The organism is Bacillus sp. BML-BC051 (assembly GCF_019656175.1).
GTDB lineage: Bacteria > Bacillota > Bacilli > Bacillales > Bacillaceae_G > Bacillus_A > Bacillus_A mobilis.
Genome location: NZ_BPLI01000017.1, coordinates 230,686 through 329,237, shown reverse-complemented (window position 1 = coordinate 329,237; position 98,552 = coordinate 230,686). Strand labels below are relative to the sequence as shown.

The following is a 98,552-nucleotide window of genomic DNA, read 5'->3' as shown; positions in this document are numbered from 1 at the left end:
GATGTAAACGGAGTAGCGGACAAGTATGAAGTGAAAGAACAAGCAGTTGAAGGATATGAAGCCAAAGTATAAAGTTATGACATCACGAATACAAAAGTGTGCGATACGAAAGTAGAAGGAACAAAAACGTGGAACGATAACAATGCAAAAGATCGTCCAAGCTCGATTAAAGTAGACTTACTACAAAACGGTCAAGTAATTGACACGAAAGAAGTAAGTAAAGCAACAAATTGGAAGTACACGTTTGAAAAACTGCAAGCATACGATGCAAACGGAGTAGCGTACAAGTATGAAGTGAAAGAACAACCGGTAGCTGGATATGAATCCAAAGTAAAAGATTATGACATCACAAATACAAAAGTAGGCGAAACAAAAGTAGAAGGAACAAAAACGTGGAACGATAACAATGCAACAGATCGTCCAAGCTCGATTAAAGTAGACTTACTACAAAACGGTAAAGTAGTAGACACAAAAGAAGTAACAGCAGCAAGTGAATGGAAGTACACGTTTGAAAACTTGCAAGCATACGATACAAACGGAGTAGCGTACAAGTATGAAGTGAAGGAACAACCGGTGGCTGGATATGAATCAAAAGTAAAAGGTTATGACATCACAAATACAAAAGTAGGCGAAACGAAAGTAGAAGGAACAAAAACGTGGAACGATAATAACGCAACAGATCGTCCGGAAATGATCAAAGTAGACTTACTACAAAACGGTAAAGTAGTAGACACAAAAGAAGTAACAGCAGAAACAAACTGGAAGTATACGTTTGAAAAACTACAAGCATACGATGCAAACGGAGTAGCGTACAAGTATGAAGTGAAAGAACAGTCAGTAGCTGGATATAAATCCAAAGTAAAAGGTTATGACATCACAAATACAAAAGTAGGCGAAACGAAAGTAGAAGGAACAAAAACGTGGAACGATAATAACGCAAAAGATCGTCCAAGCTCGATTAAAGTAGACTTACTACAAAACGGTAAAGTAGTAGACACAAAAGAAGTAACAGCAGAAACAAACTGGAAGTATACGTTTGAAAACTTGCAAGCATACGATGAAAATGGAGTAGCGTACAAGTATGAAGTGAAAGAACAGCCAGTAGCCGGATATGAATCAAAAGTAAATGGTACTGACATCACAAATACAAAAGTAGGCAAAACAAAAGTAGAAGGAACGAAAACATGGAAAGACGATAACGCGAAAGATCGTCCGGAAATGATTAAAGTAGACCTTCTACAAAATGGTACAGTGATTGCGACGCAAGAAGTAAGCAAAGCAACAGGCTGGAAATACGAATTCAAAGATTTAGCAGCATACAATGCAAACGGAGTGGCGTATAAGTATGAAGTGAAAGAACAACCAGTAGCGGGATACAACTCCGAAGTAAATGGTTATAACATCACAAATACAAAAATCAAGGACGAACAACATACAGATCCGAAAGATCCAAGCACAGATAAAAATAGCGATTCACAGGTCCCACCTACTACAGAAAAGGATAAACCAACATTACTTCCTAACACAGGAGGAACATCAACAGAAATGATTTCTATTTTTGGAGGTATGCTATTGTTCCTTTTAGGTGGAAGTCTAATCGCTCGTCGACGAATAAAGTAATAAAAGCTTTAGATCATTGATTACACCGTAATCTTAGTAGGACAAATAAAAAAATTACTATTAATATTGCTCCCTTCAGGCAAGTATTCAAAAACACTTCATGATAAAGTGAATGGAAGAATGCTACCTGAAGGGTATTTTTATAGAAAAAGAGAAATAGTTTCAAGATAGGCTCTATGAAGGCTATTATCCAATAAAATCAAGCTTAGAATACGGTGCCTCATGTAATTTAGGATTAACGTTTTGTTCCATTCAGTTCTTGTTGAATGCATTGTCACTTTTATAGTTAATTTAGAAAAAATATTCCGTAAAGCTGTTTTCTTCTGTAGTCGCAGCCATGTTTATTTCAGGAATAAAAATATTAGTTCCTGAAATAAACATTAAATTTAACGCAACTGTCGGAGTAATTTTTTCATGATAGAAAATCTTATTTGTTAGATGTAAAATTTTTGTTTTACATGCTAATATCATTTAATGGTATATTTGAATGATTATAGTACAATTTGTATTATAAGAGATAAGTCGTATTAATATACATGCAATTATGCATATATTAGAATTTTGAATAGGGTAATATTGTTATGTAATAAAAAACTACCGATTAATCGGTAGTCTAAAATAGTATTAAGCAGCTTTCTGTTCTGTTTGAGTAACAGGTTTTTGAAGAGAATTATAAACACCAGTTCCGATAACCTCTAATGCCATTTTCATACGTTCAGGTGAAATATTCTCAAATACGTTATCTTGAGGTGTGTGATATACCTTTTCGATATGATAGATTAATGGATTCCAACTATCGACACCCATCCAAATGAATAGGGCGGCAGGAATACCAACTTCAGCAAATGGCACGTGATCACTAGAGCCGAATTTCCCTTGCAGTACGAGGTCATTATTTAATTGTTTACCTGCTTGTAAGGCTGCGTCTGTTACAAGGTTTGGAGAACCGTTAGGCGTCATAGCATATAAATTCTTTGCTTTATCGTAATTTGTTGCAACCATGTCTGCATTAAAGACACCTAAAATTCGATCGCGTTCTTTTTGAGCCAGACTATTAACGTAATAATCGGAGCCAAGTAAGCCAGTCTCTTCAGAACCAAAAGCAATAAAACGAATTTCTTTATCAGTTTCTACATTTTGAAAAGCACGTGCTAACTCTAATACTAACCCTGTACCAGAAGCATTGTCGTTTGCTCCAGGTGCTCCAACTACGCTATCATAGTGCGAACTTACAACGACGGCTTTTTCATTACCTGTACTATTTTTTGGTTTCTTTTTAGCGATGATATTTAGTGATGTTAAGTTAGATTCATGTCTCGCCTTTAGAGAAAGAATTGTTGTCCCTTTTTTAGCGATTTCCTCTTTAAATGCATTTCCTTGCGCATAAGCAAGACCAAAGACAGGGATAGACTGCTTTTTCGTTAGGCGGGGATTAAAGGTTTGTCCATAATTTCCGCGTCCGCCAATTAAACTGTATAAAAGGACACCTTTTGCTCCTTTGCTAACAGCATTTTCAACTTGTTTATTATAGTCTGCAACTGTTGTTCCTCTTTCAAATAGAACAACTTTTCCGTTTACTTCATTTGGGATATCCTCTAATTTTGTCCCACCTTGAACAAAGATAAGAGGAGCTGTAACAGCTTCTGTAGAAATTAGTGCGTTAGAGGCAGCACCAGCTTGCCAATTACGCTTTGTGGATAATGGTGATTCAATAAATCCAACGTATTGATCAGGCACTTGAAATGGTTGATATTCTACTTCATAGCCCATTGATTTAAGTTGCATACCAACGTAGCGAGAAGCCCATTCTTCTGATTTTGTCCCACCAGGGCGAGGACCAATTGTTTCGGATAAGAAACGAATGTGTTCGATAGCGCGGCTTGCATCAACTTGTTTTGTGATAGGTGAAGTCTGTGTGATTTCTGACGTGGAATCAGCTTTGGCTTGTCCGATAGGAGCTAAGCTAACAGCGAGTGACACAGCAAGCAAAGAGCTTACTATTTTTTGTTTCAAAGATTTTTTCATTTTTTCCTCTCCTATTCTTCTATTCTCTCTGCCTGACAAAAGAAGACGGATAACGACTTCATTTTACCGTTACCTTCATTTGTTTTCAATATTCTGACATTGAGAAATAAAAAAAGCTATATGCATATTTGCATATTTTTGATGGAGATATGTATGCTATCATTTTAAATGAAGGTTCGCTTTCTGCTTGGAAAGCTCCTACATTGCATGAATCTAGTGTACCCAAACTTTAGATTATGTAGAGAAAAGAATCCTATAGGGTTTCTTTTCTCATGTTTGAATCATGTGATGATAAATATGTTTCCGCATTTCATAATTATCATCAGTGATATATGTAAGGCATCCATATGAAAATACGAGGCTGTTCAAAGGTTTTCCGTACTTTTGGACAGCCTCACCCCGTTAAAAGGACGATACTTTATGTATCGTCCTTTTTCAGGCTGTGGAGAAAATCTTTTCTACAGCCTAAAAAAGAACCGCTTCCTACTAAGAAGCGGTTCCTTTTTTATATTTCTGTTAAGATTATCGGTTCGCCGCGTGTTACGACAACTGTATGTTCACATTGTGCAACAAGGCTTTTATCAGGTGTAATAAATGTCCAACCATCATCGCCACGTTCGATAATGTGATCAGCTTTCATAGAAATGAATGGTTCTACAGCGATAACTAGACCGTCTTTTAGAAGTGCATTATCCATTGGATCAAAGTAGCTTAAAATATGGTTTGGTGCTTCATGTAAACTAAGACCGATACCGTGACCAGTTAAGTTTTGAATTACATTGTATCCATTTTTATGTGCAAAGTTTGAAACAGCACGACCAATTTGGTTTTGTTTTGAACCAGCTTTCACCTTTTTCATTGCTGCCCAAAATGCATCAACAGCTGCTTGGCAAAGCTTTTCTTTTGCTTCATCTTCTCCAAGTACAAATGAAATACCTGTATCTGCATAATAACCATCAAGTGCAGCAGATACGTCGACATTTACTAAGTCGCCTTCTTTTAATACGCGATCTCCTGGAATACCGTGAGCAACTTCTTCGTTTACACTGATGCAAGTTACACCAGGGAAATCATATTCTTTTTCAGGTGCAGAAATAGCACCGTGCTCATCTAATACTTTTTTACCGATCAAATCAAGCTCTTTCGTTGTCATACCTGGCTTCGCTTCTTTTTTCATTTCTTCACGTGCAAGCGCAACGATGCGGCCGATTTTTCGTAAGCCTTCTAAATCTTGTTCATTACGAATAATCATGAAAACCACTGTCCTTCCTCGAATATATATCTTACCCGATTGTATCATGTTTATTTTCGTCCTGCTACTCGCTTGCAGTATGCGGATTGATTCCTCTCATAAAGAATACATGACAATTGTCATATCGATGTCATGACGCATCATACTGTTTCCTAAGTTTTCCAACACGTACAATGTAAATATAAGAAACAGCGGGGGTGGAGAGATGGAAAAGATTATAGAGGTAAATGGTGTTTCTAAAACATTTAAGCATAAAAGTGCAGTAAATAACGTTTCATTTCATGTAAATAAAGGAGAAATCGTAGCACTACTTGGACCGAATGGTGCAGGGAAAACGACGACGATGTCGATGATGCTTGGATTAAAGGATCCGACGGAAGGAACTGTTTCTATATTTGGAAAGAGTCCCAAGCATAGAGATGTTCGTAATAGCCTCGGTGCGATGCTACAAGAAGTAAGTGTCATTGATAGTATTACAGTGGAAGAGGCAATTGAGTTATTCCGTAGCTATTATACGAATCCGGTAGCGAAAGAAACGTTACTACAGTTATCAAATTTAGAATCGGAGCGAAAGCAAAGATGTGAGAAATTATCAGGTGGGCAAAAAAGAAGGTTAAACTTTGCACTCGCACTTGCAGGAAATCCTGAATTGCTATTTTTAGATGAACCGACAGTTGGAATGGATATTACGTCTCGAAGAACGTTTTGGGAAACAATTCGAAAGTTAGCAAGTGAAGGGAAAACAATTATTTTAACGACGCACTATTTAGAAGAAGCGGATGCATTGGCGAATCGTATTTTATTGTTTGCGAATGGAAAGATTATCGCAGACGGTACACCAGATGAGATGAAAGCGACGATTTCGCGAAAAACAATTAAGTTTTATTCGAAGGAAAGTATTCCTGCAAAATTACTAAAAGAATTACCAAACGTAACAGAAGTACAGTCAAATGAAGGGCACTTCACTTTAACAACTGAAGATACAGATGAAACTTTAAAAGCAATTTATCAAAAGAACTTACCTGTAACAGATGTTTCAGTTGAACGTGGAAGTCTTGATGAGGCATTTGAACAGTTTGTCGCAAATCAGAAGGAGGAAATCGCATGAAAGCTTTATGGATGCAATGCAAAATAGAAATTTTACGTACGTTCCGCAATAAATTATTTATCTTTTTCTCATTATTAATGCCAGTTATGTTTTACTACATTTTCACAAATGTTATTCAAGTGCCACAAAATGGAGATGCGTGGAAAGCACATTATTTAATCTCAATGGCGACGTTTAGTATTGTAGGGACGGCACTTTTTAGTTTCGGTGTAAGGATTTCTCAAGAAAAGGAGCAAGGGTGGACACATTTGTTGAAAATTACACCACTTCCAGAGGGAGCGTATATAACAGCAAAGATTATTGCTCAAACAGTAGTGAATGCTTTTTCAATCTTAGTTATCTTTATCGCAGGAATATTAATTAATCATGTTGAGTTAACAGTAGGGCAATGGATTGGTGCTGGATTGTGGTTGTTGTTAGGAGTGACACCATTTTTAGCGTTAGGAACAGTAATAGGTTCTATTAAGAAGGCGGATGCAGCAGCGGGATTAGCGAATATTTTAAATATGAGTTTAGCTGTAATTGGCGGTCTATGGATGCCGATCGAAGTATTCCCGAAAATATTAAGATCTATCGGTGAATGGACACCAACATATCATTTCGGGAGCGGTGCATGGGATATTGTAGCTGGAAAATCGGTTGGTTGGGAAAATATCGCGGTATTAGGAGGTTATTTCCTTATATTTGTTGTAGTATCAATATATATAAGAAAAAGACAGGAAGCGGTATAAATGATAGAGAAGAAGAGGATTGAGATTTTTCCGAAACATATGGGTTTCTTCCCGTATATGTGGTTTGTGTATTTATTATTTCCAATCTACCATTTAGCACAAGCGTCAGGATGGAAGCTTGTACTAGGGAGCGGTATGTTGATACTTTTTATTATCACATACCGTCAGCTATATTTTGTTCAGAAGACGTTTATTTTATGGGCATGTATTCAAATGGTACTCATTTTTTTATTTGCTTTATTTTATAATCCTTTCATGATATTCTTTGGCTTTTTCACGGCAAGTGCGATGGGATTTACGCCAAATAAGAAAGTGTTTCGAGTGCTATTATGTTTGTTAGTTATAATGCTTGGGGCATTTTTATTTATAAATATGAATCAACTAACAACTACAAGTTTAGTAAATATCGTTCCGATGTTTATTTTAATGCTCCTTACGCCATTTGGTATGCGCAACTTTAATCAGAAAAAGATGTTAAGAAGCCAATTAAACGAAGCGAATGAGCAAATTAAAGACTTAGTAAAACGGGAAGAACGTCAGCGAATTGCAAGGGATCTTCATGATACGTTGGGACATACGTTATCACTCATTACTTTAAAAAGTCAGCTCGTGGAGAAGTTAATTGTTAAAAATCCGGAGCGTGCAAGTGCGGAAGCAAAGGAAATTACGCAAACATCTCGTACCGCTTTAAAGCAGTTAAGGGAATTAATTTCTGATATGCGTATGATTACAGTAGAAGAAGAGCTGGAGCAAGTAAGAGCAATCTTACAAGCGGCTAATATTGGATTAGAGATAAAACAAGAAACGAGTGCGAGTTCGTTATCACCCATTGAACAAAATATTTTAGGAATGTGTTTACGCGAGGCTGTGACGAATGTTGTAAAGCATAGTAAGGCAACATGTTGCACAGTTTCTGTACTGGAATCACAAGGTGAATTAATTTTGACAGTAGAAGATAACGGAATCGGTTTAGCAGATCAAAACCACGATGGAAATGGTATTCGTGGTATGAAGGAGCGCATCGCTCTTATTGATGGGTTTGTTGAACTAGGTACGATCAATCCAGGGACACTATTAACGGTAAAAGTTCCAGTTGTTATTCGAACAGGAAAAGATGAGGTGAGGGCATGATTCGAATTATTATTGCAGAAGATCAGCGGATGCTTCGTGGTGCATTAGGGGCCTTACTTGATCTAGAAGATGATATTGAAGTAATTGGGCAAGCTGCGAACGGGGAAGAAGCGCTAAAACTAATTGAATCGCTACAACCTGATGTAAGTATTATGGATATTGAAATGCCAATTCAAAGCGGATTAGATGTTGCAGAAACGTTAAAGAAAGAAAAATCAGCATGTAAGGTAATGATTTTAACAACATTTGCACGCCCTGGATATTTTGAACGAGCTATGAAAGCTGGCGTGCACGGATATTTATTAAAAGATAGCCCAAGTGAAGATTTAGCTGCATCAATTCGTAATGTAATGAAAGGAAAGCGAGAGATCTCTCAAGATTTAATGTTCGGCTTATGGCAGGAGCAAAATCCGTTATCAGATCGCGAAAAAGAAGTATTGCTACTTGCGAAAGAAGGAAAGACGGCAAATGAAATTGCGAAGGCACTTTATCTTTCACCCGGCACAGTTCGTAATTACATTTCTGAAGTATTAACGAAGCTCGATGCGAAAAATAGAATTGAGGCAATTACAATTGCGGAAGAAAAGGGATGGATATGAAAAGAAGTTTACCTATGAATGGTAAACTTCTTTTTTCTTATAAACAACGGTTTCACTAGAGAATTTCGTCTCAGTTGAATCACTTGGAATTTGAAGTGTAGTACGTAATGTAGATTTTACTTCATTTTTCGACAAAAAATTTGTTATAGTTAGATTAGGTCATTAGTCTGAAATTTGGACGATTCTTCCATCAGTAGTTGTAATTACTCCATTTTTATCTACTTTTACAATGAAATCTTGACTATATACTTTATAGTTTTTGTAAGTTTGTGCAAGGCGAACTTCGGTTTGGTTTTCTTTTGTTTTTTTTATTTGTAAGTTAGGAATCTACATTCATTTCAGTTGTCATTCACTCTTGTTAAGCTTTCGCCTCGTTTATCTCACCTTTTAAGTGTTTTTCGCCTTATTTTTTTGTATCATTTTGAGGTTGTGTAATTTTTTAAGCGTTAAACTAGGCTAAGCAATAATTTCAACTTTTACTTATTTTCTATCTAGTTCTTGGGTGTGAATAGCTTCTGCTAATAAAGGAAAAAGAAGATCGAATATACCGAAGGCACGGGCAAGTTCTCTATAAATTATCCATAAAACTCTTAATCTATTATTGTATGTGAGTTGATTTGTATGAGGAATTTGCCGAATTTTATATATATTATGCATTATTTCATATCAAAAATTGTCGAATTCACATTATTGTAGTGGTATGACAACTTAACAAAATAGATTGTTATAATGGGATGGTGAGTAAGTATGCACGCAGAAAAATTAGGAAGTGAAATTAAGAAAATTAGGGTAATGAGGGGATTAACACAAAAACAGTTATCCGAGAACATATGTCATCAATCGGAAGTGAGCCGAATTGAATCGGGCGCAGTATACCCAAGTATGGATATATTGCAAGGTATTGCAGCAAAGTTACAAGTTCCCATTATTCATTTTTATGAGGTACTCATTTATTCGGATATTGAGAGAAAAAAACAGTTTAAAGATCAAGTCATTATGCTGTGTAAGCAAAAAAAATATAAAGAGATTTATAATAGAGTATGGAATGAGCTGAAAAAGGAAGAATATCATCCCGAATTCCAGCAGTTTCTTCAATGGCAATATCATGTAGCAGCTTACATATTGAAGAAAATCGATTACGAATATTGTATTTTAGAATTAAAAAAATTGTTAAACCAACAATTAGCTGGAATAGATGTATACCAAAATCTCTATATAGAGAATGCAATTGCAAATATTTATGCCGAAAATAATTATTTTAAGAAAAGTATTGAGTTATTTGAAGATATATTAAAACAATTAGAGTCATTGCATGATAATGAAGAATTTGACGTGAAGGTAAGATATAATCATGCAAAAGCATTATACTTAGACGAGCAATATGAAGGGTCACTTTATCAAGTAAATAAAGCGATTGAAATATCATGCCGAATTAATAGTATGGCATTAATTGGACAGTTATATTATCAAAGAGGCGAGTGCCTAGGAAAATTGGGATATGATGAGGCAGAGATTGAGGATGCGTATAAAAAGGCAAGTTTCTTTTTTGATATATTAGAAATGCATGCATATAAAGAAGCGATCGCGGATAAAATCAGCAAATAGATACCCTAAAAAATGGATATGCATAATTGCATAGGATATGGATAAAATTTCATGATATATTAAAATAAAAAAATGTGGGTGATGGAATATGAAGAAGCTACTTATTGGTAGTCTATTAACGTTAGCGATCGCATGGGGTATTTCATTAGGTGATACAGCATTAGAGAAAAGCCAAGTAATTTCTCATAATGATCAAGAGGTACAATTAGCAGGAGATCTACCTTTTGAATATTAAAAAACAACCGTCTTACTTAGACGGTTGTTTTTTTGTGGAGTAACCTCCAAACGTCTTTACTAGAAACAGGTTTGCTAATAAAGAATCCTTGAATGTGGTCACAGTTTTGTTCATGTAAAAATTTCCATTGTTCTTCCGTCTCTACACCTTCTGCAATAACTTCTAAATGTAGTTCTTTTGATAGTGTAATGATAGAAGAGATGATCGCTTCCTCTAAAGGGCTATTTGAAATGCCACAAATAAACTCCCGAGCGATTTTTAATGTGTTGATTGGATATTTTGTTAAATAAGCTAAAGAACTATAACCAGTTCCAAAGTCATCGATTGAAATTTGAATACCGAGATTTTGAAGCTGTTCTAGTTTGGAAATGACAGATTGATTTTGATTAATAGCGATACTTTCTGTAATTTCGATATCCAGTGCTTCAGGTTTGAGTTCGGTTTCTTCTAATACTTTTGAAATAGTAGGGATTAAATTTGCATGGTTAAATTGAACAACAGATAAATTCACACCAACTTTCAAGTGAGAAAAACCTTGATTATGCCATCTTTTTGCCTCTAAGCAAGCGGTGCGTAAAATCCAATTTCCAAGTTCAATAATAAATCCAGTTTCCTCAGCTAGAGGAATGAATTGGGCAGGAGATACGATGCCGAGTTTTGGATGCTTCCAGCGAATTAATGCTTCAAAACCGATAATTTGTTTTGTTGTTGTATTTACTTGTGGCTGGTATTCAAGGAAAAATTCATTTTGTTGTAATGCTTTTGCAAGTTCACCTTCTAAAAATTGAATTTCACTTTGGGCGATACTCATTTCTTTTGAGAAGAAAACAAATCTGTTTTTTCCATTTGCTTTCGCGCGATACATAGCCATATCAGCATTTTTCATTAATTCTGTTACATCTGTTCCATAATCAGGGTACATGGCAATTCCGATACTTGGTGTAATAGATAGTTCTTCTTCTTTAATGAAGAATGGTTTATTTAAAATGGTTAAAATCTGTTCAGCTATAAAAGCCGCACTTTTCTCTGAGTACATATCTGGTAATAGAATTGTAAACTCATCTCCGCCTTGGCGAGCAACGACATCCTTTGAACGCAAGCAACTGCGTAATCTTTTTGCTACTTCAATTAATAATAGATCTCCGACATCGTGACCAAGTCTATCGTTTATTTTTTTGAATCGATCTAAATCAAGGAACATGACGGCAACATCATTCGCGTTAGTTTGAGCTGTATTTAAAATGTTTTTTAAATCTTTTTCAAACTTTCGGCGATTTGGTAATCCAGTAAGTGCATCATGAAAGGCTAAATGTTCTACTTGTTTTTGCTTTTCATATAAAGTTGTAATATCACGTGCTATGCCGAACATCCCAACAACTTCTTTGTTTATGAAAGTAGGGATGAGTGTAATATGAAGGTAATAGTAATAGCCTTCTTTTTCTTTTGTGCGAATTTCTAAAGTTTGTGGTCTACCTTCTTTTGTCATTTGTAAAGCTTTTCTTAGTAGATCATGGTCTTTTGGGTCAATAAAGTGTAGAAGAGAATAGCTTTCTACTTCACAATAGTAGGCAGTAAATAAGCTTTCACAAGCTGTATTAGATTTTTGGAAAATACCATCCATATTTAAAGAGAAAACGGCATCAGGATGATCTTCGAATAACGATTTATAGCGTTGTTCACTCTTTGATAACGCAGATGCACCCTCTTCTACTTTGCCTTCTAGTTGTGTAGTCAACTGTTCATATGTATCGATTAGTGCTTGATTATCTTTCCACATATAAAGTTGTCTTAGGAATAATAAGATGAGTGATAATACTAGACCGATTAGCATAAACTTATCATCCCAAGGTTGAATAAGAATAAAGGAAAAAGTAATGATTATACTAAAATAGGGTAATATAAAGCGCACATAGTCGAATCGATAATACTTCGTTTTCGTTTCATGCTGCATTGGTTTATCTAAAATGTATAGTATGGATGATAAACCGATTAATAAAATCGAAGCAGTATGTACTAAATAAGAGACTTCAGAAGAAGTTTCCATTCCGACATTTAGTTGGAGCAGATGTATATATCCGTACACAAGTATGATAGTAAAGCCGATAATTAATGAAATCCTGCTAGCAGAATATTCTTCTCTTCTATATAGGCTAATAACCGCGTAAATTACTAATGATTGTGCAATAAAATATCCAATTAAAATCCACTTATCTGTTGTTAACATACGAAAGTTTGAAAGGTCTAAAATAAAAGTTAAGGTAAAATAAATATTCATAATAACAATAAAGATGCTATCAAATGAAAATTGAGCAAGGCCTCTAATAGAGTAATGTTTTATGAACTTGATAGCAAAGCCAGAGAAGAGCAAAATATATTGTACGATGAAAAAGGGCAATGCCTTATATGAGAATATAACTTGGTCATATATAGAAAGTGAATGAAGAAATAAAGTTATCTCCATTGTCAATCCACATAGGCAAGTGCATAGTACTAAAACCCAAAATAGTTTGTCCCCGCGCTTCATTTTCATAATTGCTTTATATAGGCAATAGCAAGAAAAGAGTGTGGCAAAACAAAATAAGAAGAGAATTCCAATTTCTTTTATATTCAAGTTCTTAGGAATAAGAAATATCCAAAGAGAAAATATAATTATATACATCATCACAAAGTGTACATATTTTTTTTGATTAATCATAGTATGACTCCGTTTCAATAAAGTTGAATCACAGGTGGAAAATGCCAACTCCAATCATAGCATATAAAATAGGGTGTTTTTTATTAAAAAACTTACTTTTTTTGAAAAAAATAGCGCAATGTTACAATTCACCATTGTAACATTGCGCTTTTTATCCTTTTTATTCCTCTTATAGAGGAAATTTTATCTACTAATTGAAAAAGTGCTAAATCTTTTTGTTTACTTTCAATCATAATATCGAAATTCTGATTGATTTTTTTTGCAATGTGTAAGAAAGGCTTAATAAATTCTAAATCAATATATTCAGCATGGGCCCTAAATTCTTTTTTGGATTTAGGGGAGGAAATATGAACTTTAGGAGGGATATTTGTATGTGACCAAGTTTCAAAAATTGCGGGAAGTAACAATTCTAGCGGTTCCTCGCAAAGGTTTGCTATGTGATGATGATAATCGAATACGAATGGGATCTTTTCTTTTTGGCAAATAGATAAAGTTTCAGCAGTTGTATATGTTTTATCATCGTTTTCAAGCGTCATTTGCTTTTTTATATGTGTAGGAAGTTTTTTTATATTTTCATGGAAACGCTCAACCGCTTTTTCTTTATTTCCATAGGCACCACCTACATGGATATTAATATAGGAAGAATCTGCAACGCCTATTGCATCTAATACTTTATAATGATAGGCCATATCTGTAATAGCGTTAGTTGTAATATGTGGCTTGTCGCTTGTAAATAGCGTAAATTGATTTGGATGAAAACTTACTCGTAAATTGTGTTCTTTAATTAATGCCCCAATTTTACGCCAAAGCGGTATAAATGCCTCGATATAATCAAAATCGACTTCCGGATGTGTTGCAAGTGGGACAATGGAAGAAGATAAGCGATATAACGGAATTTCATGAGCTATATTGTAATGAAGAATACGTATTGTATGCTCAAGATTCTGTCTTGTAACATCGTATAATTTATCTTCACGCTCTTGTTTACTAAGCTTTTGAAAGCTTGTAAATGTCATCGTTTTGGCAGGAGAACAGTCCCACAGTGCCATTGCATGTGATACATATCCGAACCGCATAATCATATGTGATACACCTCTTTTTACTCATTATCTTTCCTATAAGAAGAAGGAAAGTATCGTTCCTATCCATTCTTTCCCTCTATCAATAAGAGAAAGGGTGCTAACATCTTTAAAGGAAAGCAAGGACGCGTTTTCTAAATCTTCATGGAATCTGTTTTTTACTATTTGTATAAAATGTTTATCATATAAAAGGCAGTTGATTTCATGATTAATATATAAACTTCTCATATCAAAGTTTGCAGTTCCGATATCACAAATATAATCGTCCACTATAATAACTTTGGCGTGAAAAAAACCTTGTTGAAATGCGTAAATATTACAACCGGCTTGTATTAACTTTCGGCAATATGGAAATTTTGCTTCTCGGACAAGGGCGTGATCAGCTTTTTCTGGAACGAGAATCGTGACTTTAACCCCACGTTTTCGTGCTTTTAATAATGCGTTCATAATTTTTTTTCCAGGAATGAAATATGGTGTACCGATAAAGAGTTCTTCTTTCGTATTTTCAATTAAGTGTAAAAAAGTATGTTGTAAATAAGCCCCATCGGTCGGAATAAATTGATGTTGGATGGTACCAGGTTGCAGTTTCGGAAAATAAAGAGAAGTATCCAATAAGTTTTGGTTTGTATCATCAAACCAGTCATGTAAAAATTGTTTTTGTAAATCTTGTACTCCTTCGCCTGAAATGCGTAAATGATAGTCTCGCCATAATCCTAAACGTTCATTATGTCCCAAATACTCTTCACCGATATTAAATCCACCGATATAACCAATTTTTCCGTCAATTACTGTAATTTTTCTGTGGTTGCGCTGATTGGCAGAAAAGAAAAGGAACGGAAATTTCACTTTATGACAAAATGAAAAAGAGACGCCGTGTTTTTGTAGGGAATGAATTGCCTCGTTTGATAAATAATGGCTTCCCAATCGATCGAGTAGAAGTCTTACTTCAATTCCTTCTTTTGCCTTATCGATAAGTAACTTTAAAAATTCACGACTGATTTTATCGTTTTTTACAATGAAGAACAAAACGTGTACATGGTGCTTTGCTTGTTGTATATCAGTAAATAAAGCATCATATAAATCCTGTCCGTATGTATAAAGGTGAAAATTACTTTGACGTAAAGGGAAAGCACGAGAGCGCACACGTTTTAAATGAAGAATCCTCCCATATAAAAGGTCAATTGTGATCCAAAGAATAACGCATATTAACAAGAGAGATAAGAAGAACATAAGTGAATTCCCTCCTTTGCATTCTTTTCACCTTCATTTTGCTGGTTGTCCGATAAAGGACGATTGGTGAGTCTAATAATCAGTAGGGAATAAACAACTTTCTACTGATTAAAGTTTCACTTTATAGTTTCACCGAAATAAACAGCTTTATTAAAAAATATGTTGTTGTATAACAAAAAACTGTTGACTGAATGCTCACTCATTATATAATGAAGATAGGGGAAAAAATTCAGAAAATTATATGTTTTCGAAGATTCTAAAAAATAAAGAGGGCTTACAAAGAGAGGGGTAGCATAAAAATGAATAGCTTACTGATCATGAATTGGCTGGCTGCCATTGCTGTTATTGCTTATGCGGGATATTTGTTTGTATATCTTATACGAACGAGGATGGCCTACATACAGTTAGGAAAAAAGATTGAATTTGACCGTCGTTTTAAAGAGCGTTGGGATCTCCTTAAGGTCAATGTTTTCGGTCAGAAAAAGCTGCTGAAAGATAAGAAGAGCGGCATTATTCACGTTATGTTCTTTTACGGATTTATTCTTGTCCAATTTGGAGCAATTGACTTCGTTTGGAAAGGACTCGCACCAGGATCACATCTTCCACTTGGACCACTATACCCTGCATTTACATTCTTCCAGGAAATTGTCACACTTGTTATTTTAATTGCAGTCTTTTGGGCTTTTCATAGACGTTATGTTGAGAAGCTAGTTCGTTTAAAACGTAATTTCAAATCAGGCCTTGTTCTTATCTTTATTGGTGGCTTAATGATTTCTGTGCTACTCGGTAATGGGATGGGAATTATATGGCACGGCGAGGAGCTTTCATGGAGTGAGCCAATCGCTTCTGCAATCGCTTACGTTTTCTCGGGAATAAATGAAACCGTAGCCATTTCTGTGTTCTATTTCTCTTGGTGGGTGCATCTACTAATTTTGTTAACGTTTTTAGTGTACGTTCCACAATCAAAACACGCGCATTTAATTGCGGGACCAGCTAACGTTTTCTTCGGTCGTCTTTCAAATCCAGGGAAACTTGAAAAGATTGACTTTGAAGATGAAACGCAAGAAACATTTGGTGTTGGTAAAATCGAAGACTTTAGACAAAATCAGCTTATTGATTTATACGCTTGCGTAGAGTGTGGTCGCTGTACAAATATGTGCCCGGCAACAGGAACAGGGAAAATGTTATCGCCGATGGATTTAATTTTAAAACTGCGCGATCATTTAACTGATAAAGGAGCAGCAGTGACATCAAAAGCACCGTGGGTTCCAGTAGTTGCTTTTAATAATACACAAGGAAATCAGTTAGCGATGATGGCGGCTGGGAAAGGGCAACAAGAATCAGCGGCTACAACGCTAGCTTACGATCCGAGTTTAATCGGAGATGTTATTACAGAAGAAGAAATTTGGGCTTGTACAACGTGCCGTAACTGTGAAGACCAGTGTCCAGTTATGAATGAGCATGTTGACAAAATTATTGATTTACGCCGCTATCTTGTTTTAACAGAAGGAAAGATGGACGCGGAAGCGCAGCGTGCGATGACAAACATCGAGCGTCAAGGGAATCCGTGGGGACTGAACCGTAAAGAGCGTGAAACTTGGCGCCAAGGTGATGATGAAGTAACGGTTCCAACTGTAAAAGAAAAATCGAAAGCTGGCGAGGAGTTCGAATATTTATTCTGGGTTGGTTCAATGGGATCATATGATAATCGTAGTCAGAAGATTGCAATATCATTTGCGAAGTTAATGAACGAAGCAGGCATTTCATTCGCGATACTTGGTAATAAAGAAAAGAATTCTGGGGATACACCGCGACGTCTTGGAAATGAATTTGTCTTCCAAGAGATGGCGACAAAGAATATCGAGGAATTTGAAAAAGCAGGAGTGAAGAAAATCGTTACGATTGATCCTCACGCTTATAACACGTTTAAAAATGAGTATCCAGACTTTGGCTTGCAAGCAGAAGTCTATCATCATACAGAATTGTTAGCTCAGTGGGTGAAAGAAGGACGCTTAAAACCTGTTCACGCTATTGAGGAAACAGTTACGTACCATGATTCCTGCTATTTAGGAAGATACAACGAAGTATACGAAGCACCGCGGGACATTTTGAAAGCAATTCCTGGTGTGAATCTTGTAGAAATGGCACGTAACCGTGAAACAGGAATGTGTTGTGGCGCAGGTGGTGGCCTAATGTGGATGGAAGAGACAGCAGGTTCACGTATTAACGTTGCTCGTACAGAACAAGCACTAGCTGTAGAGCCATCTATTATCGGTACAGGTTGTCCATATTGCTTAACGATGATTAGCGATGGGACGAAAGCGAAAGAAGTAGAAGAGAATGTTCAAACTCTTGATGTAACAGAGATTTTAGAACGATCTGTTATCGGACAGAAGAAAGAAGCGATGTAATTTGTAGGAATGAATACAACTTTAGAGAGGTGCAATCATTGCACCTCTTCTCAACGTAAGAACACCGAGCGAGCGCTCGGTGCTAAAAAAAGAGATGGGGGAAATAGATATGAGTAAAACAGTTATTTTAAGTGCTGCAAGAACACCGGTTGGGAAATTTGGAGGATCTTTAAAAGACGTAAAAGCAACAGAACTTGGGGGAATTGCAATTAAAGCAGCGCTTGAAAGAGCAAATGTTTCTGCTAATGATGTTGAAGAAGTTATATTCGGAACAGTTATTCAAGGTGGACAAGGACAAATTCCATCACGCCAAGCTGCGAGGGCTGCTGGAATCCCTTGGGAAGTGCAGACGGAAACAGTGAACAAAGTTTGTGCATCAGGGCTTCGTGCGGTTACGTTAGCGGATCAAATTATTCGTACTGGCGATCAATCACTTATTGTAGCTGGGGGTATGGAGTCGATGAGTAATAGTCCTTACATTTTACGCGGAGCAAGATGGGGATACAGAATGGGAAACAACGAAGTGATTGATTTAAACGTTGCTGACGGTTTAACATGCGCATTTTCAGGTGTACACATGGGTGTTTATGGCGGAGAAGTTGCGAAGGAAGATGGAATCTCTCGTGAAGCGCAAGATGAATGGGCGTACCGTAGCCATCAACGTGCAGTTTCAGCGCATAAAGAAGGACGTTTTGAAGAGGAAATCGTACCAGTAACGATCCCGCAAAGAAAAGGCGATCCTATTGTCGTTGCAAAGGATGAGGCGCCGCGTGCGGATACAACGATTGAAAAATTAGCGAAATTAAAACCTGTATTTGATAAGACATCAGCAGTGACAGCGGGTAATGCGCCAGGACTAAATGATGGTGGTGCGGCACTTGTACTAATGAGCGAAGACAGAGCAAAGCAAGAAGGAAGAAAGCCATTAGCGACAATTTTGGCACATACGGCAATTGCAGTGGAGTCTAAAGATTTCCCAAGAACGCCAGGTTATGCAATTAACGAATTGTTGAAAAAAACAGGCAAGACAATTGAAGATATCGATTTATTTGAGATTAATGAAGCATTTGCAGCGGTAGCAATTGCAAGTACAGAGATTGCAGGGATTGACCCAGACAAATTGAATGTAAATGGCGGCGCAGTGGCAATGGGACATCCGATTGGAGCAAGTGGAGCGCGTATTATCGTAACACTTATCCACGCACTGAAGCAGCGCGGCGGCGGAATTGGAATTGCTTCGATTTGTAGTGGTGGCGGTCAAGGTGACGCAATTATGATTGAAGTTCGTTAATTTACGTGTAGGTGATTTTTGATTTATTAACAATTTATATTAAGGGGGAAGAAAGAATGGGTGTACAAAAAATAGTTGTAATTGGTGCGGGACAAATGGGATCGGGAATTGCGCAAGTATGTGCAATGGCAGGATATGATGTGAAGGTACAAGATTTAAAACAAGAGCAATTAGACAGAGGATTGGCTATTATTACGAAAAACTTAGCGCGCCAAGTAGAAAAAGGACGCATGAAGGAAGAAGAGAAGGAAGCAACGTTAAATCGCCTTACAGTAACGCTTGATTTAGATTGTGTGAAGGAAGCGGACCTCATTATTGAAGCAGCTGTTGAGAAAATGGATATTAAAAAGAAAATCTTTGCGAATCTAGATGAAATTGCTCCAGAACACGCAATTTTAGCGACGAATACGTCATCTCTACCAATTACAGAAATTGCAGCGGTAACGAAACGTCCGGAGAAAGTAATCGGTATGCACTTTATGAATCCGGTTCCGGTTATGAAGCTTGTTGAAATTATTCGTGGTTTGGCTACAGATGATGCGGTATATAAAACGATTGAGGATATTACGAAGAAAATTGGGAAAGTACCAGTTGAAGTAAATGATTTCCCAGGGTTTGTATCGAACCGTATTTTATTGCCGATGATTAACGAGGCAATCTATACGTTATATGAAGGTGTAGCGACGAAAGAAGCGATTGATGAAGTAATGAAACTCGGTATGAATCATCCGATGGGGCCTTTAACGCTCGCTGATTTTATCGGTTTAGATACATGTTTATACATTATGGAAGTGTTGCATGAAGGTTTAGGTGATAGTAAATATCGCCCATGTCCATTATTACGCAAGTATGTGAATGCAGGATGGTTAGGACGTAAAACGGGTCGTGGCTTCTACGTTTACGAATAAAATCCTCCCTTTATTAAAATAGTGGTCTTACCAAATTGTTAAAAAGATATATAGCAAACGGAGGCGAAGAACATGAATTTTCATTTTACTGAAGAGCAACAAATGATGAGGAAAATGGTTCGAGATTTTGCGCAGAAGGAAATAGCTCCCTTTGTTCCTAGTATGGAACAAGGGGTGTTCCCGAAAGAGATTTTGCAAAAGATGGGTGAGCTTGGACTAATGGGTATTCCAGCGCCTGCAAAATATGGCGGGGCAGAAATGGATTTTATTTCATATATTTTAGCAATTGAGGAAATTTCAAAGGTAAGTGCAACGGTTGGTGTAATTTTAGCTGTACATACGTCAGTTGGAATGAATCCGATTTTATACTTCGGAACAGAAGAACAGAAGCAGAAATATGTTTCTAAACTTGCGACTGGTGAGTATTTAGGTGCATTTGCTCTAACAGAACCGAATGCAGGATCAGATGCAGGGAGTTTGAAATCAAGAGCTGTAAAGAAAGACGATCACTACATTATTAATGGATCGAAAGTATTTATTACAAATGGCGGTGAAGCAAGTACATACATTGTATTCGCTTCTACAAATCCAGAGGCAGGAAAAAGTGGGATTTCTGCATTTATAGTAGAGAAAGATACACCGGGCTTAATTATTGGAAAAGATGAGCATAAAATGGGACTTCTCGGTTCTCGCACAGTACAACTTACGTTCGAAGATATGAAAGTGCCGGCTGAGAATTTACTTGGTGAAGAAGGACAAGGATTTAAGGTAGCGATGGCAAATTTAGATGTTGGGCGAATTGGAATTGGTGCACAGGCTTTAGGAATTGCGGAAGCAGCGCTTGCATGTGCAATTGATTATGCGAAAGAACGTGAGCAATTCGGAAAGCCAATTGCGGCGCAACAAGGAATCGGATTCAAACTTGCAGATATGGCAACTAGTGTAGAAGCAGCGCGATTACTTGTATATAGAGCGGCATCGCTAAGAGCACAAGGATTACCATGTGGTAAAGAGGCATCTATTGCGAAATTATTCGCTTCTAAGACGGCTGTTGAAGTTGCGATTGAAGCGGTACAAGTATTTGGTGGTTACGGTTATACGAAAGACTATCCAGTAGAACGATTTTTCCGTGATGCGAAAATCACGCAAATATATGAAGGAACGAGTGAGATACAGAAACTTGTTATTAGTCGAGCTTTATAAAAGGAAAAGGGGGAGACGGGAATGCATTTTAAACTATCAGAAGAACATGAAATGATAAGAAAAATGGTTCGGGATTTTGCTAAGAACGAAGTAGCACCGACGGCAGCTGAGCGTGATGAAGAAGAGAGATTTGATCGTGCACTATTTGATCAAATGGCAGAGCTTGGTTTAACCGGCATTCCGTGGCCTGAAGAATACGGCGGAATTGGAAGCGATTACTTAGCGTATGTAATTGCTATTGAAGAATTATCTCGTGTTTGTGCTTCAACAGGTGTAACGCTGTCTGCACACACTTCACTTGCTGGTTGGCCAATTTTTAAATTTGGAACGGAAGAACAAAAGCAAAAGTTTTTACGACCGATGGCAGAAGGAACGAAAATTGGCGCATACGGTTTAACGGAGCCAAGTTCTGGTTCAGATGCTGGCGGAATGAGGACAACTGCGAAAAGAGATGGAGACCATTACATTTTAAATGGATCGAAAATCTTTATTACAAATGGTGGTATTGCTGATATTTATGTTGTTTTTGCGTTAACTGATCCTGAATCGAAGCAGCGTGGTACGAGCGCGTTTATTGTGGAGAGTGATACACCAGGATTTTCAGTTGGGAAGAAGGAAAGCAAGTTAGGGATTCGTTCTTCACCAACAACTGAAATTATGTTCGAAGATTGCCGTATTCCTGTAGAGAATCTACTAGGGGAAGAGGGCCAAGGATTTAAAGTTGCGATGCAAACATTAGATGGCGGCCGTAATGGTATTGCCGCGCAAGCAGTCGGTATTGCACAAGGGGCTTTAGATGCTTCTGTAGAATATGCAAGAGAGCGTCATCAGTTTGGGAAACCAATTGCGGCGCAGCAAGGAATTGGCTTTAAACTTGCAGATATGGCAACGGATGTGGAGGCGGCGCGTCTTCTAACATACCAAGCGGCTTGGCTTGAATCGGAGGGGCTTCCGTATGGGAAAGAGTCAGCGATGTCAAAAGTATTTGCAGGAGATACAGCGATGAAGGTGACGACTGAAGCGGTACAAGTATTTGGTGGTTACGGTTATACGAAAGATTATCCAGTAGAGCGTTATATGCGCGATGCAAAGATTACACAAATATATGAGGGAACACAAGAGATTCAAAGGCTTGTAATTTCTCGTATGTTAACGAAGTAGGAACGAAAGCGTAGGTATTTTCCTACGCTTTTTCCTTCCAAAAAATAATAGAGAGAGGTGAAGGGGATGGTTAAACATAATGTACATGCGTCCGTGAAAGATGAAAAATTAGTTGCGTTAAGACGTGAACAAATGATTAAAGGTGCGGTGCAATTGTTTAAGCAAAAAGGGTTCCCACGTACAACAACGAGAGAGATTGCGAAGGCGGCTGGGTTTAGTATTGGAACACTTTATGAGTACATTCGTACAAAAGATGATGTTTTATATTTAGTTTGTGATAGTATTTATGAACATGTAAAAGAAAGATTAGAGGAAGTAGTGTGTACAGAAAAAGGGAGTATAGAAAGTTTAAAGATAGCAATAACGAATTACTTTAAAGTGATGGACGAATTGCAGGAAGAAGTATTGATAATGTATCAAGAGGTACGTTTTTTACCGAAAGAATCACTCCCGTACGTATTAGAAAAAGAGTTTCAAATGGTCGGGATGTTTGAGAATATTTTAGAGCAGTGTACAGAAAATGGGACATTTACATTAAATAAAAAAGAGATACAGCTTCTTGCACATAACATTTTCATACAAGGACAAATGTGGGGATTTAGACGTTGGGCCCTGCAAAAACTATATACGCTTGAAGAATATACAGAAATGCAAATTAGGTATGTATTGCAAGGAGCACATATGTTTCCGAAATAAGGAATAGACAAATTATAATTTTATTACCATATTAAAGTTTCCCGTTTTTTTTGTAGCATATTTGTACGACTTTTGTTTATAATGAATAGTATGGATTTTTTTAAGCAGACCGTTATATATAAGGTTATATTTGAAGAAAGGAAGTGCCGCATAAGTGAATTTTAAGCAATATTCACCAGAAGAGCTAAAAGAATGTTCAATGATTGAAGTTGTACATAGCGTTTTAGGGGATAAAAGACAAGCAACGACATTCAACGAGTTGGTTCAAGAAATCGCTCAAGTGCTGGGACTATCTCAAGAGCAAGTTAATGCGAAACTCGCACAATTTTATACAGATTTAAACATCGATGGACGTTTCATTAATTTAGGAGAAAATCGTTGGGGACTACGCAGTTGGTACCCATATGAGCAAATTGATGAAGAAATCTTACCTCAGCCAAAGCCGAAGAAGAAACGTAAAGTTGAAGAAGACGGTTTTGACGACTACATTGAAGAAGATGAAGACTTCGACGATGCAGACGGAAATGAAGAAGAAGAAGAGGTAGAAGATTTGGACAAGGTTCTTGAAGAAGAAGACGGAGATGACGATGATCTTGATGATTTAGATGAAGATGATGACGATGACTTCGCCGAAGAAGAACTTGAGTACGATGAAACTGAAGAAGAAGAAGAGGAAGAACTGTAGTTCTTGACTTTTCATTATCGTCCATGTAGAATCATTTTTGGGCTCTTTAAAAAAGGACGATAATACTTTTAAAGTGTAAATATAAAAGAAAATTGCTCCCTACTTATTACTTTATGTGATGAGGGGAGCAATTTTCTTTTTTGTTTTTTGTTTAGAAAATAAAAAGAGTCTAACAATAAGATGGATACAGTGTTATCTACATACGTTGCGCTTTGCAACGGTGATTATATAACAGCAAAATAGGAGGGAGCTTTTTCATGACTAAGTATATTTTTGTAACAGGCGGTGTAGTATCGTCTTTAGGAAAAGGTATTACAGCAGCATCTCTTGGAAGACTTTTAAAAAATCGTGGTTTAAACGTAACGATTCAAAAGTTTGATCCATACATTAACGTAGACCCAGGGACTATGAGCCCATACCAACACGGTGAGGTATTCGTAACAGATGATGGTGCAGAAACTGACTTAGACCTTGGTCACTATGAGCGTTTCATCGACATCAACTTAAACAAATACAGCAACGTAACAACAGGTAAAATTTACTCTTCAGTTCTTCAAAAAGAGCGTCGTGGTGAATACCTAGGAGGAACAGTTCAAGTTATTCCTCACATTACTAACGAAATTAAAGAGCGTGTATACCGTTCTGGTCGCGAAACAAACGCAGACGTTGTTATTACAGAAATTGGTGGAACTGTTGGTGACATCGAGTCTCTACCATTCTTAGAAGCAATCCGTCAAATTAAGAGCGACATCGGTCGTGACAATGTAATGTACATTCACTGTACGTTAATCCCGTACTTAAAAGCAGCGGGTGAAATGAAAACAAAACCAACGCAACATAGCGTTAAAGAGCTTCGCAGCTTAGGTATTCAACCAAATATTATCGTTGTTCGTACAGAATTGCCTGTTTCTCAAGATATGAAAGACAAGCTTGCATTATTCTGTGACATTGATACAAAAGCAGTTATCGAAGCACGCGATGCAGATACTTTATATGCGGTTCCATTATCTCTTCAAGAGCAAAATATGGACCAAATCGTTTGCGATCACTTAAAATTAGACAATCCAGCTGCAGATATGACAGAGTGGACTGCGCTAGTTGATAAAGTACGTAACCTTTCTAAGAAAACAAAAATTGCTCTTGTAGGTAAATACGTAGAGCTTCAAGATGCATACATTTCTGTTGTAGAAGCACTTCGTCATGCGGGTTATTCATTCGACACAGATGTAGAAGTGAAATGGGTAAATGCTGAACACGTAACACCAGAGAACGTACAAGAATTAGTTGGCGACACAGATGGTATCCTTGTACCTGGTGGATTCGGCGATCGTGGTGTAGAAGGTAAAATCGTTGCAATTCAATATGCTCGTGAAAACAAAGTACCATTCTTAGGAATTTGCTTAGGTATGCAACTTGCATCAATCGAATTTGCACGTAACGTATTAGGATTAGAAGGAGCTAACTCTTCTGAAATTAATCCTGACACACCTTATGCAATCATTGACTTATTACCAGAACAAAAAGATGTAGAAGACTTAGGTGGTACACTTCGTCTTGGCCTATACCCGTGTAAGCTTGCTGAAGAAACAAATGCTTACAGTGCTTACAATGAGCCGGTTGTATATGAGCGTCATCGTCATCGTTATGAGTTCAACAATCAATTCCGTCCGGATATGGAAAAAGAAGGATTTGTATTCTCTGGTACAAGCCCAGACGGCCGTCTAGTTGAAATCATTGAATTAAAAGATCACCCTTGGTTCGTGGCAGCACAGTTCCACCCAGAACTAGTTTCTCGTCCAAACCGTCCACAACCATTGTTCCATGACTTCGTAAGAGCTTCTATTACGAATAAAGAGAGCAAGTAATAAAAAAAGCGCCTAGAATAGGGCGCTTTTTTTAATATTCATTTAACATTTCATCGATTGTAAATTTGATCCCATGATATGCAAATAAAGCTATCATTAAACTTGGGAATCCGTAGCGATTGCCTTCATCATCTGGAATAAGACCTTTTAACAGCTTTGTATCAATATGTACATCTGTATATTGTTCTAGTGATTCAGTACCTTCTTGAATAGCAGAGATACCGACAATAGAGTGTCCATCTGCTTGAAGTTTTTTTGCCATTGCTACAACTTCTTCATCTGTTGAAAAACGGCTAATAAGAAGTACACGATCTGCAGAAGTTACTTCTACTTCTTTACCATTTTCAAATAATCGTTTTGCTTGCTTCATTGGTTCAGCACCGGATAATGCTTCAGCAACAACGCCCTCCATTTCATTTGTACCATGTAAATAAATGAAACCATCGCCAACTAATGCTTGGGCAAGTAAGCGGGCGCTATCTTCTATATTCATTTCCTCTTTTTGAGAAACTCTGGAGAAATAACCACTTAATTGAGTTGAAAAAATTTTTAACATAATGTTACTCCCTTCGTACGTGTTTACCGGCTTTCATTATAGTTTATTTTTTTAGAAAGGTGAAATCGAAGGGTGGCATAACAAAATAGGAAACGGTAAAATAAGAAAGAATAGGAAGGAATTTGCCAAAGAATAGCGAAAATTAATCGTTAAGATATAAGAAGCTTTAAATCTTGTACTTACACAGAAAGGTTGGGAGTTATGGAAGGGAAAATTTTAATCGTTGATGATCAATATGGCATTCGTGTGTTATTACATGAAGTGTTCCAAAAAGAAGGTTATCAGACATTCCAAGCAGCAAATGGATTTCAAGCTTTAGATATCGTGAAAAAGGATAATCCAGATTTAGTAGTGTTAGATATGAAAATTCCAGGTATGGATGGTATAGAGATTTTAAAACATGTAAAGGAAATTGATGAGAGTATTAAAGTAATTTTAATGACTGCTTATGGAGAGCTTGATATGATCCAAGAAGCAAAAGATTTAGGAGCTTTAATGCACTTTGCTAAACCGTTTGATATTGATGAGATTCGTCAAGCAGTGAGAGATCAGCTTGCTGTAGAGGCGTAAAAAATGAATTTTTTATAAAAAATATGGAAAAAAGCGTTTACATGGACTATTGAGCAGGTGAATACGGTTGAGTTTTTGAGTACAAGTTGTTATCCTATTGAGTGTAGAAAAAAGTCCGGTATGTAAATATACATATTTTACCTTATTCTGGTCATACTACCAGCGATAAGAACTTATCGGATACAAAAAACGTTTTTTAGGAGGATTCACCATGCCTTTAGTTTCTATGAAAGAAATGCTAAACACAGCACTAGAAGGAAAATACGCAGTTGGTCAATTCAACATGAACAACTTAGAGTGGACTCAAGCTATCTTAGCTGCTGCGGAAGAAGAAAAATCTCCTGTAATCCTAGGTGTATCTGAGGGTGCAGCTCGTCATATGACTGGTTTCAAAACAGTTGTAGCTATGGTTAAAGCTTTAATCGAAGAAATGAACATCACTGTTCCTGTAGCGATTCACCTTGACCATGGTTCAAGCTTCGAAAAATGTAAAGAAGCAATCGATGCAGGTTTCACATCTGTAATGATCGACGCTTCTCACCACCCATTCGAAGAAAACGTTGAAACTACTAAAAAAGTAGTAGAATACGCACACGCTCGTAACGTATCTGTTGAAGCTGAGCTTGGAACAGTTGGCGGACAAGAAGACGACATCATCGCTGAAGGCGTAATTTACGCTGATCCAGCAGAGTGTAAGCACCTTGTTGAAGCAACAGGTATCGATTGCCTAGCTCCAGCTTTAGGTTCTGTACACGGTCCTTACAAAGGTGAGCCTAACTTAGGATTCGCTGAAATGGAACAAGTTCGTGACTTCACTGGTGTACCTTTAGTATTACACGGTGGTACTGGTATCCCAACTGCTGATATCGTAAAAGCTATCTCTTTAGGTACTTCAAAAATTAACGTAAACACTGAGAACCAAATCGAGTTTACAAAAGCTGTTCGTGAAGTATTAAACAAAGACCAAGAAGTTTACGATCCTCGTAAATTTATTGGACCTGGCCGTGACGCTATTAAAGCAACTGTTGCTGGTAAAATGCGTGAATTCGGTTCTAACGGTAAAGCGTAAGAATAAAATTCCGTTTTGGAAACCGTCTAGTCTTTTAGACGGTTTCCTTTCGTTGTATAATGAAAGCGTGAACAAGTCTAAAGATTTTTATCATTTTGTTTTTGAAATAGAAAATAATGTGCATAGTCCTATTAAATAAATGTGATAACGTATCTAAATTGATAAAGTAAATTCGATGAATAGTTAATCTTTATCTAGTCGTACTACAGGAGAAATGAAGATAATGGTTTCCTATTTATTGAGTGTTAGGGTGGAAAGAGTGATTGAGATTCTTAAGGGGAGCTTTCTATAAAGATATAGAAAGTAAATACATTCACAAGAAGGGAGCTCAATATGGAAAAATTGCTAATTGAAGGCGGAAGAGCTTTAAATGGAACAATTCGAGTGAGTGGTGCAAAGAATAGCGCCGTTGCACTAATTCCAGCGACAATTTTAGCTGATACTCCAGTAACTATTGGTGGTGTCCCTAATATTTCGGACGTGAAAATGTTAGGAGACTTGCTAGAGGAAATTGGAGGAAGGGTAACTTATGGACAGGAGGAAGAGATGGTAGTCGATCCTTCTAACATGGTTGCTATGCCTTTACCGAATGGAAAAGTGAAAAAATTGCGTGCTTCTTATTATTTAATGGGTGCGATGCTTGGCCGTTTTAAAAAAGCTGTTATTGGGCTTCCAGGTGGATGTCATTTAGGACCGAGGCCGATTGATCAGCATATTAAAGGGTTTGAAGCGTTAGGTGCACATGTTACGAATGAACAGGGTGCGATTTATTTAAGAGCAGATGAATTGCGCGGGGCACGTATTTATTTAGATGTTGTTAGTGTAGGAGCTACGATTAATATTATGCTGGCAGCTGTGCGAGCGAAGGGTAGAACTGTTATTGAAAACGCAGCGAAAGAACCAGAGATTATTGATGTAGCTACATTGTTAACAAGCATGGGTGCACGTATTAAAGGTGCTGGCACAGATGTAATTCGAATTGATGGTGTGGATTCACTGCACGGTTGTCATCATACGATCATTCCGGATCGTATTGAAGCGGGTACGTATATGATTTTGGGAGCTGCATCAGGAGGAGAAGTAACGGTTGATAATGTTATTCCTCAACATTTAGAGTCAGTTACAGCGAAGTTAAGAGAAGCTGGTGTCCAAGTTGAAACGAACGATGACCAAATTACAGTGAACGGTAATAGAAGGTTAAAAGTAGTTGATATAAAAACGCTTGTATATCCAGGATTCCCAACAGATTTACAACAACCATTTACGACGCTTTTAACAAAGGCGCACGGAACGGGTGTTGTAACGGATACGATTTACGGCGCACGCTTTAAACACATTGATGAGTTACGTCGTATGAATGCACAAATTAAAGTAGAAGGTCGTTCGGCAATTGTAACTGGTCCTATTTTATTGCAAGGTGCAAAAGTGAAAGCGAGTGATTTGCGAGCTGGAGCGGCCCTTGTTATTGCAGGGTTAATGGCGGATGGAATCACAGAAGTAACCGGACTTGAGCATATTGATCGAGGTTATGAAAATATAGTAGACAAGCTTAAAGGCCTTGGCGCAAACATTTGGCGAGAACAAATGACAAGTCAAGAAATTGAAGAGATGAAGAACGCATAAGTGATACTTCCGCAAGGGGGAAGCGAAGCATCACTACTTGCGGAAGTATACTTTATAGAGAAACACAGTTCACAAAATACGGCAGAATATATAAAGACTTAAAGGAGAGGGATTATCGTGGAAAGAAGTTTATCTATGGAGTTAGTACGTGTAACAGAGGCTGCAGCATTATCATCAGCGCGTTGGATGGGACGCGGGAAAAAGGATGAGGCAGACGGTGCAGCAACATCAGCTATGCGTGATGTATTTGATACAATTCCGATGAAAGGTACAGTTGTAATTGGTGAGGGTGAGATGGATGAAGCGCCAATGCTATATATCGGAGAAAAATTAGGTACAGGATATGGTCCACGTGTAGACGTTGCAGTTGATCCTTTAGAAGGGACAAACATCGTGGCAGCTGGTGGATGGAATGCTCTTGCTGTTATTGCAATTGCAGATCATGGTAATTTGTTACATGCTCCTGACATGTACATGGATAAAATCGCGGTTGGCCCAGAAGCGGTTGGGGCGGTCGATATTGATGCGCCTATTATCGATAACTTACGTGCGGTTGCGAAGGCGAAAAATAAAGATATTGAAGATGTTGTAGCGACAGTTTTAAACCGTCCACGTCATCAAGCGATTATCGAAGAAATTCGTAAAGCTGGTGCTCGTATTAAATTGATTAACGATGGAGATGTGGCTGGAGCAATTAACACTGCATTTGATCGTACAGGTGTAGACATTTTATTCGGATCTGGTGGAGCGCCTGAGGGTGTATTAGCAGCAGTTGCATTAAAATGTTTAGGTGGAGAAATCCACGGAAAGCTTCTGCCTCAAAATGAAGCTGAATTAGCTCGTTGTAAAAAAATGGGCATTGAAGATATAAATCGTATCCTTCGCATGGAAGACTTAGTAAAAGGTGACGATGCAATCTTTGCAGCAACAGGCGTAACAGACGGAGAGCTATTACGCGGCGTTCAATTTAAAGGTAGCGTAGGAACAACACAATCCCTTGTTATGCGTGCAAAATCAGGCACAGTACGCTTCGTAGACGGACGTCATAGCTTGAATAAAAAACCAAACTTGGTTATTAAATAAAAAGTGGAAGCGGCTCGTTCAGAATTGCAGGGCATTGGAACTCTCGATCTTGAAGCGCTTTTTGCTTCGAGTGAGAGAGTGAAATGACCGGAGATTCTAGCCGCTGGAACTGGATTAAATAAAAAGCGTAAGCAGCTCGTTCAGAATGGGAAGAAGTGAAGCAACCGACCATTCTAGCTGCTGAAGCTGGATTAAGTAAAAAGTGAAATGACCGGAGATTATAGCTGCTGGAACTGGATTGAGTAAAAGCGTAAGCAGCTCGCTCAGAAGGGGAAGGCATTGGAGCTCTCGGCCATTCTAGCTACTGGAACTAGGTTAAATAAAAGCGAAGACAAATTTTCTTGTCTTCGCTTCTTGTATTTGTGTTTCAACGTATTGATTAAAACTAGATAAAAGGGTTACAATAGTGAATATTACCCTACTTGAACTTATTGCCTTTCATTATTAATTATTTGCCTTCCGTATTTTTTCCCTTTACCCATGTGAAAAGAGAATAACGTTAAAGTGTGGTGTCTGAATGAATTTGTCAATTGCAGCATTAGAAAACATGAAATTAAAAGAGTTATACGAGCTTGCGAAAGAATTTAAGATTTCGTATTATAGCAAATTAACGAAAAAAGAGTTAATCTTCGCTATCCTAAAAGCTCGAGCAGAAAAAGAAGGTTTCTTCTTCATGGAAGGCGTATTAGAAATTATTCAATCAGAAGGATTTGGATTCCTACGTCCTATCAACTATTCTCCAAGCTCAGAAGATATTTATATCTCAGCTTCGCAAATTCGTCGTTTCGATTTACGTAATGGAGACAAGGTTTCTGGTAAAGTACGACCTCCGAAAGAAAATGAACGCTATTTTGGATTATTACAAGTTGAAGCTGTAAACGGAGATGATCCAGAGTCAGCAAAAGAGCGTGTGCATTTCCCTGCATTAACACCATTATACCCAGATCGCCAAATGAAATTGGAAACGGAACCGAAAAAGTTACCGACACGCATCATGGATTTAATCGCACCAGTTGGATTTGGACAACGTGGTTTAATTGTCGCGCCTCCAAAGGCTGGTAAAACTAGTCTATTAAAAGAAATCGCACACAGTGTTACAACAAATCATCCGGAAGCTGAATTAATTGTACTTTTAATTGATGAGCGTCCAGAGGAAGTAACAGACATTGAACGTTCTGTTAAAGGTGATGTTGTAAGCTCTACTTTTGATGAAGTACCAGAAAATCATATTAAAGTAGCGGAACTTGTGTTAGAACGTGCAATGCGTCTTGTAGAGCATAAAAAAGATGTTATCATTTTAATGGATAGTATTACCCGTTTAGCGCGAGCTTACAACCTTGTTATTCCGCCAAGTGGTAGAACATTATCGGGTGGTATCGACCCAGCTGCCTTCCATAGACCGAAGCGTTTCTTTGGAGCTGCACGTAATATTGAAGAAGGCGGTAGCTTAACGATTTTAGCAACAGCGCTTGTTGATACAGGATCTCGTATGGACGATGTAATTTACGAAGAATTTAAAGGAACTGGAAATATGGAACTTCACTTAGATCGTTCATTAGCTGAGCGTCGTATCTTCCCGGCAATTGATATTCGCCGTTCTGGTACACGTAAAGAAGATCTATTAATTCCGAAAGAACATTTAGACAAGCTATGGGGTATTCGTAAAACAATGCGTGATACACCAGACTTTGTCGAAGGTTTCTTACGTAAACTTCGTCAAACAAAGACAAATGAAGAATTTTTACAAAACATTGTTGCAGATTCGAAAAGATATGTAACAACTAAGTAAAGGGAAAAGATTGGGACTCGCTTATTTCGTAGTAAGCGAGTTTTTTATGTTTTTTTAAGGGAATATTAGAGAGAGTAATATATGGGAAAAATTTTGTTTTTTGAGATGAAAATCATATTTGGGTCGAGAGCTTGAAGTGTCCTGGATTCTGAACGAGCCGCTTGCGCGTTTAATTAATATCTAGTTCCGGCGGCTAGCTCTTCGTGTCTAAGAACCTCCCGCACGAAAGGTAAAAAGCACCTTTTGTGCGAGAGAACCTTAGCCAGTCAGAGCTGAGCAAGCCGCCTCCACTTTTAATTATATCCAGCTCCAGCGGCTAGAATAGTCGGTGGCTTCGCGTCTTCCTACGAGGCAAAAAGCGCCTCTACGTCAGAAGCTCCATCCCCCTCCCATTCTGAACGAGCCGCTTGCGCTTTTATTTTATCCAGCTCCAGCGGCTAGAATCTCCGGTCATTTCACTCTCTCACTCGAAGCAAAAAGCGCTTCAAGGTCGAGAGTTCCAATGTCCTGCGATTCTAAATGAGCCACTTCTGCTTTTAAATTCAAAAAGACAAAAACAGGTAGTTGCAAAATGGAGTTAGCCTTGTTATAATTTCATCATATGTGTTTCATCAATATAGTTGTGCAAGCAGCTGAAGATGAAAAACTCTGTTTCGAAAATGATTCAGGGCGGAAGGAGATGAAAAGAATGAAAGCAGGAATCCATCCAAATTACAATAAAGTTGTATTTATGGACACGAACACAGGCTTCAAATTCTTAAGCGGGTCTACTAAAGGCTCTAGCGAAACTGTTGAGTGGGAAGATGGTAACACTTATCCATTACTAAAAATTGAGATCAGTTCTGATTCTCACCCATTCTACACTGGACGTCAGAAGTTTGCTACTGCAGACGGACGTGTTGACCGCTTCAATAAGAAATACGGTATCAAGTAATAAAGAACATAAAACAGGCAAGTGTATGTATTCGCTTGTCTGTTTTTTTTGCAAAAATATTAAACCTTTACCCTACTTTGGATTAGGAAAGTAGATGAAAGGAGAGCTCAATGTACTTAATGAATCAAAATGGTTGGATTGAAGTGATTTGCGGGAGTATGTTTTCTGGAAAATCAGAAGAGCTCATCCGCCGTATACGCCGTACGCAATTTGCGAAACAACATGCGATTGTATTTAAACCATGTATTGATAATCGTTATAGTGAAGAAGATGTTGTATCACATAATGGATTAAAGGTTAAAGCATTTCCTGTTTCAGCTTCAAAAGATATATTTACCCATGTAACAGAAGAGATGGATGTTATTGCAATCGATGAGGTGCAATTTTTTGATGGGGACATTGTGGAAGTGGTGCAAGTATTGGCAAATCGTGGCTATCGTGTCATTGTAGCTGGATTAGACCAAGATTTCCGTGGTCTACCATTTGGACAAGTTCCTCAGCTGATGGCGATTGCTGAACATGTAACTAAATTGCAGGCAGTTTGTTCTGCATGTGGATCTCCTGCAAGTCGTACGCAACGTTTAATCGATGGAGAACCAGCGGCATTTGATGATCCAATTATTTTAGTTGGGGCTTCAGAATCGTATGAACCACGTTGTCGTCATTGTCATGCAGTACCTACAAAACAAAGATAAATGAAACTCGCTATGTAGAGCGGGTTTTTTTCAAAATAGATGAAGATTTGTGGCCAGCTCTTCGTACAGCTAAGAACGTTAGGCAGTCAGAGCTGAGCGAGCCGCTTGCGTTTTTAAATATTATCTAGCTCCAGCGGCTAGAATGGTCGGTGGTTTCGCGTCTTCCTGCGAGGTAAAGAGCACCTCTCTGTCAGAAGCTCCAACCTCCTCCCATTCTGAGCGAGCCGCTTGCGCTTTTAAATATTATCTAGCTCCAGCGGCTAGAATCTCCGGCCATTTCACTCTCTCGCTCGAAGTAAAGAGCGAGAGAGGTCGAGAGTTCCAAATAGCCTGCGATTCTGAGCAAGCCGCTTGCGCTTTTAAATATATCTAGTTCCGGTGGCTAGCTCTTCGTGTCTAAGAACCTCCCGCACGAGAAGACAAAAAGCGTCTTCTGTGCAAGAGAACGTTAGCCAGTCAGAGCTGAGTGAGCCACCTCCACTTTTAAATATAATTTGCGTTTTTTTGATTAAGTACCATATACTATTTGTATTAGATACTAGGATGTAGAGGTGAATGGTGTGTTAGATCGTTTGCAAGCTGTAGAAGATCGTTATGAGAAGTTAAATGAATTGTTAAGTGACCCAGAGGTTATTAGTGATACGAATAAGCTTCGTGAGTATTCAAAGGAACAATCTGATATGCAGGAAACGGTAGAGGTGTACCGTGAGTATAAAGATGTTCGTGAGCAATTAAGAGATGCAAAAGCAATGTTAGAAGATAAGTTAGACGCTGATATGCGTGAAATGGTAAAAGAAGAGGTTTCTGAATTAGAAGGACAAGATAAAGAGTTGTCAGAGCGTCTGAAAATTTTACTTGTTCCAAAAGACCCTAATGATGATAAAAACGTTATCGTTGAGGTTCGTGGTGCTGCTGGTGGTGACGAGGCGGCTTTATTTGCTGGTGATTTATATCGTATGTATAGCCGTTATGCTGAGGTACAAGGTTGGAAAACTGAAATTATCGAAGCGAGCTATACAGAGTTAGGTGGATATAAAGAGATTATCTTTATGATTAACGGTAAAGGTGCTTTCGCGAAGCTGAAATTCGAGAATGGTGCTCACCGTGTACAACGTGTTCCTGAAACGGAATCTGGTGGACGTATTCATACGTCTACAGCAACTGTAGCTGTATTACCAGAGGCAGAAGAAGTAGAAATTAGTATTCATGAAAAAGATGTTCGTGTTGATACGTTTGCTTCTAGTGGTCCTGGTGGACAAAGTGTTAATACAACGATGTCAGCGGTACGTTTAACACATTTACCGACTGGTGTAGTTGTATCGTGTCAGGATGAGAAATCACAAATTAAGAATAAAGAAAAAGCGATGAAAGTATTACGCGCACGTGTTTATGATAAGTTTAGACAAGAAGCGCAAGCTGAGTATGATCAAAACCGTAAACAAGCTGTTGGTACGGGTGATCGTTCAGAGCGTATTCGTACGTATAATTTCCCGCAAAACCGTGTTACAGACCATCGAATCGGTTTAACGATTCAAAAGCTAGATCAAATCTTACAAGGTAAGTTAGATGATTTCATCAATGCCTTAGTGATGGAAGATCAGGCTCAAAAGATGGAGGCAGCTGAGTAATGCGTGTCTATGAAGCCCTGAAATGGGCTTCTTCTTTTTTACAGGAAAATGGACGAGATGAAAATGCGGGAGAAATTGTCCTTTGTCATGTATTAAAGACGAACAGAACCGGAATGCTCATGAATATGCGTGAAGAAATAACTGTGGAACAAGAAACAAGTTTTACGGAGTTTATTCACAAGCATGTAGAAGGTATTCCTATTCAATATATGATTGGTTATGAAATGTTTTATGGACGTTCATTCTTTGTGAATGAAGAAGTATTAATACCAAGACCGGAAACAGAAGAGCTTATAGTGGGAGTGTTAGAAAGAATCGAGCGTCATTTTGGTGATGAGAAACTGCATGTGGCGGATATCGGTACAGGTAGTGGAGCGATATCTATTACGCTTGCTTTAGAAAATAAAAATCTTCATGTGTATACGGTAGATATCGCACAAGAGTCGATTGAAGTTGCAAAAGAAAATGCAAAAACTTTGGGCGCAGAAGTAACGTTCTATCATGGTGATTTATTGTCACCATTTCATAAAACAGGTCAAAAGTTAGATGTTGTTGTTTCAAATCCCCCATATATACCGGAAGAGGATTGGCGTGGCCTTTCTCCTGTGGTGAAAGAGCATGAGCCAAAGAGAGCGCTTGTTGGTGGTGAAGACGGATTAGATTTCTATCGCCGTTTTATGGAAGAGTTGCCGAATGTGTTGCAGAAGAAAGCAATTGTGGCATTTGAAATTGGAGTAGGGCAAGGTGAGGACGTAAAAGAGCTGTTACAACAAGCTTTTCCACATGCTCATGTTGAGGTTGTTTTTGATATTAACGGAAAAGATCGTATGGTATTTGCAGAAATGGAGTAAGGTTCACACCTTACTCTATTTTTTGTGGGAAAATTTATATAGATTTTGAATTTAATAGTTTAGAAAGATGAAAGTCTGTCCACACTGTTTGTAGAAGGGACGGTGGAGGAAATGAAAAAACAAGTTATTGCTTATCTTCTTCTATTATTAATTGGTGCACAATTGCTTGTGCAGTTTGGATATATGAAAGCTGATGCGAAAGGGCCTTCAGTTATTCCGAAAGAGGCCGTTCGATTACGAATTTTAGCAAATAGTGATTCAGATAAAGATCAGGCGTTAAAACGCAAAGTGCGTGATGAAGTAAAAGCACAAATTGATGGATGGGTAGCGGATTTAACTTCATTTGAAGAGGCGCGTAAAGTCATTCAAAGTCATATTCCAGAAATCGAAAAAACAGTGGCAAATACGTTGAAAAAAGAAGGAAGTAAAGATTCATTTCAAGTGAAATTCAGTAAGAATGTAAAGTTTCCTACAAAGGTATATGGGAATTTCATTTATCCAGCAGGGGAATATGAGGCCGTATTAATTACAATTGGGGAAGGTGAAGGGGCAAACTGGTGGTGTGTATTATTTCCGCCGATGTGTTTCTTAGATTTTTCAAGTGGTACAGCTGTAAGGAAAGAAGAACATGTTGTGAAGGCTGAATCTCCTGAAGAGGGGGAAGTTAAGGAGCAAGATGAGGAAGTAGTGGATGTACCAGAGAAGAAAGAGGATAAAGTGAAAGAAACGAAAGTTGTAAAGCAGGAAGTGGCAAAAAAAGTAACAGCTTCTGAAAAGAAAGTAGTAAAAAATGAAACGAAAGTAGAAGAACAACCTGTAAGTAAAGAAGAAATAAAAACTGTGGACAAAGTGGAGAAACCTGTGGAACAAAAGCAAGAAAAACAAAATGAGTATGTCAAAGTAGAGGAGGAAGAAGAAAAGCCAGAAGTTAAGTTATTTATTGTAGAAGCTTTTACATCTTTATTCTCTAAATAGTACTATTAGTAGGTCCCTTCTCATATATAAAAAAGAGGAGGGATTTACTATGAAGAAAGTATATTTTGCGACGAAAGCAGATGTGGAAAGATTGCATTCTTTTTTCGGACAAGCTAATAAAAAAGATGATAAAATAAATGAGTTGTACGCGCAATTTATGATTTTGGAAGAGGCGGAAGAAATACGAGCTGTCATCGGATATGAACAAAGTGAAGAAAACGCACTTATTCGTTCTTGTTTATTCACACCTAATGTGGATAAACAGACTTTCTTATATTTTTTCGAAATGTTTTTGCAGTATATGAAAGAAAAAAATATTCGACAATTGTACTTATTAACAAATCATCCACAATCTATAACAATCTTTCAATTTTTTGACTTTGTTACTATAGAGAAAGAAAACGTACCAGAGGGAATTCGACAGTTAGAACACTTTTGTAAAAATATAAAAGAGCTAAATGCAATAATACTAAATTGTCAGCTATTCACAAAGTTATCCACGGATTAATTAGGTTTATCCACATTTTGTGGATAAACCTTGTTTGTCTTTTGGATAAATCTCATAGTAAACTAAAAATAGACAAGTATTTCAGGGTAGAAAAGGACGTGGGAAAAAATGCATACAAATATGTGGGTTGTGGATAATGTTGTGGAAAGAAAAAAATATTATCCACAGTTACAAGAAGCAGCAAAATTATTAAGGGAAAATGAGGCGATTGCCTTCCCTACCGAGACGGTATATGGACTAGGCGCAAATGCAATGAATGATGAAGCAATCGCGAAAATTTTTGAAGCGAAAGGAAGACCGAGTGATAATCCACTGATTGTCCACATCGGTACAAAATCACAGTTGGACGTGATTGTGAAAGAAATCCCGCCAGTTGCAGAGAAGTTAATGGAGCATTTTTGGCCAGGCCCGTTAACAATTATTTTACCTAGAAAAGAAGGAATTTCAGAGAAGGTGACGGCAGGACTTAATACGGTTGGAGTAAGAATGCCTGATCATCCAGTAGCGCTTGCGCTTATTGAGGAGGCAAATGTACCTGTTGCAGCACCGAGTGCGAATCGTTCTGGGCGTCCAAGTCCGACACTAGCGTCTCACGTATATGAAGATTTAAATGAGAAAATCGCAGGTATTGTAGATGGTGGTGCAACAGGAGTAGGTGTGGAATCAACTGTAATTGATTGTACGAGCGCTGTTCCAACGATATTACGCCCAGGTGGGATTACGAAAGAACAATTGGAAGCGGTGATTGGCACGGTTTCTTTAGATCCGGCTTTAAAGGATGAGAAGGAAAAACCGAAATCACCTGGAATGAAATATACGCATTATGCACCGAAAGCGCCACTGAGTATTGTTGAAGGTTCACGTGAATTTATTCAACGCCTTGTGGATGAGAAGAAGGAAGAAGGATTCAAAGTAGGTGTATTAACGACAGAAGAGTATCAGCATGTATATAGTGCGGATGTTGTATTGTCTTGTGGTGTTCGAAGCGATTTAGCTAGCGTTGCAACTAAATTATATGATGTACTGAGAACGTTTGATGCAAGTGAAGTAGATGTTATTTTTAGTGAATCATTCCCGAATGAAGGGATAGGGAATGCCATTATGAATCGCTTAACAAAAGCGGCAGGACATCAGATTATTACTGAATGATAAGGTACGATTAGCAAACAGAATATTTCTCCTCGGATAAGCATATTTTGAAGTAGCACGTCCGAGGAGGGACATGAATGACGTTTGAACAGCTAATACCTTTAACAATTATGGCATTCGCCTTAGGGATGGATGCGTTCTCGGTGAGTCTTGGTATGGGAATGATGACCTTAAAGGGAAGACAAATCCTGTATATCGGTATGACGATAGGGATATTTCATATTATCATGCCATTTATAGGGATGGTATTAGGTCGTTTTTTATCGGAGCAGTATGGAGATATTGCACATTTTGCAGGTGCTATTTTATTAATTGGACTAGGATTTTATATTGTATATTCATCTATTTTGGAAAATGAAGAGACTAGAACGGCCCCTATTGGAATTAGTTTATTCGTATTTGCATTTGGTGTTAGTATAGATAGTTTTTCAGTAGGCCTTAGTCTTGGTATTTACGGGGCGCAGACACTTATTACGATATTACTTTTTGGGTTTGTTAGTATGTTATTAGCGTGGCTTGGTTTATTAATTGGTAGGCATGCAAAAGATATGCTCGGCACATATGGCGAGATAGTAGGCGGTATCATTTTGGTTGGATTTGGATTATATCTCCTTTTTCCTATATAATTTTAAGGAGGAGGGCGTTATGAACAAGCTATTGGAGTGGTATATTCGATTTGTCACTTTCTTTCCTAGATGGTTGCGACTGCTTGTTATTTGGGGTATTATTTTGCAAATTTCAATTTTAGGTTGGATGAAGTTAATTCGCGAATAGTAAGATAGCTCCTTTCTGTGCATAGTTTTATTTATACTATACTGATTGCGCTAAAAAATTACACATATAGAAAGGATGAGATGAATGACGAGATTGAAGCAAGTTTTTGGTATTATTATTAGTTTTTTTGTTTTTTGGTTTAGTATGCTCGGTGTACAAATGTTTGCTGAGTTTTTAGATATTGAGTCATTGAAGTTTGTTGCGGGAAAAACGGAGGCGGCGCGTGCCTTTTATTCTCCGTATCCGTTTATAATCGTTTTTCTTATTACATTGCTTTCCCTATATTTCTTAGTAATTAAGCTTGGGAAACCGAAAAAAGAGAAAATGCCTACTTTAGAGGAGCAGAAGGAAGAGATATAAGGGGGAAACTATGTCTAACATTTCTTTAGCAGAAGCTGTAAAATTAAAAAGCGTATTATCTAAAAGAATACATGAATTAGAAGAAGAGATGAACCAAATTGGATTTGTTGAAATTGAAAAAGGTGATACACTTCCAAAACAGACGCGTACATTGGTACAGGTCGAACAGGAATTAGATGAAGTCCGCGCTGATTTTCGTCTTTTAGATAAATTGATGTATGAAGCGAATATTCAAAATGAAGTGAATTTCAACGGCGAGAATGTAACGATTGTTGAAGCGATAGAACTCGCAACACAACTACGTGCAAAAGCTCGAAAGTGTAAAGAGTTTGGCGTGAGTAAGAAAGAAGAACATGTATATTCTTACGGTGAAACATCATCGCTTGTAAAAGTAGCAATGTTTGATCCTGAAGTATATCGTGTAAAAGGTTTAGAGCTAGAGAGACAAGCTAATAGATTGTCCAATTTAATTAATGCGAAAAACTACGCGGTTGAATTAGACTTTGATGGTGAGAAATACTTTTAAACCTTGAAGTGGTGAGACTCTGCTTCAAGGCATAGGAGAAGACCACTTTTGTAAAAATGAGATTTGTGATGGCCAAGGGACAACCAATCATCCAATAACCGATCACACTGTTACTTTTTACCGATGACCAATGATGGTAAAAGAGGTCGATGACCAAAATTGAAAAATTATTTTTCTTCTTCTATGAAAAGGCTGTACCAAATTATTTTGGTACAGCCTTTTATATTTTACAGGTATTCTATTTTGAGCGAATTGCTTCCGCTTCTAGGTTGGTATCCAGTTCCAGCGGCTAGAATCTCCGGTCATTTCGCTCTCTCACTCGAAGCAAAAAGCGCTTCAAGGTCGAGAGCTCCAATGTTCTGCGATTCTGGGCGAGCCGCATCCACTTTTAGATATATCCAGTTCCAGCGGCCAGCTCTTCGCATCTAAGAACCTCCGCTACTTAAGGTAAAAAGCACCTTTTGTGCGAGAGAACCTTAGCCGGTCAGAGCTAAGCGGGCCACATCCACTTTTAGATAGGCCTTACCAATTCAAATTGTTCTCCTAGTTTTGCGTAGTTGTGTCCTGCTAGGCGGCTTACTGGCTTTAGTCCTTCTGCGTGAATGCGACCTTTTTCGTATAGGTGTTCTGCGACGTGGAAACGAACGACGCGTCCGATTAGTAGGTCACAAGCTGGTGAGTCTTCTGTTCCGCCAAGAGGGATTGCGCGTTCTAGTACGCACTCCATTCGAATGTTTGCTTCTTTTACACCTGGAACGGAGATGACATCACTTTCAATTGGTGTTAGTTTTGCTAGTTCAATTTCACTCTCATTTGGCGGGAGGTTAGCTGCTGTTTCGTTAATTGCCTCTACGAAAGATTCATCAGAAATATGTACGACAAACTCACCTTTTTCAATGGCATTTCGGGAAGTGTCCTTTCTTTCTCCTGCTTTCCGTTGCACAGAAACTGAAATAAGTGGTGGATTAGCAGCGACGATATTGAAATAACTATACGGTGCTCCGTTTAATACGCCGTCTTTTGTTACAGAAGTAACGAATGCGACAGGGCGTGGAATGATACTTCCCGTTAATAATTTGTAATTCTCTTTTTCTGTTTGTTCATTTGGATTAATGGATAACATTTGTAAAATCCCCTTTCTAAATATGACGACTTATTGTTTGTTTACAAGATGTTAGTGGAAAACTCCTGCTGAAAATAATATTTTTATTGCATAAAAAGAACTTACTTCAATTGTAATGAAGTAAGTTCAGTTTGGGTAATCTCAAAATCGAGATAAATATTACAGTAAAACGTATGCGCCAGGTCCGATTAAAGCTACACCGATCGCAACAGCAATTAACATTAAATTGTATTCATATCCGTTTTGTGTCACCCAGTAACCATTTTTTCCGTGAACAGTGAAGATTGCCATTAACATTGTTCCAACGATAAATAATGAACCAACTGCAGTGAAAATACCTGATGCGAATAAGAAACCACCTAATAATTCAGTTGCGCCAGCCATAAATGCCATGAATACACCAGGGCGTAAACCGATTGATTCCATCCAGCCGCCTGTTCCTTTTAAACCGTAACCGCCGAACCAACCAAATAATTTTTGAGCACCATGACCCATGAATGTAATACCTATAATAAGACGAATAATAAGAAGACCGAAATCCATCATTTTTAAAAACCTCCTAAAAGTTATTAACTTACCTTATGTAAGTAATAATAAAATAGTTACTTACTTTAGTCAAGCGGATTTCGAAAAAAGTTTGAAATTAATTTTACAAATTAGCGACAAAAAACAAAATGTAGTAAAGACCTCTAGACAAGTTGGTTAAAAAAAGAGAAAATATAAGTAGAAGTTAACTTCTTATTGTTATTCAGACAATCAGAATTGACTGGAATTTTGTGAGGCGCTACAATAAGAGTCTAGTAGTAATGACGTAATTTATTTCGAAAGCGTTTTTACAGTATAATATTCGAAGTATGAGGTCTTACGTTTATTTCGATCTTTAATAGAGATTGCCCTATAAACTTTTAGGTAAATTATAAGGAGGACTATCCTATGTTTAAAAAATTATTCGGTCTTGGTTCAAAAACAAATGAAGAAACAATCGTAGCTCCATTAACTGGAGCAGTGAAAAATATTGAAGAAGTACCAGATCCAGTATTCGCTGGTCGTATGATGGGCGACGGTGTTGCAATCGATCCTACTGAAGGTGTAGTTGTATCTCCAGTTGATGGTGAAATCGTACAATTATTCCACACGAAACATGCGATTGGAATTAAAGCGAAAAACGGTACAGAAATTTTAATACACGTTGGATTAGAAACTGTAAAAATGGAAGGCGAAGGTTTCGAAGCTCACGTTTCTGAAGGACAAGCTGTAAAAGCTGGAGATAAATTAATCTCATTCGACCTAGAATTAATCCGTGAAAAAGCGAAAAGCACAATTACTCCAATCGTTATCACAAATACAGATGCAGCTGAGTCTATTAAGACAACTGTAGGTGTAACTGCTACAAAAGGTTCAACAGAAGTAATGAAAGTTACAATGAAATAATTATTGCATGAAAGGAATCCGTTTCGTATGAAATGGATTCCTTATTTTGTTTTGTAGTCTGCTCCTTATGTATGTTAAAATACTTTGGGCACTTGGAAATAGGGTTTCACATATATATGGATAAGGCGCATTTTTCTTAGAAAAAATATAAGAGAAATGCGCCTTTCGTATATTCACATTTCTTTTGTTCTATTCTTATGTACGCTATGATAAAGGAAAGGAAGCAGAGAAAAGGGGTGGGTTTGGATGAAACGAGTATTATTTGTTTGCACTGGAAATACATGCCGTAGCCCGATGGCTGAGGCATTACTTCGTCATCATGGGGAAGGTAAGTTTGAAGTGCAATCTGCTGGTGTTTTCGCCTATCCTGGAAGTGATGCGTCGATTTATGCAAAGGAAGCCTTAGCTGAAAAGGGAATTGCAATCGATCATGCTTCGCAGCAGGTAAACGAAACCTTGATTGATTGGGCAGATATTGTAGTAACAATGACGGAAAACCATAAACAAATTGTCCTTGGACATTATCCGAGTGTTGAAGAGAAAGTAGATACATTATATGGAGTAACTGAGGGGATAAGTAAGGATATTTCAGATCCATTTGGCGGATCACTTTCTATTTATAAAGAAACGTTAGAAGAGATGGAAAAACTTGTACAAACTTTACTGAAAAAACATTCAGAAGGTTGATGTTTCGTGTATAATACGATATTGGAGATCACTTCGTTCCATTACGGTAGCGAGTGAGAGATGAAGATAATTGATTGAAACTTTGGAGGGGTAAAAATGAAAGTAGTAGTAGCATCTGATCACGGCGGTATGAATATCCGTAAAGAACTTGTAAGTTTATTAGAAGAGTTAAATATTGAATATATTGATTTAGGTTGTGAATGTGAAGCTGGTTCTGTTGATTACCCTGATTTTGCGTTTCCAGCAGCGGAAATGGTAGCGAATGGCGAAGTAGATCGTGGTATTTTAGTTTGTGGGACAGGCATTGGTATGTCAATTGCAGCGAACAAAGTAAATGGTATTCGTTGTGCATTAGTTCATGATACTTTCAGTGCGAAAGCAACGAGAGAGCATAATGATACGAACATGCTAGCAATGGGCGAGCGTGTAATTGGTGCAGGTCTAGCGCGTGACATCGCAAAAATTTGGTTAACAACTGACTATGAAGGTGGTCGTCACGAAAACCGCGTAGGAAAAATTAAAACATACGAAACAAAGTAATAGATTCTAACTAGAAGCGGTATGAAATATAATTTGGTGAACCAACCTGTGAAAGGAAGAGGCGTAATGACAGAAATCGTAAAGGTAAGAGAGCAGTTACAAATGTCGCTTTCTGATTTCCAAGAACAAGCTTCATTACAAAGTGGTCAAATTTTTGTAGTGGGGTGTAGCACGAGCGAAGTGCTAGGAGAAAGAATTGGAACATCAGGAACGATGGAAGTAGCAGAGGCGATTTTTTCTGAGTTAAAACAATTTCAAGAACAAACAGGTATTGAGTTGGCGTTTCAATGTTGTGAGCATTTAAACCGTGCTTTAGTAGTTGAGAGAGAGTTGGCGATGAAATATCAATTTGAAATTGTAACAGTTACGCCTGTTAGATCAGCAGGTGGTGCATTAGCAACATATGCGTATCACAATTTGAAAGATCCGGTAGTAATTGAGTTTATTAAAGCTGATGCAGGAATGGATATTGGTGATACATTTATCGGTATGCATTTAAAGCATGTAGCTGTTCCGGTTCGTACAGGTGTGAAGGAAATTGGAAGTGCGCATGTAACGATGGCAACAACACGTGGAAAACTAATTGGTGGAGCACGTGCTGTTTATGCGGCGAAGGAAGAGACTATCACTTGCCGTTAGACATGAAAAATTATAAAGTCGCATAATAGCTTTATATCGAAAGATAAAAGGTATGTAGTCTGACTTTATAATAGAAGAAAGAAAAGACCGATTTTCGGTCTTTTTTTTCTTTTATGATATAGAAAGTCATGTTAGAATGTAGTTGAAAACATGAAGGTTCGAAAGAATTACAACCTGAATTTTCGTTTTTTCTGAATAAATGAGAAAAAACTATTGGGAATCGATGTAATTCGTTCAGAAAAGGGGGATTTTGGTGGATCATTTAAAACGTCAAGATGAAAAGGTATTTGCTGCAATTGAGGCAGAACTAGGAAGACAGCGTTCAAAGATTGAGTTAATTGCTTCGGAAAACTTCGTAAGTGAAGCAGTAATGGAGGCACAAGGTTCTGTTTTAACGAATAAGTATGCTGAGGGATATCCTGGAAAACGTTACTATGGTGGCTGTGAGCACGTAGACGTAGTGGAAGATATCGCACGTGATCGCGCGAAAGAAATTTTTGGCGCAGAGCATGTAAATGTTCAACCGCATTCTGGTGCACAAGCGAACATGGCAGTATACTTCACGATTTTAGAGCAAGGCGATACAGTACTTGGTATGAATTTATCTCATGGTGGTCACTTAACACACGGAAGCCCTGTTAACTTCAGTGGAGTACAATATAATTTCGTAGAATATGGCGTGGATGCTGAATCTCACCGTATTAATTACGATGATGTATTAGCAAAAGCGAAAGAACATAAACCAAAATTAATCGTTGCAGGTGCAAGTGCATATCCTCGTGTTATCGATTTCAAACGATTCCGTGAGATTGCAGATGAAGTGGGTGCATACTTTATGGTTGATATGGCACATATCGCTGGTTTAGTAGCTGCTGGTTTACATCCAAACCCAGTACCACATGCACATTTCGTTACAACGACAACACATAAAACATTACGTGGTCCACGTGGTGGTATGATTTTATGTGAAGAGCAATTTGCAAAACAAATTGATAAATCAATCTTCCCTGGTATTCAAGGTGGTCCACTTATGCACGTAATCGCTGCAAAAGCTGTTGCATTTGGTGAGACACTACAAGATGACTTTAAAACATATGCACAAAATATCATTAATAATGCGAACCGCTTAGCTGAAGGTCTTCAAAAAGAAGGACTTACACTTGTTTCTGGTGGAACAGACAATCATTTAATCTTGATTGATGTTCGTAACTTAGAAATCACAGGTAAAGTAGCAGAGCACGTATTAGATGAAGTTGGTATTACAGTGAACAAAAATACAATTCCATTTGAAACAGCAAGCCCATTTGTAACAAGCGGTGTACGTATCGGTACGGCAGCTGTAACATCACGTGGTTTCGGTTTAGAAGACATGGATGAAATTGCATCACTTATTGCTTACACATTAAAAAATCATGAAAATGAAGCTGCATTAGAAGAAGCACGTAAGCGTGTAGAAGCGTTAACGAGCAAATTCCCAATGTACACAGATCTATAATAGATGAAAGAAGACTGCTGAGACGTAATTGTTTTGGCAGTTTTTTTTTTTGGACATATATTGTTCTTTAAGTATGTATACAAATGATGAATAAATTTTGGCGATATAATGAAGGATACAGCTCCCATAATTGGTAAAGATACTAGATAGATTCATCGTAAAATCATGATTTTGCCAAATTTGCCCTTGAATATTAGTAGCGTTTTCTTTACAATCGTAAATAGTGTAAAAAAGCGTGCAAACGCATGAATATCATCTAAAGGAGAGATTCACATGGGAAAACTGTATGTATTTGATCACCCGTTAATTCAACATAAGATTACATATATTCGCGATAAGAATACAGGTACGAAAGATTTTCGTGAATTAGTGGACGAAGTAGCAAGCTTAATGGCTTTTGAAATTACTCGCGATCTTCCACTTAAAGACATTGAAATTGAAACGCCTGTAAGCAAAGCAACAACAAAAGTGATCGCTGGTAAAAAACTTGGTTTAATTCCGATTTTACGTGCAGGTTTAGGAATGGTTGATGGAATTCTGAAATTAATTCCAGCAGCAAAAGTAGGACACGTTGGTTTATACCGCGACCCTAAAACATTGCAACCGGTAGAATACTATGTGAAACTTCCAACGGATGTAGAAGAGCGTGACTTTATCGTACTAGATCCGATGCTAGCAACAGGTGGTTCTGCAGCTGAAGCAATTAACTCTCTGAAAAAGCGCGGTGCAAAGCAAATTAAATTAATGTGTATCGTTGCAGCTCCAGAAGGAGTAAAAGTAGTACAAGAAGAACATCCTGATGTTGATATTTATGTAGCAGCATTAGATGAGAAATTAAATGACCACGGATATGTAGTGCCAGGTCTTGGTGATGCTGGTGACCGTTTATTCGGAACGAAGTAAGACAACTGACGAGAGGGGATTCCTTCTCGTTTTTTTGTACCTTGATTAAGTAGGGGAGGGGGATAAATATACATAGTATATACAACATAAGTTGGATGCGCATCACATATAATATAGAAGTCTTACGTCTAAAGAGCACTATATTATGGAAGGAAAGCGTTATATCGTAAAAATATAATAGTGACAAACTTGTGAACATTTCCTTCTATTATAAAGAGAAAACTGTTAGAAATTGCATATCTCTAACCAGTATTTAGAAGGGGAACGTTTTCATTTTTGGGAGGAAATGACTAATACTCAAATTTTTTGATTTTTTACGATTTCTCGTTGACACTGTTAATACCCTATTGTATGCTAACAACGGGGATAGATGGTAGGGCTTTCAGTGACAAAAATACATCTATTCCGTGACGAAAATGTAAACTTTTTATTTTGTATAGGATTTATGCAAAAAAATGAGTTATTATTAACACATCGTGAATGAGGGTTACATATTGGAGGGATGAATCCTTGCAAAAAAACGATCGCAGCCATATAAAAGCTTATGCTTTAATGTCAGGTATTCTTGCTCAGTTAGTCGGTTCTATTCTTATTGGAATCTTTGGTGGGCAGTGGATTGATAATAAGGTTGGAACGTTTCCATTGTTTCTTATTATAGGGTTATTACTCGGATTAGGAACTGGGGTATACGCAATGATTCGACTCATTCGACATTACTATTCGGGAGAGCAATGATGATAGACGTACATGGACTTGTCCAAAGACAAAAGAAATATATGTACTACTTGCTTGCGCTTCTAGTGCTAGGATGGGGATTCACCTCTTACAAGGATGTATTTCTTGGACTGATTATCGGAACGATTTTCAGTTTTCTTAGTTTGCGCATCATTGCACGTAGAACAGACAAGCTGTTGGATCGCGTAACAAATGGAGAAAACGTGAAGTTTAAAGCAACAGCGGTAAGTACATATTCAAGATTCGCCACGATTGGGTTATTAATTTTATTTGCAGCCAAATATCAAGAGTTAATTGCGATGTGGGGCTTAGGTGTGGGATTGCTGACAGGATACCTTGTCATGATCATAGATTTTCTTTATTTAGAGTATAAGAGCAGGGAAGAGAGGTGAATTACTAGTGGAACACGGTAGATTAGTTGAATTTCTAGGTTTAACGTTCGATTTGTCATCAGTTATGATGGTTACTATAGCAGCAGTTATTGTTTTCTTAATCGCTGTTATCGGAACTCGCAGCTTAGCTCTTCGCCCAACAGGAATGCAAAATTTCATGGAATGGGTGTTTGACTTCGTGAAAGGGATTATCAATAGTACGATGGACTGGAAAACAGGTGGACGTTTCTTAACGCTTGGCGTTACGCTTATCATGTTTATCATCGTATCGAACTTTCTTGGTTTACCATTCATGTATTCAACAGTTGAGGCTGGCGAACATATTGCATGGTGGAGATCACCAACGTCTGATCCAGCAGTTACATTAACATTAGCCGTGATGGTAGTTACCCTCACCCATTATTATGGAATTAAGATGAAGGGTACAAAAGAATACGTTAAAGGTTATTTCCAACCGATGAAATTCTTATTCCCATTAAAGGTTATTGAGGAGTTTGCTAACACATTAACGTTAGGTCTTCGTTTATTCGGTAACATTTATGCAGGTGAGATCTTATTAGGATTACTTGCTAAGTTAGGCGGGGCATCATTCCTTGGAGCATTAGGTGCGCTTGTACCAATGTTAGCATGGATGGGATTCAGCGTATTCGTTGGATCAATCCAGTCATTTATTTTCGTTATGTTAACGATGGTTTATATGGCTCATAAAGTAAGCCATGACCATTAATATAATTTAAGTAAGAAAAAATTTATTTTTTTATAATACAAAGGAGGACAAATTAAATGAGTTTAGGTGTAATCGCAGCTGCAATTGCAATTGGTTTATCAGCATTAGGTGCAGGTATTGGTAACGGTCTTATCGTATCACGTACAATCGAAGGTGTTGCTCGTCAACCAGAATTAAAAGGCGCACTTCAAACAATTATGTTCATCGGGGTTGCTTTAGTTGAGGCACTTCCAATCATCGGTGTAGTTATTGCATTCATCGTAATGAACAAATAAGGGAGACTCCCCTTACATAGATGGCGAAGAGTGTTTTTTCCGAACTTTCTTCGCCATTGCTTTATGGATGAAACGTATGTCTTTTTTTTTCATATGATCAATTTAGATATTTTGAAGGGAGTGAATCCTTGTGCCAACTTTATTATTAGGGGCTGCCATTCCATTTGGAACGATTGCTTATACATTGTTCATTTTCTTACTTCTATTAGTAATGCTACGCAAATTCGCGTGGGGTCCTTTAATGGGAATTATGAAAGAACGTGAAGAGCATGTTACTAATGAAATCGACGCTGCAGAAAGAAGTAACGCTGAAGCGAAGAAATTAGTAGAAGAACAACGTGAAATGTTAAAACAATCGCGTGTTGAAGCACAAGAGTTAATCGAAAGAGCGAAAAAACAAGCTGTAGATCAAAAAGATGTTATTGTTGCTGCTGCGAAAGAAGAAGCAGAATCAATTAAAGCATCTGCTGTACAAGAAATTCAACGCGAAAAAGAGCAAGCAATTGCTGCTTTACAAGAACAAGTCGCTTCTTTATCTGTTCAAATTGCTTCTAAAGTAATTGAAAAAGAGTTAAAAGAAGAAGATCAAGTTAAGTTAATTCGCGATTATATTAAAGAAGTAGGAGAAGCGCGATGAGCAATGGGATTGTAGCAAAACGTTATGCTGTCGCTCTTTTTAAAATTGCTAAAGAAAAACACGTATTAGAAATGTTTGAAGAGGAATTACGCCTTGTACAAAACGTTTATGTAAAGAACGGAGAACTACATAGCTTTTTAACGCAACCGAACATTTCAAAGGAACAAAAGAAAACGTTTCTTGCAAACGTATTCGGGTCTGTTTCTGAATCTATTTTAAATACGTTATATATTTTAATTGATAACAAACGCATTGATATCTTACCTGAAATTGCAGATGAATACGTTGTTCTTGCTAATGAAGAACGTAACGTAGCGGATGCAACTGTATATTCTACTCGTCTTCTATCAGAGGAAGAGAAGCTTAACATTGCAGAAGCATTTGCAAAGAGAACAGGAAAAGATGCAATTCGCGTAAAAAATGTTGTAGATGAAGATTTACTAGGCGGCATTAAAGTACGTATTGGAAATCGCATTTATGATGGAAGTTTACAAGGAAAATTAGCACGTATTCAGCGTGAATTAATGAAGAATAGATAGGGGTGAAGCACATGAGCATCAGAGCTGAAGAAATTAGCGCACTGATAAAGCAACAAATCGAGAACTATCAGTCTGAAATCGAAGTTAGTGATGTTGGTACAGTTATCCAAGTTGGTGACGGTATTGCGCGTGCTCATGGTCTTGATAACGTTATGGCTGGTGAACTTGTAGAGTTCTCTAACGGCGTTATGGGACTAGCACAAAACTTAGAGGAAAACAACGTAGGTATTATCATTTTAGGACCTTACACAGAAATCCGTGAAGGTGACGAAGTTCGTCGTACTGGTCGCATCATGCAAGTACCAGTAGGAAAAGAACTAATCGGTCGTGTTGTAAACCCATTAGGTCAACCAGTTGATGGTTTAGGCCCAATCAATACAACAAACACTCGTCCAATCGAAAGTCCAGCACCAGGTGTAATGGATCGTAAATCTGTTCATGAGCCACTTCAAACAGGTATTAAAGCGATCGATGCTCTTGTACCAATTGGCCGTGGTCAACGTGAGTTAATCATTGGTGACCGTCAAACAGGTAAAACAGCAGTTGCACTTGATACAATCATTAACCAAAAAGATGAAGATATGATTTGTATCTATGTAGCTATCGGACAAAAAGAATCAACTGTACGTAACGTAGTAGAAACACTACGTAAGCACGGTGCATTAGATTACACAATCGTTGTAACTGCATCTGCTTCTCAACCAGCTCCATTATTATACTTAGCTCCTTACGCTGGTGTAACAATGGGTGAAGAGTTCATGTACAATGGTAAACACGTATTAGTAGTATATGATGACTTATCAAAACAAGCAGCGGCTTACCGTGAGCTGTCATTACTATTACGTCGTCCTCCAGGTCGTGAAGCATATCCAGGGGATGTATTCTACTTACATTCTCGCTTATTAGAGCGTGCAGCAAAATTAAGTGATGCAAGAGGCGGCGGTTCTTTAACTGCACTACCTTTCATCGAAACACAAGCAGGGGACGTATCAGCATACATTCCAACAAACGTAATTTCTATTACGGATGGACAAATCTTCTTACAATCTGACTTATTCTTCTCTGGCGTACGTCCAGCAATCGATGCGGGTACTTCTGTATCTCGTGTAGGTGGATCTGCTCAGATTAAAGCAATGAGTAAAGTATCAGGTACACTTCGTCTTGACCTTGCATCTTACCGTGAGTTAGAAGCGTTCGCTCAGTTCGGTTCTGACCTTGATAAAGCAACTCAAGCGAAACTAAACCGTGGTGCTCGTACTGTTGAGGTATTAAAACAAGGATTACACAAACCGTTACGTGTAGAGAAACAAGTTATCATTCTTTACGCTTTAACACGTGGATTCCTAGATGATATCCCAGTAGCAGATATTACTCGTTTCGAAGAAGAATTACATGCTTGGTTAGATTCTAATGCGACTGACTTATTAGAAGAAATCCGTACAACTAAGAAACTTGCGGATGACGACAAATTTGCAGCAGCTATTAATGGATTTAAAAAAGTATTCGTAGCTTCTGAATAATAAAAGCGGAAGCGGCTCGTCATGAATGTGAGGGGGAAGAAGTGAAGCCACCGAACATTCAAGCCGCTGGAGCTAGATAATAATATATATAAAGCATCTCAGGTTTTGAGATTGCTGACGGTTATGTAAAGGAAAAGAGTAGGTGCACCTATTCTTTTCCTTCAATCATGAGCAAGAATATCTTGCAACGTAGATTAGGAAGAGAATTCTTACTAATCGTGCCAACTTCCGGAAAAAAGGTGGTGAAAACCTGTGGCATCTTTACGCGATATAAAAGCGAAGATTAACTCGACAAAGAAAACGAGTCAAATTACGAAAGCGATGGAGATGGTATCTGCATCTAAGTTAAACCGTGCAGAGCAAAATGCTAAATCTTTCGTTCCGTATATGGAAAAGATTCAAGAAGTAGTAGCGAGCATTGCGCAAGGAAGTAAAGGAATTAATCATCCGATGCTAAATGCGCGTCCTGTAAAGCGTACGGGATACATCGTTATTACATCTGATCGCGGACTAGCAGGTGGTTATAACAGTAACGTATTACGTACAGTGAGTAACGTAATTCGTGAACGTCATAATATGGACTCAAACCAATATTCAATTATTGTGCTTGGCCGACTAGGACGTGATTATTTAAAACGTCGCGGCTTTAACATCATTGATGAAGTAGTTGGATTATCTGACCACCCATCATTTACTGATATTAAAGACCTTGCTTCTCGAGCAATTGCGATGTTTGCAGATGGTGCTTATGATGAGCTGTATATTTACTACAACCATTACGTAAGTAAAATTTCACAAGAAGTAACGGAAAATAAAATTTTACCGCTTACTGATGTGGCGTCTAATAAACCGACGACAGCTTATGAATTCGAACCTTCTGAAGAAGAAATTTTAAAAGTACTATTGCCACAATACGCAGAAAGCTTAGTGTACGGTGCATTACTAGACGGTAAAGCAAGTGAACACGCAGCGCGTATGACAGCAATGAAGAGTGCTACAGACAACGCAATGGAAGTTATCGATTCACTTACACTTTCATTCAACCGTGCGCGTCAGGCAGCGATTACGCAAGAAATTACGGAAATCGTTGGTGGAGCAGCAGCGTTAGAGTAGTATTAAAAAGTGTAGGCGGTTCATTCAGAATGAGAGGGGGGTGGAGCTTTTGACGTAGAGGCGATTTGTGCCTCGCAGGAAAAAGCGAAGCCACCGAACATTCTAACCGCCGGAACTAGATTCAGTAAAAAGTGTAGGCGGCTCGTCCAGAACAGGAGGGCATTGGAGCTCCTGACAAAGAGGCGCTTTTTGCCTCGTAGGAAGGCGCGAAATGACCGACTGTTCTAGCCGCTGGAACTAGATTCAATAAAAAGTGGAAGCGGCTCTTTTCAAAGAGTCGCGTAAGCTATAAACCAATAAAAAATGAAAAGCTAACTGCTCGTAGCAAGTTGGCTAATTAAAAGAAAGCTAGGAGGGAACCCGATGAATAAAGGGCGCGTTACGCAAATCATGGGTCCGGTTGTAGACGTTAAGTTTGATGGCGGAAAGCTACCAGAAATCTACAACGCCCTTACGGTAAAACAAAGCAACGAAAACGGAACAAGCATTAACTTAACATTTGAAGTTGCACTTCATTTAGGTGATGATACAGTTCGTACAGTTGCAATGTCTTCCACAGACGGACTTGTTCGTGGTACAGAAGTAGAAGATACTGGTAAAGCAATCTCTGTACCAGTTGGTGATGCAACACTTGGTCGCGTATTTAACGTATTAGGTGATGCAATTGATTTAGATGGTGAGGTTCCTGCCGATGTACGTCGTGATCCAATTCACCGTCAAGCACCTGCATTCGAAGAATTATCTACTAAAGTAGAAATTCTTGAAACTGGTATTAAAGTAGTAGACTTACTTGCTCCTTACATTAAGGGTGGTAAAATCGGTCTATTCGGTGGTGCCGGTGTAGGTAAAACGGTATTAATTCAGGAATTAATTAACAACATCGCACAAGAACACGGTGGTATCTCTGTATTCGCTGGTGTAGGTGAGCGTACTCGTGAGGGTAACGATTTATACCACGAAATGAGCGATTCTGGCGTAATTAAGAAAACTGCGATGGTATTCGGACAAATGAACGAGCCACCTGGAGCACGTCAACGTGTTGCATTAACGGGTTTAACAATGGCTGAACATTTCCGTGATGAGCAAGGACAAGACGTACTTCTGTTCATCGATAACATCTTCCGTTTCACGCAAGCAGGTTCTGAAGTATCTGCCCTTCTTGGTCGTATGCCATCTGCGGTAGGTTACCAACCGACACTTGCAACAGAAATGGGTCAATTACAAGAGCGTATTACATCTACAAATAAAGGATCTATCACGTCTATCCAAGCGGTATATGTACCAGCCGATGACTATACGGATCCAGCACCAGCTACAACGTTCGCTCACTTAGATGCAACAACAAACTTAGAGCGTCGTTTAACACAAATGGGTATTTACCCAGCCGTAGATCCATTAGCATCTACATCTCGTGCACTTTCTCCAGAAATCGTAGGAGAAGAGCATTATGAAGTAGCTCGTCAAGTACAGCAAACTTTACAGCGTTATAAAGAGCTTCAAGATATCATCGCTATCTTAGGTATGGATGAGTTATCTGAAGAAGATAAGTTAGTTGTACATCGTGCTCGTCGTATTCAATTCTTCTTATCTCAAAACTTCCACGTAGCTGAGCAGTTTACAGGTCAAAAAGGTTCTTACGTACCTGTAAAAAATACAGTTAGCGGATTTAAAGAAATTCTAGAAGGAAAATATGATGACCTTCCAGAAGATGCGTTCCGTTTAGTTGGTGGCATTGAAGAAGTTATTGAAAACGCGAAGAAAATGATGGCGTAAGGCCTTAGGAGGGACGAAGTATGAAGACATTTCCAGTCAGTATTGTAACTCCTGATGGACCGGTTTACGAAAAAGAAGTAGAAATGGTAAGCGTAAAAGCAGAGAGTGGGGAAATGGGGATCTTACCGGGTCACATTCCAACTGTTGCACCATTAAAAATTAGTGCAGTTCGTCTGAAAAATGGTGGACACACTGATTATGTAGCGGTAAGCGGTGGCTTTATCGAAGTTCGTCCAGATAAAGTAACTGTATTATCATCATCTGCTGAAGAAGCAAACCATATCGATATCCATCGTGCAAATGAAGCAAAGCGTCGCGCTGAGCAACGTATGCAAGATAAACAAGCACATGTTGACTTTAAACGTGCAGAAATGGCATTACAACGTGCCGTGAACCGTTTAAACGTTTCCGATATGAAGTAAAAAATCCGTAAAGGCTTTGCCTTTACGGATTTTTTTGTGTAGTTTATGGATAATTTTACAAAAATGGTATAATTATATTGATGCTTGTATAAGTAGAGAATGTACAACAATTTATAAAGGAGATGAATAAATGATTGGTGAAATGAAACGAGAAGCGTTGCACTCTTTAAAGGGAAATTGGGGACTAGGTGTTGGATCAACGATTTTATATCATATCATAAGTTACGTCGTTTCAATGGCTGTAATGCTTATATTATTAATTCCAGGAGTTATAATATTTCTTTTAGCTTCTATCTCAATTGGTTCAATTGGAGAAGAAGCGATGGGAATTGCAGCTGTGATTACGTTTGGGGTTTTTTATTGTCTTATGATAATTTTAAGTTATGCAGCTTATGGTATTACAACATACGGTTATACGAATGTGTTTCTACAAATAAGTAAAAGAGAAGATGCTAGAGTGGATTACTTGTTTGAAGGGTTCCGTGGTTTTAAAAGAATGATGAAAACAATGTGGGCTATGGTTGCAATTTTGTTATATACAGGTGCATGGGTGCCAATGTTAGGAATGATTGTGTTTGGGACATTAGGTTTTTTTGATGAGAGTGCAAACCCATCGTTCATAATCGTTTTCTTTATTTTATTAGCTATCTCGGGTATTGTAATGACTATCCTGTATTTTTCGTATTCAATGACGTATTATGTGATGGTTGAAAAACCAGAATATAGTGTTTCACAGGCAATGAAAGAAAGTAAGTATCTTATGAAGGGGCACAAATTGGATTTGTTTCTGTTGTGGCTGAGTTTTATAGGTTGGGCAATTTTAGCAATTCTTACACTTGGAATAGGTTTTCTTTGGCTTAGCCCGTATATGAGTACAACGACAGCGCATTTTTATCGCTATCTTGCAAAAGATGAATTGTAGTAGGAACATGCTATACTAATAGAGTTATTACGTATAGGAGGACGATTATGATTAGTGATTTAAAAGGAGAAGCGCTAGATTCATTAGAAGGGAAATGGGGATTAGCTGTCGGTGCAACATTACTGATTTCGATTCTTATTTCAGCTTTTAGTTTTAGTATTAATTTCATTTTCTCTCAGGTTTGGGATTGGAAAGAAGTAAATAGCTCATTTTCAGTAGACGTTATTTCAATATTGATGGTAGGTCCATTAACGCTAGGTGGTTATTATTTAGCACTACATATCATTCGTGAAAAAGAGGCACGTATTGGACATATATTTAGATGGTTTACAGAAGGAAGTAAGTTTATAAAGTCATTTTTATTATATATAGTAGTGAACATTTATATTTTCTTATGGTTTTTACTATTTATTATTCCAGGCATTATTAAATCATTTTCTTATGCGATGACGTACTTTATAATAAATGATCATCCTGAGTATTCCATAAATCAAGCTATTACAGAAAGCCGTCGTATGATGGATGGACATAAGATGGAGTATTTCATTTTATGTTTAAGTTTTATTGGTTGGTTTATATTAAGTTGTATTACGTTAGGGATTGGATTCCTATGGTTAATTCCATATTTTTATACGACGTCAGCAGCCTTTTATGAAGAAATTGCAGAGGAGTATTACGAGAAAACAATTCCGACACTATAAAAACACCCAGTATGAGCTATTGGTTCATACTGGGTGTTTTTTGTAGAAATTTTATAAATTGATGACTCGTAAGTGGTTTACTGAAATAGTAACCTTGCATATATTTACAGTTGTTCTTTTGTAGAAACTTAAGTTGTTTTTCTGTTTCAATTCCTTCAGCAACGACAGAAAGGTTTAAAGTATTTGCAAGGGAAAGGATAGTGGAAACGATGGCTCTTTCCTCAGGCCGATGATCGGCAAGTTGTGTAAATTCTCTCGGTACTTTTAATGTATCGATAGGGAAAATTGATAAATAAGCGAGAGAAGAATAGCCGGTACCGAAGTCAACAATGGACGTTTGAATCCCATATTCCTTTAATTGTTTTAGTCTTGATAATGTTTCTTTTTCATCAATCATTGCAATTCGTTCTGTTAACTCAAGTGTTACATATTTTGGATCGACGTTAACGTCTGTTAGTATTTGTGAAATGTCCGAGATTAAATCATTTTGTTGGAATTCTTTTGCTGATAAGTTAACACTTATTTTTAAATCTTGGTAGCCGAAAGTATGCCATATTTTTAGCTGACGACAAGATTCTTTTAATACCCAATGACCGAGTGGCACGACTTGTGGCGTCTCTTCTACAATTGGAATGAACTCACATGGCGGAATATCACCTAGGAGTGGGTGTTTCCAGCGTATTAATGCTTCAGCACCAATAATTTTTTTCGTTGTAATATCAATTTGTGGTTGATAGACGAGATAAAATTCTTCGTTTACTAAAGCGAGTGGTAAATCTTTTTCAATTCGAGCTTTTCGTTCCATCTTTTTATACAATTCTTTCGTGTACAGAGAGCTACCGTTTTTTCCTTTATTTTTTGCTTCGTACATGGCCATATCAGCATGTTGTAAAATGGACAATGGATCTTCACCTGCTTCAGGATATATTGCAATCCCGATGCTCGGTGAGATGTGTAAATGTTGATTTTCGATTTCGAATGGCTCGTTCATGGCTACTACAATCGTATCGGCTATTTTTTTTACATCTGGTCTTTTTTTATAGTTTTCGATAAGGATTGTGAACTCATCCCCAGCTAGCCGGGCGAGCTTCATATTTGGTGTCGATAGTCTTTCGAGCCTTTTTGCTACTGCAATTAATAGAAGGTCTCCTACCCTATGACCGAGGGTATCGTTAATAACCTTAAAGCGGTCTAGGTCGAGAAACATCACAGCAAAAGGCCTTTTTGATACTTCGGATCGAGCAATTGCTTGTTCTACATATTGATGAAATGCACGGCGATTTGCAAGCTCTGTTAACGTATCATGATATGCTAGAAAATTAATTTGTTCTTGTTGTTGTTTGCTTTCCGTAATATCTTTAATCATTAAATAAACCCCAGAAATATGATTCTTTAAAAAGATGGGAACAGCTGTAACATGCAAGTAGTAAATATCTCTATTTTTATGATATGCCCGTATTTCTAAAGAAATAGATTTCCCCTTTTTTACGCGATGAAAGGCACTAATGATTTCTTCCAAATCTTCTTCATACATAAGGGAATAGTAAGGCTGATTTAATAATTCATTCGTTTGATAACCGAGTAAAGTAGTACCAGCGTTATTCACTTTAAGAAAGTTACCGTATAAATCTAATGTGAAGATTGGATCTGGATGATGTTCATATAAAGATTTAAACATTTGTTGGTTATGATATAGTTCATTTTTTTGTTCTACTAAATCTTCTGTACGTAGTTCAATCTGTTTTTCGAGTTCTGAGTTGAATTGCATTTGGGCTAGTAATAATATTTTATTTTGTCTTCGGACTAAACTGTGGCGTATGAGAACGAAGGAGAAAGTTATCATAAGTCCGATTACTACAATAGGTGCAAAGACGTATTCAACTAATATAAAAACAATAAGCATGACTACAGAAATATAAGGTAATGATAATCTGATCGATTCCCCAAGCTTAGGGGTTAATAGTACTTGCTCTTGGCTTTCGGGTTCTTTTGTATGCAGAATACAGGCGATTGCTACTAGTACTAAAGTTACTTGATAGAGAGGAGTAACTGTAAACATAGAATACTCGGGTGTGAAGTATTTGATATAAGCATAAATCGCATCTGTAGTAGCATATAAAATTAAAGCACTGCCAAGAAGCGCACCAACTTTTTTGGATAATAAGGATAATGGCTTGAATAACAGATTGATTCCTATGAGAAAAAAGAGCAAATCGGCCATTGGATAGGTAAGTTGAACGAATATGTCGATATAGGATGTTGAAGAAACGTGAATGGTGCGTTCAATAAGTAAGTAGTAACTTAAAGTGAATTGTGCTGTAACAATAATACAAATATCACATATCATAAAAAGCTTTTCTAATAAATCGCGGTTATAGATGATTTCATATAGAAATGCAAATGCAAAGCTAATTAAAAAAAGTAGATAAAAAAAATCGGACGCATCAACAAATGTATAGTAGTCCTTTAATATTAAACGTTGATAGGCAACGACGATATCACCAATGAAATAAGAGAGAGTTCCAACAGATAAAATGGTCCAAAATAAACGAGGTAATCCTTCTTTCCTATTTGAAAAATAAAGTATATAACTACAAGCGATAATATCAATGAATAAGGTACTCATTCCAATTAAAATTTGAAAAGGAAATGAGTATTCATATAGAAATGGCATTGCTACGTAATGAATCGCTACAGACAACAATATACTGCTTATAAGAATACTTACATGTGTTTGTTTCTTCATTTATCTCACCCACGGTATATACATATAAATTCCTCTTTTATTTTTTATAGTTTCTTGAAAAACATATATAATTTTTATATTTATTTTGCACAGGTATGGCGCGAGTTATAAAAACAGATTTCAATAATTCTCGTTTCTGTCCCCAATATATCGACATAGGAATTTGAAGTTTGCTATAATGATTAAAATAGTTGCATTATTTAGAAAAATTTAAAAATAATAATTACTGCAACTAGGACATATTGTTTACTAAGTGAACTTGTTCTTAATTCAGGGGGGAGGGTTTCACAATGGCAAGTGTATATGAAAATAGTTATATGATCGTTTTGATTTTCTTGCTATTAGGCATATTGCTGCCGGTAGTGGCTCTTACATTTGGAAGGATGCTGCGTCCAAACAAACCAAGTGCAGCGAAAGCGACGACGTATGAGAGTGGGATTGAGCCTTTTCATGATGCAAATATTCGGTTTCATGCTCGTTATTATATTTTTGCTTTATTGTTTGTCATCTTTGATGTAGAAACTTTATTTTTATATCCATGGGCTGTCGCATATGACAAGCTCGGTTTATTTGCACTGATTGAAATGCTCATCTTTGTTGTAATGTTGCTAGTTGGATTAGCGTATGCTTGGAAAAAGAAGGTGTTACAATGGTTATAAATTTTGAGGAATTACATCCAAATGAGCGAGCGGAATTAGAACGAAATATCTTTTTTTCTACATTGGAACAGTTGAAAGGATGGGCACGTAGCAACTCTTTATGGCCGATGACATTCGGACTAGCATGCTGTGCAATTGAAATGATGGGAGTAGGTTCATCACATTATGACTTAGATCGATTTGGGTCATTTTTTCGGACTTCACCAAGGCAATCGGACGTTATGATTGTGTCGGGAACAGTAACGAAAAAGATGGCTCCTATTGTTCGGCGTTTATACGATCAAATGCCTGAACCAAAATGGGTTATTGCAATGGGATCCTGTGCGACAGCAGGAGGTCCATATGTAAATTCATACGCTGTTGTGAAAGGTGTAGATCAAATTGTACCAGTTGACGTGTATATTCCTGGCTGCCCACCAAATCCTGCTGCCTTAATTTATGGAATTAATAAGTTGAAAGAAAAAATTCGTTACGAGGCCAAGACGGGAAAGCAGGTGACGAATAAATGAGTGATCCAAACAAAGACTTAGAGGATTTGAAAAGAGAAGCAGCTAGGCGTGCGAAAGAAGAGGCAAGAAAGCGTCTCGTTGCGAAACATGATGTGGAAATAAGTAAACTTGAGGAAGAAAATCGAGAAAAAGAGAAAGCGCTACCAAAAGGTAGTGAAATGACTTTGGAAGACGCAAAACGCCGCGCAGCCGCGGCCGCGAAAGCAAAAGCAGCGGCATTAGCGAAGCAAAAAAGAGAAGGAACCGAAGAAGTACCGGAAGAAGAAAAGGCGAAAGCGAAAGCGAAGGCAGCGGCGGCCGCAAAAGTAAAAGCAGCGGCATTAGCGAAGCAAAAGAGAGAAGGAAGCGAAGAAATACCGGAAGAAGAAAAGGCGAAAGCGAAGGCAAAGGCAGCGGCGGCCGCAAAAGCAAAAGCGGCAGCATTAGCGAAGCAAAAGAGAGAAGGAAGCGAAGAAATACCGGAAGAAGAAAAGGCGAAAGCGAAGGCAAAGGCAGCGGCGGCCGCAAAAGCAAAAGCGGCAGCATTAGCGAAGCAAAAAAGAGAAGGAAGCGAAGAAGTAACGGAAGAGGACAAGGCTAAGGCGAAAGCAAAGGCCGTGGCGGCAGCAAAGGCAAAAGCAGCGGCGTTAGCGAAGCAGAGGGCCTCGCAAGGTGATGGGGATTCGGGAGATGAAAAGGCGAAGGCAATTGCAGCAGCGAAGGCGAAAGCGGCTGCGGCTGCAAGGGCGAAGACAAAGGGTGCTGAAGGTAAGAAGGAAGAGGAGCTGAAGTCGGAAGAGCCATCCGTGAATCAGCCGTATTTAAATCAGTATGTTGAAATTATTAAGGGGGGAGTGGGAGAGGATACATTAGTAGATTCCTACATTAATAAACTTTCAAAAGATGTGCCAACTCTTGTGGTGGAGCCTTCAAAATATTATGAAGTGATGGAATTATTGCGGTTCCACGAGGGACTTGCATTTGATTATATGTCAGAGCTACATGCGACAGATTTTGTGACGCATATGGAAGTATATGTTCATTTATTTTCATATGGAAAGAAACAGTCAGTAGCGGTGAAGGTGAAGCTGGATAGGGAAGAGCCGCAAGTAGAATCGGTGACAGCATTTTGGAAAGGCGCGGATTGGCCAGAGCGAGAAGCGTATGATTTGCTCGGCATTGTATTTAAGGGACATCCGAATTTATCACGTATTTTAATGCCGGATGATTGGATAGGGTATCCGCTCAGGAAAGATTATGAACCGTATGATGTGGAGGTGTAGCTTATGATCCGTACGGAAGAAATGCTTTTGAATGTAGGGCCTCAGCATCCGAGTACGCACGGTGTGTTCAGGCTTGTTATTAAGATTGACGGGGAAATTATTAAAGAAGCTACACCAGTTATTGGATATTTGCATCGCGGGACCGAAAAGATTGCTGAGAGCTTACAGTATACGCAAATTATCCCTTATACAGATCGAATGGACTATTTATCGGCCATGACGAATAATTACGTCATTTGCCATGCTGTAGAGACGATGATGGGGCTTGAAATACCGGAGCGGGCCGAATACTTGCGAGTACTTGCAATGGAGCTTGGAAGGATTGCGAGTCACCTCGTTTGGTGGGGGACGAATCTTCTTGATATAGGAGCGGTCAGCCCATTTTTGTACGCGTTTCGTGAACGAGAGATGATTATAAATTTATTAAATGAATTATGCGGTGCCCGGCTTACTTTTAACTATATGAGAGTCGGGGGTGTAAAGTGGGATGCGCCGGACGGTTGGATTGAAAAAGTGGAAGAGTTTGTTCCGTATATGAGAGAGCAATTGGCAGGTTATCATGATCTCGTTAGCGGTAATGAGATTTTCTTAAATCGTGTAAAAGGCGTTGGTATATATAGCGCGGAAGAAGCGATTTCGTATTCTTTAAGCGGAGCGAATTTGCGGTGCACGGGAGTAAACTGGGATCTTCGCAAGGATGAACCGTACTCTATTTATGATCGTTTTGATTTCGATATTCCTGTTGGGAGCGTGGGAGATGCTTGGGATCGTTACGTTTGCCGTATGCAAGAGATTGAGGAGTCATTAAAAATTGTTGAGCAAGCTGTCCAGCAGTTCCCGAAAGACGGAGCTGTGCTGGCGAAAGTGCCGAAAATCATTAAGGCGCCTAAAGGGGAAGCGTTTGTCCGTATAGAATCACCGCGAGGAGAGATTGGTTGCTATATTGCTAGTGACGGAAAGAAAGAGCCGTACCGCTTGAAGTTTCGCAGGCCGTCTTTTTACAATTTGCAAATTTTACCGAAGTTATTGAAAGGTGAAAACATCGCCAATTTAATTACGATTTTAGGTGGAGTTGATATTGTACTTGGGGAGGTTGATGGCTAATGATTGAAACGCTCTTACAATCACCTTCAAGCTGGACGAATTTCTTCATTTTTTTCGGATTAGCGGTGCTTCTATTATTTGCAGTCCTTGGCTTCGTTACATATGGTATTTTGGCAGAACGGAAAGTGATGGGATTTATGCAAGGGCGGATTGGACCAAACCAAGTTGGGGGCCGGTTCGGTTTACTGCAAACGGTAGCTGATGTTTTGAAACTACTATTAAAGGAAGATAGTATTCCGAAAGCGGCAGATAAACCGTTGTTTATATTAGCACCTGTTATTGCATTCGCACCGGCATTTATGGTGCTTGCAGTCATCCCGTTTACTGATAAATTTCAGTTTGCGGATATTGGCGTAGGCTTACTGTATTACATTGCTGTTTCTGGTATTACGACGATTGGTGTCGTGACCGGAGGATGGGCATCAAATAATAAATATTCCCTTTTAGGAGGGATGCGTGCGGCGGCGCAAATGATTTCTTATGAAATTCCGCTCGTAATGAGTGTAATTGGCGTCGTTTTGTTAGCTGGTAGCCTGAATTTAAATGAAATTGTAGCAGCGCAGGAGAATGTTTGGTACATTTTCGTGCAGCCAATCGGTTTCGTTGTTTTCTTAATTGCGGCGGTAGCAGAGTTAAATAGGACGCCGTTTGATTTACCAGAAGCAGAATCGGAACTTGTTTCTGGATATCATACGGAATACTCAGGATTTCGCTGGGCGTTTTTTATGCTTTCAGAGTACGTATATTTCTTCGGAATGGCATCTTTAATTACAGTGCTCTTTTTAGGTGGATGGAATCCAGTTATGTTCCTTGGGTTTATCCCAGGAGCTGTATGGTTTGCTTTGAAATTTAGCAGTGTAGTCTTTCTATTAATTTGGTTCCGCGTTACGTTCCCGCGTATAAGAGGTGACCAGTTAATGGAGTTTGGCTGGAAAGTATTATTGCCAATTGCACTTGCAAATATTTTCTTAACGGCATTGATTAAGGAGTTATTCTTCTAATCTATGAGGGGGGTGCCAGTAAGAGATGAAAGGACTATTTAAAGGATTAAAATATACATTAAGCAATTTGAGTAAGAAGAAGGTGACTTATGATTATCCGAATCAACCGTTGCCATTGCCAGACCGTTTTCGAGGCATTCAAAAGTTTTATCCAGAAAAGTGTATTGTTTGTAATCAGTGCTCCAACATTTGTCCGACAGACTGTATTCAGTTAACAGGGAAAAAACATCCAGATCCTACGAAAAAAGGAAAAATTATCGACACGTACGATATTAATTTTGAAATTTGTATTCTTTGTGATTTATGTACAGAAGTTTGTCCGACAGAGGCGATTGTTATGACAAATAACTTTGAACTCGCGGAGTATTCACGTGATGATTTATTTAAAAATTTGCAGTGGCTTGATGAAAACGACGAAAACGTCAGGAAGGAGAATAAAGCATGAATGGCGAGTTTGTAGCATTCTTCATACTATCCTTGTCTGCAATTATCGGCGGCGTTCTTATGTTGAATTTAACGAAAGTTATGCATATGATGCTAGCTCTCGTTCTGACATTCCTCAGCATTGCAGGTTTGTACTTTCTTTTATCGGCCGAATTTATCGGAGTTGCACAAATTTTACTTTACTCGGGTGCGATTACAATTATTATGATCTTTGGCATTATGTTAACGCAACATAACGCAGAGAATGAATCGCGTCTTACTCTTCGAAAATGGATTATCTTCTTTGCGGTTGTAGCATTTGGGGCAGTTATGTATTTCGCTGTTAACAATATTGATTTTGCAAATGAAAGCACACAAGGAAGTTTACCTCTCCATGAAAAAAACACACTTCAAATCGGTACACTTCTCTATTCGAAATATATTATTCCATTTGAGTTAACCTCAGTTATTTTACTTGTAGCACTTGTTGGCGCGATTATACTTGCGAAGAAGGATGAGAAAGAGGAGGGTTCCGATGAGTAGCGTTCCGGCTTCTGCATATTTAACGCTTGCGATTATTTTATTTTGCATCGGTTTGTTTGGAGCTCTAACGAAACGAAATACAGTGATTGTATTAGTTTGTATTGAATTAATGCTTAATGCGGCTAATTTAAATTTAGTAGCATTTAGTAAATTAGGTTTGTTCCCAAATTTAACAGGGCAAATTTTCTCTCTGTTTACGATGGCTGTAGCGGCTGCGGAGGCGGCGGTAGGACTCGCCATTTTAATTGCTTTGTATCGTAATCGTACGACGGTTCATGTAGATGAAATGGATACGCTCAAAGGATAACATTGTGACCGAAAAGGGGGAAGGAAACAATGATCGATTATGCATGGCTCATACCGCTTTTCCCGCTTGTTTCGTTTTTTTTATTACTTATATTCGGGAAGAAAATTAGAGAAGGAAGCAGTGTACTTAGTATTTTCCTCGTCTTTCTCTCCTTTATATTTGCGGTACTTGTATTAATAGAACGGTTTTCGAAAGTAGGATTAAAGCATACGTGGGTATGGCTTAGAACGGGAGATATTGATATATCATTTGGCTTTGAAGTGACTGCATTAGGGGCTTTAATGCTGTTTATCGTTACACTTGTGAGTTTACTTGTACATGTGTATTCGAAAGGTTATATGAAAGGTGACGAAAGATTACCAACCTTTTATGCCTATTTAGGACTCTTTACATTTGCGATGCTCGGGCTCGTTATATCACCGAATTTATTACAGCTTTATATATTTTGGGAGTTAGTAGGCCTCGGTTCATTTTTACTCATCGGTTTTTATTTCTTTAAAGAAGAAGCGAAGGCTGCTGCGAAAAAGGCTTTTATTATGACTCGTATTGGAGATGTCGGGTTATTTATAGGGATGATCTTACTTTTTTGGCACGCGGGTAGTTTTGAATATGACGAAATATTTAGGGCGATTCATACGGGTGATCTCACCCCTACGATGATTACAATAACAGCGATCTTAATTTTTATCGGGGCGATGGGGAAGTCAGGTCAGTTCCCGCTTCATACGTGGTTACCAGATGCGATGGAAGGGCCGACGCCTGTTTCGGCACTTATTCATGCGGCGACGATGGTCGCAGCTGGCGTATATTTAGTGGCGACGATGTTTCCGCTATTTTCAGCAAGTGCGGTGGCGATGCAGACAGTGGCAATTGTTGGAGCATTTACTGCAATCTTTGCGGCTTCTATCGGTCTTGTGCAAACGGATATAAAGAGAGTGCTTGCTTATTCTACAGTTAGCCAGCTCGGGTATATGATGCTTGCGTTAGGATCTGCTGGTTATGTAGCTGGGGTTTTCCATTTAACGACACACGCCTTTTTTAAAGCGCTACTATTTTTGGCTGCAGGAAGTGTTATTCATGCAGTGCATACGCAAAACATTAATAAAATGGGCGGTTTACAGAAGAAGATGAAAGTAACGGGTGCACTATTTTTAATCGGTACGCTTGCAATTAGTGGTGTGCCACTCCTTTCCGGTTTCTTTAGTAAAGATGAAATTTTAGCGGCGGCTTGGATGAATGGCAATTACGTTTTATTCATATTAGCAGTAATTGCAGCATTCTTAACAGCATTCTACATGTTCCGGCTATACTTCCTTGTCTTTACTGGGGAAGCGAAGACGAAGGAAGACGTGCAGGAATCGCCCCGCATTATGACGTATCCGATGATCGTCCTCGGCGTCCTCGCGGTAGTGGCGGGTTATATGAATACACCATGGTTTGGGACGTTTCTCGGGGATTGGCTTACGAAAGATGTAGCATTTAAAGCGCGAGAGGTACACGGGCCAGTTTGGATTATGATTGTAGCGACGCTCGTTTCATTTGCAGGGATTGCTCTGGCATATTTCATATATGGTAAGAAATCTATTTCTAGAGATTGGGCTGGTGGCGAGGGAACACCTCTTTATAACCTTTTGAAAGAAAAATATTATGTGGATGAACTATACAATATGACAGTGCTCCCTATTACGAAGGGAATCGCTCATGTGCTTCGCTTATTTGAGGTGTATGTAGTCGAAGGAATTGCTGTTTTAATAGGGAGTCTAGTTAAAGGGATAAGCGGACTCGGTTCTAGACTCCAAAATGGAAATGTACAAGTGTACGGCACTGTAACAGCTGTTTCGCTTGCAGTACTCGTCATTATTTTGCTCTATACGGGAGGGGATTTACGATGAATGATTTGTTATTAACGTTCTTCATTTTTTCCCCGCTTTTAGGAATTCTCTTACTTGTATTAACACCGAAAAAAGAATCGCGTACAGTGCGAGCGCTCGGTTTGTTTGGGACGGCGCTTCCATTTGGAATCGCTATCGTCCTCGCTTGTACATATGCTTCTGGAAAGAGTTTGTCGCTATTCGATGAAAAAGTGAAATGGATTAAATTTGGGGATTTTGCAGCGGTGGATAAAAGATGGTTTTCCATTTATTACGAGCTTGGTATTGATGGTTTATCGCTCGTTATGATGGTGCTGACGGCCCTTCTAGCGATACTTGCAGCAATTGCGGCATTTACTATTAAAAGGAACTTAAAAGCCTTTTATATGCTGCTACTTATGCTAGAAATAGGGATGCTCGGCGTCTTCGCTGCTCAAAATTTAATGTTGTTCTTTATCTTCTTTGAAATTACATTGCCGCCAATGTTTTTATTAATTGGGAAGTGGGGGAAATTGTCGAGTGAAAAGGCTGCTTATAGTTATTTAATATATAACGGTATCGGCTCCGCTATTTTACTCATCGTTTTCTCAGTTTTATTTGCGAAAACAGGTACAACAAATATTACAGAGCTTAAAGAAATATTAACGAGTGTAGGTGCTGGGGGAGGAATCATCGTCTCAAGTAGCTTACAGTTCGGTTTATTTCTTGCCATAATGATCGCTTTTGCGATTAAACTACCCGTTTTCCCGTTACATCGCTGGATGGTTAATGTGCATATTGAAGCGCATCCAGCTGTAGTTATGCTTCATGCGGGCGTTTTACTGAAGATTGGAGCATACGGTATGATTCGTTTCGGAAAAGGGCTATTCCCGGAATACTTTCGCGAGTTTGCAACGCTCATTGCGATTTTAGGAGTTATTAATTTATTGTACGGAGCCTTCTTAGCGCTCATCCAAACGGACTTTCGGAAGGTGCTTGCTTACTCTAGTATCTCGCATATGGGCATTGTATTAATGGGCCTTGCGGCGTTAAATGCACCAGGTACACAAGGGGCGCTATTCCAAGTTGTCTCGCACGGTTTAATTGCGGCCTTACTCTTCTTCTTACTTGGTGTTATAGAACAACGTTTTGGAACGTCGGATATTACAGCGCTTGGCGGACTCGCAAAAAGTGTCCCGGTACTTAGCGGATTCTTCTTAGCAGGAGGAATGGCATCGCTTGGATTACCAGGAATGTCTGGATTTGTTAGCGAGTTTCTTGCCTTTCTCGGTTTATTCCAAGGGGAGCCAGTCATTGCGGCAGTCGGCGTACTCGGCATCATTTTAACCGCTGTATACGTATTGAGAGCGACACTTCAAGTAACATTTGGTAAGAAAGAGTGGGGAGTGAAAGCTGATATACACGGATGGGAGTATGTCCCTATATTGCTACTGATCTTCTGCATTATTGCAATTGGAGTAATGCCAGAAATACTAGGGGATCCGCTTCAAAATACATTGAAAACATTGGGGGTGAAGTAGGATGGATATGAATACGTTACTTAGCTTATCATGGCATCTCATGGTGCCAGAATTCATTATTCTCGGAGCTGCCATCCTTCTTTCCATATGTGACTTGTTTTTTAAGTTGAACCATAGATATGTAGCGCTTAGTGCAATCGCAGCCGTCATATTAGCAATCGTGTCGTTAGTTACGCTATACGGCGAACCAACAGGAGATATTTTAAACGGATCGTTTGTGTTAGATGGGTTTTCAAAAGGGTTCAAAACGTTGTTATTAGGCGGAGCAGCCCTTATCTTATGCACCGCAATGAGCGATGATAAGAAGAATCCAATTGAAGATAAGGGAGAATATTATTACTTATTTTTAATGGCCCTCCTTGGGGCTATGTTTATGGCTTCTAGCGTCGACTTCATTACACTTTTCGTCGGTTTAGAATTGCTTTCACTTTCTTCATATATTTTAGTAGGAATACGAAAAAAGAACCGTACATCAAATGAGGCGGCCATGAAATATGTCATTAATGGAGGAATTGGAACTGCAATTACGCTCTTTGGAATGAGTTATTTGTACGGTATTACAGGATCGACTAATATCGTGGATATGCAAAAAGTATTCGCAGGGGAGCTTGCTGGTGGTATTCAGTTATTGTTAGCTCTCGCATTTCTACTATTACTCGTTGGACTCTCGTTTAAAATTGCGACGGTGCCGTTTCATATGTGGGCACCAGATGTGTATGAGGGAGCGGCTACGCCTGTTACTGCTTTTCTTGGAACGATTTCTAAAATTGCTGGGTTCTTACTCATTATTCGTCTGTTTCTCATGGTTTTTGCAAGTGTATCGGTGCAAGGAGACATGCAATCCTTATACGGACGTATGAGCATATACATTGCCGTGCTAGCGAGTATTACGATGATTATTGGGAATGTAGTAGCGTTAAAGCAATATAACGTAAAACGCCTATTTGCCTATTCGGGAATCGCACATGCGGGGTATTTACTCGTTCCGCTTGTAGCATTATCACCATTTACGATGGATAGCATGTGGTTTTACATGCTTGCGTATATGCTTATGAATATAGGCGCGTTTGCAATTATCCACGGCTTAATCTTACAAAGCGATAAAGAAAACATTACCATTTTCACCGGATTATATAAAAGATCGCCATTTACAGCGATAGTGATGACGATTTTTATTTTATCGTTGGCCGGAATACCAGGAACAGCTGGTTTCATCGGGAAAATTAACATCTTTTTAGGTGCACTGCATGTAGAGCCAGCTCATTACGTACTAGCTTCTATTATGATGGGAACGACAGTCATTTCATTCGTATATTATTTCCGTATTCTACAGCAAATGTTTTTCCGGACGGGAGAAGTGGAAGAAAAAATTCATTTGCCATTCAATATAAAGGTTGTTATGAGCCTTTGTGCAATTTCAATTGTAATACTAGGGATTATGCCGATGATCGGATACAATTTCTTTTATGAATATTTTCCATTAATGAAGGATTTCTTCTTCCTAGGGAACGTGGTACAATAGTGAAAATAAAAGGTGTGGAGTTGTTACTCTGCGCTTTTTATTTTGTGTGAACTACAATTGAAAATGCATGTAGGTATACGTTTTTGAGGACAAATTACGATGTGAAATGTAAGATGCTTATTTGTATTTGAAAAAGTGTGGCTTCTACTTATTATGGTATCGTTTTTAGAGTATTTTGTAAGTAGTAGCTGGGTAAAAAGGGGTCGATTTTTTGGCACATCTTTTAGGGCAACAAGCACTGATTGCCATCGTTTCGCATTTATTGTTTATTACCATTACGTGGTGGGCCTTACAAGGGATTCACATTGAGCGTTTAATGAAGCCTGGAAAGGTGATGCAGACGCGAGTATTACTCATCCTAATTACAATTGCAATTGGGACATCTGTAAGTAACTTTTTCCTTGATTATTTAGGCTATTCAAAGAGTTTAACGTATTTAGTAAAGTAAGTGTATAGAACCTCATATCTCCGTTAACAATGGGGATAGGAGGGGATGAAATTGAAGCTTAAAGCCATTCTTATTGTTGTGATAAGTGTTGTTTTATTTTTGGTTGGATATAGAGAAATGAAACCGATCAGCGATGAACAGAAAATGGAGAGTATGATTGCAACTTTAGAGAAAAATGATGCTAAAGTAGAGAAGTGGTCATGGTTAGCGCGAGAAACAAAAACAATTTCTAATATACATACGTTTCAAAAGTTGTTAAACGATGTGAAGGGCAAGGCGAATATTCAAAAGTGGGAATTAGAACAATCTCCAGATGGATATAAAGCTACATCCTATAAAAAGTTTTCTTCTTATGAAGAACGAGTAGTAGTAACATGGAGTAAGGAAAATACTAAAGAAAACACTTTCATTATTTTTGAAGTAAGTGGGGCGAAATGGGACCCGAAGTACATTCAGAAAACAAATAAAATTTTTAGTGAAAAACCTATAATTTACACTTGTGTTCAAGGTGTACTGAATGATAAGATTGAAGGTGTTTTGCAAAATAAAACCAATCAGGTTTTGAAAGATCTTTCAGCAAGAGCGATCGAACAGATAGAAGAAAGAGCATTTGTGTCAGTCTCCGCATACAATAAAAAGTGGGATGACGCTCTTTCAACAAATAGAGAGAAAATAAATGTGCAAATAGCAATACGTTCTACAGACAACAAAGATACAATTGTGGTTGGCACACCGATCATAACTTCTGAGTATTGAGTGAATAGATACTGAAAAAAGGACACGGAGGGGAATAATTTGGAAAAGATCATCGTCCGTGGCGGAAAGCGGTTAAACGGCACAGTGCGTGTTGAGGGCGCAAAAAATGCTGTATTACCTATAATCGCTGCAGCCCTATTAGCGAGTGATGGAAAGAATGTACTATCTGAAGTACCAGTTTTGTCTGATGTATACACAATTAATGAGGTATTACGTCATTTAAATGCTGAAGTCGTATTTGAAAATAACCAAGTAACAATCGATGCTTCTAAAGAACTAAACATCGAAGCACCATTTGAATATGTGCGTAAAATGCGTGCATCTGTTCAAGTAATGGGACCATTGCTTGCGCGTAACGGTCGTGCTCGTATTGCACTTCCTGGTGGATGTGCAATTGGTTCACGTCCAATTGACCAACATTTAAAAGGCTTCGAAGCAATGGGAGCAAAAGTACAGGTTGGTAATGGTTTTGTTGAGGCATACGTTGAGGGAGAACTAAAAGGAGCTAAAATTTATTTAGACTTCCCAAGCGTGGGCGCGACAGAAAACATTATGTCTGCAGCTACATTAGCAAAAGGGACAACAATCCTTGAAAACGCAGCGAAAGAACCAGAAATCGTTGACTTAGCTAACTTCTTAAATGCGATGGGAGCGAAAGTACGCGGAGCTGGAACTGGAACGATTCGTATCGAAGGCGTTGATAAATTATATGGTGGAAACCACTCTATTATTCCTGACCGTATTGAAGCAGGAACATTCATGGTTGCAGCGGCAATTACTGGTGGAGACATCTTAATTGAAAATGCTGTACCTGAACATTTACGCTCAATTACAGCGAAAATGGAAGAAATGGGTGTTAAAGTTATTGAGGAAAATGAAGGTGTACGTGTTATCGGCCCGGATAAATTAAAAGCGGTTGATATTAAAACTATGCCTCATCCAGGTTTCCCAACAGACATGCAATCACAAATGATGGCATTATTACTACAAGCTGATGGAACAAGTATGATTACAGAAACGGTATTCGAAAACCGCTTTATGCACGTTGAAGAATTCCGTCGTATGAATGCTGATATTAAAATCGAAGGTCGTTCTGTTATTATGAACGGTCCAAACAGCTTACAAGGTGCTGAAGTAGGCGCAACTGATTTACGTGCTGCTGCTGCATTAATCTTAGCTGGTTTAGTATCTGAAGGTTACACTCGTGTAACTGAATTAAAGCATCTTGACCGTGGTTATGTAGATTTCCATAAGAAATTAGCTGCATTAGGTGCAACTATTGAACGTGTAAACGAAAAAGTAGAAGAAGTGAAAGAACAAGAAGTTTCTGATCTTCACGCTTAATTGAAATAGTCTCTACGTCTTTTGACGTAGGGGCTATTTTTTTGGGTTATTACTGTTATAGTCAATAAATTCTATACTTATGCACGTACCAGTGAAAATATTTAGAAAATTTTCGTTTTAGCTGGTTCCCCTTAAGTATGTTCTAAAAGAAAGAGTTGTTCCATAAGAATGAATGGAGTAAAGCTTTTTCATATTGGGGGAAATAAGATGAAATTTTCAAAGCCGCTTTTCATCACAGTAGCGCTTCTCATAGCGCTCGTTATCATTGTACCTGCTGCTCTTGTTATTCCATTTGCGAAAGCAAAGGTAGGGGAAGAAGCAGCTTCTAAAACTCCTCCAGCGATAGAAAGTATACCAGCTCCAGGGAAAGTGGATACAGCGGTGCAAGTTGCTGTATATCGTGAGAAACAGAAAAAGGTAGATACATTACCTATGGAGGAGTATGTGACCGGTGTAGTAGCTTCTGAGATGAATGCCAGTTTTGAAATAGAGGCGCTAAAGGCGCAGGCATTAGCAGCGAGAACATTTGTGGTGCAGCGTATGCTAAGCGGAGGAAAGAAAAACAATGCGGACGTGACCGATACGGTGAAAGATCAAGTGTACAAAAGTAAAGAGGAATTGAAGAAACAATGGGGTAATAACTACGAAAATAATTTGAAGAAAATCGAAGAAGCCGTTTCAAAAACCGCAGGACAAGTTTTAACGTATGATGGAAAACCGATCTCAGCATCCTTCTTCTCAACGAGTAATGGCCGGACAGAAAATGCGGCTGATTACTGGGGAAATGATTATCCGTACTTAAAGAGCGTAGATAGTCCGTGGGATCAAGCCTCTCCAAAGTTTACGAGCGAGCAAACCTTTACAGTAGCTGACTTCCAAAAACGTCTCGGTGTGAAAGTGCTAGCAGATGGGAAAGTTGGTGATATTAAAGGGCGTACAGAAGGAAAACGTGTAAAAGACGTAGCGTTTCAAGGGAAAACATTAACCGGAAGAGATGTACGTGACAAATTAGATTTACGCTCTTCTGACTTCACGTGGAAACAAGATGGAGATAAAATCATTGTTACGACGAAAGGCTTCGGCCACGGCGTTGGCATGAGCCAATACGGAGCAAATGGCATGGCAGCGGAAGGTAAGAAATATACAGATATCGTTGCTCATTATTATAAGGGTGTCGAAATAAAGTCGATGAATGATTATGAAGGAAAGTTAATGGTGAAGAAGTAAGGTGTAGAATAGACCGTCCCAAGAGGTATGTTGGGACGGTCTTCTTTTGTTAGTAGATAGGTTATCCTTGTCGAATCGTTGATATATTAAAAAAATCATCAATGCCCAGCGATGACAGAACTCTGTTTAAGGGGCCCATGGATCGCTGGAAGCTATTATAAGGATGAGCGTACAGAATAATCAATGAAAGTTGGCTGGCTCCATACAGGAGACATCGTCACGGTTGATTCGGAAGGATGTATTAAGATTGCTGATCGTACGAAGGACTTAATTAAAAGTGGAGGCGAATGGATTTCTTCCGTAGATTTAGAAAATACTTTAATGTCGCACGATAAAGTGTTAGAAGCATCTGTTGTGGCGGTGCCGCATGAAAAGTGGCAAGAACGTCCCGTTGCTTGCGTTGTATTAAAAGAGGGACAAGTAGTCGAAAGAGAAGAGTTGTATGCTTTATTAGAAGCAGAATTTCCGAAATGGTGGATGCCAGATGCTATTTTATTTGTAAATGAAATTCCGAAAACATCTGTAGGGAAATTCTTAAAGAGAGCGTTGCGTGATCAGCTCAAGACGTATATGGTAGAGAAAAATTAGAGAAGGAGGCTATCCTTTCAGTTGGATAGCCTTCTTTTTATGGTACTTCATAAAATATCTAAATCTTCCATTAATTGTTTGGTATAATAGGATAAAAAGTATTTGGGGGAGACAGAATGGCGTTATTGGAGTTGAAACAGTTAGGGAAGACGAACCAGTTACCGGTAGTTGAACTGAAGGTTGAGAAGGGACAATGTGTTGTTTTGCAATGTAATAACCATACAGCTAAAGTATTGCACCGCATTATTATTGGTGAGGAAGAAGCTTCAACTGGCAACGTACTATTTGAGGGAGAATCGATTGGAAAGAAAAATTATTACCGCATCGGTTTTTGTTTTTTGAAAGATGAAGCATACGACCGTTTGAAGGTAAAGGAATACTTTAAGTTCTTAATAGGGCTGTATGGATCAAATATGAGCACGGAAGAAGTAGTACAGTATGTCGGCCTCTTAGATAAATTAAACGTTAAAATAGAAAAACTATCATTTTCAGAGAAACGTCGCCTTCATATCGGGCGTGTTATGATTCATAATCCGGATTTAGTTATTTTGGAAGAGCCAGAGCAAAATGTAGATACAGAGAGCACGATTATTATTCGAAAATCAATTATGGCAATGAAAGAGCAAGGAAAGGCGATTTTTATTACGTCATCCTTTCTATCGGACTCCCTTTCGTTAACAGAGGATGTATACATTTTAAATAACGATGGTGTGAAGAAAATAGAAATTGAACAAGAAGAAGTTGAAGAGGTTGATGGAGAAAAAGTTGTTCAAATGATTCCGCAGATGAAACTTGAAAGAATTCCAGCGAAAGTGAACGATAAAATCATTTTACTTGATCCGATGGAAATTCATTTCATTGAAACGCAAAACGGAGTGACACATATTCATGTGCGCGAAGGTGATTTCGTATGTGCATTAACATTAAGTGAACTAGAAGCGAGATTAACAGGATTCGGGTTCTTTAGATGTCATCGCTCGTACCTTGTGAATTTACAAAGAGTACGAGAAGTGATTACGTGGACTCGTAATAGTTTTAGTTTAATTTTGGATGACGAAAGAAAAAGTTCAATTCCGCTTTCGAAAGGACGAATGGATGAATTAAAAGGTGTGATTGGGCTATAAAAATTGCTCCAATAAGCTCAAAATACGATTCATTCACCGGTGAAAATACTCCTTTTACCGGTATTTTACTGCGTAACCTCTTTGTTTTTCATATGATTGAGTCAAGAAAAGCGAAACAAACAAACGAAAAGCGCTAAAGCGACTTTCATCTATAAAAGAAAAAAACAAAGGGGATGACGAGATGACATTGGCAATTGAAATGAAAGATGTAATGAAAAGTTTCAACGAAAAAACAGCACTCCGAAATGTAAATATTGAAGTGAAGCAAGGAGAAATTTTTGGATTCCTCGGACCGAGTGGATCTGGAAAAACGACAACAGTAAAGATTTTAACTTCTCAATTACTTCATAGTGTTGGAACGGTAAGAGTATTAGGGAAAGATATTACGGGGCCAAGCAGCATCGATTACAAACGAATTGGTATTTTAACAGACAATAGCGGTTTATATGAGAGACTTAGCATTTATGATAACTTACTATTATTTTGTGACTTATACGATTGTAAAAAAGAACGAATCGATGAAGTACTAGCACAAGTGAATCTATTAGATGATAAAAAAACATTAGTAAAGAAACTATCAAAAGGAATGAAGCAGCGCGTCACATTAGCTAGAGCGATTCTTCATAAACCGGATATCCTCTTCTTAGACGAACCAACATCTGCACTCGATCCAGTTAACGTACAAAACATTCATAAAGTCTTAAAAGATTTAAATAAAGAAGGAACGACGATTTTCTTAACGACTCACAATATGGATGAGGCGGAGACGCTTTGTAATCGCATCGCCTTTCTGTGCGGCGGAGAAATTGTAGCGCTTGATACACCAGAAAACCTTCGTTTACAATACGCGAAAGATCAAATACAAGTTGTATTAAAAGATAAGCAAAAAGAAATCGTGCAAAAAGATGAATTAGGTGCAAAACGCATTTCAGAATGGATGAAAAAAGGTGAATTACTATCCATTCATTCACACGAACCAACGCTAGGCGATATCTTTATTGAAGTTACTGGGAGGGGATTATAATGACATTTTCAATGAGACGTGTATCAGCTATTTTTAGAAAAGAAGTACAAGATTTTAAGACGAATTCACAAGTGTTGTTAATGGCATCTTTACCAATTATATTTGCATTTATATTTAGCAGATTTGGAGAAGGACGCATGGGGGTTGGTATTATTACTTTAATGTCCTTTCTATTTGTAGCAGGGTTTGTTCAATCAATGGTAATTGCAGAAGAGAAAGAAAAACATACGTTACGTGTGTTAATGCTATCACCAGCTTCTTCTGTTGAAGTTCTTCTTGGGAAAAGTATATTAACAGCATGTTTAACGTTGGGCATTTCCATTGTAAACTTATTCATTTTAGATCAATTAAGTGGCAATCTCTTATTGCTAGCATTTATTTTCTTATGTGGAACAATTCTATTCATTTTAATTGGAACAGTGATTGGATTATTAGCTGAGTCTGTCCCGCAAACATCACTAATTGGAATGCCAATATTAATGACGATGTATTTAGCTGTACAATTTGAGCCAATGGTTGAAAATAAAGTAATTAAGACGATGATTAGTTATCTTCCAACATCTCATCTTGAAAAAGCGATTAAAAGCTTAGTGGATGGTGCTGGGTTTAGTAGTATTAGTGGGCATATGCTAAATGTTGGAGTGTGGCTCATTATTTCACTTATTGCATGTTTAATCGTATATAAAAAGAAACAATTGGACTAAAAACTGAGCTAAAACGCTCAGTTTTTTCTTTTTTCTATCATTTCCTCGGAAATTTTGTAATTCCTATACATATTTTTACAGATTTTGTCGAAAAGTAATTAGTTATAGGTTGTATAGGATACGTGAATATTGTTCAAAATGATTGCTGAGGTGATGATGGAATGCGAGGAAGAAATAATAAAAAGTCGCAAAAGGTAGTACATTTATTTCAAAAAAGATGGGTGTTTCCGGCACTATACATTGCATGTGCAGCGGTAATTTTAATGGTTGCGCTATGGTTCCAAGGAGCTAATCCGAAGAAGACTCCGAACCAAGATCAAGCAACACCGTATACACAATCGGAAGATCCAGCAGTACCAGTAACGAAATCTTCAGAAGTAGTGAAAATGCCAGCAGCCGCGAGTGTGGAAGTAGTCGTACAGAAGAAGTTCTATGAAGATGCAGCAACTGAGGCGGAACAAGAAAAAGCACTTGTCTTTTATAACAACACATATTCCCCAAATAAAGGAATTGACATTGCTGCGAAGAATGGAAAAGAGTTCAATGTAGCTGCTGCTTTAAGCGGTACAGTAACGAAAGCTGAAAAAGATTCACTTCTTGGTTATGTTGTAACAGTTGATAGCGGAAATGGTGTAGCAGTTTCTTATCAAAGCTTAGGCAGTGTGAAAGTAGAAAAAGGTGCACGAGTTGCACAAGGTGAAGTATTAGGAAAATCCGGTCTAAGTGCAATGAATAAAGAAGCAGGTTCTCACGTTCACTTTGAAGTACGTAAAGACAATGTGGCTGTGAACCCTGAACGCTACTTAAATAAATCAGTAGCCGAAATTAAAGCTGATGCAGGTGCTGCAAAAGCAACGAATGCTTCTGGTAAAAAAGCTGATGACAAATCTCAAAAAGAAGAAAAGTCAACAAGCACGAAACCAGAAAATAAAACAGAAGACAAGTCTCAAAAAGAAGAAAAATCAACAAGCGGTTCGACTAGTGACAAAAAAGAAGAACCGAAGAAAGAAGAAAAATCAACAAATGGTTCTACAGAATCATCTAACAGTTCTTCTTCACAAGAATAAAAAAGTGAAAAAATCAGTTCTCACTAGGAGAGCTGATTTTTTTACTTTCACCCCGCATTAACGGGCAGTAAGACCCCTACTTCAAAATTCAGTGAAAGTTAAGAAGTTAGGCCTGGGGTCAACTGCCCGTAAAAGCCCGATTGGTGAAGGCTAATAATCAGTGGGAAATGGCGCCCACTGATTAAAGTTTCACTTTATATAAAAATACTCAATTTCGAGAAAAAAGTTGCAATAACAAGGAAAAATGACGAGATTCTCGAATATATATTACAAAAGGGAGGGGATACTGTGTCATTTTTGTTTGTTCTGTCGACTGCTATTATTTTATTGTTTGTTTTATTCACCTTATATTATTATATTGCCGGTAAGAAAGAGGTTCCCCACCATCAGTTATTAGAAGAAGAGTTGGAAAGAGAAGAATGACGCCTTATATACAAGGTGTCATTTTTTTTCGCCAAAATAGTCACTGTTAACGTATTTCTCACAAAAAAATGTAATTTTTCTTAACTTAGTCCGCAAAAATAGTGAACATGTAGCATATATCAGTAGTGCGGGCAATACAATGGTATAAACCAAAGCAAAGAGAGTGTTTGAGGTGAGAAATCGTGAATCATTTCATTATAAATCCAAGAATGTTTAACGCTTACAAACAGCACTCACACTTACTTCTTAGTCATATGCAGCGAGGCTCATTTCACCCTTCTCACATCCAATTTAGGGAGGCGAGTGGTGTGCACGATTACATCAAAGAGAGAACTATCAAGATTGGTAAGTATATCGTGGAGACAAGAAAGACAGTGCGTGTCATTGCAAAGGAATTTGGGGTATCAAAGAGTACAGTCCATAAAGATTTAACGGAACGTCTACCAGAAATTAATCCAGAGCTCGCAAATGAAGTGAAAGAAATTCTTGATTATCATAAGTCTATTCGTCATTTAAGAGGCGGAGAAGCAACAAAGCAAAAGTATAGAAAAGAAGATGTAGAAAAGCCGGTCCGTCAATAAATATGCGATCGCAAACATTCCGTGTCAATTCGGTAATATTTTTCAGAAGAATTCTTTTTGCGAATATTACGTTTCTGTTAAAATTATGATAAAATCAGAAATTAGGTGTAAAAGAATTCGGGTGTAACCTGATTTTGAATATCGAGGAGGAAAAAACGGGAATGTTTGCGCGAGATATCGGAATTGACCTAGGTACGGCTAACGTATTAATCCATGTTAAAGGTAAGGGTATTGTATTAAATGAGCCATCTGTTGTTGCAATTGATCGTAACACAGGTAAAGTATTAGCAGTAGGTGAAGAAGCAAGAAGTATGGTGGGACGTACGCCTGGTAATATTGTAGCAATTCGTCCACTTAAAGATGGTGTAATCGCAGATTTCGAAATTACAGAAGCAATGTTAAAGTATTTCATTAACAAATTGGACGTAAAGAGCTTCTTTTCAAAACCTCGTATTTTAATTTGTTGTCCAACAAATATCACATCAGTAGAACAAAAAGCAATTCGTGAGGCTGCTGAACGTTCAGGTGGTAAAACAGTATTTTTAGAAGAAGAACCAAAAGTAGCCGCAGTTGGTGCTGGTATGGAAATCTTCCAACCAAGCGGTAACATGGTTGTTGATATTGGTGGAGGTACAACAGATATCGCTGTACTTTCTATGGGTGATATTGTTACCTCTTCCTCTATCAAAATGGCTGGCGATAAGTTTGATATGGAAATCTTAAACTACGTTAAACGTAAGTATAAGCTGTTAATTGGAGAACGTACTTCAGAAAATATTAAAATTAAAGTTGGTACAGTATTCCCAGGTGCACGTAGCGAAGAGCTTGAAATTCGCGGACGTGACATGGTAACAGGTTTACCACGCACGATTACAGTATGCTCTGAAGAAATTACAGAAGCACTAAAAGAAGACGCAGCTATCATTGTACAAGCTGCAAAAGGCGTACTAGAGCGCACACCACCAGAACTATCTGCGGACATCATCGACCGCGGTGTTATTCTAACGGGCGGTGGAGCTTTACTACACGGTATCGACATGCTTCTAGCAGAAGAACTAAAAGTACCAGTATTAATTGCTGAAAACCCAATGCACTGCGTTGCGGTTGGTACAGGTATTATGTTAGAGAATATTGATAAATTACCAAAGCGTGCTTTACGATAAAGTGAAATTTTAATAAGTGGGGGCATCCCCCGCTTATTATTAGCTCGCAAAAGGCGTGGAAGATGAGAAGAACTACGGTTAACACCTTAGTTCTTTTTTGTTTTTGTATTCTTTTATTTTTTTATTTCATTTTGATTTATTGAGAAAATAGAAGAAAAATAAAGAAAAATGAAGAAAACAGGTAAAATATTCATATATATGGTTAAATTTAATATTTCCTTATTTGAAAACGTTTATAATATAATGAGTCGAATACGACATTAAGGCAAATAATGTTTCAATACATATTGCCTTTCCCTAATCTGGGCATACACTCTTTTCTACCTCCGTGTCAGTTGCAAGTATATGCAGCTATTTTAATGGAATAGAGTGTGTGCATTTTTTTATAAATAGGAAGTGAAATTGCACTTTTTAATGACAAACAATAAACAAAATGGGATAATAAACAATATGTCCAAGTGGTAAGACCAATATTACAAAAGGGGCGATTGTTACATGCTAAATATAGAACAAATTAAAGAAATCATTCCTCACCGTTATCCATTTCTACTTGTTGATAAAATATTAGAAGTAGATGAAGGAAAACGAGCGGTTGGAATTAAAAATGTATCCGCAAACGAAGAATTCTTTAACGGACACTTCCCTGACTATGCAGTTATGCCTGGTGTACTTATTGTAGAAGCATTGGCACAAGTTGGAGCAGTTGCGGTATTAAAGAAAGAAGAAAACCGCGGAAGACTTGCTTTCTTCGCAGGTATCGACAATTGTCGTTTCAAAAAACAAGTACGTCCAGGTGATCAACTTCGTCTAGAAGTAGAAATGACACGTGTACGTGGTCCAATCGGAAAAGGAAAAGCAATCGCAACAGTAGATGGTGAAGTTGCATGTGAAGCTGAAATTACATTTGCGATTGGTGATAAAAAAGAATAGATGTGAATTAAAAAAATTCTTCTGCAATAGGCGGAAGAATTTTTTTAATTCATGTATTTTTTGTTCGAAATATTAAAATGCAGATTAATCAGAATTTTTATTGTAAATGAATGGAAGTTCATATATAATGACGCTATAAATATCTTGAAATTAAGATAAATGATAGCGCGATAAAAATAGAGACGCGGTTGTCACATTATGAATGTTATGAGATAGGACAAAGCTTATGATGATTGGTTATGATGAATTGTAGAGGAAAGTGATGGGTAATTTTAACAGTATCAGTAAATGAAAAATGGGCGTAGCATATCGGACATAGAGAGATAAAGGGGAAAGTGTCGCATTTTGAAAAGAGGAGATCATAACATGTTCGGGAGAAAAAAAAGAAAACCATTACGACAATTAATTACACATAAAGAGCCTAAATCACGTGTTGCAGAACAATACCGTAACATTCGTACAAATATTGAATTTACATCTGTAGATAATCATGTTCGTTCTATTATTGTTACTTCAGCAGATCCAGGTGAAGGGAAAACAACGACAATCGCAAACTTAGCAGTTGTTTTCGGTCAACAAGGAAAGAAAGTTTTATTAATTGGAGCTGACTTGCGCAAGCCGACGATTCAAAACTTATTTGCCATTCACAGTTCAAATGGATTAACGAACCTATTATCAGGACAAGCGAAACTAATGCAATGCATTCAAAAAACAGATATAGAGAATGTATACTTAATGGCAGCAGGTCCAATCCCGCCAAACCCAGCTGAACTACTAGGTAGCCGGGGAATGGACGATCTATTACTAGAAGCATATAACATGTTTGATATTATTCTAATCGACACACCACCCGTTCTTGCGGTTACCGATGCACAACTACTTGCGAACAAATGCGATGGAATTGTACTTGTCGTACGCAGTGAAAAAACAGAAAAAGATAAAATTGTAAAAGCGAAGCAAATATTAGACAAAGCGTCCGGTAAATTACTTGGTGTCGTCTTAAACGATAAAAGAGAAGAAAAAGAACAATATGGATATTATTAGGAAATAGTGTATAGAATAATAAATTTTAAAGCCGATAAATAATTTTATCGGCTTTTTGAATTTTTATAAAATTCTTTATTGCTTTATATAAAAATCATGATATAATGGAAATTTTGGAAATTTGATGGAATGTGTTGTCATATTTAAGATTATTTTGTAAGATTATATATGTTTTTAAATAACAATCGTACATAGATATTACTAAAATAAAAAAATGTAAGATTTATATGTTATAATTTTTCTTATGTGCAAATTTTAGAAAGTTGGAGGAACTTATGGAAGAAACAATTAGTTTGAAAGAGTTATTTCATATTTTAAAAAAACGTTTAGCAATGATCCTCGTAATCGCCTTTGGTGCCGCTATAGTAAGTGCTATCATTAGCTTCTTCTTCATGACACCAATCTATCAATCTTCGACGCAAATTCTTGTTAATCAGAAGAAGCAAGAGGGTGCAATGATTCAAGCTGGTGAAGTTCAAACGAATATTCAATTAACGAATACATATAAGGTTATTATTAAAAGTCCAGTAATCTTAGAGCAAGTGAATGAAAAATTAAATTTAAATATGGCACCACAAGCTTTAACGAAGAAGATTAATGTTGCGAATGAAAGAGATTCACAAGTCATTTCTGTAACAGCTGAGGATAAAAATCCAAAATTAGCTCGAGATATTGCAAATGCAACTGCAGATGTATTTAAAGGTGAAGTTGCAAAAATTATGAATGTGGATAATGTAACAGTACTATCTAAAGCGGAAGTTGCAGAAAATCAATCTCCAATTAAGCCACGTCCAATGTTAAATGTAGTAATTGCCTTTGTTGTTGGTTTAATGGCTTCAGTTGGTCTTGCATTCTTACTAGAATACTTAGATAACACAGTGAAAAAAGAAGAAGATGTAGAAAACTTACTTGGTTTACCAGTGTTAGGTATTGTAGCTCGTATGGATGAAGAAATAACGAATGTGAAATCACACGCTCCATCATCAAGAAAAGTGAGGGGACAAACAATTGGCTCTTAATTTATTTAAAAAGAAAAAAAATCATCGTCAACGTCGTCAATTAATTGCTCATCAACAACCGAAATCACCAATCTCAGAACAGTATCGTAATATTCGAACAAATATCGAATTTGCAGCAGTAGATACGAATTTACATTCATTAATGGTTACGTCTGCGAACCCAAGTGAAGGGAAAACAACGACAACAGCGAATATGGCAGTCGTATTCGCACAACAAGGAAAGAAAGTATTATTAATTGATGCAGATATGCGTAAGCCAGCGATGCATCAAATGTTTCAAGTCGATAATATTTTCGGGCTAACGAATGTATTAACACATAGTGAACGTTTAGAAAAATGTGTACAAAAAACATCAGTTGATAATTTACACTTTTTAGCGTGTGGTCCTATCCCACCAAACCCCGCGGAACTGTTAGGTTCAAAATCGATGCAAGAGCTTCTTGCACAAGCATACAGTATGTATGATTTAGTTATTTTTGACCTACCACCAATTTTAGCTGTAACTGACGCACAGATTATGGCGAATGTATGTGATGCTTCTATTCTTGTCGTTCGTAGTGAATCGACAGAGAAAGAAACAGCAGTAAAAGCAAAAGGATTGCTAGAATCAGCAAAAGGTAAATTGTTAGGCGTTGTCTTGAACGATCGTGAACGTGAGCAGGGCTTATATTATTACTACGGTGCAAACTAATTAAAAGAGTGAGATATGACAAGAACATATCTCCTTTTTTCCCTTGAATATGAGACATCTCATATTCAAGGGAAAAAAGATTTATATGAGAGGGAGGATGAAACAAATGATAGATTTACATTGTCACATTTTACCTGGTATCGATGATGGTGCACAAACAGTAACAGATAGTTTAGCGATGGCACAACATGCTGTGGCAGAAGGAATACATACAATTGTCGCAACGCCACATCATCAAAATGGAAAATATGTAAATGAGCGTACTTCTATTATTCATCAAGTGAAGCAATTAAATGATGAATTGCAACAACATGAAATCCCACTGAAAGTTTTACCAGGGCAAGAGGTCAGGTTATACGGTGATTTATTAGAAGATTATGAAGCTGGTAAAATCGTTACTTTAAATGAAACAAACAAATACATATTCATTGAATTTCCATCTAATCATGTACCTCGTTATGCAGAACAACTATTTTATGAACTACGTGTAAAAGGAATGATCCCAATTATCGTTCATCCTGAACGTAATGCCGAGTTAATCGAGCGGCCAGATAAGTTATATAACCTTGTAAATAAAGGGGCATTAACACAAGTGACAGCAGGTAGTTTACTAGGTAAGTTTGGTAAAAAAATTAAAAAGTTTTCACTACAGCTTGTAGAACATAATTTAACCCATATGATCGCATCAGATGCACATAACACAACATCAAGAGGATTTCATCTAGCAGAAAGCTACGAATTAATAGAGAAAGAATTCGACGCAACTGTTATGAATGATTTAAGAGAGAATCCGTATTTAATCATTAGCGGGAAAGCAATTTATAAAGAAGATCCAGAACAAATTCGTCGTAAAAAGTTGTTTGGCATCTTTTAAATAAAGAACAGGTGATGTCTCCTAACCGTTATCAACGGAGGCACTCGGTCGTGCTGTGGGTAGAAATTTTTATTTCGAACCTACCTTAGACGCTTGTCGTCGGGAGTATGACGTGAGGATGGGTTGGATGCCCATAATTTATTTGTATAGAAACTCTACCTATGGAGTTATAAACATGACTCTATAGGTAGGGTTTTTGTTATTGTTACATACAAATAAAAGAATGTAGGGGGACTACAATTGAAAAAAGTAAGAAAAGCAATTATTCCAGCCGCTGGTCTTGGAACAAGATTTTTACCAGCAACGAAAGCGATGCCGAAAGAAATGTTACCGATCGTCGATAAGCCGACAATTCAATACATAATAGAAGAAGCGATAGAATCAGGAATTGAAGACATTATTATTGTGACTGGAAAAGGAAAGCGCGCGATTGAAGATCATTTTGATCATTCATTCGAACTAGAACAAAACCTTTTAGAAAAAGGAAAGTATGAAATGCTTGAAAAGGTGCAAGCTTCTTCAAGAATTAATATCCATTACATAAGACAAAAAGAACCGAAAGGGCTTGGACATGCAGTATGGTGTGCACGTAAGTTTATTGGAAATGAACCATTTGCGGTCTTACTTGGTGATGATATTGTACAAGCAGAGACGCCATGTTTACGTCAATTAATGGATCAATATGAAGGTACACAGTCGTCAGTTATTGGTGTACAAACAGTACCTGAAAATGAAACACATCGTTACGGTATTATCGATCCAGTTGAACAAAATGACCGTCGTTATCAAGTACGTCAATTTGTTGAAAAGCCAGCACAAGGTACAGCACCATCAAATTTAGCAATTATGGGGCGTTACGTATTAACGCCGGAAATCTTTATGTTCCTTGAGAATCAACAGACAGGTGCTGGTGGAGAAATTCAATTAACAGATGCCATTCAACGGTTAAATGAAATTCAGCGTGTGTTCGCATATGATTTCGAAGGTACTCGTTATGATGTTGGAGAGAAGTTTGGGTTTATTAAGACGACGATTGAGATGGCGCTCCAGCATGAGGAATTAAAAGTGGAATTAATGAAATACATGGATGAATTAATTAGAGAAAAAAATATGTATGCTTAGCATATAAGGTGGGTGGAAAGTTGAAAAATCAAGGGTTAGTAAATGAATCAGCACAAGAAAATTCTGAGGAGATTAAACAGACAGGGGCACTGTATATTTTTTCGAAGCGATGCATGGATATTCTAGGAGCTATTATTGGATTAATTATTTTTTCTCCATTATTTATATTAATACCAATTATGTATATGAGGGGAGAAGCAAAGGGGCCGGTGTTTTTCAAACAAGTACGAATTGGAAAAGATGGTAAAGAGTTTTACATTTATAAGTTTCGTTCAATGGTAGTGGATGCCGAGGGTAAATTAAAGAAAAATGAAATTTTATATAAAAAATATGTAGAAAATAATTATAAACTTGAACCAGAAGAAGATCCACGTATCACTGGTATTGGGAGATTTTTAAGGAAAACAAGTTTAGATGAATTGCCGCAATTTATTAATGTTCTCAAAGGCGATATGAGTCTTGTTGGGCCACGGCCTGTGGTGCAAGAGGAATTGCGAGAATATGGACAAAGAAAATCCGAATTTTTATCTGTTAAACCAGGATTAACAGGATATTGGCAAGTTAGTGGAAGAAGTAATGTAGGTTATCCAGAGAGAGTTGATATAGAGTTATATTATGTATATAACCAATCTCTTTTATTAGATTTGAAAATATTAGTTCAAACATGTCTATTAGTTATATTAAGAAAAGGTGCTTATTAATTTATACACAGAGAGGAAGAAAAACGAATGGATAAAAGTTCAAAAATTTATATAGCAGGTCACCGTGGATTAGTTGGTTCGGCTATTTTACGTAAATTAGAAGAACAAGGATATACAAATTTAGTATATAAAACAAGTAAAGAATTAGATTTACGTGATCCAAGACAAGTAGAAGAGTTTTTCCAGACAGAGAAAGTTGATTATGTATTTTTAGCAGCAGCTAAAGTAGGTGGGATTGTTGCAAATAATCAATATCCAGCGGACTTCATTCGTGATAATTTAATGATTCAAACGAACGTAATCGATTCAGCTTATCGTTCAGGTGTAGAGAAGTTACTATTTTTAGGTAGTACTTGTATTTATCCGAAATTAGCTCCACAGCCGTTAAAAGAAGAATACTTATTAACTGGTGAATTAGAGCCAACGAATGAACCATACGCACTTGCGAAAATTGCAGGTATTAAAATGTGTGAATCATATAATCGTCAATATGGTACAAAGTATATTTCAGCAATGCCAACAAACTTATATGGCGAAAATGATAACTTTGACTTACATACATCACATGTATTACCAGCTTTAATTCGTAAGTTCCACGAGGCAAAAGAAAATAATGCTGAGTTTGTAGAAGTTTGGGGAACAGGTACTCCGTTACGTGAGTTCTTATACTCTGATGATTTAGCAGATGCTTGCGTGTATTTAATGAATAACTATGAAGGTAATGAAATTGTAAACATTGGTGTAGGGGAAGATTTATCAATTAAGGAACTTGCTGAAAAAGTGAAAGCTACAGTAGGTTTTACTGGTGAGCTTCGTTTTGATACTTCTAAACCAGATGGTACTCCACGTAAGTTAGTAGATGTGACTAAGATTAATGCATTAGGATGGAAGGCAACAACTTCTTTAGATGAAGGTTTAAAGAAAGCATATGATTGGTTTCTACAGACAGAAAAAGAATTAGTAAGAAAATAATAATAAAAGATTAATAGAGATAACTGGAGGATATTATGAAAAAAGCACTTATTACAGGCGTAACAGGACAAGACGGATCATATTTAGCAGAGTTTTTATTAGAAAAAGGATATGAAGTACACGGTATTATTCGTCGTAGTTCTTCTTATAATCTAGATCGTATTGAGAGCCTAGTAAATGAAGAAATTGAAGGTTTAAATAATCAAGAAAATTTCCACCTACATTATGGTGATATTACAGATACATCTAATGTAATTCGCTTAATTAGTGAAATTCGTCCAGATGAAATTTATAATTTAGGTGCACAATCACATGTGAAAGTATCATTTGACGTACCTGAGTATACAGCAGATGTAGATGGCGTAGGAACATTACGTATTTTAGAAGCGGTTCGTATTTTAGGACTAACAGAAACGACTCGTATTTATCAGGCATCAACATCTGAGCTATATGGTAAAGTACAAGAAGTACCACAAAAAGAAACAACGCCATTTTATCCACGTTCTCCTTATGGTGTAGCAAAAATTTACGGTTTCTGGATTACAAAGAACTACCGTGAATCTTATAATATGTTCGCAGTAAATGGAATTCTATTCAACCATGAATCAGAACGTCGTGGTGAAACATTCGTAACACGTAAAATCACACTTGCAGCAGCACGTATTGCACAAGAGAAACAAGAAACATTATATTTAGGAAACTTAGACTCACTTCGTGACTGGGGTTATGCAAAAGATTACGTAGAATGTATGTGGTTAATCCTTCAGCATGATAAGCCAGAAGACTTTGTCATCGCAACGGGTGAAATGCATACAGTACGTGAATTCACTACATTAGCATTCAAACATGTAGGTATTGAGCTTGAGTGGGTAGGAGAAGGTGTAGACGAAAAAGGTATCGATAAAGCAACAGGTAAAGTACTTGTAGCAGTAGATCCTAAATTCTTCCGTCCAGCTGAAGTTGAGCAATTACTGGGAGATCCAACAAAAGCGAAAACGTTATTAGGTTGGAATCCAATAAAGACATCATTTGAAGAGCTTGTTCGTATTATGGTAGTGGAAGACATGAGGAAGGTTGCGAAGGAAGAAAAGCTAAGAAAGATGTTTGATTAATATCCTGTTTTTTATTTAAAACATAGTTTTAGAAAAAGACTTTAGCAAGGATTTGTTTTTGAGAATATATAGAAAGTTTGTACAAAAGATAAGTTTATTATTAAACTTATCTTTTGTACTTTAATATAATGGTGAAAAAATGATTAAACAAAAGCAAATGAGAATGTGTTTATTTTTTTCTTTTATAATAGGTATTCTAGTGCCTATATATATTTATTACTCTAATTATGGGTTTTCTTTGGGTTATGGATATATATGTATATTAATGTCTAGTTTTATTATAGCAATTTCAATAGGCTATCATGTGAGAGTACAAAAAACCTTCGATATATTTTCTCCTTTTATTATTCCAAATGTATTGTTTATTTTTATATACATTTTGAAACCTGTATATATTCTGTTTACTGGCGAGGTAGGTGTAGGGGAATTTGACGTACATCCTATAACTGATGTTGAAATTAGGGCATTTAATGAGGCAAATCTCTATTGTCTAATATCAATATTTGTTTATAACATAACACTACATTTCTTCCTATCGGCTAAAAGACATGACTATTTTGAAAAAATAAAACCTAAATTTAAGGAGAATTTGTATTCTGTGTTACAAAGTAGGATTTTAAATATACTTGGTGTAGTTTCAATAATCTTTACATTAAGTACAATCCTATTTTTATTTGAAAGAGCTGGTGGTATAACAAATTATTTAGATTCCTTGGCATTGAGGAATGTGTATTTGAAAGATTTAGGATACTTGTTAATGATTGCAAATATGTCGAAAATTTTATTGTTTGTGTACACTGCGAGGATATTAAGTGAAAGAAGATATAATAAAAAAAACCTGTTAATATGGCTTATATTTTTAATAGTTTCAATCGCCCTATTGCTGTTAACAGGTGGAAGATCCGCAATTTTATACGGAGTAATGACACTTTTTATTATGGTGCACTATTTGAAGAAGCAAGTAAGTGTTACAACCTCAATTATAGGTGGTGGCACGTTATTTTTTTTCGTAGTAATAGTATACCGTGTTGTTTTGAGAGATAAGTATTTCAAAGCTAATGATGATTTATCAACGTTTACGATCTTAATTAATGCAATTAAAGATTTCCCGAGGTACTTCTTTGGAGGATATGATGTTTTACAGTTTGATGCTTTATTGACTTTACTAGCGAATAAGGCACAATATACTTTTCTATACGGTGAGACTTTGTTAGCTGCATTAGTATCACCAATACCTCGAAGTTTATATCCGGAAAAAGGGCATGGAGCTATGGCATATTTCACAAAAACCTTTTTCCCGCATTTTTATTATCCTAACAATGTTGAAGTGAATGTTTCTTATATTGGAGAGATGTATTTAAACTTCGGCCTATTGGGAATAATAGTAGGAATGTTCATTTTGGCTTTAGTTTTAGGAGTAATGTATAAAAGATTTATCATGAATCAGAGTGTAATTTGTTTCTTTATTTATACCATAACTATAGTAAGGGTTATTAGTTTAATCCGTGGGGATATATTTAATTTCTGGGTTTATTATATACAGGATATAGCACCTATAATCCTAGTATTGCTTTTCTTAGGAATTGGTAATAAGAAAAAGAAGACAGAATCTATGGTTAGGATGAATACAGATGTTAATGCTAAAGCTCAAAAAAATATTACTTAATAAAGGGTTAATCGAACAATCCTTAACTTCTCTATTGAATTTTATTATTATAATAGTTTACGGAAATTTGTTGAATCCTAATGAATTTGCAAAATTTATTATTATATTTTCAGGTATAGGTTTAGTTTTTTTAATTGTGACGGGTATTTGGGCTTCTCCCATTTTAGTTTTTTTACCAACAAAATTCAAAAGTATGAAAGAGCTATATATCAAAAATTTATTGCTTTTTAATATAATCAGTAGTTGTTTTTTTGGTGTAATTTCATTATTAATTTTGCATGTATTTGTCAAATCAATGGATATATATGAAATGATTTTTGGGATTTTGATCGTTATTGTGTGGAGCATATATGAATTAATACGCAAAGTATTTTATGCTATTGATAAACTAGTGTACATACTAATTGGAAGTATTACGTTAGTTTTAACATTCTTATTGGGAAATATAATTATGCAAACAAAATTAAATGTTAGCAGCAGCTTGTTCATTTTATTTATAAGCTATCTTACTGCTATCTTAATAGTGTTTATTTTAGTCAGACGTGAAAGGAAAAGAAATGGAGGAGAAGGCTCTACTTTTAAACCTCAAAAGAGAGTCTTATTTATACATTGGGAGTATGCTAAATGGACTGTGATTGGTAGCGTATGTTATTGGGCGTGTACGCAAGGATATTTCGTTTTAATAGCTAATATTATATCGGATGTTGAACTAGGTGGATTACGCACAAGCATGAATTTGTTAGGTTTAGTAACAATTTTACTAGTGCTTTTTGAAAATAAGGCTACACCAAAAGCTTCAAAGATTGTTTTTAATCAAGGTACTTTGGAACTGAAAAAATATATTAATAATTTTTATAGAAATAGGATGTTCCCCCTGTTTATAGTTATTGTAGCTGCGACAGTGATAGCTTATTTTATATATCCATTCTTATTTGGAAATAGTTATGGTGAATTTGCTTATTTAACAATTTTCTTTGGTCTATATCAACTTTTATTAGGAGCGAATAGACCATCAGTAATTGGGTTAAGAGCGATGAATATTACTAAGCCATTTTTTGTAGGAAATTTGTTATGTGCATTTATTACGCTAAGTGCAGGCGTTTCTTTGACTAGCTTATATGGCATAAACGGGGCAATTATAGGGATTTTAATAGCAACTTTCATATTAACTGGATACTTTATTTTGATTTTTTATAAAGTCATCAGTGTTCGTAGTTAGTTTTGCTTACGTTATAGTTACTATAAATATATGAAAAAGGTAAAGGTGTAAAATGAAAAAAAAGAAATACTTACTTGTAAATGCTTATTCTGTAAATAATAGGGGAGATGCAGGGATAGTTGTATCAATGATTCATTTAATTAGGGCATATGATAAAAATGCTGAAATTTACGTAATGTCGTCCCATTGGAAAGAAAATGAAGAATTTTATAAAGAGTATGATGTTCATTCAGTCCCAGCAATTTGGGCATTAAATAAAAATGAATCAAGCTTACAAAGATACTTTAGTGGTTTAAAGAAATATATGAAATTTTCAATCAGTAGGAATTCAGACGTCTTAAAATACTATGAACAGGCAGATATAGTATTTAGTGTGGGGGGAGGATATATCTATTCCTCAAGAAAAGGGCCATTAGGAGTAGGTTTACTTAATTCTTTATTTCATGTTTGGCTTGCTAAGAAGATGAATAAAAAAGTTATCTCTTTTCCCCAAAGTGTAGGACCATTACCAAGTAAAATTGATAAACTGCTAGTAAAAACAGTATTGCAAAATGTGGATACATTTATTAGTCGGGAAAGAATCACTACAGAACTTTTAGATAACTTAGGGTTGGAAAATGTAAGGCAAATTCCTGATATTGGTTTTATTTTGCCATCCAGAGAAGTTAAATGTACAGAAATTGAGACAGATACATCTACATATAAGGTAGGCTTAACACTTTTAGATTGGAGATTTGCTAGGAAAAATTCTGATTTTAATGATATAGAATCATATGTTAATAAAGTCGCTGATTGCTGTAAAAGTTTAATAGAAAAATATAAAAATGTAAGTTTTTATATTTTTCCACAAGTTACAGTGGGTGAAGGAGATACTGATGTAGAGGTTTCAAAACTATTATTAAATAAAATTGGTAGCGATAAATGCTCTATTATAGATTTAGATAAAATAGTTGATGTGCCAGAACAATTAGTAAATTTATATGGAAAAATGGATGTGTTTATTGGAAGTAGAATGCACTCTACAATATTTGCCTTAGCTAGCGGAACACCTACACTAGCTCTTGCTTACCAATATAAGACAAAGGGTACTTTTGAATTAATGGGCGTAGGAGACTATGTTTTTGATGTCCAAGAATTTTCATCACGAGAGGTTTATGATTCAATTATTAATATACTTGAAGCTGGAAATTATCCAATTGATAATGTACATCGAGAAATTTCAAATATTCAATCGGAATTATTACGAGAAATTGGTAGGAACGAAGCGTAATACACGGTATATTAAAAAATAAGGAGAATAGTCTTGAAAAAAATATTGGTTATCGGTCCAGTGCCCCCGCCTATTCATGGCGAAAGTGTAGCAATTAATTCTATAATTCAGTCGGCTGATATAAAGCGTAAATATAATGTGAATATTTTAGATACAAATAGAAAAAATGTAAAAAAAGCAGGGAAATTTTCTGTAGGAAAAATCTTAAATGATCTATTTTTGATAGTTAAGTTATTTAAAATATTGTTATTTAGTAAAATTGATATTATGTATTTGTCAATATCTCAAACAAAATTAGGGTTAATAAGGGATTTAATCATGTTAGTTTTGGGTAACCATTTTTGTCAAAAAACAGTTACTCACTTGCACGGAAATAATTTAGGACATGTGTTAGATAATTTATCTAATAGGGAATTTAGGTTTGCTAAAAAGGTGCTTGGAAATGTTAGTGTGGGAATTGTGTTAGAAAAATCACTTATTTCTAATTATAGAGGATTAGTAAAGTGTGTCGAAATAGTTCCTAATGGAATAGATGAGAATTTCATAAAAGAGGAAGAGAAGAGTACCTATCAAAAAAATGATTATTTTAGAATTGTATATTTGAGCAATCTTATGAAAGAAAAAGGATATATTGAGCTAGTTAAGGCTGTTATGGATTTGACTAAAGAGGGATATAAATTAAAGCTTGACTTAGCTGGTGGTATTCATGACCAAGAAGAATTTAATGAGATTTGGAGATGTATAGAAGAAAAAAATCTAAATGCTTTTATTACATATAAGGGGATTGTGACAGGACAAGAGAAAAAAGAATTGTTACTCAAATCACATGTAATGATACTACCATCTAATTATCCTATTGAGGGACAGCCGATATCAATAATTGAAGGTATGGCAGCGGGATTACCTATTATTTCAACAAACAGAGGAGCCATCCCTGATTTGGTGGAAGATAATGGGATTATAATTGAGCAAGGAAATATAGAGTCAATAAAACAGAGCATTTTAAAACTCATCAATGATAAGGATTTATTAGATAGATATGCCAGTAATAGTAGGTTAAGATTTCAAAGGGAATATACAATGAAACAATATATAGGTAAGATCATACAAATACTTGATAGGAATTAAGAGGGAATTGAAGTATGAAAAAGAAAATTGTATTTGTTATTAATTACTTTTATCCAGACTTTGCATCAACGGGACAATTAATGACGGAACTTTGTTTAGAGTTACAAGATAAATTTGATATTACAGTAATTGCAGCTCAACCAGGATACGCTGGAGAGGCTATAAAGACTAAAAAAATCTTCGAAGAAGATAAATTAGAGAAGATAAATATTGTACGCGTTCGCGTCCCTAAAGTGGATAAAAAATCAAAAATGAGTAGGGTGAAATATATTTTATCTTACTTCACATTAGCTACTATAGCATTATTAAAACAAAGGAATGTTGATATAATCTATACTATTTCACAACCACCGGTCCTAGGTGGAATAGTTGGTACTATAGGGAAATTCTTCAAAAAATCAAAACATGTATACAATATCCAGGACTTTAATCCTGAACAAGCTGAGGCAGTAAGTTATACTAATAAAAAATTTGTTTTTAATATTGCTAGAAAAATAGATAAAATAAATTGTAGTTATTCTGATCACGTTATAGTTGTAGGGAATGATATGGCTAAAACTTTAGAAAAACGATTTGATGGAAAAAAAGTTCCAAATCATTCTGTTATTAATAACTGGACTAACGAAGGTGAAATTGTTCCAGTAAGTAAAGATAATCCTATGGTAGCTCAGTTTATTAAAGAAAATAAGTTAGACAATAAATTTATAGTTATGTACTCAGGAAATATAGGGTTATTTTATGATTTAGAAAATATAATCAAAATAACTAAGGAATTTAGTCATTATGAGGATTTAGTATTTTTATTTATTGGCGAAGGAGCTATGAAGGAAAATATGAACGCCTTTGTGATGGAAAATGGAATAGAGAATGTTCTATTCCTTCCATATCAGCCTAAAGAGTTTATAAAATACTCTTTAAATGTTGCGGATATACACCTAGTTGTTAATCAAAAAGGTATTAAGGGTGTTTCAGTTCCTAGTAAAATTTACGGAGTTATGGCTGCAGGAAAGCCAATTCTTGGTGTACTAGAGAGGGAAAGTGAAGCAGAAATATTAATAACAAATAGTGACTGTGGTGTTGTAGTTGAACCTCAAGATTACAATGGAATTATAGAAGCAATTAAGCATTTTTATAATATGAAAGACCAGGAAAGAAAAGAAATGGGTATAAGAGGAAGAGATTATTTAGAACAGAATCTAAAAAAAGAAACTTCAATTCAAAAATACAATGAAGTTTTACAATCTCTATAAAAAGGACTATGTTAGATAGTCCTTTTTATATTTTGGGAGGTCATTATTAATGAAATTAATTCTTTTATCGGGTGGTTCTGGAAAACGCTTATGGCCACTATCAAATGACACTCGTTCGAAGCAATTTCTAAAAGTTTTAGAAAACGAAGAAGGTATGCGTCAGTCAATGGTACAACGCGTATGGGGACAATTAAAATCAGTTGGTTTAAATGAATCGGCAGTTATTGCTACATCAAAAACCCAAACAGAGATGATTCATAACCAATTAGGAATGAACGTTCCGTTAATTGTTGAACCGGAGCGTAGAGACACATTCCCGGCAATTGCTCTTGCTAGTGCTTTTCTATTTTCTGAACAACATACTAATTTAGATGAAACGGTTATTGTATTACCAGTAGATCCATATGTTGAAGATAGTTTTTTTGAAAGAGTAAAAGATTTAGAGCTAGCGTTGCAAAATTCAGATGCTGATTTAGCGCTTATGGGAGTCGAGCCCACGTATCCATCTTCTAAGTATGGTTATATTGTACCAACTGAAGAAGTTACTGCATGTGAACATTTTAATGTATCGCGTTTTACAGAAAAACCTAGTGAAGAAAAGGCCATAACATTAATTGAACAAAAGGCTTTATGGAACTGTGGCGTATTTGCCTTCAAGCTACGTTATCTTATTAATATTTTGGAAGAAAAGAATCTTCCAATTTTATACCATGATTTATCTAAGCATTATAGTGATTTACCCAAAATTAGTTTTGATTATGAAGTGGTAGAAAAGGCAAATCATATTGTTGCTTTACCTTATAGTGGATATTGGAAAGACCTAGGGACATGGAATACATTAACGGAAGAAATGGCTACAACCCAAATTGGTAAAGGTGTAATTAGTGAGGACTCTCAAAATACACATGTAGTCAATGAATTAGAGGTTCCAGTAACAGTTGTTGGACTTTCTGATGTTGTTGTTGCAGCGAGTCCAGATGGTATTTTAGTCTCAGATAAGGCTTCTAGTCCAAAAATTAAAGATTTAATTGGTTCATTTGATCAACCACCGATGTATGAAGAACGTATTTGGGGATGGTCGAAAGTACTAGATTACGCAAAATATGAAAATGAAGAAATGGTAACAAAAAGAATTTGTATAGAAGAAAATCAAAATTCTACTTATCATTACCATAATCTGAGGAATGAAGTGTGGACAATTATTCGTGGTGAAGGAGAACTTATTTTAGAAGATCATATTCGCCGTGTAAAGGCGGGTGATATTGTACATATTCCGGCTGGTAAAAAGCACTCTATTCGTGCATTGAGTGAATTAGAATTTATTGAAGTACAAACGGGGAAAGAAGTAGTGGATACAGATTTCGTTCGCTTGTATACAAAGTGGGACGATATTTTAAAACATTATTATCAATCACAAGCGCAAGTAATTATGTAACAGCTAGTATATTCTAGCTGTTATTTTTTGAGGGTAAATTTATGAAAACATTTGTTTTTTATGTTTCAGAATATGGATTTGGACATGCGACAAGGTGTATTGCACTTATTCGAGAGATGTTGAGTGTAAGAAATGATGTACAGATTATTGTTTGTAATTCATTTGCCTTACAATTTATTCGCACATCATTAACTGGGTATGGAGATAGGGTTATCTTTCATGATATGGAGACTGATATTGGTTTTATTCTAAAAGAGCATTCGTTAAATTTAGATATAGAAAATTTGGAACAGTCGTATGAAGAATTTTGTGCGAAATTACCACAGAAGATTAATGATGAAATTGATTTTTTAAGTGCTTTTTCTGTGGATTGTATTATTTCTGATATTTCACCAATTGCTTTTGAAATAGCAGATAAGTTGGGAGTCCGGTCTATAGGTATTTCTAATTTCACGTGGTATACAGCTTATAAAAATATTATTCCGGATAATTCGCTTCAAGTATTTAAAAATATGTATAAAAAAATGGATTACTTTTATACGTTAGCGGGAAGCAATGAAGAAAATTTTGCAAGGATAAATACATCTCCGTTTCATTTTTATAGTAGAGTAATTAACCCCTTAGAAGTAAAGAAGCTAAGGACAAATTTAAATCCGACAGGTGAAAAACAAATTATATTTATACCATTAGGAATGAAAATTGATATAGGAGATATAACTACATTTCCACTTTGGGATGATGAAAGATATGTTTTTATCGTGTCTCATAATATGAAAATTGAACATAATAATGTGCACAAAATCCAAAGGAACTATACGGAATCACAAAATTATGTAGCAGCAGCTGATTGTATTATTTCAAAAGCAGGTTGGGGTACTGTTAGTGAAGCGATTCTTCAAAATAAACCGTTATTAATTATTGATAGAAAAGGCATGAGTGAGGACCAAAACACGATCCGATTTCTAAAAGATAATAAGTTATGTAACTTAATTACTTGGGAAGAGTTGCA

General features: G+C 37.1%; 97 protein-coding genes and 2 pseudogenes (1 of these 99 running past the window's edge). 89 read left to right on the top strand and 10 right to left on the bottom strand.

The features are described 5' to 3' along the window. Positions 1–96 precede the first annotated feature (96 nt). Entirely contained in the window at positions 97–1,620 is a 1,524-nt protein-coding gene (locus K5S59_RS09615) for a Cna B-type domain-containing protein (protein ID WP_259653014.1), read from the top strand. A 624-nt stretch (positions 1,621–2,244) separates the two neighbouring features. Here K5S59_RS09615 and K5S59_RS09610 read toward each other — a convergent pair. Both K5S59_RS09610 and map read right to left on the bottom strand, forming a co-directional pair. Beyond that, positions 2,245–3,645 (bottom strand): M28 family metallopeptidase, encoded by a 1,401-nt coding sequence (locus K5S59_RS09610; RefSeq protein ID WP_000749141.1) that lies wholly within the window; start codon positions 3,643–3,645, stop codon positions 2,245–2,247. Positions 3,646–4,150: 505 nt separating this feature from the next. Next, positions 4,151–4,945, bottom strand: a complete 795-nt coding sequence (map, locus tag K5S59_RS09605; protein ID WP_097844669.1) for a type I methionyl aminopeptidase — start codon at positions 4,943–4,945, stop codon at positions 4,151–4,153. Positions 4,946–5,102: 157 nt separating this feature from the next. Between map and K5S59_RS09600 the strand changes: the two genes are divergently transcribed. The 4 genes from K5S59_RS09600 to K5S59_RS09585 are packed head-to-tail and all read left to right on the top strand — an operon-like array spanning position 5,103 to position 8,466. Beyond that, entirely contained in the window at positions 5,103–6,005 is a 903-nt protein-coding gene (locus tag K5S59_RS09600) for an ABC transporter ATP-binding protein (RefSeq protein WP_000411135.1), read from the top strand. Then, on the top strand, positions 6,002–6,736 hold the full coding sequence (locus tag K5S59_RS09595; protein WP_098258731.1) for an ABC transporter permease: 735 nt from the start codon (positions 6,002–6,004) through the stop codon (positions 6,734–6,736). The genes K5S59_RS09600 and K5S59_RS09595 overlap by 4 nt, the downstream gene beginning before the upstream one ends. Further along, entirely contained in the window at positions 6,737–7,867 is a 1,131-nt protein-coding gene (locus K5S59_RS09590; protein ID WP_120451032.1) for a sensor histidine kinase, read from the top strand. Then, entirely contained in the window at positions 7,864–8,466 is a 603-nt protein-coding gene (locus K5S59_RS09585; protein ID WP_000619264.1) for a response regulator transcription factor, read from the top strand. The genes K5S59_RS09590 and K5S59_RS09585 overlap by 4 nt, the downstream gene beginning before the upstream one ends. Before the next feature lie 15 nt (positions 8,467–8,481). On the opposite strand, the pseudogene K5S59_RS30670 reads toward K5S59_RS09585, so the two are convergent. After that, positions 8,482–9,045, bottom strand: a pseudogene (locus K5S59_RS30670) (M4 family metallopeptidase); the annotation flags it as partial. A gap of 168 nt (positions 9,046–9,213) precedes the next feature. Between K5S59_RS30670 and plcR the strand changes: the two are divergent. Then, a complete protein-coding gene (gene plcR, locus K5S59_RS09575; RefSeq protein WP_098258730.1) occupies positions 9,214–10,071 on the top strand; it encodes a transcriptional regulator PlcR in 858 nt (285 codons plus the stop codon). A gap of 88 nt (positions 10,072–10,159) precedes the next feature. Next, positions 10,160–10,306, top strand: a complete 147-nt coding sequence (locus K5S59_RS09570) for a quorum-sensing peptide PapR (protein WP_000734721.1) — start codon at positions 10,160–10,162, stop codon at positions 10,304–10,306. A 16-nt stretch (positions 10,307–10,322) separates the two neighbouring features. Here K5S59_RS09570 and K5S59_RS09565 read toward each other — a convergent pair whose 3' ends face one another. From K5S59_RS09565 to cls, 3 genes are all read right to left on the bottom strand, one after another. Continuing rightward, entirely contained in the window at positions 10,323–13,001 is a 2,679-nt protein-coding gene (locus K5S59_RS09565; protein WP_098258729.1) for a DUF4084 domain-containing protein, read from the bottom strand. 128 nt (positions 13,002–13,129) lie between these two features. Beyond that, the gene (gene uvsE / locus K5S59_RS09560) at positions 13,130–14,083 is read right to left on the bottom strand and encodes a UV DNA damage repair endonuclease UvsE (RefSeq protein WP_000605885.1); all 954 of its coding nucleotides are present in this window, start codon (positions 14,081–14,083) and stop codon (positions 13,130–13,132) included. Positions 14,084–14,116: 33 nt separating this feature from the next. Further along, positions 14,117–15,310, bottom strand: a complete 1,194-nt coding sequence (cls, locus tag K5S59_RS09555; protein ID WP_000465810.1) for a cardiolipin synthase — start codon at positions 15,308–15,310, stop codon at positions 14,117–14,119. 299 nt (positions 15,311–15,609) lie between these two features. Here cls and K5S59_RS09550 point away from each other — a divergent pair, with 299 nt between their 5' ends. The 8 genes from K5S59_RS09550 to pyrG all read left to right on the top strand — a co-directional run bounded on the left by K5S59_RS09550 (position 15,610) and on the right by pyrG (position 25,530). Beyond that, the gene (locus K5S59_RS09550; RefSeq protein ID WP_073517206.1) at positions 15,610–17,721 is read left to right on the top strand and encodes a (Fe-S)-binding protein; all 2,112 of its coding nucleotides are present in this window, start codon (positions 15,610–15,612) and stop codon (positions 17,719–17,721) included. A 109-nt stretch (positions 17,722–17,830) separates the two neighbouring features. Beyond that, entirely contained in the window at positions 17,831–19,012 is a 1,182-nt protein-coding gene (locus K5S59_RS09545) for an acetyl-CoA C-acetyltransferase (RefSeq protein WP_236078341.1), read from the top strand. A 56-nt stretch (positions 19,013–19,068) separates the two neighbouring features. After that, positions 19,069–19,920, top strand: coding sequence for a 3-hydroxybutyryl-CoA dehydrogenase (locus K5S59_RS09540; RefSeq protein ID WP_000538861.1), 852 nt, complete (start codon positions 19,069–19,071; stop codon positions 19,918–19,920). 72 nt (positions 19,921–19,992) lie between these two features. Further along, positions 19,993–21,123, top strand: a complete 1,131-nt coding sequence (locus tag K5S59_RS09535) for an acyl-CoA dehydrogenase (protein ID WP_001009064.1) — start codon at positions 19,993–19,995, stop codon at positions 21,121–21,123. Positions 21,124–21,144: 21 nt separating this feature from the next. Beyond that, on the top strand, positions 21,145–22,284 hold the full coding sequence (gene acdA, locus K5S59_RS09530) for an acyl-CoA dehydrogenase AcdA (RefSeq protein WP_000545531.1): 1,140 nt from the start codon (positions 21,145–21,147) through the stop codon (positions 22,282–22,284). Positions 22,285–22,350: 66 nt separating this feature from the next. Further along, positions 22,351–22,980 carry a TetR/AcrR family transcriptional regulator gene (locus K5S59_RS09525; protein WP_000238598.1) on the top strand — a complete coding sequence of 210 codons (630 nt, stop codon included), beginning with the start codon at positions 22,351–22,353 and terminating at the stop codon, positions 22,978–22,980. 154 nt (positions 22,981–23,134) lie between these two features. Beyond that, complete coding sequence (gene rpoE, locus K5S59_RS09520) at positions 23,135–23,665, top strand: DNA-directed RNA polymerase subunit delta (protein WP_098258726.1); 531 nt, start codon at positions 23,135–23,137, stop codon at positions 23,663–23,665. 257 nt (positions 23,666–23,922) lie between these two features. Beyond that, positions 23,923–25,530: a CTP synthase gene (gene pyrG / locus K5S59_RS09515; protein ID WP_000170443.1), complete on the top strand. Its 1,608-nt coding sequence runs from the start codon at positions 23,923–23,925 to the stop codon at positions 25,528–25,530. Between the two features lie 31 nt (positions 25,531–25,561). On the opposite strand, the gene K5S59_RS09510 is transcribed toward pyrG, so the two are convergent. Beyond that, positions 25,562–26,086: a DUF2529 domain-containing protein gene (locus K5S59_RS09510; protein ID WP_000912409.1), complete on the bottom strand. Its 525-nt coding sequence runs from the start codon at positions 26,084–26,086 to the stop codon at positions 25,562–25,564. Between the two features lie 201 nt (positions 26,087–26,287). On the opposite strand from K5S59_RS09510, the gene spo0F reads away from it, so the two are divergent. The 16 genes from spo0F (at position 26,288) to K5S59_RS09435 (ending at position 40,620) form a co-directional block, all read left to right on the top strand. Next, positions 26,288–26,656 carry a sporulation initiation phosphotransferase Spo0F gene (spo0F, locus tag K5S59_RS09505; protein ID WP_000398592.1) on the top strand — a complete coding sequence of 123 codons (369 nt, stop codon included), beginning with the start codon at positions 26,288–26,290 and terminating at the stop codon, positions 26,654–26,656. Between the two features lie 211 nt (positions 26,657–26,867). Next, positions 26,868–27,725: a class II fructose-bisphosphate aldolase gene (locus K5S59_RS09500; protein WP_001131859.1), complete on the top strand. Its 858-nt coding sequence runs from the start codon at positions 26,868–26,870 to the stop codon at positions 27,723–27,725. 333 nt (positions 27,726–28,058) lie between these two features. After that, positions 28,059–29,348: a UDP-N-acetylglucosamine 1-carboxyvinyltransferase gene (gene murA, locus K5S59_RS09495; protein ID WP_097817081.1), complete on the top strand. Its 1,290-nt coding sequence runs from the start codon at positions 28,059–28,061 to the stop codon at positions 29,346–29,348. 117 nt (positions 29,349–29,465) lie between these two features. Continuing rightward, the gene (gene glpX, locus K5S59_RS09490; protein WP_000442336.1) at positions 29,466–30,431 is read left to right on the top strand and encodes a class II fructose-bisphosphatase; all 966 of its coding nucleotides are present in this window, start codon (positions 29,466–29,468) and stop codon (positions 30,429–30,431) included. A 517-nt stretch (positions 30,432–30,948) separates the two neighbouring features. Continuing rightward, positions 30,949–32,220 carry a transcription termination factor Rho gene (rho, locus tag K5S59_RS09485; protein WP_001053898.1) on the top strand — a complete coding sequence of 424 codons (1,272 nt, stop codon included), beginning with the start codon at positions 30,949–30,951 and terminating at the stop codon, positions 32,218–32,220. A gap of 688 nt (positions 32,221–32,908) precedes the next feature. Next, complete coding sequence (locus K5S59_RS09480) at positions 32,909–33,154, top strand: type B 50S ribosomal protein L31 (RefSeq protein WP_000643447.1); 246 nt, start codon at positions 32,909–32,911, stop codon at positions 33,152–33,154. Between the two features lie 110 nt (positions 33,155–33,264). After that, on the top strand, positions 33,265–33,849 hold the full coding sequence (locus tag K5S59_RS09475) for a thymidine kinase (RefSeq protein ID WP_097844677.1): 585 nt from the start codon (positions 33,265–33,267) through the stop codon (positions 33,847–33,849). A gap of 560 nt (positions 33,850–34,409) precedes the next feature. Further along, on the top strand, positions 34,410–35,477 hold the full coding sequence (gene prfA / locus K5S59_RS09470; protein WP_033656424.1) for a peptide chain release factor 1: 1,068 nt from the start codon (positions 34,410–34,412) through the stop codon (positions 35,475–35,477). Continuing rightward, positions 35,477–36,328 (top strand): peptide chain release factor N(5)-glutamine methyltransferase, encoded by an 852-nt coding sequence (gene prmC / locus K5S59_RS09465; RefSeq protein WP_001267051.1) that lies wholly within the window; start codon positions 35,477–35,479, stop codon positions 36,326–36,328. Before prfA ends, prmC begins: the two co-directional genes overlap by 1 nt. A gap of 111 nt (positions 36,329–36,439) precedes the next feature. Next, positions 36,440–37,303, top strand: coding sequence for a stage II sporulation protein R (spoIIR, locus tag K5S59_RS09460; RefSeq protein ID WP_033656425.1), 864 nt, complete (start codon positions 36,440–36,442; stop codon positions 37,301–37,303). 49 nt (positions 37,304–37,352) lie between these two features. Beyond that, positions 37,353–37,811 carry a GNAT family N-acetyltransferase gene (locus K5S59_RS09455; RefSeq protein WP_000758434.1) on the top strand — a complete coding sequence of 153 codons (459 nt, stop codon included), beginning with the start codon at positions 37,353–37,355 and terminating at the stop codon, positions 37,809–37,811. Positions 37,812–37,919: 108 nt separating this feature from the next. Beyond that, positions 37,920–38,960: an L-threonylcarbamoyladenylate synthase gene (locus tag K5S59_RS09450; RefSeq protein WP_000557349.1), complete on the top strand. Its 1,041-nt coding sequence runs from the start codon at positions 37,920–37,922 to the stop codon at positions 38,958–38,960. A gap of 77 nt (positions 38,961–39,037) precedes the next feature. Then, positions 39,038–39,586: a manganese efflux pump MntP gene (locus K5S59_RS09445; RefSeq protein WP_000142485.1), complete on the top strand. Its 549-nt coding sequence runs from the start codon at positions 39,038–39,040 to the stop codon at positions 39,584–39,586. A gap of 19 nt (positions 39,587–39,605) precedes the next feature. After that, positions 39,606–39,734, top strand: a complete 129-nt coding sequence (locus K5S59_RS30125; protein WP_001037630.1) for a hypothetical protein — start codon at positions 39,606–39,608, stop codon at positions 39,732–39,734. 84 nt (positions 39,735–39,818) lie between these two features. Further along, the gene (locus K5S59_RS09440) at positions 39,819–40,094 is read left to right on the top strand and encodes a DUF3935 domain-containing protein (RefSeq protein ID WP_000197466.1); all 276 of its coding nucleotides are present in this window, start codon (positions 39,819–39,821) and stop codon (positions 40,092–40,094) included. A 10-nt stretch (positions 40,095–40,104) separates the two neighbouring features. Next, positions 40,105–40,620 (top strand): hypothetical protein, encoded by a 516-nt coding sequence (locus tag K5S59_RS09435; protein ID WP_000065589.1) that lies wholly within the window; start codon positions 40,105–40,107, stop codon positions 40,618–40,620. Between the two features lie 511 nt (positions 40,621–41,131). Here K5S59_RS09435 and K5S59_RS09430 read toward each other — a convergent pair. Together K5S59_RS09430 and K5S59_RS09425 are read right to left on the bottom strand one after the other, a co-directional pair. Further along, on the bottom strand, positions 41,132–41,743 hold the full coding sequence (locus K5S59_RS09430; RefSeq protein ID WP_000949067.1) for a flavin reductase family protein: 612 nt from the start codon (positions 41,741–41,743) through the stop codon (positions 41,132–41,134). Positions 41,744–41,902: 159 nt separating this feature from the next. Continuing rightward, a complete protein-coding gene (locus K5S59_RS09425; RefSeq protein WP_061680023.1) occupies positions 41,903–42,289 on the bottom strand; it encodes a DoxX family protein in 387 nt (128 codons plus the stop codon). Positions 42,290–42,676: 387 nt separating this feature from the next. On the opposite strand from K5S59_RS09425, the gene K5S59_RS09420 reads away from it, so the two are divergent. The 19 genes from K5S59_RS09420 to K5S59_RS09330 all read left to right on the top strand — a co-directional run bounded on the left by K5S59_RS09420 (position 42,677) and on the right by K5S59_RS09330 (position 57,194). Further along, on the top strand, positions 42,677–43,174 hold the full coding sequence (locus tag K5S59_RS09420; protein ID WP_000473666.1) for a PTS sugar transporter subunit IIA: 498 nt from the start codon (positions 42,677–42,679) through the stop codon (positions 43,172–43,174). A 246-nt stretch (positions 43,175–43,420) separates the two neighbouring features. After that, complete coding sequence (locus tag K5S59_RS09415) at positions 43,421–43,861, top strand: low molecular weight protein arginine phosphatase (RefSeq protein WP_000832353.1); 441 nt, start codon at positions 43,421–43,423, stop codon at positions 43,859–43,861. Between the two features lie 96 nt (positions 43,862–43,957). Then, positions 43,958–44,401, top strand: a complete 444-nt coding sequence (gene rpiB / locus K5S59_RS09410; protein WP_000869917.1) for a ribose 5-phosphate isomerase B — start codon at positions 43,958–43,960, stop codon at positions 44,399–44,401. Between the two features lie 21 nt (positions 44,402–44,422). Then, the gene (locus K5S59_RS09405) at positions 44,423–45,040 is read left to right on the top strand and encodes a TIGR01440 family protein (RefSeq protein ID WP_097844684.1); all 618 of its coding nucleotides are present in this window, start codon (positions 44,423–44,425) and stop codon (positions 45,038–45,040) included. 253 nt (positions 45,041–45,293) lie between these two features. Beyond that, positions 45,294–46,535, top strand: coding sequence for a serine hydroxymethyltransferase (gene glyA / locus K5S59_RS09400; protein ID WP_000349795.1), 1,242 nt, complete (start codon positions 45,294–45,296; stop codon positions 46,533–46,535). Between the two features lie 273 nt (positions 46,536–46,808). After that, entirely contained in the window at positions 46,809–47,438 is a 630-nt protein-coding gene (upp, locus tag K5S59_RS09395) for a uracil phosphoribosyltransferase (protein WP_000517539.1), read from the top strand. A 370-nt stretch (positions 47,439–47,808) separates the two neighbouring features. Beyond that, positions 47,809–47,922, top strand: a complete 114-nt coding sequence (locus K5S59_RS09390) for a DUF4024 domain-containing protein (RefSeq protein ID WP_000232961.1) — start codon at positions 47,809–47,811, stop codon at positions 47,920–47,922. Between the two features lie 26 nt (positions 47,923–47,948). Further along, on the top strand, positions 47,949–48,173 hold the full coding sequence (locus tag K5S59_RS09385; RefSeq protein WP_001171219.1) for an AtpZ/AtpI family protein: 225 nt from the start codon (positions 47,949–47,951) through the stop codon (positions 48,171–48,173). Beyond that, the gene (locus tag K5S59_RS09380) at positions 48,173–48,565 is read left to right on the top strand and encodes an ATP synthase subunit I (protein WP_000567600.1); all 393 of its coding nucleotides are present in this window, start codon (positions 48,173–48,175) and stop codon (positions 48,563–48,565) included. The genes K5S59_RS09385 and K5S59_RS09380 overlap by 1 nt, the downstream gene beginning before the upstream one ends. Positions 48,566–48,572: 7 nt before the next feature. Continuing rightward, on the top strand, positions 48,573–49,292 hold the full coding sequence (atpB, locus tag K5S59_RS09375) for a F0F1 ATP synthase subunit A (RefSeq protein ID WP_000399880.1): 720 nt from the start codon (positions 48,573–48,575) through the stop codon (positions 49,290–49,292). A gap of 56 nt (positions 49,293–49,348) precedes the next feature. Beyond that, positions 49,349–49,567 (top strand): F0F1 ATP synthase subunit C, encoded by a 219-nt coding sequence (gene atpE / locus K5S59_RS09370; protein ID WP_000052064.1) that lies wholly within the window; start codon positions 49,349–49,351, stop codon positions 49,565–49,567. A gap of 130 nt (positions 49,568–49,697) precedes the next feature. Then, positions 49,698–50,204, top strand: coding sequence for a F0F1 ATP synthase subunit B (gene atpF / locus K5S59_RS09365; RefSeq protein WP_001142618.1), 507 nt, complete (start codon positions 49,698–49,700; stop codon positions 50,202–50,204). Further along, positions 50,201–50,743, top strand: a complete 543-nt coding sequence (gene atpH, locus K5S59_RS09360) for a F0F1 ATP synthase subunit delta (protein ID WP_000064683.1) — start codon at positions 50,201–50,203, stop codon at positions 50,741–50,743. The genes atpF and atpH overlap by 4 nt, the downstream gene beginning before the upstream one ends. A gap of 11 nt (positions 50,744–50,754) precedes the next feature. Further along, positions 50,755–52,263 (top strand): F0F1 ATP synthase subunit alpha, encoded by a 1,509-nt coding sequence (gene atpA, locus K5S59_RS09355; protein ID WP_000027514.1) that lies wholly within the window; start codon positions 50,755–50,757, stop codon positions 52,261–52,263. A gap of 252 nt (positions 52,264–52,515) precedes the next feature. Continuing rightward, complete coding sequence (atpG, locus tag K5S59_RS09350; RefSeq protein WP_000157697.1) at positions 52,516–53,376, top strand: F0F1 ATP synthase subunit gamma; 861 nt, start codon at positions 52,516–52,518, stop codon at positions 53,374–53,376. 363 nt (positions 53,377–53,739) lie between these two features. After that, positions 53,740–55,149, top strand: coding sequence for a F0F1 ATP synthase subunit beta (gene atpD / locus K5S59_RS09345; RefSeq protein WP_001032603.1), 1,410 nt, complete (start codon positions 53,740–53,742; stop codon positions 55,147–55,149). Between the two features lie 20 nt (positions 55,150–55,169). Next, positions 55,170–55,571 (top strand): F0F1 ATP synthase subunit epsilon, encoded by a 402-nt coding sequence (atpC, locus tag K5S59_RS09340; RefSeq protein ID WP_000847214.1) that lies wholly within the window; start codon positions 55,170–55,172, stop codon positions 55,569–55,571. 130 nt (positions 55,572–55,701) lie between these two features. Further along, positions 55,702–56,493 carry a DUF975 family protein gene (locus K5S59_RS09335; RefSeq protein WP_120451031.1) on the top strand — a complete coding sequence of 264 codons (792 nt, stop codon included), beginning with the start codon at positions 55,702–55,704 and terminating at the stop codon, positions 56,491–56,493. Positions 56,494–56,540: 47 nt separating this feature from the next. Continuing rightward, on the top strand, positions 56,541–57,194 hold the full coding sequence (locus K5S59_RS09330; protein ID WP_000622454.1) for a DUF975 family protein: 654 nt from the start codon (positions 56,541–56,543) through the stop codon (positions 57,192–57,194). Positions 57,195–57,210: 16 nt separating this feature from the next. Here the strand turns inward: K5S59_RS09330 and K5S59_RS09325 are convergent, their stop codons facing one another. After that, positions 57,211–59,940 carry a putative bifunctional diguanylate cyclase/phosphodiesterase gene (locus K5S59_RS09325; RefSeq protein ID WP_212981767.1) on the bottom strand — a complete coding sequence of 910 codons (2,730 nt, stop codon included), beginning with the start codon at positions 59,938–59,940 and terminating at the stop codon, positions 57,211–57,213. 290 nt (positions 59,941–60,230) lie between these two features. Between K5S59_RS09325 and nuoA the strand changes: the two genes are divergently transcribed. From nuoA to K5S59_RS09130, 39 genes and pseudogenes are all read left to right on the top strand, one after another. After that, positions 60,231–60,599 (top strand): NADH-quinone oxidoreductase subunit NuoA, encoded by a 369-nt coding sequence (gene nuoA / locus K5S59_RS09320; RefSeq protein ID WP_120451028.1) that lies wholly within the window; start codon positions 60,231–60,233, stop codon positions 60,597–60,599. Then, positions 60,590–61,108: an NADH-quinone oxidoreductase subunit NuoB gene (nuoB, locus tag K5S59_RS09315; RefSeq protein WP_000236331.1), complete on the top strand. Its 519-nt coding sequence runs from the start codon at positions 60,590–60,592 to the stop codon at positions 61,106–61,108. The genes nuoA and nuoB overlap by 10 nt, the downstream gene beginning before the upstream one ends. Then, positions 61,105–62,370 carry an NADH-quinone oxidoreductase subunit C gene (locus K5S59_RS09310; RefSeq protein ID WP_120451027.1) on the top strand — a complete coding sequence of 422 codons (1,266 nt, stop codon included), beginning with the start codon at positions 61,105–61,107 and terminating at the stop codon, positions 62,368–62,370. The genes nuoB and K5S59_RS09310 overlap by 4 nt, the downstream gene beginning before the upstream one ends. A 3-nt stretch (positions 62,371–62,373) precedes the next feature. Beyond that, complete coding sequence (nuoD, locus tag K5S59_RS09305) at positions 62,374–63,474, top strand: NADH-quinone oxidoreductase subunit NuoD (RefSeq protein WP_000621434.1); 1,101 nt, start codon at positions 62,374–62,376, stop codon at positions 63,472–63,474. Further along, positions 63,474–64,475, top strand: a complete 1,002-nt coding sequence (gene nuoH / locus K5S59_RS09300; RefSeq protein ID WP_000573437.1) for an NADH-quinone oxidoreductase subunit NuoH — start codon at positions 63,474–63,476, stop codon at positions 64,473–64,475. The genes nuoD and nuoH overlap by 1 nt, the downstream gene beginning before the upstream one ends. A 25-nt stretch (positions 64,476–64,500) precedes the next feature. Beyond that, on the top strand, positions 64,501–64,920 hold the full coding sequence (gene nuoI, locus K5S59_RS09295) for an NADH-quinone oxidoreductase subunit NuoI (RefSeq protein ID WP_000677191.1): 420 nt from the start codon (positions 64,501–64,503) through the stop codon (positions 64,918–64,920). Beyond that, positions 64,917–65,441 carry an NADH-quinone oxidoreductase subunit J gene (locus tag K5S59_RS09290; RefSeq protein ID WP_001012825.1) on the top strand — a complete coding sequence of 175 codons (525 nt, stop codon included), beginning with the start codon at positions 64,917–64,919 and terminating at the stop codon, positions 65,439–65,441. The genes nuoI and K5S59_RS09290 overlap by 4 nt, the downstream gene beginning before the upstream one ends. Continuing rightward, entirely contained in the window at positions 65,434–65,748 is a 315-nt protein-coding gene (gene nuoK, locus K5S59_RS09285; protein ID WP_000100078.1) for an NADH-quinone oxidoreductase subunit NuoK, read from the top strand. Before K5S59_RS09290 ends, nuoK begins: the two co-directional genes overlap by 8 nt. A gap of 29 nt (positions 65,749–65,777) precedes the next feature. Further along, positions 65,778–67,640 carry an NADH-quinone oxidoreductase subunit L gene (gene nuoL / locus K5S59_RS09280; RefSeq protein ID WP_000568196.1) on the top strand — a complete coding sequence of 621 codons (1,863 nt, stop codon included), beginning with the start codon at positions 65,778–65,780 and terminating at the stop codon, positions 67,638–67,640. Continuing rightward, complete coding sequence (locus tag K5S59_RS09275) at positions 67,637–69,139, top strand: NADH-quinone oxidoreductase subunit M (protein ID WP_000998946.1); 1,503 nt, start codon at positions 67,637–67,639, stop codon at positions 69,137–69,139. Before nuoL ends, K5S59_RS09275 begins: the two co-directional genes overlap by 4 nt. Positions 69,140–69,146: 7 nt before the next feature. After that, positions 69,147–70,661 carry an NADH-quinone oxidoreductase subunit NuoN gene (gene nuoN, locus K5S59_RS09270; protein WP_033656420.1) on the top strand — a complete coding sequence of 505 codons (1,515 nt, stop codon included), beginning with the start codon at positions 69,147–69,149 and terminating at the stop codon, positions 70,659–70,661. Positions 70,662–70,872: 211 nt separating this feature from the next. After that, positions 70,873–71,109, top strand: a complete 237-nt coding sequence (locus tag K5S59_RS09265) for a DUF1146 family protein (protein WP_000940742.1) — start codon at positions 70,873–70,875, stop codon at positions 71,107–71,109. A gap of 51 nt (positions 71,110–71,160) precedes the next feature. Beyond that, positions 71,161–71,865: a YwmB family TATA-box binding protein gene (locus K5S59_RS09260; RefSeq protein ID WP_000767924.1), complete on the top strand. Its 705-nt coding sequence runs from the start codon at positions 71,161–71,163 to the stop codon at positions 71,863–71,865. Between the two features lie 39 nt (positions 71,866–71,904). Beyond that, positions 71,905–73,209 (top strand): UDP-N-acetylglucosamine 1-carboxyvinyltransferase, encoded by a 1,305-nt coding sequence (gene murA / locus K5S59_RS09255; protein WP_000411269.1) that lies wholly within the window; start codon positions 71,905–71,907, stop codon positions 73,207–73,209. A 207-nt stretch (positions 73,210–73,416) separates the two neighbouring features. Further along, a complete protein-coding gene (gene spoIID, locus K5S59_RS09250; protein WP_000672645.1) occupies positions 73,417–74,436 on the top strand; it encodes a stage II sporulation protein D in 1,020 nt (339 codons plus the stop codon). A gap of 111 nt (positions 74,437–74,547) precedes the next feature. After that, positions 74,548–75,024 (top strand): annotated as a pseudogene (locus tag K5S59_RS09245) (AMP-binding enzyme); the annotation flags it as partial. Between the two features lie 116 nt (positions 75,025–75,140). Then, positions 75,141–76,148 (top strand): LytTR family transcriptional regulator DNA-binding domain-containing protein, encoded by a 1,008-nt coding sequence (locus tag K5S59_RS09240; RefSeq protein WP_001185971.1) that lies wholly within the window; start codon positions 75,141–75,143, stop codon positions 76,146–76,148. Positions 76,149–76,329: 181 nt separating this feature from the next. Then, positions 76,330–77,172, top strand: a complete 843-nt coding sequence (locus K5S59_RS09235; RefSeq protein ID WP_000170853.1) for an ABC transporter ATP-binding protein — start codon at positions 76,330–76,332, stop codon at positions 77,170–77,172. After that, on the top strand, positions 77,172–77,876 hold the full coding sequence (locus K5S59_RS09230; RefSeq protein WP_000144459.1) for an ABC transporter permease: 705 nt from the start codon (positions 77,172–77,174) through the stop codon (positions 77,874–77,876). The genes K5S59_RS09235 and K5S59_RS09230 overlap by 1 nt, the downstream gene beginning before the upstream one ends. Positions 77,877–78,037: 161 nt before the next feature. Further along, positions 78,038–78,943: a stage II sporulation protein SpoIIQ gene (gene spoIIQ / locus K5S59_RS09225; RefSeq protein WP_001214935.1), complete on the top strand. Its 906-nt coding sequence runs from the start codon at positions 78,038–78,040 to the stop codon at positions 78,941–78,943. A 288-nt stretch (positions 78,944–79,231) separates the two neighbouring features. Further along, positions 79,232–79,366, top strand: coding sequence for a hypothetical protein (locus K5S59_RS09220; protein WP_000008903.1), 135 nt, complete (start codon positions 79,232–79,234; stop codon positions 79,364–79,366). A 308-nt stretch (positions 79,367–79,674) separates the two neighbouring features. After that, complete coding sequence (spoIIID, locus tag K5S59_RS09215; protein ID WP_000544012.1) at positions 79,675–79,947, top strand: sporulation transcriptional regulator SpoIIID; 273 nt, start codon at positions 79,675–79,677, stop codon at positions 79,945–79,947. Between the two features lie 161 nt (positions 79,948–80,108). Next, on the top strand, positions 80,109–81,110 hold the full coding sequence (gene mreB / locus K5S59_RS09210) for a rod shape-determining protein (protein WP_000457989.1): 1,002 nt from the start codon (positions 80,109–80,111) through the stop codon (positions 81,108–81,110). 495 nt (positions 81,111–81,605) lie between these two features. Continuing rightward, the gene (fabZ, locus tag K5S59_RS09205; RefSeq protein WP_000931959.1) at positions 81,606–82,040 is read left to right on the top strand and encodes a 3-hydroxyacyl-ACP dehydratase FabZ; all 435 of its coding nucleotides are present in this window, start codon (positions 81,606–81,608) and stop codon (positions 82,038–82,040) included. 366 nt (positions 82,041–82,406) lie between these two features. After that, positions 82,407–83,084, top strand: a complete 678-nt coding sequence (locus K5S59_RS09200) for a CpsD/CapB family tyrosine-protein kinase (RefSeq protein WP_120451026.1) — start codon at positions 82,407–82,409, stop codon at positions 83,082–83,084. A 275-nt stretch (positions 83,085–83,359) separates the two neighbouring features. Then, positions 83,360–84,103 (top strand): YveK family protein, encoded by a 744-nt coding sequence (locus K5S59_RS09195; RefSeq protein WP_120451025.1) that lies wholly within the window; start codon positions 83,360–83,362, stop codon positions 84,101–84,103. Further along, positions 84,093–84,794, top strand: coding sequence for a CpsD/CapB family tyrosine-protein kinase (locus K5S59_RS09190; RefSeq protein WP_120451024.1), 702 nt, complete (start codon positions 84,093–84,095; stop codon positions 84,792–84,794). The genes K5S59_RS09195 and K5S59_RS09190 overlap by 11 nt, the downstream gene beginning before the upstream one ends. Before the next feature lie 106 nt (positions 84,795–84,900). Continuing rightward, entirely contained in the window at positions 84,901–85,668 is a 768-nt protein-coding gene (locus K5S59_RS09185; protein WP_120451023.1) for a tyrosine-protein phosphatase, read from the top strand. Positions 85,669–85,908: 240 nt separating this feature from the next. After that, complete coding sequence (galU, locus tag K5S59_RS09180) at positions 85,909–86,790, top strand: UTP--glucose-1-phosphate uridylyltransferase GalU (protein WP_120451022.1); 882 nt, start codon at positions 85,909–85,911, stop codon at positions 86,788–86,790. 71 nt (positions 86,791–86,861) lie between these two features. Then, on the top strand, positions 86,862–87,491 hold the full coding sequence (locus K5S59_RS09175; protein WP_438800485.1) for a sugar transferase: 630 nt from the start codon (positions 86,862–86,864) through the stop codon (positions 87,489–87,491). Between the two features lie 27 nt (positions 87,492–87,518). Then, on the top strand, positions 87,519–88,463 hold the full coding sequence (gene fcl, locus K5S59_RS09170; RefSeq protein ID WP_120451021.1) for a GDP-L-fucose synthase: 945 nt from the start codon (positions 87,519–87,521) through the stop codon (positions 88,461–88,463). 35 nt (positions 88,464–88,498) lie between these two features. Continuing rightward, positions 88,499–89,575, top strand: coding sequence for a GDP-mannose 4,6-dehydratase (gene gmd / locus K5S59_RS09165; protein ID WP_120451020.1), 1,077 nt, complete (start codon positions 88,499–88,501; stop codon positions 89,573–89,575). A 139-nt stretch (positions 89,576–89,714) separates the two neighbouring features. Beyond that, positions 89,715–91,241, top strand: a complete 1,527-nt coding sequence (locus K5S59_RS09160; protein WP_120451019.1) for an O-antigen polymerase — start codon at positions 89,715–89,717, stop codon at positions 91,239–91,241. Then, positions 91,207–92,460 (top strand): lipopolysaccharide biosynthesis protein, encoded by a 1,254-nt coding sequence (locus K5S59_RS09155; protein WP_120451018.1) that lies wholly within the window; start codon positions 91,207–91,209, stop codon positions 92,458–92,460. Before K5S59_RS09160 ends, K5S59_RS09155 begins: the two co-directional genes overlap by 35 nt. A 52-nt stretch (positions 92,461–92,512) precedes the next feature. Continuing rightward, complete coding sequence (locus K5S59_RS09150) at positions 92,513–93,730, top strand: polysaccharide pyruvyl transferase family protein (protein WP_120451017.1); 1,218 nt, start codon at positions 92,513–92,515, stop codon at positions 93,728–93,730. Positions 93,731–93,763: 33 nt separating this feature from the next. Beyond that, on the top strand, positions 93,764–94,858 hold the full coding sequence (locus tag K5S59_RS09145; protein WP_120451016.1) for a glycosyltransferase family 4 protein: 1,095 nt from the start codon (positions 93,764–93,766) through the stop codon (positions 94,856–94,858). Positions 94,859–94,872: 14 nt separating this feature from the next. Next, positions 94,873–96,108: a glycosyltransferase family 4 protein gene (locus K5S59_RS09140; RefSeq protein WP_120451015.1), complete on the top strand. Its 1,236-nt coding sequence runs from the start codon at positions 94,873–94,875 to the stop codon at positions 96,106–96,108. 49 nt (positions 96,109–96,157) lie between these two features. Beyond that, positions 96,158–97,543, top strand: coding sequence for a sugar phosphate nucleotidyltransferase (locus K5S59_RS09135; RefSeq protein WP_120451014.1), 1,386 nt, complete (start codon positions 96,158–96,160; stop codon positions 97,541–97,543). Between the two features lie 41 nt (positions 97,544–97,584). Continuing rightward, positions 97,585–98,552: the 5' portion of a glycosyltransferase gene (locus K5S59_RS09130; RefSeq protein WP_120451013.1), read on the top strand. It continues 100 nt past the right edge of the window; only the first 968 of its 1,068 coding nucleotides appear in the window; its start codon is at positions 97,585–97,587; the stop codon falls past the right edge of the window.

Bases quoted from the DNA above. Each gene is read 5' to 3' on its own strand.
- nuoH (WP_000573437.1), top strand. From the start codon at position 63,474: ATGATTGAAACGCTCTTACAATCACCTTCAAGCTGGACGAATTTCTTC.
- K5S59_RS09230 (WP_000144459.1), top strand. From the start codon at position 77,172: ATGACATTTTCAATGAGACGTGTATCAGCTATTTTTAGAAAAGAAGTA.
- K5S59_RS09150 (WP_120451017.1), top strand. From the start codon at position 92,513: ATGAAAAAAAAGAAATACTTACTTGTAAATGCTTATTCTGTAAATAAT.
- uvsE (WP_000605885.1), bottom strand. From the start codon at position 14,083: ATGATTATGCGGTTCGGATATGTATCACATGCAATGGCACTGTGGGAC.
- K5S59_RS09510 (WP_000912409.1), bottom strand. From the start codon at position 26,086: ATGTTAAAAATTTTTTCAACTCAATTAAGTGGTTATTTCTCCAGAGTT.
- K5S59_RS09140 (WP_120451015.1), top strand. From the start codon at position 94,873: ATGAAAAAGAAAATTGTATTTGTTATTAATTACTTTTATCCAGACTTT.
- K5S59_RS09500 (WP_001131859.1), top strand. From the start codon at position 26,868: ATGCCTTTAGTTTCTATGAAAGAAATGCTAAACACAGCACTAGAAGGA.
- nuoD (WP_000621434.1), top strand. From the start codon at position 62,374: ATGATCCGTACGGAAGAAATGCTTTTGAATGTAGGGCCTCAGCATCCG.
- K5S59_RS09415 (WP_000832353.1), top strand. From the start codon at position 43,421: ATGAAACGAGTATTATTTGTTTGCACTGGAAATACATGCCGTAGCCCG.
- K5S59_RS09595 (WP_098258731.1), top strand. From the start codon at position 6,002: ATGAAAGCTTTATGGATGCAATGCAAAATAGAAATTTTACGTACGTTC.
- gmd (WP_120451020.1), top strand. From the start codon at position 88,499: ATGAAAAAAGCACTTATTACAGGCGTAACAGGACAAGACGGATCATAT.
- K5S59_RS09335 (WP_120451031.1), top strand. From the start codon at position 55,702: ATGATTGGTGAAATGAAACGAGAAGCGTTGCACTCTTTAAAGGGAAAT.
- K5S59_RS09565 (WP_098258729.1), bottom strand. From the start codon at position 13,001: ATGATTAATCAAAAAAAATATGTACACTTTGTGATGATGTATATAATT.
- K5S59_RS09200 (WP_120451026.1), top strand. From the start codon at position 82,407: ATGTTCGGGAGAAAAAAAAGAAAACCATTACGACAATTAATTACACAT.
- rpiB (WP_000869917.1), top strand. From the start codon at position 43,958: ATGAAAGTAGTAGTAGCATCTGATCACGGCGGTATGAATATCCGTAAA.
- K5S59_RS09135 (WP_120451014.1), top strand. From the start codon at position 96,158: ATGAAATTAATTCTTTTATCGGGTGGTTCTGGAAAACGCTTATGGCCA.
- prmC (WP_001267051.1), top strand. From the start codon at position 35,477: ATGCGTGTCTATGAAGCCCTGAAATGGGCTTCTTCTTTTTTACAGGAA.
- K5S59_RS30125 (WP_001037630.1), top strand. From the start codon at position 39,606: ATGAACAAGCTATTGGAGTGGTATATTCGATTTGTCACTTTCTTTCCT.
- K5S59_RS09380 (WP_000567600.1), top strand. From the start codon at position 48,173: ATGATAGACGTACATGGACTTGTCCAAAGACAAAAGAAATATATGTAC.
- nuoA (WP_120451028.1), top strand. From the start codon at position 60,231: ATGGCAAGTGTATATGAAAATAGTTATATGATCGTTTTGATTTTCTTG.
- K5S59_RS09445 (WP_000142485.1), top strand. From the start codon at position 39,038: ATGACGTTTGAACAGCTAATACCTTTAACAATTATGGCATTCGCCTTA.
- K5S59_RS09450 (WP_000557349.1), top strand. From the start codon at position 37,920: ATGCATACAAATATGTGGGTTGTGGATAATGTTGTGGAAAGAAAAAAA.
- K5S59_RS09330 (WP_000622454.1), top strand. From the start codon at position 56,541: ATGATTAGTGATTTAAAAGGAGAAGCGCTAGATTCATTAGAAGGGAAA.
- nuoL (WP_000568196.1), top strand. From the start codon at position 65,778: ATGATCGATTATGCATGGCTCATACCGCTTTTCCCGCTTGTTTCGTTT.
- K5S59_RS09610 (WP_000749141.1), bottom strand. From the start codon at position 3,645: ATGAAAAAATCTTTGAAACAAAAAATAGTAAGCTCTTTGCTTGCTGTG.
- K5S59_RS09425 (WP_061680023.1), bottom strand. From the start codon at position 42,289: ATGATGGATTTCGGTCTTCTTATTATTCGTCTTATTATAGGTATTACA.
- map (WP_097844669.1), bottom strand. From the start codon at position 4,945: ATGATACAATCGGGTAAGATATATATTCGAGGAAGGACAGTGGTTTTC.
- fcl (WP_120451021.1), top strand. From the start codon at position 87,519: ATGGATAAAAGTTCAAAAATTTATATAGCAGGTCACCGTGGATTAGTT.
- spoIIR (WP_033656425.1), top strand. From the start codon at position 36,440: ATGAAAAAACAAGTTATTGCTTATCTTCTTCTATTATTAATTGGTGCA.
- pyrG (WP_000170443.1), top strand. From the start codon at position 23,923: ATGACTAAGTATATTTTTGTAACAGGCGGTGTAGTATCGTCTTTAGGA.
- K5S59_RS09390 (WP_000232961.1), top strand. From the start codon at position 47,809: ATGGTAGGGCTTTCAGTGACAAAAATACATCTATTCCGTGACGAAAAT.
- spoIID (WP_000672645.1), top strand. From the start codon at position 73,417: ATGAAATTTTCAAAGCCGCTTTTCATCACAGTAGCGCTTCTCATAGCG.
- fabZ (WP_000931959.1), top strand. From the start codon at position 81,606: ATGCTAAATATAGAACAAATTAAAGAAATCATTCCTCACCGTTATCCA.
- rho (WP_001053898.1), top strand. From the start codon at position 30,949: ATGAATTTGTCAATTGCAGCATTAGAAAACATGAAATTAAAAGAGTTA.
- K5S59_RS09405 (WP_097844684.1), top strand. From the start codon at position 44,423: ATGAAATATAATTTGGTGAACCAACCTGTGAAAGGAAGAGGCGTAATG.
- K5S59_RS09480 (WP_000643447.1), top strand. From the start codon at position 32,909: ATGAAAGCAGGAATCCATCCAAATTACAATAAAGTTGTATTTATGGAC.
- upp (WP_000517539.1), top strand. From the start codon at position 46,809: ATGGGAAAACTGTATGTATTTGATCACCCGTTAATTCAACATAAGATT.
- nuoI (WP_000677191.1), top strand. From the start codon at position 64,501: ATGAAAGGACTATTTAAAGGATTAAAATATACATTAAGCAATTTGAGT.
- K5S59_RS09600 (WP_000411135.1), top strand. From the start codon at position 5,103: ATGGAAAAGATTATAGAGGTAAATGGTGTTTCTAAAACATTTAAGCAT.
- atpA (WP_000027514.1), top strand. From the start codon at position 50,755: ATGAGCATCAGAGCTGAAGAAATTAGCGCACTGATAAAGCAACAAATC.
- murA (WP_097817081.1), top strand. From the start codon at position 28,059: ATGGAAAAATTGCTAATTGAAGGCGGAAGAGCTTTAAATGGAACAATT.
- K5S59_RS09550 (WP_073517206.1), top strand. From the start codon at position 15,610: ATGAATAGCTTACTGATCATGAATTGGCTGGCTGCCATTGCTGTTATT.
- K5S59_RS09545 (WP_236078341.1), top strand. From the start codon at position 17,831: ATGAGTAAAACAGTTATTTTAAGTGCTGCAAGAACACCGGTTGGGAAA.
- K5S59_RS09585 (WP_000619264.1), top strand. From the start codon at position 7,864: ATGATTCGAATTATTATTGCAGAAGATCAGCGGATGCTTCGTGGTGCA.
- K5S59_RS09475 (WP_097844677.1), top strand. From the start codon at position 33,265: ATGTACTTAATGAATCAAAATGGTTGGATTGAAGTGATTTGCGGGAGT.
- K5S59_RS09455 (WP_000758434.1), top strand. From the start codon at position 37,353: ATGAAGAAAGTATATTTTGCGACGAAAGCAGATGTGGAAAGATTGCAT.
- plcR (WP_098258730.1), top strand. From the start codon at position 9,214: ATGCACGCAGAAAAATTAGGAAGTGAAATTAAGAAAATTAGGGTAATG.
- K5S59_RS09195 (WP_120451025.1), top strand. From the start codon at position 83,360: ATGGAAGAAACAATTAGTTTGAAAGAGTTATTTCATATTTTAAAAAAA.
- K5S59_RS09435 (WP_000065589.1), top strand. From the start codon at position 40,105: ATGTCTAACATTTCTTTAGCAGAAGCTGTAAAATTAAAAAGCGTATTA.
- K5S59_RS09535 (WP_001009064.1), top strand. From the start codon at position 19,993: ATGAATTTTCATTTTACTGAAGAGCAACAAATGATGAGGAAAATGGTT.
- K5S59_RS09310 (WP_120451027.1), top strand. From the start codon at position 61,105: ATGAGTGATCCAAACAAAGACTTAGAGGATTTGAAAAGAGAAGCAGCT.
- cls (WP_000465810.1), bottom strand. From the start codon at position 15,310: ATGTTCTTCTTATCTCTCTTGTTAATATGCGTTATTCTTTGGATCACA.
- K5S59_RS09155 (WP_120451018.1), top strand. From the start codon at position 91,207: ATGTTAATGCTAAAGCTCAAAAAAATATTACTTAATAAAGGGTTAATC.
- mreB (WP_000457989.1), top strand. From the start codon at position 80,109: ATGTTTGCGCGAGATATCGGAATTGACCTAGGTACGGCTAACGTATTA.
- K5S59_RS09235 (WP_000170853.1), top strand. From the start codon at position 76,330: ATGACATTGGCAATTGAAATGAAAGATGTAATGAAAAGTTTCAACGAA.
- K5S59_RS09570 (WP_000734721.1), top strand. From the start codon at position 10,160: ATGAAGAAGCTACTTATTGGTAGTCTATTAACGTTAGCGATCGCATGG.
- K5S59_RS09185 (WP_120451023.1), top strand. From the start codon at position 84,901: ATGATAGATTTACATTGTCACATTTTACCTGGTATCGATGATGGTGCA.
- atpH (WP_000064683.1), top strand. From the start codon at position 50,201: ATGAGCAATGGGATTGTAGCAAAACGTTATGCTGTCGCTCTTTTTAAA.
- nuoB (WP_000236331.1), top strand. From the start codon at position 60,590: ATGGTTATAAATTTTGAGGAATTACATCCAAATGAGCGAGCGGAATTA.
- K5S59_RS09430 (WP_000949067.1), bottom strand. From the start codon at position 41,743: ATGTTATCCATTAATCCAAATGAACAAACAGAAAAAGAGAATTACAAA.
- atpE (WP_000052064.1), top strand. From the start codon at position 49,349: ATGAGTTTAGGTGTAATCGCAGCTGCAATTGCAATTGGTTTATCAGCA.
- K5S59_RS09275 (WP_000998946.1), top strand. From the start codon at position 67,637: ATGAATGATTTGTTATTAACGTTCTTCATTTTTTCCCCGCTTTTAGGA.
- nuoN (WP_033656420.1), top strand. From the start codon at position 69,147: ATGAATACGTTACTTAGCTTATCATGGCATCTCATGGTGCCAGAATTC.
- K5S59_RS09325 (WP_212981767.1), bottom strand. From the start codon at position 59,940: ATGAAGAAACAAACACATGTAAGTATTCTTATAAGCAGTATATTGTTG.
- atpC (WP_000847214.1), top strand. From the start codon at position 55,170: ATGAAGACATTTCCAGTCAGTATTGTAACTCCTGATGGACCGGTTTAC.
- K5S59_RS09420 (WP_000473666.1), top strand. From the start codon at position 42,677: ATGTTTAAAAAATTATTCGGTCTTGGTTCAAAAACAAATGAAGAAACA.
- K5S59_RS09525 (WP_000238598.1), top strand. From the start codon at position 22,351: ATGGTTAAACATAATGTACATGCGTCCGTGAAAGATGAAAAATTAGTT.
- K5S59_RS09290 (WP_001012825.1), top strand. From the start codon at position 64,917: ATGAATGGCGAGTTTGTAGCATTCTTCATACTATCCTTGTCTGCAATT.
- K5S59_RS09160 (WP_120451019.1), top strand. From the start codon at position 89,715: ATGATTAAACAAAAGCAAATGAGAATGTGTTTATTTTTTTCTTTTATA.
- acdA (WP_000545531.1), top strand. From the start codon at position 21,145: ATGCATTTTAAACTATCAGAAGAACATGAAATGATAAGAAAAATGGTT.
- K5S59_RS09240 (WP_001185971.1), top strand. From the start codon at position 75,141: ATGGCGTTATTGGAGTTGAAACAGTTAGGGAAGACGAACCAGTTACCG.
- K5S59_RS09540 (WP_000538861.1), top strand. From the start codon at position 19,069: ATGGGTGTACAAAAAATAGTTGTAATTGGTGCGGGACAAATGGGATCG.
- nuoK (WP_000100078.1), top strand. From the start codon at position 65,434: ATGAGTAGCGTTCCGGCTTCTGCATATTTAACGCTTGCGATTATTTTA.
- spo0F (WP_000398592.1), top strand. From the start codon at position 26,288: ATGGAAGGGAAAATTTTAATCGTTGATGATCAATATGGCATTCGTGTG.
- K5S59_RS09440 (WP_000197466.1), top strand. From the start codon at position 39,819: ATGACGAGATTGAAGCAAGTTTTTGGTATTATTATTAGTTTTTTTGTT.
- spoIIQ (WP_001214935.1), top strand. From the start codon at position 78,038: ATGCGAGGAAGAAATAATAAAAAGTCGCAAAAGGTAGTACATTTATTT.
- atpD (WP_001032603.1), top strand. From the start codon at position 53,740: ATGAATAAAGGGCGCGTTACGCAAATCATGGGTCCGGTTGTAGACGTT.
- K5S59_RS09590 (WP_120451032.1), top strand. From the start codon at position 6,737: ATGATAGAGAAGAAGAGGATTGAGATTTTTCCGAAACATATGGGTTTC.